Genomic DNA, 115,343 nt, shown 5'->3' on the forward strand with positions numbered 1-115,343 from the left:
GAAGTACATCATGAATCGCGACTGGATAAACGTTTTTTTAGCCGGATTCATCGAAGTGATCTGGGTGGCGGGATTAAAATACTCAGACATCTGGTATGAATGGCTTATTACCATTATTACGATATGTGTCAGTTTTTATTTGCTGATCGGCGCTACTAAAAGATTGCCGGTGAGCACAGTGTACGCAGTCTTTACAGGACTTGGCGCTGCTGGAACCGTTATTTCAGAAATTCTCTTTTTTAACGAACCATTTCAGCTTATCAAAATTCTGTTAATCATCGTCTTAGTTGGCGGTGTCATTGGATTAAAAACACTGTCTGATGATAAAAAAGAGGAGGCTGCAAACTGATGGACTGGATTTTATTGATAGCAGCAGGCCTATTTGAAGTTGTCGGAGTCATCGGGATCAACAAAATGAAAGATTCTAAAGGAATCGTTCCCTTGCTGATCATGATTGCAGGCTTTACATTCAGCTTTCTTCTATTAAATCAATCTCTGCAAACCATTTCGCTTGGAACGGCATATTCTGTCTGGACAGGAATCGGATCTGCAGGAAGCGCACTTATAGGCATTTTATTTTACGGAGATTCAAGCAGCTGGAAAAGAATCCTTTTTATCAGCATGATCATCTCAGCTACAGTTGGATTGAAGCTTGTTTCATAAGGAGTTTTCATTGTGAGCCATTTTGTAAAATATTCGTTCCTTGTTCTGGTAGGCGCATGCAGCTACGGCGTTATTTCTACCATAATTAAAATAGCCTACATGCACGGATTTACAGTGAACGAAGTGATTGGAAGCCAATATTTGTTCGGTTTTTTTATGTTTTTTATCTGTGTGACCCTTTTTTCAAGAAAAAAAGTTTCTTTTAAGCAGGCGCTTGTCTTAATGATTACAGGAACCACTACCAGTTTGACTGGTATTTTTTACGGGAAATCTCTTGAGACGGTTCCCGCATCTATTGCCATTATCCTTTTGTTTCAATTTACTTGGATTGGGATTGTCATTGAGTCAATCGCTGTGAAAAAGCTGCCGGGTCCTGATAAGGTGCTTGCTGCAGGGATTCTTTTGATAGGCACATTTTTGGCTGGAAACATCTTTGGCCAAAATGCTTTTAGCTTCAGTGATCCCGGAATCATCTGGGGTCTATTATCGGCTGTTTCCTTCTCACTGTTCATTTTTGCAAGCGGAAGAGTGGCTGCCGAACTGCCGTCTTTAAATCGGAGTTTGTTTATGTCGTTGGGTGCCGCACTCTTTTTATTAATCGTCTTTTCACCTGATTTTCTGACTAATGGCTCCATGCAGTCAGGTTTATGGGTGTACGCATTGCTGCTGGGCTTTTTTGGCGTATTCATACCCGTTGTATTGTTTTCCATTGGAACACCCAAGATTGGCTCAGGCATTGCAACGATTTTAGGCGCGGCTGAACTGCCGACGGCCATTCTCTGCTCTGTACTTATCTTAAAAGAGCAGGTTACACTTTTACAAACAGCCGGCATCGGCATGATTCTTGTTGGAATTGTCACACCTCAGCTTTATCATTTTCTAAGACACAAGCAGCCTGAGAAGGAAAGCATTACTTCATGACAGAAAAAATGAGGGTGAACGTTAAACGTTCATCCTCTTTTCTTAATTATGCTTTAAGATGAGAAACCAGCTTTTCAGCAGTTTCATTTAATTGTTCCTGAGTCAGAAAACGAACACCATGCGTGATAAAAGCAGGGAGAAAACGCATTCCTGTCAGGTTTGCCATTGCCTGAAATGGCTTTGTCAGTTCACTCATGCTGTACTCGTTGTAGCCTCCTGCTTGATATGCCGCTTCTGGCCCTCCAGTTGACATGGCTAAAACAAACTCTTTACCGTGAAGCTTCGTTCCTTCAGAGCCATACGCCCATCCATATGAAAGCACGGTATCCTGCCATTCTTTTAGTAAAGACGGGCTGCTGTACCAATAAAACGGAAATTGAAAAACGATTCTGTCGTGCTCCAATAACAGCTTCTGTTCATGTTCAACATTTATTTTAAAGTCGGGGTATTCATGATAAAGATCATGAACCGTTACATTACTTTCGCTGCGGAGTCTTTCCATCCACGTTTTGTTTACCGCTGAATTTTCAAGATTTGGGTGAGCTGCTATAACTAATGTTTTCATCTGAAAATCTCCTTTTTTATATTAATTGTATATACAAATATATAGTCAAAAATTTTTATTTTCTCTCATCATACATAACTTCTTCTTCATCCCGTCTTTCATACATCTCATAAAATGCATCTGCAATATTTCCAGCTGAAAATAGGTTCTTTCCTCAACAAACCCTTTGATTGTAAATGTACCTGCATAAACACATTTTGGCTGTAATTCTTGATGAAGAATGTATGCTAAACTGCGGATTCTCCATCACTCATTTGTATATACAAATGAAAACGCAAAAAATTTTTATTTTTCTTTCTCTAATTTATTGCTTGCTTCATGAAGCATTTTGCTTAAATTTAAGCTGAAATCGCGTCCAAGCACATCAGAATAGTCTTCAAAGAGATCCTTTAAAGAAGCACGGAACTGAGTGTACACTTTTTCTCCTTCTTCTGTCAGCGAGATAAATGATTGCTTGCCGCTCACTTTTCGGTTCACAAGCTGCTGCTTCTCTAGCTTATCAATAAATCTCGTACTGGTTGACGGAGCAATCGACAGCTTTTTGCACAGTTCTTTTTGTGTAATTTCCGGATGGAACTTCACAGTCATGATCAAATACAAATAAGAAGGAGCAAGATCTCCAACGTTAAAAACTTGTTCAGCAAGCTTCGTCATATTGCGGGCAAAACGGTTTGCAGTAAAATATAAGCAATGAATTAATACTTGTTCTTCTTCATTCACTGTCATCAGTCCTTTTTTCATTTGCATATACAAATTAACATGAAAAAAAGCTGAAGTCAACCGTTTGTGACTTCAGCTTAATCAATTGAAAAAGTTCGCATAGCTTCAGCAGCTTGTTCTTCTGTAAGGTAAGGTGTATGAAAGTAAACTCTTACCCATGTTTTTTCATCTGTCTGAACGAAATAGTGATAGGTTTGAGTTGCATTCATAGTTTTAACATGCTCAAGTATTCTTTCAGCAGGATACTTTAAGTCATTTATTTCTTTTTTTTCAAAGATTCCAGGTCCGCTTTCAAGGCTTTGCTTTTCTTCAGGTGTAGTTGGAGCAGCTCCTCCTACAGTCCTTTCACCTTGTTTAAAAATCAGTGTATTTCCGCTTCTCTCTGATACGATACCATCAGGAAGCTCTAAGCTGTAGTCCGATCCCCCATTTCGTGCATCCTCTCCTTTTTCACCACTTATAAAAAAAAGAGAAAAGATGCCAACTCCGATTAAAAGAACCAGTGTGACTGACAACTGAAATACCCTGTGCATCAACGAAAGGGATACTCCTGGCCGTTTCCTGGAAAGGGCCATGCTTATTCTCTCGCGCTGCTCGGGAGATAACGTTTTTTTCGGAAACTGAAGATTTTCAGGATTCAAGTTCGGCCCCTCCTTTCTTAATAGCATCCTGTCCATTCTGATTTAGTTTCTTTAATGCCCTGTAATACGTGCGGCTGACTTTTTCCCTTGTCCAGCCGAGAACTTCTGACGTTTCTTCCACAGAAAGCTCAGAGATCACTCTCAGCATGACTACATCTCGGTATTCTGTTTTCAGTGCATCGATTGCTTTGTATGCTTCCCTTATGTTTTCATGTTCTATCAGAATGTCATCAGGACTTTTAGGATGCTCGGGTTTTGGCAGCCAAGAAAGAAACCGTTTCTTGCGGCGCTGATCGATGACAAGTCTTCTGGCAATGCCAATCAGCCATGTTTTCGGATGAGAATCCCCGCGGAAATTGCTTTTTAATGCCCTGAAGAACACTTCCTGGACATCATCCTCTACATCAAGAGATCCTTTGTAGTAAACAAGAAAGTGATAAAGATCATCTCCGAACAGCTTAAACATCCGCTCGATTTCCCTGTGGTGTTGGTTCATTTATCCACCCCGTTTGAACTCTTTACTAAATTAGACGTCTATTTATCTTCATTCTCTCACTTAAATATAAAAAATTCAGTCATTTCCGACTGAATTTTTTTAACGGAATTTATTAAACTTGTCCAACCCAATCAGACTGGGCTGCTTTTTGGAAGATAGACCTTATTTCTTTGTACTCTTTTTCAGTAAGATTTCCCTTGCCTGCGAGTTTGGCATTCTGGGTCCATCTGTCAGGCTTCGCTGTTCCGACGATCGCTGTATGCACTCCGGGAACAGTGAGCGTGAACCGAAGAGCTTTTTCAACAGCTTCGGTCAGATTCCCTTTTAAAAAGCTATATTCAAGCTTATGAAACCTTTCCCAATATTCCTGATAGTAGCCGTTCTCAGGCTGCTCTTGATAGTTCCAGGCGACATTGGCAATCGGCCGTTTTGCAATGATGCCCATATCCCGTTTTATAGCCTCTGGAATGGTGAGATCAATTGCTTCCTGATCCGCTATACTTACAGACGTTTCAAATGTATCAAACGCCCCGGTTTTTATGGCGTAAAGGGCATCTGTATGATCTCCGCTGTAGCCAATGTACCGGGTTTTCCCTTTTTCCTTTGCCCGTCTTAATACGTCAATAACGTCCCCTTTGCGCAGGACTTCCTCAGAACAGCTATGGAGATGAATGGTATCCACATAGTCCGTTTTCAGCCTTTTCAAGCTTCGGTCAATCGATTGTTCAAGCATTGCCGGATCCCAGTCCTCACCGTCTAAACCGGATGTGTGGCCGCATTTTGTAAACAAATAATAATCGTCTCTTCTATGAGACATGGTGCTGCCGATTAATTCTTCGCTGATGTTGTAGCATTCTGCCGTATCTATCACATTCAAACCTGCATCAAGAGCTGTGCCAAGCAGACGGTCGACTGTTTCAGGCGTTGCTTCTGAAAAGCCTATTTCTGCTGCTCCAAAACCGAGAACACTTACCTTCATATCTGTTTTACCGAAAGCGCGCCGTTCCATATCATCATTCCTTTCTGCATGTCTGCAGTTTAATTTTATAATAATTCTGATAATTATACGAAAGATTCACCTTGAGTCTAGAAATCTCTTACGCCCGCTTTTCGATGAAAGCATCTATAATAAAGGAAAGAATATAAGATACGGAGGAGAAATAGATGTACAAAAAGACCGTGCTTATCACCGGGGCTTCAAGCGGGTTTGGCATGATTGCTGCACATAGACTTGCAAAGGCCGGATATGATGTGATTGCAACAATGAGGAACATGGGAAAGAAAGATTTGCTGATGAAATCGATTGAGGATGATGGCTTGAGCGACCGTGTAACTCTGCTTAAGCTTGATGTCACGTCCGCTGATTCCATTCAGGCACTTACCCATTTTTTGAATGAAAGAGGCAAAATAGACATTCTTATTAATAACGCTGGCTATGCATTTGGAGGCTTCGGCGAAGAAATAACTGTGGATGAGTACCGAGAGCAATTTGAGACAAATTTTTTTGGCGTGATTGCCGTTACACAGGCTGTCCTGCCTTTTATGCGGTCACAGCGAAGCGGCAAGATTATTAATATGAGCAGCATCAGCGGATTGATCGGTTTTCCTGGATTGTCTCCGTATGTTTCGTCAAAGCATGCACTTGAAGGCTTCAGCGAAAGTCTTCGCCTAGAAGTAAAGCCGTTCGGAATTGATGTCATTTTGGTTGAGCCCGGATCTTTTTCTACAAATATTTGGACAACAGGCAAGAAAGTTTCTCGTGTTTCAATGGAAGCAAGTTCTCCCTATTATCACTATATGACTGGAATAGAAAATGAACTTGAACGGGGAAGACAAAAGCTTGGAAATCCAGCCGAAGTTGTTGAACTCCTAATAAAACTTTGTAAAAAAAAGACGGGTGTTAAATTGAGATACACCGTTGGGAAAGGGGTTCGTCTGTCTCTTTTCATAAAAAGCGTTCTGCCGTGGAGGGTTTGGGAAGCGATTATTATTGGAAAACTTCTGCCCAATAAGAAATAGAACCCATCGTTTTGATGGGTTCTATTTTTTTAATGCTTATAAGTCTTAAATTCATTCTCCGATTTTGCTTAAAGGCACAAATGTAGGAATCGTGCTTCCGTCATATTCTTTTTCAATAAATTTTGCAGTATCCTCTTCCTGATATAGTTCAACAATTCTCTTCAATTCTTTGCGATCTTTATCTTCTGTACGTGCTGCAATAATGTTGATATATGGAGTAGCCGTGTCATCTTCATGGAAAATGGAGTCCTTCACCGGGTTAAAGCCTGCATCCACAGCAATACCGTTATTAATGATGGATCCCGCTACGTCAGGAAGCACACGCGGTGTCTGGCCTGCAACAACTGGGACAATTTCTAGGTTTTTTGGATTTGAGACAATTTTGTCCAAAGAACCATTTCCATCAAAGTCCTCCGGCAATTCAATTAAGCCTGCATCCTGCAGCAGAAGGAACGCTCTGCCCATATTTGTTGCTTCATTTGGCACGGCAATTTTTCCGCCTTCTGGAATGTCTATAACTGATTTATATTTTTCAGAGTAAAGCCCAAGCGGCGCGATCACAGTTGTACCAATCGGTGAAAGGTCAAGATCGTGTTCTTTTTTGAATGCGTTAAAATAAGAGATAGTCTGGAATGCATTTGCATCAAGCTCGCCTTCTGATAGTGCCAGATTTGGCTGTACGTAATCTGAGAATGTGACGATCTCAATATTGATGCCCTCTTTTTCAGCTTTCTTTGCAACAAAATCCCAAATGCGGTTATCTGATCCGCTGACGCCAATTTTGACATTTACTTCTTCTTTTCCGTTTGCTGTTTTGCTTCCGCAGCCCGCAGCAAGGGCTCCCAATACTAGAATAAGTGCTAAGATAATAAATTTTTTCATCCTGTTTCTCTCCCTATCGTCTTCTGATTTTTTTAGATAATAAGTTACCTGATGATTGAAGTCCCTGAACGAGCACAACAAGGATTGTAACCGTAATAATCATGACCAATGTATCAAAGCGCTGATAGCCGTATGTAATGGCGAGATCCCCGAGTCCTCCTCCGCCGACAGCACCTGCCATCGCTGATGCTCCGACAAGACCGACTGTAGCGATTGTAAGGCTTAAAACTAGCGAGCTTAATGCTTCCGGAACGATGAATTTAAAGATGATTTGCGCTGGTGTTGCTCCCATGGCTTCCGCTGCCTCGATGACCCCTGGATCCACTTCTAATAAGGAGTTCTCAATCAATCTCGCAATATATGGACCTGCATAAAAGACAAGCGGTACTACAGCTGCTGCTGTTCCAATTGAGGTTCCTACAATTAATCTGGTAAGAGGAACAATCGCGACCATTAAAATGATAAATGGGACAGAACGGAAGATATTGACGACGCCATTCAAGATATTAAAAATAACAGCATTCTCCCAGAGGTGCCCTTTTCTTGTGATGACAAGCAGCACACCAAGCGGCAGTCCGATCAAGGTTGAGAAAAGCAATGAAAAACCGGTCATTGCAAGTGTTTCTATCAGTGCATCAATAATTTGCTGTGAATCAACTAGCATGTGCTTCCACCTCTTTCACTGTGACATTTTCCTGATTCATTACTAATAAAGCCCGTTTAATTTCACTTTCCGTCCCCTGAAGTTCAACAATCAAATGACCGAACGGGATGCCCTGAAGCTCTGTTATGTTTCCAAATAAAACATTGATATCTAGATCAAACCGTTTTGCAATCTGAGACAGCAGCGGCTGTCCTGAAGATTTGCCGACAAAGTTAATTTTGAAAATCTGTCCCGGAGTATTCTCCTCCTGCACTAATTTCAGCACAGATTCTGGGATGGAATCGTTCAGAACCGAGCTGACAAAGTTCGAAGCTGTTTTTGTTTGCGGATTTGAGAAAACATCGAAGACTGAACCTGATTCGATAATTTTCCCGCCCTCAATCACGGCCACCCTGTCGCAAACCTCCCTGATGACGGACATCTCATGGGTGATCATTAAAATCGTTATGTTGTATTCCTGATTAATTTTTTTCAAAAGCTTCAGAATGGAGCCTGTTGTTTGAGGATCAAGTGCGGACGTGGCTTCATCACACAATAGAATCGAAGGCTGTGTTGCAAGTGCTCTGGCTATTCCGACACGCTGCTTTTGACCGCCTGATAATTGGTCAGGATATTGATTTGCTTTGTCCTCTAATCCTACAAATGACAATAATTCTGTTACTCTTTCTTTGATCTCTTTTTGAGATGCTTTTGCAAGAAGGAGCGGCATCGCAACATTGGCAAAGACCGTTTTGGAATTCAGCAGATTGAAATGCTGAAAGACCATGCCGATTTTTCGCTTAACCTGCCTTACTTCCTTTTGGGAAAGAGCCGTTAAATCAAGATTATCGACAATGATTTTCCCTGAGCTTGGGCGCTCCAGCAAATTCACTGTGCGGATCAGTGTGCTTTTGCCGGCTCCGCTGAATCCGATCACTCCGCAAATCTCCCCTTGTTTAACATGAAGATCAATGCCGTCAAGTGCTCTCACTTCATTTCCTCCGCTGTTATAAACCTTTGTGACGCCTTCAAATTGAATCATATGTATGCCTCCCGTAATTTTGAAAATAAAAAAACCCTCTTCTATCCGACAAGAAGAGGGCATGACTTCATAAAGAAGCACTGGGTCTCTTCTTATCTCCCAGGCTTCTCGCCTGCTGGAATTGGCACAGTACTTTTAAAAAAGTCCGCTGCCGAAGCATCATCAGGCCAGTCCCTCCGCTTCTCTGGATAAGAATCTATTTATTTTTTAAAATACAAAAAACCTCTTCCTGAAAGCCAAGAAGAGGGTAAGATCATAGGTAAAAGACCGTTCACTCTTCTTATCTCTCAAGCAAAATCACGCTTGTTGGAGTTGGCACAGTTCTCATGGGAGTCTGCTGCCGAGGTTTCAAAGGGCCAAATCCCTCCACCTCTCGTGATAAGAAGTTTCATATTTTCGATGTGAGTCCTACTTTACGCTGGTATTTTCAGAAAGTCAATATTTTTTTTAAGAAAAATTATGACTGTTTAGAAAGCCTGCGGTATCGATATTGCTGCCACTGAAAACGAATAAAGCAGCCAACACAAAAGCCCAAAATGGCAACGAATGCAGCAAGCGCGACCATAACGGTAAAGATATATGCCAGAGTCATCCAGTTCATCATAAACCCTAGAAAACCAAGGCTGAGACAGATCACTGCAATAAGCTGATTAAACTGCTGCTGGTCAAAATCCTCTGGTATATATTCTGAAGGCTTTTTTCTCAAAAAGAGCTTTGCCGTCTTCATAATGGGATTAAATTTAAAAAGAAGTCCCATTAATCCTGCTATTAGAGGGATAAGAAGAAACCAGCCGAATCCTGTAATCCAAGCGGCTGCAACAGATAAAACAATAAACCATTGATTTGTTAATACAAGAGGTTTAGGAATGGTGTTCACTTAAATCCCACCTGTCTGATTGGAATATAAGTATTTTACTCTTGTTTTCCTCTTTTGTGAAGACAATTGCTTAAGGAATCTATTGACAATTAAAAGCGGCTCATGATACGATCATTAAAACCAACTAAACCAATCAGAATTAAATAAATTATCAAGAGTGAACGAGAGATCTGGCTCCGCGACTTCACAGCAACCACCGGCAAACGGAAAGGTGCTCCCGCCAGCAAAGCTATCCGCTTTGGTTGATAAAGAAAAGCCCGCTCTTTATTGCCACGAAGAGCGGGCTTTTCTTATATTATTGTTGAATTGGAGGAAGGAAAAATGACTAAACTATTTGACTCTGTATTGCCCGGTGCTGAGAGCTTTTTTTATAAAGGAAATGAGATCGGCATTCTGCTTTGCCATGGATTTGTCGGAACACCGCAAAGTGTGGGAGAGCTCGGAAAGCTGCTTGCAGACGAAGGTTTTACCGTCCTTGCCCCGCGGCTGAAAGGTCACGGGACTGATATTCTCGAGCTTGAATCCTGCTGTTATACAGATTGGATCAAAGACGTTGAACAGGCTTATTTAAAGCTGAAAAAAATCTGCCGCAAAGTATTTATTGCAGGTCAATCAATGGGCGGAATCCTCGCTGTGCATTTGGCTGCAAAATTTAAAGAAATCAGCGGTGTGATTACAATCAACGCAGCTTTACGCGTGCCTGGATATGAGTCTTTTGAAAATCAGTCAGAACCAAGATACATTCCCGAAGGAAAACCGGATATAAAGGCAGAAGGAGTGGAAGAAATCACATACTCAGCTGTTCCGATTACAGCCGTCCACAATCTCCTTAACCTGATAAAATCCGTAAAACCAAAGCTTTCAAATGTCTCATGTCCGGCGCTCATCTTTAAATCCGAAGAAGATCACGTCGTCCCTCCGGACAGCTCCGATACCCTTTATGAAAAAGTCTCATCACCTATGAAACAAATCATCAGCCTAGATAACTCCTATCATGTTGCTTCCATGGATTACGATAAAGAGATCATTGCCGGTAAAACAGCGGATTACATTCGTTTATGCTGTCATCCAATTTATAAAATGTCCGTTTAAATTATGACTTTAAACGGACATTCCTGCTAATATAAAAGCAGGTGATAAACATGTTCTTAAAATCAATCAAATTAAAAAAAGAAGAGATTCCTTCGTTTGAAACATATCCTTTTTCCATTCCGGCCATTGCAAACATGGATGAACTGAAGATTAAAAGCCCCGTTACTTTTTTTGTCGGTGAAAATGGGTCCGGCAAATCGACATTGATGGAGGCTATTGCCTATCAATGCGGGTTTAATACAGCCGGCGGCAGCCATCATCTTTATGAAACGAGGAGCTCTCAATCTGATTTAGGGAAGTATATCCGGCTTGCCTGGATGCCAAAAATCAAAAATGGCTTTTTCCTGAGAGCCGAGTCCTTTTATCAGTTTGCATCCTATCTGGAAGAACTGAATGAAGATCCTTTATCAGGCGATGTATTTGGATCATATGGCGGAAAATCGCTCCATCATCAATCACATGGCGAATCCTTTTTATCTCTTTTTCTCAATCGCTTCGGCAAAAAAGCCGTCTATTTACTCGATGAGCCGGAGGCCGCTCTATCCCCGTCAAGACAGCTGACCCTGCTGCGCATCATTCATGATTTAACAAAAGACGGCGACACACAATTCATTATTGCCACACATTCTCCTATCTTGCTTGGATTTCCCGGTGCGAATATAGTAAGCTTTGATTCGGACCGCATTGCCGAAATCGATTATAAGGACACAGATCATTATCAGATTACAAAGTATTTTTTGGAGAATAGGGACCGGTTTTTGGAGGAGCTTTTTAAGGAAGAATAATCTGAGTATTTACATTTTTCCTCTTTTTGGGTAAAATGAATGAAATAACAAAAGCAATGACAAGGAAAAGTAAGTGATTCGGACGTCTGTACAGAGAGCTTCGGGAGCTGAAAAGAAGCAAGAAATCCGCCACTGAAAATGACCTTAGAGCTTCACACCGAACATGATGACAATGGTCATCATCTGTAGGCTGTGACGTGGTGGCTGACGTTACAACAGCATACGTATCGACACGTTTTTGTGCTCCGTACGGATAAAGGCAGATCATGTGAATGGTCTGTAAACTAGGGTGGTACCGCGAATTCAAACCTCGTCCTTAGACTTACTTAAGTCTATGGATGAGGTTTTTTTATGTTCAAAAGGAGGAAAAATGACATGTCTATTTTCATCGGTGGAGCCTGGCCTTACGCAAACGGCTCTCTGCATATCGGGCACATCGCCAGTCTATTGCCGGGCGATATTCTAGCCAGATATTATCGTTTAAAAGGGGAGGACGTTTTGTATGTCTCCGGAAGTGACTGCAATGGAACGCCTATTTCAATCAGGGCAAGACAGGAAAATGTTCCGGCTCAGAATATAGCAGACCGATATCATGAGGAATTTATGGATTCTTTTCAAAAGCTCGGGTTTAGCTATGATTGCTATACGCGCACAGATCATCCGCATCACCATCAAGCAGTACAGGAAATATTTCTTTCCCTGATGGAAAACGAATTCCTCTACGAAAAAGAAACACTGCAGGCATACTGCGAACATTGTCAACAATTTTTGCCTGATCGGTATGTCGAAGGAATCTGCCCCCATTGTTCATCTCATGCACGGGGAGATCAATGTGATGCCTGTGCAAGTATTCTTGACCCGCTGGAGCTGATCAATAAAAAGTGTAAGCTCTGCAGTCATGAGCCTCTTGGCAAACTGACCAGACATTATTACTTTGAACTGTCCGCCCTGCAAGAACAACTTGAAGTGTATGTAAAAAAAGCCAAAGATCATCAGGTTTGGCGGGATAATGCCATTCAACTGACACAGCGGTATTTAGAAGAAGGACTTCAGGACAGATCTGCCACCAGAGATCTTCCGATTGGCGTCCCTGTTCCAATTAAGGGATATGAAGAGAAAAAAATATATGTCTGGATTGAAGCAGTATCTGGTTATCTGTCTGCAAGTAAGCAGTGGTCTGCTGAAAATCAGCAGGACTGGCTGAAATTTTGGAATGGAAATACTAGATCTTATTATGTTCATGGAAAAGACAATATCCCATTTCATTCCATCATTTGGCCCGGAATATTATTGGGACTTGGCGGATTGAAACTCCCGGATCACATCATCTCAAGTGAATACTTGACGATTGAAAAGAAAAAATTATCTACGAGCGGGAACTGGGCTGTCTGGATTCCAGATATCCTTAAAGATTATCATCCGGATTCCATCAGGTATTTCTTAACTATCAATGCACCTGAGAAACGGGATACCGATTTTTCATGGCGGGAATTTATTCTCTCCCATAATAGTGAGCTGCTCGGTGCATATGGAAATTTCGTTAACCGCACGTTTAAATTTATTGAGAAATCCTTTTCATCAAAAGTAAGTTCATCCGCAGTTAACTCTGAAATTGAACGTGAATTGATACAACTCTATCAAACAACTGGCAATCTCATTGAAAATGGTCAATTTAAAGCAGCTCTTGAGGTCCTATTCTCATTTATTCGCCGTATGAACAAATACTTTGATGAGCAGAAGCCCTGGATCTCCATTAAAGAAAATCCGTCCGATTGCGAAAATGTTCTTTTTACATGTACTGCGGTCATTGCAAACTTATCCGTTCTCCTACAGCCATTTTTACCTTTTTCGAGCAAGCGAATTCAGGAGATGCTTGGTCTAATTGCTGATAAATGGATATATATAAAGCCCGGTTCATCTTTTAAACTGAAAAAGACTGAAGCATTATTTGAGCGAATAGACTTGGAGAGAATTGAAACTGAACTTTCTAAGCTGGGATCTTGAATTAGGATGAAGATTATTTAGAAACACTAATTAAAACAAAAACAGAATCCTAAAAATTTATGGTTTCCATATTGAGTGAGAAAACAGCTAAATGCAGTACAATACGGGTACTGAATTACAAAACAGTTTATACCCCTTTTTTGTTGATATGAAGGACTTTAATGGTGATCTTGAAGAGGTGGAATAACTTTATGCGCCATCTCGAACTACCTCATATATCAACCATAATTAATATCTGATGCACCAATATATTGCTTGGCCTTGTCAGATAATAAAAAGATAACAGTATTTGCAACATCTTTTGGAGCCTCAATTGAATTGCAAAAACGCATGACATTTTTTCGTGTCATGCGTTTTTTTTGATATGGCGTGATGTATTATTTCCGCCAAAAATTCGGATATTCTGCTTTATCCTGAATATTAAATTCAATCATTTTCTCAAGCAATTCGTAATTTACCGGCTCATTCCACGGAATTCGAAACAAGCCTTTGGTAGCGCTGTAGCCAGCTTGTACAATATCATCGGCAAATTGCTCAATGCCTGCTTCTTCGGGTGAAACGCTCAAATGATGCTTCGCTGTGGATAAGCCGATGATAAATGTGCCATGATCGGTAAACATTGGCGTATTCCACTTGATTTGCGGTTCCAAATTCGGAAATTTATTAGCAACCCACGCCAAAATTTCCTCTGTTCGATCGCGTTGGTCGGGGTTATCGATACCTGCTAAATATTCTGCAAAAACTTCCATGTCTTCCTCCTTCGATATGGCTATTGCCTTCAAATATTCGAATTCTCAGCCTTATCCTTGATATAAAATTATTATAACCCCACTCTGTTTAACTTTAAAATCTTTGGATGCCAGTCGTCAATCAAACTTCAATGAGATCTGTATCAGGCGGGATATACCCGAGTTGCCTACCTATCTTTACTATTTGTCCTTTGTGATGAAACTCGTGGGTAATAGTATGTGTAAAAAGCCATAATGAGGTTATCTTCACGCTATCACCATTCGCAAAGGAGACTTGAACGGTTTGATCCCATTTGCCTTCGAATTCATTCAGAAATTCATGTACCAGGACATCCGTTTGCTTAAAAATCTCTCGCATTTCCTGTACGTTGTTAATAGATTCTGATTTTATTTTTGGAAGCGATTTACCTAGTGCACGATCACCCAGCCATACGCGATAACAATCGGCTACATGTGCATGGAGACTGCAAATAGAATCTCCGCCAAATGTTTCAAGGTTTTTAACATAATCCGATGGCGACAAAGTTTCGCAATAATGAAATAGTGAATCTCTTGTACGTTGAATCCAGTCATACTGGGTTAAGAATACATCCATTTTCACACTCTCCCTCTAAACGTTAAGGTCATTCTTATTCAACTTTCTTCCCCATATACTTCAATAAAAAAGAGCTCTTCTCCTTCTTAAAGAAAATGCGCCGTTTACAGAAGATCGTTAATAATGGAATGCACCCGTTAGAGTCTAAGTGAACTAATGATTCCACTTTCCTACGCAAAAACGAAAATGGAGGAACCATACCGGATGTTTGATTCCACTTCCCTGCGCAAAATCCAAAATGGAGGAATTAAGCGGGTGTTTGTTTCCACTTTCCTCCCCATAAACCAAATTGAAGGACATGTATAACCCCGTCCTAAACTTAGGACAGGGTTAATATAAAGTTGTTTTAATTTTTGATCACGAACTTAAAACTTACCTATAAAGTCGTTTAGAAACTAGGTTAATTGATCACTTCTGCACTATCTGAATAAGGTTGCCGCATGTATCGTCGAAGACAGCTATTGTGACTTCGCCCATTTTTGTCGGTTCCATTGTAAACTTCACGCCTTTTTCCATTAATCGTTCGTACTCTTTGCGAATATCCGCAACGCCGAACATTGTTGCCGGGATGCCATCGGCAGATATCTTCTTTTGATACTCCTTTGCGGCAGGATGTTCATTCGGTTCGAGTAAAAGCTCGGTACCGTCTGGATCATTGGGAGAAACTAGCGTTATCCATCTGAATTTCCCCATGGGAACGTCATGTTTTTTTTCAAAGCCTAGTGTTTCTGTATAAAACTCCAATGCCTTGTCTTGATCTTGAACGAAGATACTGGTAACAATGATTTTCATACTATTTTTTCCTCCTTCGATTTTTGCGGCGTATGGTACTCTGCTGACAATCTGGCTCCAAGCATAAAAACCCATATACTTTTTATACTGTTGATCTAACTAGATATATTTACAAAACACTGAATTCCTCATCTTTTACATCACTAATGAACATATGACCCGGGGCATGAGTAATCATTAGTGAAGGTTTACTTTGTATGGCTGCAGCTTGAGGGGTAACGCCGCAAGCCCAGAATACTGGAATTTCGCCTTCTTTGATTGTTACTGAATCACCGAAATCAGGCTTTGAGATATCGGTGATGCCAATTTGACCCGGGTCGCCAATATGAATGGGTGATCCATGTACAGCAGGAAAACGGCTTGTGATTTGAATCGCGCGGATGGCATCTTCGGGCTTCATGGGCCGCATACTGACAACAGTCGGGCCTTCAAATATCCCCGCTTTTTCACATGGAATATTGGTTTTATACATAGGAACGTTACAGGTTTCTTCAATATGACGAATAGGAATCCCGCTATCCAATAGCGGGGTTTCAAATGTAAAACTGCAGCCCAGTAAAAAACCTACCATATCATCTTCCCAATACTCTGTAATCTCTTTTACTTCTTTCGTATAAATACCATTTTCATAAATCCGATACTTAGGGATATCCGTGCGAATATCAGCATCTTTTGCCATTTTGCCCGGAATGAAAGAACCAGGTTCCGTTACATCTAATAATGGACAAGGCTTTGGATTTCGCTGACAGAACAACAGGAAGTCAAAGGCATAATCTTTCTTTAAAATAACGAGATTTGCTTGTGTATAACCTTTTGACATACCGGCAGTTGGTCCAGTAATGGTTTGTTTGCGAATAAGCTGCCTTATTTCACTTGGGTTCATATATTCATAGTTTTTCAACTGTAATCACTCTCCTAGAAACTTAAGGCTGTTTTCGCATTTATTGATTATACATTCACCTGTGGATTTCCGTTGCCATCTACTTATAAACATTTCGTCCTCTAATTTATCTGTGCTGATCTACAAGGATGGGATTGCCATCAGGATCTTCAATTGTAAAACTTGCAGGCCCTTCGCTTGTTTCATCTGCTTCAGACAGTATTTTAATTCCTTTTGCTTTAAGCTGCTTTTGGATATCGCGAATGTCCGTAAACGATTGGAGATTTTCGGCATTTTCATTCCAGCCTGGATTAAAAGTCAAAATGTTCTTTTCGAACATCCCTTGGAATAAACCAATTATGCAGCTTTCATTCTTCATAATGAGCCAATTTTGGGTAATTTCCCCTCCCAAGGTTTGAAATCCAAGATTTTCGTAAAATATTTTTGATTTGTTTATGTCTTTTACATTTAAACTTACAGAGAATGCGCCGAGTTTCATATTCCTATTTCCTCCATTTTAAAAATTAATAATTTTGAAAGTTCACAGTATTAATTAAGTATACCTTATTACTTATGAGAACACATTTCAGTTTGCCCAATCCTTATAAGTTAAAACTAAAGAAGCACTCCAATTTTTATGATTGAAGTGCAAAATTTGCTAGTTTTAATGATTACACAATCTCTTCCTTCAGTCTCTCAACTCCGTACCTGTTCAAAAATTTCGCAAAATACTCGCGTTTTTTTCCGTTTTCTGCGTATACGGCAATGATTTTTTCAACAGCTTGATAGAGGTCTTCAGGCTGAAGACTTTCTAAAAACAAATGACCAATTTGTGCATTTTTTCCTTTTGCACGGCCTCCAATGAACAGGTCATAGGTGTCTTTCATTTTAATGATGCCAATATCATTGACGAGCGGCTCTCCGCAGGCATTTGGACAGCCAGTGTAAGCAACCTTTAATGGAAAAGGAACAGGCTTTCCTTTGATTCTCTCATTTAGTTTGGCAGCAACCGGCATTCCTTCTTCTTCAGCACCTTTGCAGAAGTTGCAGGTGCGTAAACTCTTTACATAATTGCCGACAGGGTACCAATGCAGTCCGGCTGTTTCAAAAGCTGTTTTTGCTTCTTCAAGTCTGCTCTCAGGAATATCTAAATAGAGCTGCTGGAAGGTTGTCAGTTCAAGCCCCTGATCTTCATCCATATAATCAGCAAGCGTGATCAGCTGTTTGGCAGTAAGCCTTGAGCCAAAATTGATGCCTCCATTTACAGCAAGCTTTACCATTTTATCCTCCATATTCAAAGGCCCACTCTCCTATTTTCTTTCAAGTATAGCTTTTTTTCAGAAAAGTGTGAATGCTGTCAGACTCGGTTCTTGTAGCCTGTTAAAAAAGTTAAGACTGAGTAGGCGGCTAAACGGCTTGTCATATCGCGGAAATCAAGCGTCGGATCAATTTCAACAATGTCCAAGGCTTTCACTGACGGTACTTCTCCTAAAAAACGGATTGCTTCAATCAGCATGCGGGAATCCATGCCTCCCGGACCAATCGCCGGACATCCCGGTGCATACGCCTGATCCATGACATCCATATCCAGAGAAACATAGATGGTATCTACCTCTTTCAATAACTCTTGCACACTTCCCCCAAGAATCTGCAGAATTCCGTTTTCATAAACGTCCTGCATCGTGAAAATATGGACGCCTTGTTCTTTGCCGAAATCGGTATATTCTTTGCCATTAGAAAAGTCGCGAATGCCAATTTGATGGAGGTGTTTACCTTCCAGCACACCTTTTTCGATCAGCTGTCTAAATGGTGTTCCATTTGACGGTCCTCCATCTTCAAGGTTGCGCAGGTCATGGTGCGCGTCGAACTGAATAATTCCAGCCTTTCCTTTTTCTTTTTGAAAAGCAGTGAAAATCGGTGCTGTGACAGAATGATCGCCGCCAAGAAAAAGAGGAACCATCAGCGGGTGTTCACTCAAAACTCCCTCCACCGTCGTTTCGATTCTCCGGTGTGATTCAGATAGGTCTGTTACATGCATTGATATATCGCCAAAGTCTATGATTCTCTCTTCTTTTAAATCTGTATTGTCATGGATCGAATAGGTGGTAAAAGCGTTCATCATTTTTCTGATTGTTTCAGGAGCAAACGATGCCCCTGAATGGCTGATTGATGGCTTAGATAATGGAACTCCAACTAACCCAATGCCTTCACAAATATCATGATCCCATTTTTTAAGTAACGTTCCCGCCCGTGAAATCCCCCGGTCTATAAATCTTGCATCATGAGAAAGAAAGGGAAGATGGCTCACGGTGATCCCCCTTTTCAAATACAATGTCACCTTTCTTAATCACGGTCCTCGCGTGATTCACGCCGAAATGGTAAGGGATATATTCATAGTTTCCCGCATCCCAGATGACAAGGTCCGCCTGCTTCATTGGGGCGATAATCCCACGAATGCCGCCTAATCCGATAGCATAGGCTGCATTCACCGTGACAGCATTCCAAATTTCTTTTGTTGTCATTTTATACATAACGGCTGCGAAAGCCATAATCAGCTGCAGGTTCTCAGTCGGACAGCTCCCGGGATTGAAATCAGTCGCAAGTGTCACCGCGACTCCTTCGTCCAGCATCTTTCTTGCTTTGGCATGATCCGGTTTGCTTAGATAAAAAGAAGTGCCAGGCAGCAGGCAGGCAATCACCCCTTTTTCAGCCATTTGCTTAATGCCTTCGTCTGAAGTTCCGACTAAGTGTTCTGCACTGACGGCACCTAGCTCAGAAGCCAGTTCCGCACCGCCTAATGGATCAATTTCATCTGCATGGATTTTCACTTTAAACCCTTTTTGCTTTGCTTTTGATAAAAACACTCTGGACTGTTCAATCGTGAATACGCCTGTTTCACAAAAGATATCAACAAATTGAGCTAATTCTTCTTTTTCAATCACATCCAGCAGCTGAACCATTTCTTCTAAAAAAACGTCCGGCTGATGCTTATGCTCTGCAGGTATGGCATGAGCACCCAAAAAGGTTGAAACAACTTCGGCTGCGTGCTCAGCGTTTAATTTTTTTGCAGTCCTAAGCTGCTTCAGTTCTGTTTCCGCGTTCAAACCGTATCCGCTTTTCGCTTCAACCGTGGTCATTCCATATGAAAGCATCCGGTCAAGATGTCCGGATGCTTTTTCGAAAAGATCCGATTCATCTGCAGCCCGCGTTGCTTTAACAGTTGAAAGAATGCCGCCGCCCTGTTTCAGGATTTCCAAATAAGGAACGCCCTGCTGCTTCAGTCCCATTTCATGCTCACGGGATCCAGCAAACACTAAATGAGTATGAGGATCAATGAGGCCAGGTGTAACAAGCCTTCCTTCACAATCGATCCTTTTCTCAGCTTTCCATTCAGATGCTTCTTCATTTGAACCAATAAGAGCGATTCTTCCATCGGCAATTGCAAGTGCCTTGTTTTCAAGAACGATCAGCTCATTCATGTCCTTGCCGCATAGAGGACCTTCCTTTTCATAATCCATCGTCAAGAGCTGGCCGATATTTTCTAGTATTAGATCATATTTCATAAGAGAACCTCCTCCTATTCCTGCATCGGAATGCGTACGTTGTGTTCTTTGGCAAAAGTCTGTGCCTCTTCGTAGCCTGCGTCTGCATGCCGGATAATGCCCATTCCAGGATCAGTTACGAGAACTCTTTCTAATTTGCGTTTAGCTGTTTCCGTTCCATCAGCGACGACGACCATTCCTGAATGCAGAGAATAGCCCATCCCTACTCCGCCGCCGTGGTGGAAGGACACCCAGCTTGCACCGGCAGATGTGTTTACTAATGCATTTAATACTGCCCAGTCTCCAATTGCATCGCTTCCGTCCTTCATCGCCTCTGTCTCGCGGTTTGGAGAAGCAACAGAACCGCAGTCAAGGTGATCGCGGCCAATGACGATCGGCGCTTTTAGTTCTCCTGTACGTACCAGCTCATTAATGGCAAGGCCCATCTTCACCCGTTCTCCGTAGCCAAGCCAGCAAATACGAGCCGGAAGACCTTGAAAAGCAACATGTTCATGTGCCATATCAATCCAGCGCAGCAGGGCTTCATTTTCAGGAAAAAGATCTTTTATTAACTGATCTGTCCGGTGGATATCAGCAGGATCACCAGATAGAGCTGCCCATCTGAATGGACCTTTGCCTTCACAGAAAAGCGGACGAATGTAAGCTGGCACAAATCCCGGGAACGCAAATGCATTTTCCACTCCTTCGTCTTTTGCTACCTGACGAATATTATTGCCGTAATCAAACACGATCGTTCCGCGCTTTTGCAGCTCCACCATGCATCTTACATGCTCTGCCATTGATTTTTTGGACTTCTCAACATACAAATCCGGATGATCCTGTTTTAACTGCAGCGCTTCATCTATCGATAAACCATGCGGAAAATATCCGTTTAACGGGTCATGGGCGGATGTCTGGTCAGTAAGAATGTCAATCTTGATGTTTTTCTCCATCACTTCATGAAGAACATCTACTGCATTTGCCACTAATCCGATTGATAGAGCTTTCCCTTCTGATTTCGCTTCCATAGCCCATTGCACCGCTTCATCCAAAGAGTGTGTCAGCCTGTCACAATATTTTGTCACAAGTCTCTTCTCAATTCTGCTTTGATCAACATCAGCAGCAATCACAACTCCGCCATTCATCGTGACTGCAAGTGGCTGTGCCCCTCCCATGCCTCCAAGGCCGGCCGTCAATGTGATTGTGCCTTTTAAGCTTCCTCCAAAATGCTCCTTTGCAACTGCAGAGAACGTTTCATAGGTTCCTTGAAGAATTCCCTGGGTTCCGATGTAGATCCAGCTTCCCGCCGTCATTTGGCCATACATGGTGAGGCCTTTTTGATCCAGTTCGTGGAAGTTTTCCCAATCTGCCCATTTCGGCACAAGAACAGAGTTCGAAAGAAGAACCCGCGGAGCATGTTCATGCGTTTTAAATATCCCGACAGGCTTACCTGATTGAATAAGAAGCGTCTCATCATGCTCCAATGATTTTAACGACCGGACGATCCCACCCAGTGCCTCCTGATTTCTAGCGGCCTTTCCAATGCCTCCATAAACAATGAGGTCTTCCGGCTTTTCTGCAACCTCAGGATCTAAGTTATTCATCAGCATGCGGAGCGCTGCCTCCTGCTCCCATCCTTTGCACTCTAATTCCGTTCCCCGTTTTGCTCCTGTAAATTTTGCTTTCATGATAAAATTTCCCCCTTTTTATCGTTATGATCATTTGTAAATCTGTTTACATCCGCTTTTTTCAGCCAGGCGGCAGCAGCTTCCATATCTTTTGAAAAAACCCTGTCCTTCGTAATCGCAGGGACCACCGTTCTTCCATGAAAATAAAATGTTCTTGTCGTTTCAGACATCTTCTCAATTCCCCGGTAAGCGGCTGCCTCCATTGCACAAATCAATTCAATCGCAAGCACACGTCTGCAGTTTTGAATAATTTGATACGCATGCCTTGAGGCAATCGTCCCCATGCTGACGTGATCCTCCTGATTAGCTGATGAGGGAATTGAATCCACACTCGCAGGGTGGGCAAGCGTCTTGTTTTCAGAGACAAGCGATGCAGCACAATATTGCATAATCATCGCTCCTGACTGGAGACCGGGCATTGGACTCAAGAACGGCGGCAGATCATTGAGCTGCGGATTGACCAGTCTTTCAATTCTTCGTTCGGAAATATTAGCAAGCTCTGCGATGCCCACCTTCAAAAAATCCATGGCAAATGCAATCGGCTGACCGTGGAAATTCCCTCCTGACAAAACCTTTTTGCCATCATCAAAAATCAGCGGATTATCCGTAGCTGCGTTCATTTCAATTTCAAGCTTATCTTTCACATAAGAAAGGACCTGAAGACTTGCTCCATGAACCTGAGGGATGCACCTTAAGGAATAGGCATCCTGAACCCTCAGCTCTCCCTGATGGGTAACAAGAAAGCTGCCTTTCAAAATCCCTCTGATTCGCTCAGCCACTTCCATTTGCTCTTTGTAGCCGCGGGCAATATGAATGTCTTCATCAAACGCATCAATGATTCCTCTCAGACCTTCAATCGTCATTGAAGCAATGTAGTCTGCCTGCAGCGCCACCGCTTCAGCTTCAATGTAATTGACGAGTCCCATTGCCGTCATTGCCTGTGTCCCATTGATTAAAGCCAGACCTTCTTTAGCCTGCAGCGTCACAGGATGAAGTCCCGCTAACTGAAAGGCTTCTTCGGTCTCCATTTGCCGGCCCTGATAAAAAACCTCTCCTTCACCGACAAGAACAAGTGCCATGTGAGACAAAGGAGCCAAATCTCCGCTTGCTCCAAGTGAACCCTGCTGCGGCACAACAGGATGAATCTCGTGATTCAGCAGCGAAACAAGTAATGATAAAACCTCCCTGCGGACACCGGAAAAACCTTTCAGCAAGGCATTTAGCCTAAGCAAAAGCATCCCCCGTGACACCTCTTCAGGAAACGGGTCTCCGACACCGCACGCATGACTTCGAATCAAATTGATCTGCAGCTCTTCTGCATGTTCGGCATCAATCAGCACATCACTGAATTTCCCAAACCCCGTTGTAATTCCGTAAACGACCTTCTTCTGAGCGACTATGTTTTCAACCGCTTTTCTGCTCTTTTCAACCTTTTCCCACACATAGTCAGGAATATGAATCATGGCTTTTTCATATAAAACCTTCTTCGCGGATTGTATGGTGAGTGAACTTCCCGTTAATTCAATCATCTTTCTGCTCCTCTTTTGTTCAAAATAAAAACCAAAAAGGAGGCCATACCAATAGAAACACGCAAAACCGTGTTTTCTACCGATACAGCCCCCTGCTATCTATTAACTATGGGTGCATCTTATATATGATTAATTCCCAAACCCATTGCCTCATGCTCTGAACCTTTAACAGGCGCACCAATTGTGCCGTACAAAGCAATCGCAATCCATTCGCCTTCCGTTTCTGCCTCGTAAGGCTTGCCGCGGACAATGGCAAAACGAAGTCCCACTGTACGCAAAACACTTCCAAGCTGAACCTGCCCTCTCGTCACGCCATGAAGCGCTTCCATAATGGCATGATACAAAGAGTGTGTTTCACGGTATCCATCAGGCGATATCACACCTGAACGCTTTGCTGCCGTTTCAATGGCCGCCACTACTTTATGCGTCTCCATTGAACCCGTTTTCCCCTGACAAAATTGAAATCCCTGCTCTGTCAGCTGCTGCCCATAAAATTGATCGTCTTCACCGAGCAAAACGAGCTGCATGGCATTTTTACCAATACGATGATCCGGTTGTATGCTCATATCTATTCTCACTTCATACTGAATTTTCTGATAAACTAGTGTCTACCGTTAGTTTATGATTGAATGAGGAAAGTGTCAAGAATTTAATTGTTGTTTGAACCTGAGCTGCTATATTGAAGAGATAAGAAAACTTTTGTAATCCCCCAGCTTCCGAGATGAACCATGAGCAAAATAGAGAGCAGAACAGCAGGACTAATGTTTACTCCGAAAAGCAGCAGCGTGAATAAAACATAAATGGCAGCAATCGTCAAAATCCATGAAATCGACCGGGATTTTTGCTCAATGAAATGAAAGACTTCATCAATTCCCCTCTTCTTCTTCGCAAAATACATGCCAAGCCACCAGCCGATCAAACCCGCAGCCATTCCTCCGTATACCCCGATAAATGCTCCAGCTGATTCCATCATCCCTCTCCCCCATCCTCAAAAATAAAAATTTCTTCAATTCTGCACGTAAACGAGTTCGCAATCTTAAATGCAAGTTCCAAAGACGGATTGTATTTTCCAGATTCAATCGCAATAATCGATTGTCTTGAAACGCCAACCTGAACCGACAGCTGTTCCTGAGTCATTCCTTTTTCTGCGCGCATTTCCCTGATTCTGTTCTTCATGTTCATCCACCTTGTAAAGCTTCCTTTACGTAAAGTTTACTTTACATGGAATAAAAAGTAAACTCTTTTTCCAGATGAACAGAAAAAAGAAGAGAAGCCTACGCTCCTCTTCTTGCTTATCATTCTTCTGATTACCTCAATCCGTATGCCTTAATCACATCCTGCGTGATTTTATTGCCGGCATCATCCCAGGCAGATGCCCTTAGTGACACATGTTTGCTGTTTTTTGGATTGTTGATTTTAGCGGTCCATTTATTCTCTGCTGTTTGCTCAAGCTTTACTGTCTTCCATGACTTTCCTTCATTGAAAGAAACTTCGAGCGCTGCACCTTGCAATTTTCCGTACCCTTCAACTCCATCCAGTTTTGCTGCAGACAATTCCAGATTCGTTAATGGTGCGGCCAATGCATCGCCGTACATATCCGTTTCAACCTTGTAGTCAAGAGAATAAAGCGGAAGCGGTTTACGGGAGTTCTCTTCTATTCCAGACCAGAAGGTCCACTCTGTGTGTGTGCTGACTGAAGTATCCCAACGTTCCGGATCTCGTTTGGCATCCGTTACTAAGCGGTATTGCTTTCTTTCTTCCGAAATGCCGCTGAATACATTTAAAGCCTGACTTGTTCCTTGTTTAATCAGGGTATCTCCCTGATAAAACTTGTGTGTTTGATTTTTAACCGATTCATCAAATTCCGTTCCGCCTGTGTGTCCATTTCCTGAATCTGCCCAGGCAGGAATGTTTAACTGGAACGAGTTCCCGCTGCGGAAAGGTGTCCAATAGCCGTCACCTAGACGCGGGCGGACGACCGGCGAGAACCACTCTTCCTGCAGTCTTTCCCCTTTTTTATACGTCACAGCCGGCTGGCGTACTGCCCAAGGACTGTCTAAAACTTCTGCCTGGTGATACCAGCGTGTTCCCTCAACAGCTGAGACCCATTCCGTTCGAACAGAAGGAAACTGCATTTTATACATGAATCCGACCGCTCTTAATGTATGTGGACGCAGGTCAAAGCGGAATTCCCCGCCAGGAGTTTCCTGATCAGACTTATAGCGTGCATCAATTTTTACAAGCTCTCTATTTGAAGGCGCATAGGTCAGATCCTTTGGAATATTTTCACCATGAACGTCCATTAAATCATAGACATATGGCGTGTTCGTTTCGCCTTCAACGAACAGCTTCAGGTTGCCTGAACGTGCAGCCTTAATCACTTTGTCTCCTTCACTTTTGCTGATGCCGGCAACAGCAAGAGGAATGTCGGTAGAATCCGGATTGCCTGCATATACGCTGAACTCCGTATCTTCATAATTGACGATGATTAAAAGCTTCGCTCCGGCTGCATGGGCGGCAGCAGCCTGCTCTGAAGGAGTGACATCCGCATTGCGGTCAACTACGACAGCTTTGCCTTTTGCATTTAATCGTTCAAAATCAACTTGTGATCCGCTGCCTGCATAAACCGTTGATAAGTTATATTTTCCATCAAGAAGCGTGCTGCCTGCTAAAGGAATGTCATCGAGCACCTTATCTTTAAAGTGGATTTGAAGATAAGGCTTGATTAAACGCCAGCGGGTCAGCATTTCAAATTCCCCATTATTCACTTTCTTTGTCGGAGCAGCATACAGTTTATCAATCCAAACCGGAGCTAAGTACACGTGGTTCATCGTTTTGCCGTCAAGAGAGCGGTAATATTCCAGACGCTGATAGCTTGGCTCTGTCTCTTTTGGCACATTCACTTTTATTTCGTTTGCTTTTCTGGCATCAAACTCAACGGTTTGAGGTCCGTCCAGTATAATTTCAGGGTTTCCGACTAAAGCAACCCCGCGGTCATCTGTAGTAGCATCTACTTCCATCATGGACATAGCGGAGTATGTTCCAGGGCGCAAACGGAATTCTGCTTCTCCATTTACAGCGACGAACTCTGGAATCATATCTTTGTTAACGAGACCAACGTATGCAAGGGCAGGATTGCCGCTGCGGTCTTTAGCTGTCATTTTTAACGTGTATTTTTCCTCTTCTTTCACCGTGCCGAGTGAAGTATGAGCCACTTGTTTGCCGTTTTCCAATGCCGTCAAATGACCTTCATACCTGCTTCCTGCTTCACCAAATTGCGGATCAAGTGTGAGGGAAACGGTTTTTGTTCCATTTGCCGGAATCGTGATCTCGTTTTCAGAGATTGTCAGCATACCATTTGGTGCAGCGTTCCCGTTTGTATTTTTGAAATCAGTCTGCAGAGTTAGTGTGACCGCTGTGTCCGAATCATTTGTATACGTGACTGTTTTTTGTACAGGCTGTGCATCCGCGTTCGGCCATTTAAAGAAACCGAATGACAGCGAACCCGTTGCCCTTACTTTGCCTGCTGCTGCAGCCGGCAGATCCAGACGGCCTGTACCAATGTGATACGGAGAATATGGCAATTTTTTAGATGTGCTCATCAGTGCTTCTTTTAACTGAGTGCCGCTCCAGCCAGGATTTTTCTGCAAGAGAAGCGCGGCAGCACCTGCAACGTGCGGTGTAGCCATTGACGTTCCATTTAAACTCTTATAAGAGCCGGTTCCTGCTGAAAGACCGGAGCGTGCAGCAACAATGCCGACTCCCGGAGCTGATAAGTCAGGTTTTAGCCCCTTATCTCCGTAGCGCGGTCCTTTAGATGTAAAGCCTGCAATCTTATCAGCCTTATCAACCGCTCCAATTGTTAAGGCGGCATCTGCAGCTCCAGGTGAACCAATCGCCCCTTCCGCTCCATAGTTTCCTGCTGCGATGACAAACAGAGTTCCTTTTTCTTCACTGATCCGGTTGACTGCCTGTGCCATCGGATCAGTTCCATCAGAAGGTTCAGAGCTTCCGAGACTCATATTCACGATCTTCGCGTTTTCAGCTGCCCATTCCATGCCGTCGATGATCCATGAATCAAGACCGCTCCCTGAGTCATCAAGTACTTTTCCAACTACTAAACGGGCATCAGGGGCAACCCCTTTATTCTTTCCTTCAGAAGCAGCACCTGTTCCAAGGACGGTTGATGCAACATGTGTGCCATGGCCGTGTTTATCGTCCAACTGCTGTCCTGGCACAAAGCTTTTTGACGTTTCAATCTGGCCCGAAAAATCTGGGTGGGCCGGATCAATACCCGTATCAAGCACAGCTACTTTTACGCCTTCCCCTGTAAATCCAGATTCCCATATTTGCGGAGCACCGATCTGCGGCACGCTTTGGGCAAGAGATGCTTCTACTTTTCCATCCAGCCAGATCTTGTCAATCCCCTTTTCAAACTCAGCTGTTTCCGGCTTCGCTTTTTCTAAAGCTGCTGTTTCAGGCGTGATATCTTCCCAGAATGTTTCTGCATCTTTTTTTGATGCAGAAAGCGCAGCACCGTTAATACTTTCAAGTGTACGTACTGTTTTTGCCCCTTTTGGCTCCGATTTTGCTTGGGCAGCCCGCACTTTCGTCTCTTCATATTCCACGATTACCGGGAGAGAAGCGAGACTCTTGTCGTCATAGCCATTTTCAATTAATTCCGTTACGTTAAATAAATCTTTGTCCAATTTGTCAGCTGCCAAGTAAGGCATAGCTGAATTTGGAATGACGAACGTTTCTTCACCGATGGTCAGGATCTGTGCTCCTGCACCGTTTTGATCGGCAGGCTCAACATTGATCACGCTTTTACCGTCTTCAATCTCTTTAACCGTGACCACATCGCCTGTAATAAGGGTGATTTTGTGCTCGTCTTTATTTGTTATCGTATTAATTATGGAAGAAGTCTCAGAAGTTTTTTCCAGATTTGTTTGATCAATTGCTTGGACGCTGCTGAAAGTTGAGGAAAGCATGACTGCAGATACAGAGGTTGCGACTAACGACTTTAGAATAAATTTTCTCAATATACATCCTCCTAAAAAATACAAATAAGTTCTTTCAATATGTACGTCTGGATGTAAGTGACATGGACTCATAGATAAGAGAAACGAACCGTTTGCTGCTTTCTGAAAAAGACACCTCCTCTGTAAATAAAAACTTTTTAAACTGAGTTTCTGTAACGATGTTTACTGCCAAAGAATTTAATAGAATTGTATATTGTAGGATGCAAAGTAACAATTGGGGTTTTTGAACGGTCTTGTGAACTATACAGAACGATATAAACTTCAATAATGATAAAAAAAAATGAATATCTGATGCAAAGTATCTATTTAACCGCATTTAAAATTGGGGTTTTTGCTCAAACTATGGAATATTTTGAAAGATTATGAATGATAAAATGATAGAACTTGAAAACTGAAAGGAATGGTTCTGTTTGATGCAAAACTTATATAACTCAGCAAACCGGTTCATCCTATGGAGCTCTGCCAATCAGCGGACTTGGTTGTTAACCTGCTGAATAAAAAATAAAAAGGGAACTCCGTTTGAATTGGAGTTTCCCTTTATTAAAATTGTTTAACAGTATGAAGGCCTTTTTCACTATTTCAGGATGCCAGGGTGTGCTCACGATGCATTATCCTGTTCTGACACCCTTCTTTTTCGTTTTGCAGCAAGCAATCACGTAGCTACGGGTTCTTTTTCATTCATCAAAAGACGAAAGGTTTCTTGATCGGACTCTGCTGGAAGCTCGTATTGGTCTTTATATTTCTCGCTTCCTTTCCCGGTCACAAGAATCCAGTCTCCCGCTTCTGCCAGTTCCCATGCTTTTTGAATAGCAAGAGTCCGGTCCGGTACGAGCAAGTCAGCTTCTTTGCCTGAAGACTTCAGATACGCTTGCAGCTCGTCAATCATTTCGTTTTGCTCAACACCGTTTAAATCGTCAAATGTCAGAATCGAACAGTCGCTCATGCGCGACGAGATCTCCATCATTTCCGCCCGTTTGCTTTCATCCCGGTCGCCTCTGAAGCCAAAGACATGAAAAATCCGCTTTGCTCCGCAGTCTCTCGCCGTTTTCAGGATGTATTCAAACGCATCTGCCGTATGGGCATAATCAATAACCGCCGTTGCATCCTTTTGATGGCTGTACATTTCGAACCGTCCAGGAATTCCTTTAAAGGTTCTAAAACCTTCAATAAGCTTTGCTGAGTCTACGCCAATTTTCCGTCCAGTCAAATAGGCCATTGATGCATTATAGATGTTATGAAGACCCGGAATGCTCATGGAAAAACGAAGCTCTTCTCCGTTCTCAGTGACTTCAAAATTTGAGCAGTGTACATCATTTTCCGATGTAAATTCAAGATCATCCATTGGTGACCGTCCGAAAGTGGACACCTGAATGTTCTTTTCTTTTAAAAGGCCGGCAAGCTTTTGACCCCATTCATCATGGGTGCTGATGATTGCCTTTCCGCCCTGCTTCAATTTTGAAAAAAGCTGCTGCTTCACTTCAAAATACTCTTCGATCGTATTGTGATAGTCCAGATGTTCATGAGCCAGGTTCGTAAAAAGACCAACATCAAATTCGATGCCTTCCAGCCTTTTTTGGGAAAGTCCGTGAGAAGAAACCTCCATTATGACGACGTCATCTTTGCTTTCAGCCAATAACCGCTGCAGTTCCAGCGCATCCGGTGTCGTATTTTTTGAGCTGTATGCCTGTCCATTGATCACATTGTGAACAGTGCCAAATAGCGCACATGAATAGCCGGCGTGCCGCAGAATGTGCCTCAGCATAAAAGAAGTCGTCGTTTTTCCGTTTGTTCCCGTAATCCCGATCATAATGTGTTTCCGTGATGGGTAATCATAAAAGTGTGCAGCAAGGTTGGCCAGCGTATCTCTGCTGTTAGCTACCCTGACGTATGGAACCGGCAAATCCGTCAGATCTTTTTCCCCGACAACGGCCGCAGCTCCTTTATTGATCGCATCCTTTATATAATCATGGCCATCCCGTTCAAAGCCTGAGATCGCAACAAATAAGCAGCCTGGTTTGATTTTGGCTGAATTTGCGTCGATTCCTGTGATTTCGGCAGATCCCAGTTCTTCCTGATTTAAAATGGAATGGCCAGTCTGCTCGAGCAAAGTAAGTAATTTCATAGTTGATCTCCTTATTTCATGGCATCCGTTCTGTTATGTTGCGTCAAAAAGAGCTTTGTTATCATTTTGCGTTATGTGATACCATATCTGTTCGAAATCATTCCGGTTTTATGAGGGAAGAATGAAGATGAAAATATTGGATATTGTCGATTTAACATGTGTTTAGGCTTTTTAATGGCAAAAAAAAAAGATTGTGACCCGTCAATTTCGGTGAATTACTAGTTATTTGATCCCCCCGCTTATTGATCTTACTGACTAATTGAAGCGGGGGATCAAAAAACGGCTCCAACTAAGGAGCCGCCTAAAAGGGGGATCTATGTTAACTATTCACAACCTCTTTTTGAGAGAGCTTCACTTTTTCAGTGATTTTTTCTCCTTGGCGGTAGAACTCTACATTTATTTCATCACCAATATTGGTTTGTGAATAGAGAAATTTGCGCAGTTCATTTGAATTTTTGATGGCTGTGCCGTTCATCGCAACGATGACGTCTCCTTCTTGCATGCCAGCTTCAGATGCTGGGGATCCCGGGCTAACACCCTGTACAAATACTCCTTCAGTCACTTTTTCCGGAAGCTGAAGCGTGTTAGTACGGTACTGTTCAGGTACTTCGCTTAGGTCAAGAAGACCAACTCCTAAGAATGGACGATCTACTTTTCCTTTTTCAAGCAGTTCATCTACAATTGGCTGAAGGTCGTTGCTTGGGATAGCAAATCCTAATCCTTCCACCCCGTCCTGTGTGATTTTCAGGCTGTTGATGCCAATAACCTGGCCATTCATATTCAATAAAGGTCCGCCGCTATTTCCTGGATTAATGGCCGCATCCGTTTGAATAACATTTAACTCCCAGCTGCCTTCAGAAGTTGAAATGGGAATGGTGCGGTCTGTTCCGCTGATAATACCTTCCGTAACTGTGCGGGAGAAATCTAGTCCAAGCGGATTTCCAATCGCCACAACCCTTTCACCTGCACGAAGCTCTCCTGAATCTCCAAAATCAGCAACCGCTTTTGCATACTTGCTGTCGATTTTAAGGACAGCTGTATCAGTTAAGGGATCAGCTCCAACAAGCTCAGCCTGCGATTTTTCTCCATCTGAGTAGGAGATTTCGATGCTGCTTGCTCCCTCAATGACGTGATTGTTTGTAATAATATAGGCGGTATCTCCATCTTTTTTGAAAATAACCCCTGAACCTGTGCCTGCTTCAGCATCCTGAGTTCCGCGGCCAAATCCCTGCTGCTGCTGTTTATTTGATATCCCTACAATCGCTGGCGACAGCTTTTCCACCATATCCGCAATATCGTTCGTTTGACTGATAGGCTGGGTATTCACTGTACTTGAATCGTTTTCTTCTTCTGAAGTATTTGAATCAATGGAATAAGAAGGTTCATTTGAGCTTGTTTCTTCATCAAGAAAAGGCTGTACTCCAAGTACCAGCGCTCCTCCGACTACCCCGCTGATCACAGATGACATAACCGCTCTCCATCTGGACGGCTTTTTTTGAGGCTGTCCCGATCTGACCATAATTTCGCGTGAGTCCGGGTCTAATAATGTATCTTTCCGTTCTGTATCATCGTAGTATCCCATCCTGATTCCTCCTAGTGATTTTCTTTGTTAACCCTACTATAAAAAATCATTTTGGGAGAAAGATGAAAAGATTATGTGAAATTGTTAAATGATGACCATATCTGTGAAGACATTGTATAATTACGAATAAGAAGGAGCGTGAATGGGTTTGTCATACTCTATTTTTCTTGTGGAAGATGAACAGAATTTAAATGATTTGCTGACAAAATATCTGGAGAAGGAAGGCTATAAGGTCACCTCATTTACAAATGGGGAAAAAGCGCGCCAGGCCATTCATGAAACTCCTCATCTTTGGGTTCTCGATATCATGGTGCCGGATGTTGACGGTTATCAATTAATAAAAGAAATTAAAGCAGTATCATCAGATACCCCAGTTATTTTCATTTCTGCGCGGGATACAGATATTGACCGGGTGCTCGGTCTTGAGCTTGGAAGCGATGATTATATTTCAAAACCTTTCCTTCCCCGTGAACTTGTCATTCGCGTTCAAAAACTGCTGACTCGTGTTTATGAAAGCAGCACACTTTCATCAAGCGTAAAGCTTGCGCCTTATACGATTGATGAAAGTGTGCGCTCGGTCTCGCTGAATCAGGAAAATCTGAATCTAACTTCTAAGGAATTTGATTTATTGCTGCTGTTTTTGCATAACAAAGGCCAGGCTTTTTCGCGTGAACAAATGATTGAGCATATTTGGGGAAGCGACTACTTCGGCACAGACCGGGTGGTAGATGACCTCGTCCGCCGCCTCCGCAAAAAAATGCCTGATTTGAAAATAGAAACCATTTACGGTTACGGATACAGGATGCTGACGGGATAATGAAAAATAAATCACTGACGTTTCAAATTTGGATTGTAATCTCAGGGATTCTTCTCGTCATTTCTTTGCTGCTGATGATCATATTCCCAACTACACTCAGGAATTTTTTCACGAACGAGATCTATACAACGATTGAAAATGAACAGCATATTTTGACGGAATACCGCCTTCAGGGAAATGTCCAAATGGACCCTCTTACGAGAAACGGAGAGAAGCTCTCTCCTGACCGCTCGGTTCAGCACATCATTCTCCCTGAGAGTGCGCCTTTTTTTTACAACGAAAAAAAGCTTCCAATGAGATTTCTTCAAGAAACGCAATCACTTGCTTCTAATCAAAAAGACATCACGGAAGAATACTCGAGGGAAATCAATAATGAACGGCTCTTTTTTGTAATCAAAAAAGTGACTGTTGACGGACAGCCTGCATTTCTTCTTTCTTATGCGTGGGATTCTTACCGAAATGATCTTGTGCTGACTTTGTTCAAGCAGCTTGTTTTCGTCATGATCATTGTGTTTCTTTTCAGCTGGATTCCGTCCATTTGGCTTGCAAAATATTTGTCTCGTCCAATTGTCTCTTTAGAAAAAGATGTGAAAAGAATTTCAAACGAAGATTGGCATGAACCCGTTGAACTTGATCGAAGCGATGAAATTGGAAAGCTTGGGGAAACAATAGAAGTGATGCGAAAACGGCTTGTTCAAAAGGATGAAGCACAGCGCACCCTGCTGCAGAATATCTCCCATGACTTAAAAACGCCGGTTATGGTCATCCGCGGATATGCGAAATCAGTGAATGACGGCATTTATCCAAAGGGTGATCTGACAAGCACGATGGATGTGATCGAAGAGGAAGCACAGCGTCTGGAGAAAAAAATTAAGGACTTGCTGTATATAACAAAACTTGATTATTTATCTTCGAGAAACTCCGGTAAATCTGAGGTTGAACTGAATGTGACAATTCGCGAAGTCATCGACCGCATCAGGTGGTCACGCCAGGAGCTTGATTATGAAATAAACCTGAAACATGCGGCTATTCATGGCGATAATGAACTATGGATCAAGCTGCTTGAAAACTTATTTGAGAATCAGCTCAGATATGCGGATTCAATGATTGGTGTTCATCTAAAACAGGCGGGGAATGATTTTCTTCTTAAAATATGGAACGATGGACCTCCGATTGAAGAGGACGTTCTGCCCCATCTGTTTGAGCCTTTCCATAAAGGCAGCAACGGCGAATTCGGGCTTGGACTCAACATCGTTAAAAGAATCGCCGAGCTTCATCACGGAACAGTTTGGGCTGTGAATGAGGATGGAATGAGTACATTTTATGTGAAAGTACCAAAGAGATAGCAGACGGCCTTTTTATGAGGCCGTTTTTTTTATGATTTCTGTGCTGCCATTCCAATTACAAAAAAGAACAGCTTTCATGCTGCTCTTTCATTTCCATCTTAATTAACATCTCCCAAATATATCTTTTCCGGCTTCTTCCCAGATTCAAGGTCCATAATGGAAGGCAGCATCGACATCGGATAAAGCCGATAATCGGTAAGGTTTTTTACAGGCAGCCATTCTACACCAATTTGGCCATCATCAGGAATGACACCAGCGGCCGGTGCTGGCTGTCCTTCTTTAATGCGGCATAGAAACATCAGATCCAATTGATGGAATCCTTTATCCCATTCAAACCCATGATTGCTCCCGACATAATCCCGAACAAAAATCAGGTCATCAATCTCAACTTCAACCCCAATCTCCTCCATGCACTCTCTTTTCAAATTTTCATAAAGGTTCTCGCCATGCTCCTGTCCGCCCCCTGGCAAAATGTAGAACGGTCCGATCTCATCTTCTTTCTTGATGACTAAAATCTTGCTGTCTTGAATAATAATGGCTTTTGATGCTGTACGTACCATGCGTGATCTCCTTTTGACTAAAATTTCATCCTCCCTCATTATATTGGAATCATAGTGATAATTGTCATTTTTTGTACAATGTTTCTTTTAATATCCTGTCGGCCAATTCGCTAATCTGCGTTCACTTTTTGTCCCGTTTTTAACCACCGCAAATTCAAGCGCTTTACACAGATATTTTCTTGTATCTCTTGGGTCGATCACATCATCAATATAATGCTTGGATGCCGCTTTGTAAGGGGAACTGTCAAATGCCCATTGCTCGAGCAATTTTTTCCTTGCTTCAGCCTGGTTGATTTCATTTTGCAGCTGTCTGCCGTACACAACATTAATGCCGACCTCTGGTCCTGTGAAATTAATTTCTGCCGTGGGCCACGCAAAGACGAAATCAGCCCCCATCGTTGGACCGCACATGTTTCCGTATGCTGCCCCAACACTTTTTCTAATGACTACGGAGATTTTAGGAACTGTCGACTGAGCCAGTGCCTGATTCCAGATCATGATTTTAGTTGGCATTTTTTCCCGCTCAGCTTCTTGACTTATTCTAAATCCAGGTGTGTCATGCAGGAAAATCAACGGGATATGATAAGAGTCGCACAGGCATATAAAATCGGTCGCCTTATCGCACTCCTTCGGTCCGGCAGCACCGGCAAATTTCTTTGGCTGATTTGCCACAATGCCGACAACTCTTCCATTCATTCTGGTAAATACCGTAATAAGGCCTTCTCCATAAGTAGATTTATATTCAAAGAACTGCTGATTATCTACAATTTCCCGTATGATCTCCTTCATATCATAGACTCTATTTTTGTGGCTCGGCAAAATAGTCAAAACGTTCCCTATGCTCCGATACGGATCATCATTAGTATCAATGAAAGGAGGTTCCTCTCCTCCGTTCAGAGGCATATAGCTGAAAAAGGTTTTCAGATGTTCAATACATTCTTCTTCGGTACTGCCAAAGGTATCTGCCTGACCTGTTTCATTCGCATGAACCTTCCATCCGCCGAGCTGTTCTGTATCAACTTTTTGACCTGTTGCCATGGAAAGCATTCTTGGACCTGCGATAGCCATACAAGTTCCTTTTAGCATCGAGACAAAATCAGAGGATACCGCCATCCATGTCGGCCCGCCAAAACTGTCTCCCAAAATGGCCGTCATTAGAGGAACTTGTCTGGAATGGGTCAGCATTTCTTGAGGGAAGAGCTTATCGCTGATGCCGTCAGATCCCATTCCATCAGGCATCCTAAGGCCCCCTCCCTCATTTAAATTAAAGAGAGGCAGTCCTCGCTTCAAAGCATATTCATGTATTTTTTTTGATTTTCTAATATGAACAGCGCCTTCTGTACCGGCAAATACCGTTTTGTCACCTGCCATAATAACCGCAGGCCGCCCATCTATTTTTGCTAATCCTGTAATTAGCCCGTCCCCATAGCTTCTGTCCTCTGCACCTGGATAATCTGAATGATTCAGCATCCCGAGCTCCATAAAGCTGTCCTGATCAGCTAACAGAGAGATTCTTTCTCTTGCAGTCTGAAAGCCATTCTTGTGGAGCAAATCCATTTTCTCCTGACCCCCGCCAAGCTTGGCTTTATCTTTTCTCCTATTCAAATCCTCAACTGCGTCATGAAATGAATTCTTCACTTCATTCATTTTTTCACCTCCGCACTTTCATGTGTTTTTAATAGCCTCCTCAACAGTTTTCCTGAGCTTGTAGATGGCAGTTCCTCCCTGAATTCAATTTCTCTAGGGTATTTGTAGGCCGCCATATGCTCCTTGGACCAGTTAAGGATGTCTTGTTCCGTCACTTTTCCTCTCTCATTTGGTTTCAGCACAATAAACGCTTTAACGCTTTCGCCCCTGACAGAATCAGGTATGCCTATGACTGCACTTTGCATCACTGCTGGATGCTCATTCAATAATGCTTCAACATCTTCAGGGAAAACACTGTACCCGGAGCACTTAATCAGTTCCTTCATGCGGCCAAAGAAATAGAGATACCCATCCTCGTCAAGCAATCCGATATCCCCTGTAAAGACCCATCCATCCCTCAACGCTTCAGCGGTTGCATCAGCCCTGTTTAGATAGCCTTTAAATATCCCCGGATTCCTGACAGCAATTTCTCCTTTTTCACCTGGAGCAGCAGGAAAACCTGTCTCAGTTTCTACTATTTTGATTTGATTCTGATAGACAGGGATCCCGCAGCTTCCAAACTTTATCTTATCTTTAGGCATGAACGTATCACATGTATGAGTTTCGCTCAGACCATACGATGCCTCATGCATAATGCATCCTTTTGTAAGTTCATGCCATCTTTCAGCCAGTTCTTTTGTAACTGGCATTCCAAAGCTTGTGGATGGATTATGCCTGAGTGATGTAAGATCTCTTTTTTCCACACCCGCTGTTTGCAGAATGGCTGCATTCATCGGTGCAACACTATACCAATTTGTTATTTTGTATGTTTCTATAGCATCTATGACTGTCTCCGGATCAAACCTTGTTAATAGATAACAAGTGTTCCCTGCATAAACAGGGATATTTACACCCATGACCATTCCGGCAATATGGCATAACGGAGCAATTGCAAGTGAGCGGTCATCCTCCCTCATTTCATTGGTTTCTGCAGTTGCAGCTGTTTTATATAGAGAGCTTCCATATGTCAGAAGCGCTCCTTTTGGTCTTCCGGTTGTGCCAGAAGTAAAAATCATTAAGCCAATATCATTCCAAATATCAATCTCCGCATTTTTATTAAATGGAGATTCTTCTATAAAAATATCCTTCATATCATGTGCAGATTCAAAGGTTTGTCTTGCACCAGATAAGTCTTGAGGCTGCTTTAGAGCAGGGGGTTCAGGGGAAAAATCCCTATAATGAACGGTAATTGCAAGGATTGGAGATTCCAAATCACGACTGGCTGTGACAACTCTTGAATACAGCTCGCATCCTGCTATGATTCCTTTCATCCCTGCTTCTTTAAAAAAGTAAGCAAGTTCTGATTCTTTGTACATTGGATTAAGAGGGACAACGATGCCTCCAATTTTTTGAATGGCATAGTGAGCAATAATGTATTGCGGACAATTCTGCATATATAACCCGATTGCATCTCCTTTCTTTATTTCATTTCGGTTTAGATATCCTGCAAGCTGGCCGATTTTTTTATGCAGCTCTTTCCATGTGATTTCTCTTCCATAATACGAAAAGGCAATTGCATCAGGTTTTTCAGCGCAATGCTGATCAATATACTCGTGAAGCGGTCTCTCACCATGCCGATATTGTAGAGTTTCAGGCAGATAAGATGGCCAATAAGACGGAATTGTCATTTCCATTCCCCGTTTCCTTAAAGATTGTGAAAAGCATCAAACTGACCGGTTAGTATGTTGTGAGATTATTATACAATGAACCGTCCTTCCAATAAACAAAATTGTATTAATTTTCTAAAAACAAACCTTGTGTTTACTGCTTCACATACAGGGAAAATGAACATCAGATAAGTAAAAGGGGTTTTCCTTATGGGAAGATTAAAGGATAAACTGGCGGTTATAACTGGAGCAGCAACAGGATTCGGCGCTGCGACTGCAGAGGTTTTCGCAAATGAGGGGGCAACCGTGATTTGTGCAGATATTAAAGAAGAGCAGCTGCACGAGACGGTCGAAGCCATCCGCTCATTTGGAGGACAGGCGGAAGCTTATTATCTGGATGTTGCTGAAGAAGAGAGTGTTGTCTCTTTTGCAGAAAAAATAAAGCAGGCATACGGAAAGATTGATATCCTCTTCAACAATGCCGGAGTCGATCAGCAGGGCGGAAAAGTCCACGAATATCCAGTTGAACTGTTTGACCGGATCATGGCTGTAGATTTGCGCGGAACCTTTCTATGCAGCAAATATTTGGCTCCGCTTATGCTTGAAAATGGCGGGTCTATCATTAATACGTCCTCAATGTCCGGTCGTGCAGCTGATCTTGACCGTTCAGGCTACAACGCTGCAAAAGGCGGCATCACAAACTTTACAAGAGCGATGGCCATTGACTATGCCAGAAATGGAATTCGGGTGAATTCTCTTTCCCCGGGCACAATCGAAACACCTTTGATTGATACACTTGCAGGCAGTAAAGAAGAGGAAATGGGACAGAAGTTCAGGGACGCGAATAAGTGGATTACACCGCTCGGCAGATTAGGAAGTCCAAAAGAAATGGCGACTGTAGCTCTTTTCCTTGCATCTGACGACAGCTCTTATGTGACGGGAGAAGATATTACAGCAGATGGCGGAATTATGGCCTACACTTGGCCGGGAAAAATGCTGATTGAAGAAAAATCGAAAAAACCAAATAATGGTTATCCGGGGTACTCCTGTTTTTGGGAGTACTTTTTTACCAGCTCATATTCTCTCTAATTTCCATCAATGCTACAATATAGTTAATTGACACTAAATCACCCAGGAGGTCCCGCCTTGAAACTGCCGACATGCAGGTCATGCCATTATCAATTCACATGGAAAGAAACACTTCTAACCTCGCTGAAATTCACCAGAATTCTGAAATGTCCAAAGTGCGGTACAAATTTGTTTCCAACCCCTAAATCAAGAACAAAGGGAACTCTCTTAATCGCCATTCCAATCGTTGCTGCGAGTTTTATAAGTTCCATTTTGGGTGCTGATGCAGCAGTAAGAATAACAGCTATTATTCTCGCAGGAATTCTCTCTGTCCTGCTATCGCCTTACTACTATGAATACATAGAAGAAGATAAACCATTATGGTAAATAAAAGAGCGTGCTCTTTTATTTACCTATTTTTTTCAACCTGAAATGACGCTAAAAAAAGGGATGCTCCCGATGAAGGCCTATTCACCCCGTGGTCCAATCATATCAAGCGGATTCACATACTCATCAAATTCCTCTTCCGTCAGAAGCTGAAGCTTTATCGCAGCCTCTTTCAGCGTGCTTCCATCTTTATGTGCTTCTTTCGCTATTTTCGCAGCATTTGCATAACCAATATGAGGGTTCAAAGCTGTTACGAGCATTAAAGATTCATTTAAATAGTTATCGATAACATCCCGATTCGGCTTGATGCCAATCGCACAGTGATCATTGAAGGAATGAATGGAATCTGCAAGCAGTCTGACTGATTGCAGGAAATTATACATAATAACGGGCTTGAACACATTCAGTTCAAAGTTGCCCTGACTTGCTGCAAATCCAATCGTTGCATCGTTCCCCATTACTTGTGCTGCCACCATCGTAATGGCTTCACTTTGAGTTGGGTTCACTTTTCCGGGCATAATGGAGCTTCCCGGTTCATTTTCAGGTATGGTGATTTCCCCGATTCCGCATCTTGGACCGCTTGCGAGCCATCTTACATCATTGGCAATCTTCATTAAATCTGCTGCTAGACCTTTTAAAGCCCCATGTACAAAGACGATTTCATCATGACTTGTCAGGGCGTGAAACTTATTTTCAGACGTGCGGAATTTAGTGGCTGTATAAAGGCTGATTTCTTCAGCAGCAAGTCTCCCAAAATCAGGGTGGGCATTGATGCCTGTCCCAACCGCTGTACCTCCGATGGCAAGATCGCGCATCTTTTCAACGGATAAGAGAATCATATCTTTCGACTTTTGCAGCATATGCACCCAGCCGCTTATTTCCTGGCCCAATGTGAGAGGGGTAGCATCCTGAAGGTGTGTTCTGCCGATTTTGACGACATCTTCGTTTTCTTTAGATTTGTTCACAAGCGTTAAATAAAGCTTATCTATGGCTGGAATTAATAAATCAAAAATAGAGAGCACTCCTGATATATGCATCGCAGTAGGAAATGTATCGTTCGAGCTTTGCCCCATGTTGACATCATCATTCGGATGAATGAGCAGATCTGATTCTCTTAACAGTGAGTTTCCTCTGTTTGCAATCACTTCATTTACATTCATATTGCTCTGCGTTCCGCTTCCTGTCTGCCATACAACTAAAGGAAAGTGATCATCAAGTTTTCGGCTGAGAATGTCATCGCATACTTTTACAATCGCATTTTCTTTTTCTGCGCTTAGTTTTCCTAATCTGCCATTCACTTTAGCTGCACTTCTTTTTAAAATGGCAAATGCGTCAATCAGCTCCTGAGGCATTCTTTCCGACCCGATTTTAAAGTTTTCTTTGCTCCGCTGTGTCTGAGCCCCCCAAAACTTTTCTGCAGGAACTTTAATCTCACCCATCGTATCTTTTTCGATTCGAAATTCCATTTTCCGCACCTCCATATTTTTTATCCTTACCCTTTTTATTCAAGAAAAGTTCATATAAACCTTTTTAACACACCTATTCTCCCGCTGTTTTTTTGATAAAATATAGAAAAACGGCGGAGGAAATAAAATGAATTCTTTTAAGCTCGCTATGTTCGATTTGGACGGAACTCTCACAGATCCAGGGACAGGAATTATTCATTCTATTAAGTACGCATTGAATGCAATGAATGTAAAAATGCCATCAGCCGCTGTTTTAAAAGACTTCATTGGACCGCCGCTTCAGGTGTCGTTTCAAAAGCATTTAGATTTCGATCATGCTGACACTGAGCAGGCCATCCGCTTTTACCGGGAGTACTTTACGGAAAAAGGGATGTATGAAAATGAGGTTTATCCAGGAATTATCAGTCTCCTTGAAGACTTGCAACGTGAAAATATTACGCTTGCTGTTGCTACTTCAAAACCAACTATCTTTGCAGAAAAAATTCTTAAGCATTTCAAAATGGATGCTTATTTTGAGCACATAGCCGGAAGCAATCTTGATGGCTCACTTGTTTCCAAGTCAGACATCATCGCAGAGGTTGTAAAGCATTATCCTGATATATCCAAATTAGACATCATTATGATAGGTGACCGTAAGCACGATATGATTGGAGCGAAGGAAAATAACATTGCTTCAATTGGGGTTTTATATGGGTATGGTTCAAAGAAAGAACTGAGCTCAGCATCACCGGAATTTCTTGCGCAATCAGTGAGCGCACTGAAGAAAACCTTGATGCAGCAAGGAAATACACAGCTTAATCAAACGTTTGTTTAACTATTAATGAGGTGATCGAATGGGAGATTTCTTCGTACTGACTGCAGCATTGCTGCTCTTGATTTTTGTTTTAGACTCGCTTGCAAAATTGAAGGGTTCAAGTAAAGACAAGAACGAAAACATTCTTAAACTATATTTAGGATTTCTAATTCTGATTGCCATTACCGTAATTCCCTATAAATTGTGGAAACTGACAGGCAGCCATCACAGTCCTGACGGCATGCTCGTTACGGCAGGCGCTGCTCTTGCCATGATTGCATTCGTTATCAGCTTTTATTCCCGCAGAGTAAAAAATCATGCTTGAGATAGATACTAAAACGATAAATGCAGCGAATGAAACATTTACAAGCATATGATATTTCCGCAAAAATTTAGGAATCGGCGCATAAACGCAATCGTTTATGTGCTGTTTTTTTAATAAAAATCTTGTAACAGCAGGAGCATCAAAACTATTCATCTTCACAAAAATCATATACGATTTTATTAATAATATTTATTGATAAAAAGTGATCTTTTCAGCAAGAAAATATCGTTACCTTTGCATAAAGGTAAAGGATGGGATGATATGAAAAAACGGAATGTGAAAATGATCATGTCAATCGTGCTGATTCCTAGTCTTGTCTTTGTCATGGTCAAAGGCGGAGAAGCTTTATTTACAAGATCATCGGGCAGCACCGCTGTTCAAGCCAATTATGAAGATGAAAATCTCTCTGCAGCGACATTTGCAGGAGGCTGTTTTTGGTGTATGGAGCCCCCTTTTGAAAAGCTTGACGGTGTTTTGGAAGTTATCTCAGGATATACGGGCGGCACCGAGGAAAACCCTTCATACAATGACGTTTCTTCAGGAAAAACAGGGCATGTTGAGTCTGTTCAAATCGTGTACGATCCTGCTGTGGTGTCCTATGAAGAACTGCTTGATGTTTATTGGAAGCAAGTGGACCCAACCGATTCAGATGGGCAATTTGTCGACCGCGGCAAGCAATATTCAACAGCGATTTTTTTTCATAATGAAGATCAGAAAATGGCGGCACAGGCCTCTAAAGAAAAACTGGATCAATCCGGACGCTTCGATCAAAAAATCGTCACGCCAATCCTGCCTGCCTCAACATTCTACATGGCAGAGGACTATCATCAGGATTATTACAAAAAGAACCCGGTCCGATATGAATATTACCGCAATCATTCAGGACGGGATCTGTTTTTAGAAAAAACGTGGGGCGATGAACTGAAAAAAGAACAGGCATCTGACAAAGCCTATCCCAAGCGTTCAAAAGAAGAGTTAAAAAAAGAACTGACTGACATACAATATGAGGTCACTCAGGAGGACGGCACCGAAAAAGCATATGACAATGAATACTGGGACTTAAAAGATGATGGCATCTATGTAGACATTGTTTCAGGCGAACCGCTTTTCAGTTCCCTTGATAAATATGATTCAGGCACAGGCTGGCCGAGTTTTACGAAACCGCTTGTGAAAGAAAATATCGTTGAAAAAGAAGACCGCAGCTTCTTTTCAGTCCGAACAGAAGTAAGAAGTAAACACGCAGATTCCCACTTAGGTCACGTCTTCGATGACGGACCTGAACCTGCCGGACTAAGGTACTGCATGAATTCAGCTGCGATGCGCTTTGTGCCTGCAGAGGATTTAGAAACAGAAGGATACGGAGAATTTGCAGCTTTATTTAAGAAATAAAAACTTCAGCGGTTTCGCTGAAGTTTTTTTATAGCCCTTCTATCCTGTTAAACTCCCGTAAAAGTCTCAATTTTTCAAGCGTAAGAGAGCCCTTCCACTCTTCTCTGGCAATAAGCCATGTCTCTTCATACTGCCCCCATGACCAGGCTGGTGCAAAGCTTCCGTCATCCGTTTGCTGTCCAATGATGAAATCAAGATTCTGTTCCACGCTCTCAGAGAATAATGGATAATATCTGGAGCTTGGAGATTGAATCACACCTGCAGGCTGGAGTCCGTATCCCTTCCAATCTTCTGGATTCCTGATGATACATTTGTTAACAAATTCATCAATATGAACGGTCATTTCACGGCTGATTACCTGCGGCCCTCTTTCAGTAAGTCTTAAATAGCAAAGCAATTCATGAAATTCATATTCCTTAATGTCCCGAAGATGGCCGATTGCATAATCTGTCATTTGAGATAGCATACTCTCTGGTATAAAACGTTCATATTCAAATAAATAACCCAATATTTCAGCATTTGGATTTCCCCAATCATCCCCCGACTTTTGATAATTCCACCAAGGCGCCCTCGGCGCTGATTCTACCTCAGGGGGAACTTTCTCCCATCCAGGAAGTTCGGTATGAAACGTCTGCACGAAATAAGCAATAACTTTGTTAAGGATATCGTCTTCCTCATTCGCATTCACTCTGGATAGATACTGCATGCCAATCGTCGAGGCAAGTGCGGAAGAATCTGAGTATCTGAAATCCGGCTCAAGTCCATTACCGAATCCGCCATCTTCATTCTGGTAAGCTTTCAGCTCCATTAACACATCTTCTTTAGAGCCATTCTCAAAATCAAATAGAAATAAAGCTCGGTCAACCTTTCGTGCTTTTTTAAGCATAAATTCCCGTGCTTTAAGAAATTGAACCTGCGTAAACTTCTTCATATCCCCATCCCCCGCTATTTTTTCAGTCTTATGATCACCTTTGTACCTATGCCCAGTTCACTTTCCATTTTAAATTCCCCGTTATGCTCGGTAATGATTTTGTTGCTGATCGTAAGACCGAGGCCGATTCCTTTTTCTTTTGTAGTAAAGAAAGGTGTTCCGAGTTTTTCAAGCCGTTTTTCATCAATACCTGTCCCATTATCCTCAAACGTCAGCCGATAATAGAACCCCTCTATGCTCTCTCCTCTGATTTTGAGGCGGCCGCCCTCCGGCATAGCTTCTATTGCATTTTTCATGACATTGATAAAAACTTGTTTAATTTGATTTTTTTCACATTCTATCTGTGCGGCATCTGAGTCAAACTGAAGATCGATGTCCACATTTCTGAGGGAAGCCTCCGGATTCAGCAGAATCATTGTATCTTTAAGAAGCTGAACGATATTTATGCTTTCTTTCAGATGAATCGCCTGCGGCCTTGCCAGTGCCATGAATTCATTGACAATCTGCTCAATTCTGCTTAATTCATCCATAATGACATTCTGATATTTTTTATCTTTCCCGCCACTGTCTTCTTCTGTCAGCAGCTTGAAAAATCCCTTAATAGATGTAAGCGGATTCCTGATTTCATGGGCAACACCTGCTGCAAGCTCACCTAATACCGTAAGCTTTTCATAGTTGCGGATGTAATCCTCGACTTTTCTTTTTTCAGTTATGTCCCTCGATATAAACACAATGCTCTCTGGCTCCCCGTGCTGATTCAAAACGGCCATCCCTTTTCCCTCAAACAAAACAGCGTGTCCTGAATGACTAATTTTGTGATAAGGAATGGTGACAGGTTCTTTTGTGGTAAAAAGAGTACTCATAATTTCTTCTACTTTTTCTTGATCTTCTGCAAGAATATAGTTGAAAACGTTTTGCCCTATCATACTCTCAGGCTCATATCCGAGAATTTTTTTGTAAGACGGTGAGGCATATTTATAATTTCCGTTTAGATCGACTACACAAATTAAGTCGTTGCTGTGCTCTAAAATGATCCGGTATTTGCTTTCGCTTTTTCTCAGCTTTTCTTCTGTTTGCTTCCGCTGCGTAATGTTTCTTGAAATGACGATTGCATGTTTTAGCGTTTCATTTTCAGTAACAGGAACCCCGTGCGATTCCAGCCATATATAAGTATTGTCCTTGCATAAATAACGATACTCAACCGTCAGCTGTCTATTTTCTTTCAGCATTTTGTAAAATTGGTCTGCAATCTGTTCTCTGTCTACCGGATGAACAAATTGAAAAGGGCTATATCCTACTGCTTCTGACATGTCATAGCCCAGCACTTCTTTGTATGAAGGAGAAACATAGGTAAACAGTCCGTTTTCATCAAGAAGCCCAACGATATCACGCATGTTCTCCGTAATCAGCCGGAACTTTTTTATCGTTTCATCATGTTCTTTTTCAAGCTTTTTCTTATTTGTGATATCTCTGATAATTACCTTGGTGGACTGCATGTCACCCCATACGTTTGGCAGTGTCGTGACTAACACGTTTACGGGCAAACCTTTTTTTGTATACCAGATCTGCTCCATTGAAGTCGGCGTAAAGCCATTTGTTGTATCGGAAATCCTTTGCTCGATCATCTCTCTATATTGCGGATCAATTGAATTCCAGATCGGTTTTCCTATTAGATCCTCCTTGCAGGTGAACCCTAGCAGTCTCATTGCAGAAGGATTTATATATGTCCACTTTCGGTTTTCTTGAATTAAAAATGCGGTTGGAGAGTTTTCAAGCTGATTTAGATAAACTTCCATTAATCCATCCAGTTTTTCCTGAGAAAGGACTTTCTCTTTATGAGCCTGTTCCAGATTCTTCATTGCGGTCCATCCTCCTCCAAGTACATTCATACCCATAATATATCAAATTTTCTGTCTATATTGAACTTTTATAAAAAAGCTATAGTTAATAAAGCTAAAATCCTTATTCAGATACTGGCTAAATCCCATTGCTAATGTGTAATGCCATGATGAATAATTTCAACACTGATCTCGGGCTTAATGAGAATATTCGGGTAGTCCTCCTCCCATTTTAACTCCTCCCAAAGAGAAGGATGATAAGCGATGAGTTCTCTCCCTATCCCGAGAAAATCGCAATTGGCTTCCTGAAGCTTTGCAGCTGCATCCTCTGATTGCTGCTGCAGATAATCAGCAATTTTATCTTGGACTTTCTTTAATAGTTTTGTGTCATATAAATGGTCATGCGGGAATTCAGTGATTTCTACTTTCACTTTTACAGGAAGGACAGCCTTCACTTTATGATTCGAATCCTTTTTAATTTCCAGTTTTGCTTTGGAATCTGCTACATCATAGGAAACAACAAGCTTTTTACCCTTATATGTGAACTTATGGCTCATATCCATTTTTTTATCTTTTCGATTTGCCATGATTAAAAGCGTTTTTGATTGTGCCAAATCCATTGTCGTACCAGAAAATTTATCTTTGTGAAAAAGGGCCGTTCCGATTAGATCGGCTGTATGGTTTTCTTTATCAATTTTCATATATGGAAGAACTAGACTTTTTCCTTCATCGAATAAAACGGTGCACATGGATTGAATGGTTTCAACAGGTACAACTGAAGACGTTTCGGAAGTATCAATAAGCCCTGCTAAATATTGTCCAATCAATTCCTCGCCAACCTTTTGCAGATTAAGAATTTCCTGAGGATTTTCCTCAACAACGACAAATTTCCCATTCAGAGGGTTTTCAGGAGTACGATAGAGGACATCCGCTATTTGAAACAACCCCTTTTCAGCGAGATCATCCTCTATTAAAAAAACTTTATTTTTAGCGGTCATCACCGTTCCGGACATTTGCTGATTGAGCTTTATTTTTGCATTTCTTGGCGAGGTTGCTGTTACAAAAAAGGTTTTATTGATGGGCTGCTGTTCTTTAGACGTATAGGAGTGAATAGCCGTAGTCGTCAAAATTTCATCATCATCCGCGACTTGGAAGGCAGTAGCAGACATGAATACCGTGTTTTTCAGCATTTTTTGATCCCAGCACCCCGTAATCAACGGCATTATCAGAAGCACCGGGATCATACGCTTAAAAAGTCTGATCATGCTTTTTCTTCCCCTTTCTGAAAAAGGATAATATCAGCAAACAAATAGGGATTGTAAACACAAATAAATAGGAGAGTTTGTCAACATAATCACTGAGTTTTCCTGCCAGCTGATCACTTTCAGCCGGTGATAAAGCAAGCGATGATACCACTAAAACGACAACCGGAACAAAAGGACGATGGTTTTTCTTATTAAAGACATTCTGCATGCCTGAGCTTGCAATATATATGTACATCAGACCCGACGTAATAACAGAAACGACCCAAATAGCCAGGAAAACAAGATCCACCCTTTCAATAACGGAATAGGTAATGGCCTTGAGCAAATAAAGAGTTGGTTCAGGTACAATCTTCATCTCTTTTGGACTAAAAAACACATAACTGGTAAATGTAATGTACGAATAAAAAATGGTCACAATGAAATTGCTCAACGTAACTGACTTTAATACCTGATTTGGCTGGCTGTTTATATATGGATAAAGATACAGCATGATTTCAAAACCAAGAAAGGACATAATTGCTTCTTTGCTTCCGAGTAATATTTTAACCGCTCCGCTGTCTCCGATAGGAAAAATGTAGCGGATATCAGCTGTTTGGTAAGCGTTAAGAGTGAGTAAAAAAAGGAAAATCAGCAAAAATGAGACGATCACGAAAAAACGTGCCATTTTGCGGATATTCTCTTTTGCAAAATAGACTGAAACGGAAGCAAGGAGCAAGATTAAGACCCATGCCGGAGTTTCATGATAAATCCATCTTTTTAATACATTTACATACAATACAGCGATTAAGCTTGAAACGAAAATATAAAACAGGACGTAGCCCAAATTAACCAAATTCCCTAAAATTTTTCCAAGCAGCAGTTTATTGATGTCAAATAAGGACTTATCCGGATATTTTTTTACCAGCACCCAAAATAAAATGGTGAATAGCTGGGCAAGTACACCTGCTATAATCACTGATATCCACCCATCAGTACCAGATACAAGATAGATATTATAAGGCAGCGACAAGACCCCAATGCCAATCTGAGTTTGAAGGACAAGGAAAAACATCTGCTTGTGCGTGACATTATGATTCGTTTTCATGCTTCGACCAATTCCTTAACGAATTTTGTCTTCTGATCTTTTGAGGAGATGTTTCTCTCGGACGATCATTCATATACCAATGATGCATTCTCAGTACAGAATCTTTAATATTGTCAAACTGCATCGGAGCAAGCGGGTAAAAGTAAGGTGTACCAAACGATTCCAGCAAGGTGAGGTGCATGAGAATGATAACGAATATAAAAACAATTCCCAGATAGCCAAATACCGCTGCACCAAACATCATTGGGAAGCTCACAAGCCGCAGTGCTGTACTCATCTCATTTGAGGGAACTACAAAGGAAGCAATGGCGGTTAATGCAATGACAATAATCATCATATTAGAAACTAAATTTGCTTCTACAATGGCTGTCCCGATGACTAAACCGCCAACTACACCAATGGTTTGCGAAATCGCCGTCGGAAGACGCAATGCTGCTTCGCGAAGCAGCTCCAAAATGATGACCATCAGAAGAGCTTCAGCTATCGGCGGAAGAGGAACATTTTCAAGCGAGCTTTTTACAGTCAGAATCAAGTCATTCGGAATGAGTTCATAATGATAAGAAATGGTAGCTATATACAAAGCCGGCAAGCTTATGGCAATAAAGAAGCTTAATATTCTGATAAAACGGTAAAAAGATCCGAAAATCCAGCGGCTGTTATAATCTTCAGTTGCTTGGAAGAATGCAAAAAAATTAACAGGTGCAATCAGGGCAGATGAGCTTCCCGTCGGCAAAATAACGACTCTTCCTTCAAATAAATTAGAGACAACCTTGTCCGGACGTTCTGTACTCAATATTTGCGGAAAAATAGAATAAGGTGAGTCCTCAATCGCTTCTTCTATAATTCCAGGTGAATCAACTGCATCAATTTTTATAGATTTTAATCTCGTAAGAACTTTGTCAATCAAATCTTTGTTTGTAATATGGTTTATATAAAGAACCGCTACTCTTGTTCTTGATATGTTTCCAATCTCCAAGTATTTCACAACCAGACTTCCATCTAATATTCTTTGTCTGATTAAGTTGAGATTTATTTCCATATTCTCCGTAAAACCTTCATGAGATCCGCGGACAACTTTTTCATTTTGAGGCTTTTCAACAGATCTTGCTTCATTAATTGCAGAATCAATGGCATAAATGTAATCCAAATTTTCTATCAGAAATAAACATGCACCCTTACAAAGATAATGAATGGCTTCATGAATATCCTGCGTTTTTAAAATCGAGGCAATTGCAACAACATCCTCTACCTCTCCCGACTCTGCTTGCTGCAAAGGTCCTATAATATCCTGATTGATCTTTTCAGACTTCATAAGAGGCACAAAATACAGCAATAGCCCTTGCTTCCCTTTGAACATAACCTTTCTTTGACCTAAATCATCCGTATGATCCAGCTGAGTCAGGATTTTTGCGATATTTACATTAAAATGAGAAGAAACAGGTATGTTGGTATCTTTGGGAGGTGCCGTATTCATAGGCTGCTGTGTCGTTTGCTTTGATTGTTTTTTTTTCTTGAATAAAGAAAACATAGACTCACCCCTCCACTAGAATCTTTATTAGTTTCTTAGTATGATGGTAAAAGTATACATCGGAATAAATTAGTAAAAAAAGATTTCAGGCTGAAACAGGTACAAGGAACCGCAGCCTTGTGCCTTGATCATTTTCAACATTTTTAATTGTGAAAATAATCACTTGCAGCTTGCTGATTTTCCTGCTATATTGCTAACAAATGAATATTTTATTCATTCTGCTGGGGGAGTCCATGATGCTGGACTGAGAGAAGAACGCGAGTCTTTGACCCTTTGAACCTGATCTGGATGATACCAGCGTAGGGAAGCGGTGTGGCGTAGGCCGTTCTATTAGGCTTTTTACACATACTGTTCCAAGGGTTCTGTTCATTAACAGAACCCTTTTTCTATTCTTTCGCGGGTGCAGATCAAAACTCTACAAAACGATTGAGGAGGAGTTAAGATTGGATTTCGCATTTACTAAACCGTTTGAGGGCAGCAAAAAGAGATACAAAAAAGGATCAAGAGAGGACATTTGTGTTCCTTTTCGGGAAATTGAACTCGCACAAGATCATGAGCCTGTGCTTGTTTATGATACGAGTGGCCCATACACAGATTCAGCAGCTGCCATTAATATTAAAAAAGGATTGCCTGAAATAAGAAGAAGCTGGCTTTTTGAACGGGATGATGTGGAAGAATATGCAGGTCGCAAAGTTAAACCTGAGGATAACGGCCGCCAAGGGGATATGACTTCAAATAAAAACGTCTTTACTGGCGATAGAAAAGTACTGCGTGCAAAAAAGAATGCCACTGTCACTCAGCTTCATTACGCCAGAAAAGGAATTATTACACCTGAGATGGAGTTTATAGCCATTCGTGAAAACATGGACCCGGAATTCATTAGAAGTGAAGTCGCGGCCGGCAGAGCCATCATTCCGGCAAACATCAATCATAGAGAAAGTGAGCCAATGATCATCGGTAAGCATTTTCATGTCAAAATCAATGCCAATATAGGCAACTCAGCCGTCACTTCATCCATTGAAGAAGAAGTGGAAAAAATGACATGGGCGATTAAATGGGGCGCTGATACTATCATGGATTTATCGACTGGAAAAGATATCCACACCACCAGAGAATGGATCATCAGAAATTCTCCAGTACCTGTTGGCACAGTTCCCATCTATCAGGCGCTTGAAAAAGTGAAGGGCATTGCTGAAGATTTGACCTGGGAAGTTTATAGAGATACCTTAATCGAACAGGCAGAACAAGGGGTCGATTATTTTACTATTCATGCTGGTGTTTTGCTGCGGTACATTCCTTTAACTATTAAAAGAACAACCGGAATTGTATCACGAGGAGGATCCATTCTCGCTGGATGGTGTTTAGCCCATCACGAAGAAAACTTCCTCTATACCCACTTTGAGGAGATTTGCGAGATCTTAAAGCAATATGATATTTCCATTTCCTTAGGTGATGGCCTGCGTCCCGGATCGATTGCAGATGCAAATGATGAAGCCCAATTTGCAGAACTTGAAACCCTGGGTGAGCTCACGAAAATCGCATGGAAGCATGATGTCCAGGTGATGATTGAAGGTCCCGGCCATGTTCCGATGCACATGATTCGGGAAAATGTAGAAAAGCAGCAGGAGATTTGTCAGGAAGCGCCTTTTTATACACTTGGACCATTAACAACTGATATCGCACCGGGGTATGATCATATCACTTCAGCTATAGGCGCAGCGATGATCGGCTGGTTCGGAACGGCGATGCTTTGCTATGTGACGCCGAAAGAGCACTTGGGACTGCCTAATAAAGATGATGTCCGCGAGGGAGTCATTGCTTATAAAATTGCTGCTCACGCCGCTGACTTGGCCAAGGGACACCCAAATGCACAGTATAGAGACGATGCCCTGTCTAAAGCAAGATTTGAATTCCGATGGGAAGATCAATTTAATCTATCCCTGGACCCTGACCGGGCAAAAGAATATCACGATGAAACGCTGCCGGCTGAGGGAGCCAAAACCGCTCATTTCTGCTCAATGTGCGGTCCTAAATTCTGTTCGATGAGAATTTCCCACGATTTAAGAAATACGGTTAAAGAACAGGAAATGGAAGAAGGACTGAAGCAAAAGTCGAGAGAATTTGTTGAAAAGGGTTCAGCTCTTTATCAGTAGGGTGACTTAGGCTGTGAATGCTGAAACGGTATACAACTATCTGGCCCATGTTTGAAAATACTTTCCAAAATGGCCCTTTTACTGTCTGGTACATCCTTATTACTTGCGAAAAACAGATAAATACTTTCTGTTTTTCAGTAAATACTATCCTTTTTACAAATTACCCCAAAAAACAGCGGAATACATACATTCCGCTGTTTTAATCTCTTACTGTATCGCCTGCAAACCTGCCTGGTTCAAAAAGTTCCAAGGCTTGTTATAATGCGGCTGGAAGAAAAAGTCGACAAAGCCAAGCTCATCAATCGTCATGCCATTTTGGATGCAGACAGATAAAGTATTGATTGATTGAGTCAGATCCGCTTTTGACATGACCTGTGCACCGACAATTCTTCTTGTTTCTTCTTCATAAACGACCTTCAAAGTGACAGATTCATAGGATGGCATAAACTCAGGACGATCATTCTCTAAGATTGTGATGCTTTTCACATTCATATCCATAAAAGAAGCGGCTGTTTCTGTCATTCCAGTTGAAGCGATATTGTTTTCATAAATCTTAATGCCTGATGTACCTTGAGTACCCATATATTTGATTGTTTTCTTCACTAAGTTTTTTGCAGCTAAAGTTCCCATGCGGACGGCATTTGTAGCCAGTGGAATATACGCATGCTTCCCAGTTGGATTGTAGAGAATCGCGCAGCTGTCGCCTGCTGCAAAAATATCTTCATTGCTTGTTTGCATATACTCATTGACGATGATAGCGCCATTATCCAGCATATCTACCTGTCCTTGCAGCAAAACCGTATTCGGTTTAAATCCAATGCAGAGCACAACTAAATCTGTCTCGTATGCCCCTTTTGTTGTCACTACTTTTGAAACATGGCCATTTTCACCCTCAAATTTGCTGACTGTCTCACCCAAAGCAAGAGTAATGCCGCGATTTTCAAATTCATTTTCAATGACTTCTGTATATTCTGGATCCAGATATTTGCTTAAAATGCGGTCTGAACTGTCTATTAAAGTAACTTCTTTTCCGTAAGATTCAAACGCTTCTACAAGTTCAATCCCAATATAGCCTGCCCCAACGACTGTGATTTTCTTGGCATCCTTTGCTTTTTCAATGATATTATTTGCATGAGTATAGTTTTTTGAAAGGACGATATTATTCAATTGAATTCCTTCTAAGGGAGGAACAATCGGCCAAGATCCTGTCGTCATCACTAATTTGTCGTACGTATCTTCAATGACCTGCCCTGTTTCAAGGTTTTCAGCCGTCAGTGTTTTCGCTTCTGAATCTATAGATGTCACGGCATGTTTCATTTTCATCGTAACTCCCATATTCTCAAGTTCCTGAGGTGAAGAGTAAAATAAGCCCTGTGCGTCCTGAACAACTCCTCCTACATATAACGCGATGCCGCAAGATAAGAATGAAACATTATCATTTTTTTCATAAACCGTAATTTCTGCTTCCGGATAAAGCTTCGTCATATTTGAAACTGCTGCTGTTCCAGCATGTGTACATCCAATCACTGCGATTTTCATAAAAGTAGTTCCTCCTTGAGATTATCATTTGTGAATGTTTTCACATGATATTGTGAAGTTCTTCACATGCATTGCTTAATTCATATTATATTCCCCTATTTTTAAAAACGCAAGAGATATTGTGAAGTTTTTCACATAAAGTTTTTTCCCTGTTACTATCTATTCATTAACCAAACGTCATGGTAAAATTTTTACAATACTCTGAAAAAGACGCGAGGTTTTCAAATGAAATCTGCTATAAAAATCAGCAAGCACATTCTACTATTTCTCTTAATTGTTCTATCTCTCATTCTAGTCGTTCTTTTCCCAAGAGATGTTGAAATAAGAGCTGAGGGCAGAGCACAGACAGTCATATTTGACTATCAGTTTTCATGGTCTGTCTATCAAGAAAACATAACATCCTTTTTCAGCGGCCTTTATCAGGATAAAAGCCTTGGACTGACAAAATATGAACGTCCTGTAGAAGAAGAAATGAAACTGTATTTTTCAAGAAGCATAAAAATCATTATGACAGCTTTCCTCCTGAGCTTAATTTTTGGAATCCTGAAAGGTGTATATGATGCAGCACACCCCAGTCCGCTCGGAATGATTTTTGGAAAAGGATTTACATGGGTGCTGCAGGCCTTTCCTGATTTCTTTCTGTTTCTCTGTCTGCAGTGGGTTCTCATCATCTATTTTAAGGACTATGTCGATCTATTTGGACACGATAACTGGTACAGTTTTTTGTATCCCGCTCTGCTGGTGTCCATATACCCTGCCCTGTACATAAGCCGCATTACTGCTGCATCATTTCAGGAACAGTCAGACAAGCAATATATTATGGTAGCCCACTCAAAGGGAATGCCGCAAGCTGTTATCACATTTAAGCATGTTCTTAAAAACAGTGCAGTTCCAATCTTAAATCATGCAGGCTCCATGATGATCTACATTCTTTCTAATTTATTAATTGTGGAATATCTGCTTGATTACAAAGGGGCTGCATACCGTCTATTCGAAGCGTTTAATGTAATGCCTGTTATAAGTGTTGGCTTGAACACAGCAATCGAGCCAAACGTTATTATTGTATTTGGCACTTGTTTCATGATGCTCGTGCTTATTGTGCAAATCACGAGCTTACTTATGAAAAGAATGATAGATCCAAGGGAGAGAGGGGTATGAGAAATAAAATACTATTGTTCGGAACCATTATGCTTGCTGTCATTATATTAATTTCTCTGGTTGGCCCCCTTTTCACAAATGTGCAGGAAGGGACCGAAGAACAGAGAATGGTTTTTATAAACAGCACGACCTATGAACGGGCGCCTTTCCCTCCCTCACTGCAGCATCCTTTTGGAACTGATGATGATGGGAGAGACATCCTCAGCCTCATTATCATGGGAGCAAAAGACACACTGCTCCTTATTTTCAGCATTACAGTCATACGTTATCTTGCTGCCATTGTGCTTGCTTTTTTAGGCTCCAGTAAAAAAAGTCCGTTCAGGCTGCTGATTTACGGCTTAAATGGTTTTGCTGCAAGTCTTCCCTTAATTTTTGCAGCCATTCTTTTTATTACGATGCCCATGTTTACCTTCAGCCCTAATCGCGTCATCTGGATCATTCTCTTTCTCTCGCTGACTGATGTCGGCAAAGTTGCTTTTATCATTCAGCAATCAATGAGCAGCCTTTCGCATTCTCAATTTGTAGAAGCTGGAGTGACTGTCGGCAATAAACCATTAGGCCTTTTCACCCGCTATTACCTTCCGAATTTATTGCCGGAGCTCATCGTCCAATTTTTTATGGACCTCGGAAAAGTGGCCCTTTTACTTGGACAGCTCGGAATTCTATCTATCTTTGTTACACAGGTTTTTGTTCAGACTAACTATGGATACGGTGAACTGCAAAATACAAGCCTGAATTGGTCAACTCTTCTTGGAATGGCAAGGTCTGATATATTAAGAGGCTTCTGGATTCCATTTTTTCCGGCGCTTGCCCTGACATTCCTGATTTTTACCTTCAACTTCATCGGTGAAGGTCTTAGACAGCATTTCAGCCGTGTATAAACGATTTAAAAAAAGTAAATGCCTGACTGCAGGAACAGTCAGGCACTCTTTTATATTTGGTCTTTATCAAACCAACCTTTCCGTTTAAACCAAATAAACATCATGAAACTTAGTAAGCCCATTCCTCCAAGTACATAAAAATAGCCGTATTCCCATCTGAGTTCTGGCATGTTGTCAAAATTCATGCCATAAACCCCGGCTATAAATGTCAGCGGCATAAAAATAGTTGTAATGACAGTCAGTGTCATCATCACCGTATTGGCACGATAAGAGTTAACCGAAATATAATTCTCCCTTATTTCAGCAGTGAAATCCATATTGGCAGAAATCAGCTCGGACAGTTTTATCAGATGGTCATACACATTCATGAAATAGGTTCTTTCACTCTTCGGGATATTCAGTCTTTCTGAATTTAATAGCCGGTAAAGCAAATCTCTCATAGGATAGATGGTCCGCTTTAACTTAAGCAAGCCTGAACGCGTTTCAAACACCTGCTTCATAATCTGCTTGATTCTGTATTCCCCGCTCTCAAGCGCATTCAGCGTCTCTTCCATTTCCGTTATACATGGAAAATAGAAATCAACCAGTTTATCTAACAATTCATAAAAGACAAAATTGGGTGTAAGAGATTTCACATTATGTACTTGCTTTATTTTTTCATAAAGAAGCTCTGTTTCTTCCGACTGATGTAAATGAAAGGTTACTATATACTTCTCAGACAGGAAAACATCCACTTCCTCGGCCTCCATCGTTTCTTTATTTATAGAATGAAGAACGAAAAAATGATACCCGTCATAATAGTCAAGCTTCGGCCTCTGCAGAAAGTGAAAACAATCTTCAATAGCTAAAGGATGAAAGTTGAAAAGATCCTTCAGCACTTTCCCTTCCTCATCTTTTTCAGGATAAACATCAAGCCAGATCATTTTATATGAATCAAGTGAAAAATTCTTTAAATCGACTGAGTGAATGATGCTGCCGCTATGATCGACTGCCATCGTTTTAATCAAAATGTTCCATCTCCTTTAAATTGACACATCCCGCTTCGTAAAAGCTGCCCATGCTGCTGCGAAAAAGAGGCATAAATAAATACACAAAACAGCAATGGAAAAGCCCATTGTTGTTCCCTCAAATAACGGTCTGTTCCCTTCAAGATGCTGCTTGAGGCTTGTATTGGCAAACAGGATGTACTTTCCCCACTCCAAATTGTAGTGAGCAAGGAGCTGGACGAAGGTTTTCCCTGAAAACGTGATGAACATCGACAGTCCTATGGCTAGAGAGCTGTTCCTGAATACAGAAGAGATCATAAAAGCAAAGGTTGAAATCATGATCATTTCAATGAATACGGTAAGGTAATTCAGACCGATGCTTTTTATTAACTCTGTCTCCCACGTTTCGCCCGCTGTCCCAAAGAAAATTAGTCCTAATAAGACAGACAGGGCAAAATAGAAGAGTAAAAAGTACAAACCGAACAAAACAGAAGTGACGTATTTCGCCAGAAGAATTTTCGTGCGGACTACAGGACGGATGAGCAGAAATTTAATTGTGCCCCACGTGAATTCATTTGCCACAATAGCCCCGGCAATCACAAGTGCAAAGAAAGGCAGAACAAATAAAAAACCTGTAGTCAGTGATACATATCCCAGTACAAATTCATTTGTTCCTGCACCGGAAAACATTCTTTTTGATATGACTGCCATTAAAGTGCTGACCACAGCAAGTGTAATAAAAAGGGCGCTTGAACTTTTCTGAAAAAGCAGTTTCATATGCTCGATTTTAATTAACTTCATCATGGAACATTTCCTCCGTAAGCTCGATAAAGGAGTCTTCCAATGACTTATAAACAGGCTGGATGGAATAGACATCGATCTTTCCCTGCACGAGTATTTGATTAATTTTTGGAATCTCATCTTTCTTGATTAATAGAGAGATGCCATTTTCGTGAATGGCTGCGGAGTATTGGGGCTGTAATATTTGCATAGCCCGCTTGCCCTCTGATAATTCAAACCCCACTTTAAGCAGTTCATCCTTCTGCTTGCCAATCTCATTTACAGCAGCGATCTGCCCTCTTCTGATAATGGCAGCTCTTGTACACAGTTCCTCTACTTCTTTAAGAAGATGAGATGCGATAATAACGGAAACATTTTCTTTTTCACAAAGCTCTCTTAAATAAGTTCTAAGCTCTCTGATGCCAGATGGATCCAGTCCGTTTGTCGGCTCATCCAGAATGAGCAGCTTAGGTTTATGTAATATGGCCTGTGCAATTCCAAGACGCTGTCTCATCCCAAGCGAGTACGTTTCCACTTTGTCGTAAATCGCATTCCCCATATGAACAAGACTGACAACATCATCAATCCTCTTTTTACTGATGCCTCCGTGCATATGGGCAAAGTGCGATAAGTTCTGATAACCCGTCATAAAAGGATAGAATTCTGGGTTTTCAACAATGGCTCCAGCATGTGAAATCGCTTTTTCAAATTCTCTGTGAACCGAGTGCTGATTGATTGTGATTTCTCCGGAATCTATCTTAACGAGCCCAAGGATGGACCTGATTAATGTCGTTTTTCCTGAGCCATTGGGACCCAGAAGTCCGAATATTTCTCCTTCATATACGTCCAGGGAAATTTGATGAAGCAGCTGTTTTTGACCAATTGACTTGTCCACATTATTCACGCTGAGAATGACCTTCTTCATGCAGCATCCCTCCTTATCAACAGTATATACCGGAAGATGAAGATTCGGAAAGATGGATGGCAGAGAAACGGTAAACGAAAAAAACTGCCGATAAGAATGCCTCAGACAGTTTTCAGGGATATTTATGTATCTTGCGGATGACCCGGAGGCTGAAAATAGGGCGGCACCTTAAGCCAGCTTCTCTCAATCATCAAACTCTTTAAATTGACGCTATATTGAATGACAGCCGTTAAAAAGGATAAAAACATGACGGCAACATCGTTCCTGACAGTCTGAGCGAGTGCTGTTCCGCAAAAGGTTATATAGGTTGCCGTTTTCACACTCAGGAAATTGGCGATTTCATTATCAGTAAACCGGACTCCGTATGGAACATTGCCTGGATTCGATAACGGCTTCTCTTCTGAAGTAGGCGGCAGCGGTATTCCCTCTTTCATTAAAAACTCTTTAAGATTTTGAATCACGTCGGACGTTTCTTTTTTTGCTGTGTTAATGTTTTTAATCAGCTCTGTATCTGTTGTTGTATTTAAAAACACACCATAAAACACTATGGCTTCTTCCATTAAAGTCGATAATGTCCAAAGTGCCATTACTTCCCCTACATGCAGAGGCGCCTTTGGTTCATCATCAGCCGTTAATTTAATCATATTTTTTATCGTTTCAATTACATTCAACACTGTGAACACCTCCAATTGATATATTTCCCATTTATTAAAATAGTATTTGGTTATGTATATAAAAAAACTAAAAAGGGAGCACGCTCCGTCATCTCAATGACATTAGCATACTCCCTGATCTAAACTTTATCTCGGCTAGGCTCTTCTCTGTTCCACTTTTAAGCGTTTATGCTTTTAAGTAATAAAGTACTGTCTTTATAATAACTCTCTCTTCAAATAGCGTCAAGGTCTTTTTTTATTAACATATACAAAAAAAGAGACTCCATGCAGCTTGAGTCTCTTTAAGATTACATTTGATCATTCTTTTTTGCAGATGCTGTTTCAGTCAGAGTATTCACGTTTTCCTGTACCTTCGTGCTGTAAGTAAAATCGCCATAGCAGTAAGGATAGCGGAAGTTTTCTTTATTTCCGCCGCAATTGTAGACATCCGGCTGCTTTTTGACCTGTAACAACGAAAATTCTTTTGCGAGGTCCTCGCTGTGTTTGCCGCCATTTTTCACAATAAAATCAATGTACCCAATTCCCATATTATAAGCTTGAATGACCGTCAGCTCGTCCACATTTCTTTCTTTTCCATACTGTAAGCTTTTTTGAAAATAGCTGACGCCCTGCTCAATGCTTTTAGCCGGATCTTCAATCGTATTCCTCGGAAGCCCCGCAGATTCAGAGGCCTGCATGGGATCCCCGCCCACTCCTTTGCTTTCCTGCTGCATCAGAGCAAGAACAAGCGGCGTATATTCTTCAAGCTGATACTCTGCAAGCTCCTGTGTAATCAGCGCCTCATACTTCTTTACATTTTCAAATCCGTCATTCGGATACGTAACCGGCAGTTTATTTTCTGCTGAATAAAAAATGGTCAGCACAAAAAATGCAATAAACAAAACCAGTATAAAACCTATACTATTTTTAAGAAATCTTATCATTTTCATACTCCGTTCCCTTTTCCCCTTGTATCTATCATTATAATGATTCTGGCAATCTCATCAATAGTAAGCTTGCTGCCTGCTTCTAATCAATTTAAGAATAAGGTAGAATGGTAGGGAAGGATACGGCCTGAAGTCTTTCTATCCATAAGACCGGAGTCTGATATGAAACCTTTTTGACCTTGCCTTCGTCTTAATTCTATGAAACTTCTTGTATATCAAAGTGAGGGATACTGCATGTTTGAAATAAAACAAATTGAAGCAGAACATACATACGCCTTAAGGCAAAAAGTGCTTATGCCTGACCATTCGATCGATGAATGCGGGTATACGCGTGATAAAAAAGAAGAAACGCTCCACATTGGTGCTTTCAAGGAAGAAACGCTGATTGGAACCGCATCTTTTTTTAAAGAAACACATGAAAAAATAAAACAAAAAAACGTCTACCGTCTCCGCGGTCTAGCAATCGATCCTGAGCACCGCAACCAGCTCCGGGGGCAGACACTGCTTTTATTCGCTGAAAACAAACTGACTCAGCTTGACGCAGCCATGCTTTGGTGCACAACGAGCGTGAAGAATGTTGAGTACTATCAGCACCTGGGATTCATAGAAACGGATCACCGTTTTCATTTGCCTTCAAAAGGGTTAAACGTTTTGATGGTAAAATCTTTGTAGAACCGCTTCGGCGGTTTTTTTGCATGCTATGGACTCAGCTTTTCACTATCATCACCGCTGACTGGTTTGGAAGATAACTTTTAGCGGAAATGAACATTTTATTAGTTGTTGCATCATTTTTATTAGCTGAAATACAGCTGCACTTCTGCAATTTTTTTTATCTAAAGAAGCCTGCAGCATTCGACCGCTGCAGGCTTCTCTTCATTTTACTTCTTTATTTTCGATTGTCAGCTGTTTCGTCTCATCCGAGCTTTTCAGCCATTCGTATACAGACTGAGACAGGTTTTTCTCAATAATCCGGTCTGCGGCAGTCGGACGTGAGCTCATGCACTGAGATTCATCAAAGATAAGCTCTTTAAAATCAAGATCCATCTGCTGCTGCAGGAATGCCCCAAGCAGCTCTGGGCGGATGGACTCATTAATAATCAAGAAAGAGTAAGTTACTCCTTTTTGATCTTTTTTCTTGAGATAATCTGCAGCGTGCATCCACACAGATTCTCCGCCTGTAACGACAAGACCATCAACAGCTGACGCCGCATCCCGCATTAAATCAGACAGTTCCTCTCCAGGGAGCTGAACACAGCACACTCTCTGCTTCATATATAAAAGAGAGCTGATGGTATCTTTTACCTTAAGTACATTTGTTACAACTTCATTTAAAGCGGTATCGTATCCCAGTGAGCTGTCAGATAAAATAGAGATTGGGAGAAAGAGCAGCTTCACTTGTGCCAAAGACAAGATGTCGACAGCCATCTTGCTTCCGCCGAATACGATGACAGCGTCATATGTTTCGATGACTTTGAGAAAACTTTCCTTGTTCTCAATGATCGTTTTTTCAGATACAGAGCGAACCCAGCTTTCCAGAATTTCTGCCTTCAGTTCTGATAAAACTGTGTGCCATTCAAGTCCATCTATTACACTGTTCGTTTCAGAGGCGTACTGTGTAATGGCCTGGGTGATAGACTTCGTTTCGTTTATAGTATCGATGCCGAGAACTCCGATGCGCATGCTATCCCTCTTTCTTTTCTATAGGCTCTTTTCGTATTCTATATATGCTTTTGCTGAAAAGCCGCTATGCTTGCGTACTCCTCTTTCAGAAGGCGTGAAAGGCGAATATAAATAGGTGTTAATTCTTTGTAAACCTCAACATGCTCTGCGATTGGCTTATGATGATGTGTACCGCCAACCATTTCTGATACTACATCAAGAGATTCCACATGTCCAAGTCCATATAAACCAAGAAGCGCAGCACCTAAGCATGAGCTCTCAAAGCTTTCAGGAACAGAAACCTCCTGATCAAAAATATCCGCCATCATCTGGCGCCATAATTCTGAACGGGCAAATCCGCCGGTTGCCTGAATTTTTTTCGGTTCGCCGATCAGCTCTTCAAGGGCAAGAAGCACAGTATATAAGTTAAAAATAACGCCTTCTAATACAGATCGTATCATATGTTCTTTTTTATGGTGAAGTGATAGCCCGAAGAAGGATCCTCTCGCGTTTGCATCCCACAGAGGCGCACGTTCGCCGGCAAGATACGGATGGAAGAGCAAACCGTCAGATCCCGGCTTCACAAGTGATGCAATCTCAGTCAGCACTTCGTATGGATCTTTGCCTAAACGCTTGGCTGTTTCCATTTCAGAGGATCCTAATTGATCGCGAACCCATCTGAAAATCATTCCGCCATTATTAACCGGACCGCCGATTACCCACTTATCATCAGTCAGAGCATAGCAAAAGATCCGTCCTTTTGGATCTGTCACCGGTTTGTCCGTCACTGTCCGGATGGCGCCGCTTGTACCGATTGTAACCGCAACAACTCCAGGCTGAATCGCATTAACGCCAAGGTTTGACAATACTCCATCACTTGCTCCGACTACAAACGGAACTTCTGCAGGAATGCCCATTTCTGCTGCATAAACAGCATCCAGTCCCGTTAATGAGAATGTAGTATTTACAGGTTCAGAAAGATGTTCAGGCGTTATTCCTGCGACTTCAAGGGCTTCTTTATCCCAGTCTAGAGACTTCAGGTTAAACAGCCCTGTTGCAGAAGCAATTGAATAATCAATAACAAAACGCTTAAACAGCTTATGGAAAACGTACTCTTTGATGGAAATAAATTTAAACGTTTTCAAAAATAAGTCTGTTTGTTCATTTCGGATCCACGTAATCTTAGACAGCGGGGACATTGGGTGAATAGGTGTGCCCGTGCGCAGATAAATCTCATGACCATTCATTTCTTTTGAAATTGTTTCTGCCCATTTGGCACTTCTGTTATCTGCCCACGTCATGCAATTTGAGAGCGGTGTTCCATCCCGGTCAACAGCGATGACGCTGTGCATCGCAGAACTGAAAGACACGCACAGCAAATCAGCCGGATCCACTTTGCTGCTTACTTCCTTAATTGTTTTAATCACAGCTTGAAAGATCTCATGCGGGTTTTGTTCTGCTGTTTCAGGATTAGGCGAGTATAGCGGATACTCCACTCCAAATGATGAAACGATTGTTCCGTCTGTTTTAAACAAAACGGATTTTGTACTTGTTGTCCCTATATCGACTCCGATTACAAATTTCTGATTCATGGTGACTCCTCCTTACAATGCCCAAATCAATATTAGAAATGAAAAAGAAGATGCTTGTTATTAAGCCTCTTCCCTTATCATTTCATTGCCTAAACGTATTAATCTTTATTTACGACAGCATGTCCGCCAAACTCATTGCGCAGCGCTGCGACTACTTTTCCTGAGAATGTATCTTCATCAAGCGAGCGGTATCTCATCATTAAGGATAAAGCGATAATCGGCGTAGCAGTCTGAAGATCCAGTGCTTCCTCAACTGTCCATTTTCCTTCGCCGGATGAGTGCATAACTCCCTTAATGCCATCAAGTCTTGAGTCTTTAGAGAATGCATTTTGAGAAAGCTCCATTAACCATGATCTTATAACTGAACCGTTGTTCCATACTCTTGCAACCTGCTCGTAATCAAAGTCAAACTGGCTTTTCTCAAGGACTTCAAAGCCTTCTGCAATAGACTGCATCATGCCGTATTCAATGCCGTTATGAACCATTTTCAAATAGTGGCCGCTTCCCATAGCTCCTGCATAAAGATATCCATTTTCAACACAGATATCTTTAAACAGCGGTTCGATTGAAGCAAACATTTCTTTTTCTCCGCCGATCATCGTGCAGGCACCATTTCTTGCGCCTTCCATTCCCCCGCTTGTGCCTACATCAAAGAAGTGGATGCCAAGTTCCTTCAATTCGTTTCCGCGGCGAATGGATTCCTTATAATTAGAGTTTCCGCCGTCAATGACGATATCGCCAGGAGCAAGAAGATCTTTTAATTCTGAAAGCACATTTTCTGTAATAACGCCTGCAGGCACCATCATCCATACCGTTCTTGGAGCTTTAAGCTTAGAAACTAGATCTTCAATAGAAGATGAACCAGCCGCACCCATATTAGCAATTTTATTTACAGCATCTGAGTCGATGTCAAATGCGACGACCTCATGTTTATGATCAATTAAATTAAGTGAAAGATTATATCCCATTTTCCCTAAACCGATTAAACCTACTTGCATGTTGTAAAACTCCTTTATAACTTGTTTTTGTCCTATAACCATTATACGAAAATTTTTTTCTTGTGCAATCGTTTTCAAGAAATTTTTTTTCACATTCTTTTTATGCTATACTTTTTTAAAGTATAAAAATGCAAATAAGATTCCGTATTCATGTCTAGCTGCAGCGCCTAACTCCTCGGTCAGAACGGATCCGTCAAAAAAGTCAAAACCGGACTTTTCCGCCGGATCCTTATCTGTCTGTCGGAGCTGAGCAAGGCGCTTCCGCTTTTCTTAGTAAATGTAAGCGAGGTCATACTCTATGGGGCAAAATTGTTTAGGAAGTATTCGTTCTCATTATGCAAGGTTAAGTGAAAAAGAAAAAAAGATAGCTGATTATATTTTGGAGAACCCGAAAGAAATTATTCATAGCACCATCAATGAAGTGGCAGATAATCTTGGTGTTGCAGAAGCAACTGTTTTCCGTTTTTGTAAGCGCATAGATTTTAAAGGCTACCAGGCAATGAAAATTGCGCTTGCCTCTGAAATTATGAGCCCGGTTCAGCAGATTTACGAAGAAATTAATGACAATGACAATGAAAAGGCTGTTGCTGAAAAAGTTTTTCACTCCAATATCCGAACACTTGAAAACACCCTTCAAATCTTGGATTTTTCCTCCATTCAAAAGGCTGCCCGCATCCTCTCAAACGCAAACCGCGTTAACTTTTATGGAACGGGAGGATCAGCCATTATCGCGATGGATGCCTATCATAAGTTTATACGAACTGGAATTTCGGCCTATGCGTTTATTGACTCACACTTTCAGCTGATGTCGGCTTCACAGCTGACCGACCGCGATGTTGCCGTCGTGATTTCTCACTCAGGAACGAATAAGGATACCATTAAGGTGATGAATACAGCGAGAAAAAACGGGGCAAAAACCATTGGCATTACTGGATTTCCAAAATCTCCAATCGGACAAAATGCGGATGTTTCCCTCTATACAAGCTCAGAAGAAACCGAATACCGGTCAGAGGCGCTCGCTTCTAGAATTGGCCAGCTGAGTCTAATTGATGCTTTGTATGTAAACATGATGATTTCAAATAAAGATGACGCAAAAAAATCATTGGAAAAAGTCCGGGATGCCATCTCGGAAACACGCGTATAAGAAAAGCGGAAGCGCCCGTTTAGCGCAGGCATGGCAGATCCGTTCTGGCCGAGGAGTTTGGCGATGGTGCTGAACATGTATGTTCAAAAAAAATAATAATCCTACTCTAATTTAGAGAACCTCCTGGGTTCTCTTTTTTTCTGGCTCATAAAATAAAATATTTTTTCATAAATGTATTGATTTTAAAAAATATTTTTCATATAATCAGAATCACTAGTTGAAAGTGCTTTCAAATTTTCAAACAAGAAAGGATTTTATCCATGTTATTACTTATTGTCTTTGCAGCAATCGTTGCTCTTCTTCTGCTCATAACTGTGGCAAAGCTGAATCCTTTTGTCGCTTTAATTGTAACCGCTATCGGTGTTGGTCTTGCGACTGGAATGCCGCTAATTTCTACAAATCCCGAGGTGCCTGGCATTATTGACTCGATCAAAGCAGGTATGGGAAATACGTTAGGGTTTCTTGCAATCGTTCTTGCCCTTGGTACAATGCTTGGCAAAATGATGGCAGAATCAGGCGGTGCCGAGCGCATTGCCAACACTCTGATTGCAAAATTCGGAGAAAAAAATGTTCACTGGGCGATGATGTTTGTTGCTTTCATCGTTGGTATACCTGTATTCTTCCAGGTTGGTTTCGTTCTTTTGATTCCGCTTGTGTTCACAATTGCACGCCGAACTGGAGTTTCACTCGTCAGTCTTGGCGTTCCGCTTGTAGCCGGTTTATCGGTTGTACACGGTTTAGTGCCTCCGCATCCTGCCGCAATGGCAGCTGTCGGGATCTTCAAAGCTGATGTAGGCATTACCATTCTTTATTCGATTATTGTCGGTCTTCCGACTGCCATTTTAGCAGGTCCTGTTTATGGTAAATGGATTGGCAAACGCATCCACAAAACCGTTCCAAAGGAAATTGGCGATCAGCTGACAGAACAAAAAGATGAAAAAGAGCTTCCTGGCTTTTTAAATACAGTTATCACAGTATTAATTCCTGTTTTCTTAATGCTTTCTGCTTCGATCGCAGAACTGTTTTTATCAAAAGAAAGCACAGCATTTGAAGTATTCCGATTCCTTGGAGATCCTGTTGTTGCTCTATTAATCGCAACCGTTTACTCATTCTTCAGTCTCGGTTTCTTCCGCGGCATGAACCGTGATAAAATCCTGAAGCTGACAAACGACTGCCTGGCTCCTACTGCTACAATACTATTAGTTATCGGTGCTGGAGGCGCGTTTAATAAAGTTCTTCTCGATTCAGGCATTGGCGATTACATCGCCCAGCTTGCACAAGAATCAAACGTTTCACCGATTCTTCTTGCATGGGGAATTGCTGCAATGATTCGTGTTGCAACAGGTTCTGCCACTGTTTCTATGATGACAGCAGCCGGTATCGTAGCTCCAATTGCAGCTGTAGTTCCAGGTGTAAACCTTGAGCTTCTTGTTTTAGCAACAGGTGCAGGCTCACTCATTCTGTCTCACGTGAATGATTCAGGCTTCTGGATGATTAAAGAGTATTTTGGAATGACTGTTAAAGAAACGCTTCAAACATGGACAGTGCTTGAAACAATCATTTCTGTTGCTGCACTTGTGTTTATATTGATTCTAAGTATATTTGTATAGATAAGAAAAATCCTCGAGCGATTGCTTGAGGATTTTTTTTATGGCCTGGTTTTGATTAATTGAATAACAGATTTCTCTATGATTTGTTTTCCGTGTAAATAGCTTACAGAATAAGCTGCAGCTGCAATAAATAGAGAGACAAGCAAATAGATCATCCAGTACAGATGTGTCCCAGCATGATTGATGCTCAGGGCAAACGCACCCGTGAACCATAAGATAAGATGCAGGAGATGCTGAAGCTTGTATCGCTTTCGCTCAGCTATTGCCTCAATAAAAAAGACCGTATAGACGACAGCAAGAAGCGCATAAATAATAGAAACAACAACGAGCATAATAAACATGCATGATCACACTCCTCTCCTTCATTTTCTCACAATTGATGTCCTCTAAAAAGAAATTTACCCAATAGTTACCCAGGTAACTTTTTATGAATTTGTGTTATAATTACCTAGGTAACTAATTTTCAAGGAGAAATGATATGTCAGAAATCGATCAGAATCTTTTTCACTCCATTCAGCAGCTTTCAAGGCAGCTTACAAAACGGCTGAATGAGGTCCTGCAGCCTCATGGCCTGTTCAGTGCTCAATGGACTGTTTTATTCACCTTAAAAAAGTATGGAACACTGACACAGACAGAGCTGTGTGAATATCTCTCAATTGAAGCTCCGCCTATGACCAGAACCATTCAGCGGCTTGTGAAGCAAGGATATGTTCATCAAATTGCAGGTTCAGATAAACGGACAAAGCATATTAAGCTTACAGATCAAGCAATAAATGATTATGCTCTTTGGGAAAAATCCGTGTTGGAAATGGAGAATGATTTACTCAAAGGAATTCCTGATGACATGCAAGCTCCTCTCCGGACATACATCCAGCAGTGGCTTCACCACATAAGAAAGACAGAACGGGGATGAAAGAATGAATGAACAAAAACTATGGACGAAAGATTTTCTCTCTATCTCTTTAAGCAGTTTTTTTCTATTTTTAACATTTTATTATTTGCTTGTCACACTTCCGATCTATTCTCTTCATGACTTAAACGGCAAGCCATCTCAAGCAGGCCTGATTGTGACCATTTTCCTGCTCGCAGCGATTGTGATCCGTCCTTTTGCGGGAAAGTGGATTGAGCGCTACGGAAAAAGGATTGTACTGATATCCTCTCTTTCTATCTTTGCTTTAGGATCTCTTCTCTACTATTTTACAAATACAATGAACGGATTGTTTCTTCTCCGCTTTTTTCACGGAATTGGATTCGGTATGGCTACAACAGCTGCAGGAGCGATTGTTGCAGATATTATTCCTGAAACCCGCCGCGGGGAAGGAATGGGCTACTATGCGATGTCAATGAATCTTGCCATGGTCATCGGTCCTTTTCTAGGACTTACCGCAATGGAAGAATGGGGAACAGCAGTGATGTTCGGCATCTGTATTTTTACTGCCTTTTTCTCTCTGTTCTCAGGTCTTATAATCAAGCTGCCAAAGGCTGTAAAGGCAAGCAGCAAAGTGATGCCTTCAGTTGACAACAAAGGTTTGAAAGGATTATTTGAACCTACAGCGATTTCGATTGCCCTTGTTGCAGGATTATTTGCCCTTGTCTATGCTTCTATTCTTTCGTTTGTTTCGGTTTATGCAAAAGAAATAGGCTTAATTGAGGCAGCAAGCTACTTCTTTGTCGTATATGCCATCGTTATGCTGATTGCAAGACCATTCACAGGAAGATGGTTTGATCAATACGGGGCAAACGTTATTATTTATCCTGCGATTGTTTGTTTTGCTGCAGGCATGGTGCTTTTAAGTTTGGCGGATACATCGTTTACCTTTTTACTATCTGCAGCTCTTATCGGCTTAGGCTGGGGAACGCTGTTTCCAAGTTTTCAAACGATTGCTATTCAGTCTGCTGAACCTAAGCGGAGAGGGCTTGCCACCGCAACCTTCTTATCCATTTTTGATATCGGAATCGGAATTGGCTCCTTCCTTGTAGGTGTCATCACGACTAAACTTGCTTTCAGTTCTCTGTATTTCTTCAGTTCATTTTTCATCCTGGGATGCCTCGCCGTGTATTATTTTTTGCACGGCAGAACCGCAGCTTCTGCTAAAGAAGAGAAATCAGAACCAGAAATTTATTTAAAAGCAAATGGATAATTCGAAACCATCACTTCAAATAGGAGTGATGGTTTTTCTTTTGCACGATGATTGAATTTTTTAACTAACCCCCTTAATACTATTTAAAATACTAATAACAATGATAATTAATATTTATTTTACTAATAACTAACTCACTGATAAAGTAAAAGGAGAACGAATTGCTTAGGAAGTGTACATCATGTTAAAAAGTAAAACCAAGGAAAAACAGAAGCTGTTTCCATTTATGCAGGGAATTTTGCTGACATTTATTTTTGCAGCTGCAGCTTCTTATACAGCAAGCTTCTCCTTATTCTCCATAATCGGACCGCTTATTATCGCCATGATGATTGGAATCATGTGGAGAGCTTTTGCCGGTATAAGTGAACCTGTGCTTGCAGGAGCAGGATTTTCAAGTAAAAAGCTATTGCGATTCGGCATTATTTTGCTCGGAATGAGACTGAATCTATCAGACCTCTATCATGCAGGATTCAATGTATTTATCCTATCCCTGATCGTCATCCTCTTTACCATACCTCTTGTATATGCACTATCCCGCTTTCTCGAAGTGGATAAGAAAATCAGTATCCTCACCGCCTGCGGAACAGCGATTTGCGGTGCCGCAGCAGTTGCAGCAATTGCCCCTTTAGTCAAAGCGAATGAAGAGGAGACTGCTGTGAGTGCAGGAACTATTGCCATTTTAGGCACGGCCTTTACCCTGCTTTACACCTTTATCTATTCATTTATTAATCTAACACCCTATGGTTTCGGTGCTTTTTCGGGAGGAACGCTTCATGAAGTTGCACATGTCGTAGCTGCGGCATCGATCGGAGGAGCCGAAGCAGAAGATATGGCGATAATCTTAAAACTAACCCGTGTCGCCCTGCTTGTACCTGCTGCTTTAATAGTCGGAATCCTATTTAGAGAAAAAAAGACAGATGACGCTCCCTCACCCTTGCCAATCCCATGGTTTATTCTTGGATTTCTTTTCGTGAGCGGATTGAATACAGCCGGGATCGCATCAGAGGAAACGGCTGCTTTCATTGTCTCTTTATCTTACCTATTAATTGGCATGGCCATGGCCGGACTGGGATTGAACGTCAACTTAAAGTCTTTTAAAAAGCTTGGCTCCAAGCCGCTGATTGCCGGTTTGACAGGGTCGCTGGTGCTGTCTGCAGCGGGGTATGGGTTAGTCCTGTTATTGGGGTTGAATTAAACAAATAAAGCCGGTCATTGCCTAACCGGCTCTTTATTTACCTATCAACTCTCTTACCCTCTTCTCAAGCAATTCCGCTCCGCCATACCCAGTAAGCACACTCACTATTTCTCCATTCCTGTCTACAAAAAAAGTGGTCGGCACCGCTGCCACTCTGTACAGGGATGAAGCTTCACCTGCTTGATCAAGCAAAACCGGAAATGAAAATCCATGGTCTTTAGCGAACATATACGCTCCTTCCGCGGAATCCTGATTCGTCATGTTCACTGCATAAATCTTCACCTGACCTTTATATTTCTCGGCAAGGTTTACCAAATCAGGTGCTTCCATTTTGCACGGGCCGCACCAGGATGCCCAGAAATTCAGGACAATGGGCTGATCGTAAGGCGGTTTTAATTCGTATTCTTTCTGGTTGATATCCGTCAGCTTAAGTTCAGGTGCTTTTGCTGCAGCAGATTGTTCCAGCGGGATCCAAAAGCAGAGAAGAACAACAAGCAGGATCATTCGCCTCATAAAGATCACCTTCCTTTTTTAATCCTTATCATTCTCCTTGAAGATTGGACATATTCCTGTAAGACGAGCGTACATATGAATTAAGAAGTTTTGAAAGGAGCGGCTGGTGTTGCTGTCTAAAACAAGTTCAAAAATCTTCACCCTCTTTTTCCTCGTTCTCCTGATTGGAACGATGGCCTATTTAGATTCATTTCAGGCAAGAAATAGCGAGATTGGGTCCTTTCCTGTCGCTGCTGAAGAAGAAGAAGCGACCTCGGCAAAGGAACAGCAGCTTTTTACAGTGTTAGAGGAAAAGAAAATCGCTTCAGAAGTGAAAGATGGATATCGGGTGGAAACGTATCAGGAGTTTGAAGTCCTTAAAGATGAAGATGGAAAAACAGTTGACGTGAAGCCGACAGAGAACTACAGTTATATAAAATACAAAGTTGAATAAAATGTCAAAAAGCTGATCTTCAGAAAGATCAGCTTTTTATTTCGAAAGCATAATATATCCTTTGTTATACAGCTTTCCGGTCTTCTGAAATTTAGAAGGATAGGTTTCCACCAGATATTCTCCCTGCAATGGGCCAAGACTCAATTGCATCCTTTTCTCAAATGGCGCATTTTGATAAAAAGAATCCCCCAGCTGCCGTTCTTTTCCGATTGAAAGTCCTTTAGGCACGAAGATGTCCCAATCTGATAGAGGAATCACACCTGAAATCGCCAAGTCTCTGCGACCGGCAGCATGAAAATCTGTCACCATTAAAATGGTCCGGTTTTGATTTGCGGCACAACCTGCAAATTTGACCGCAACGGCTTCTAATGAAGCATGAAAGGACTTTGCGAGAGGCTTAAAAGAGGACAATTTCTCGCCATGCTGATTCATCAGCCGCTTAAATTCTGCTGTTGGAAGCAAGAGCTCAGATGCCACTTCATCACAAAGCCTCTCAATTTCATCCTGCACACTTTCTTTTTTTCTGTACTGAATATGATCAAACTCATCCATCAGCGTATGTGCGATTTCATGGGCAATCGTGAAATTCTGCCTCCTCGGCGGATCAAAAATATTCACGTGCGCAGTTATTTTCCCGTCCTGAATGACAAGCTGGCCGGATTGATCGTTCTCCATATATTTTTCCCGAACCATGATCCCTGCTAGCGAAGCAAGCATTCTCATATTGACAGGAAATGACCCGCCAATACTAAAATAATCGTCCATTAGCTGTCGTGCCCTCAACAGCGCTTTTTCTCTGGAATTCATTCTATTCGCTCTCGATTGAGGTTTTAATTGCCAGGAATATTTTTTCCCATTCATCTTCAGTGGATGGCTGTTTCCCTCTATATTTAATGTTAGCAAGCATCTGAATCTGTTCATCGTGAAGCCCGTTCTTCTCTGCAAAAGCAAGCAAAATTGCAGGTACATCCTCCTGCCGGTTGAGAGCGACTTCTTTTCCCATCAGCTGACCCATAGTTACTTCAAGCGCGATAGCAAGCTGATAAAGCTTTTCCGCGGAAATTTGTTTGTTTGGGGTATTCTCAATTTGTGAAAGATAAGGTTTAGAGACTCCAGATTCACTAGAGAGTTTTGCTAGTGTCCAGCCCTTTTTCAGCCTAAACTCTTTTACATATTTTCCAATATTCAACGAAACTCCTCCTCCTGCACTAAATATAATAAATTTTGTTTGCAATAGCAAACTCATGTTGATATAGTAAAAGAAAGTTTGCAATAGCAAACACTCCGGAGGTACAGATATGGGATTTCATTCAGATACAAGTGCTCTTTTCAATCTGCTGAAGCATCACTCAAAAAAGCCTTTACCGGATTATCTGACAGAGGAAATGCTGCTCGGAATCGGCGGAGGTGCCGGTTACGGATACTTTACTTTCTTTTATGAAAAAGAAGATTTTTCGAGCTTCTATTTAGGAACCCGCGCGTTATGGGAAAGCAGTGAACTGTTTATTTCCGGCGCATTAAAAGCATTAGGTTTTCAGCCTGCTGTTCAGCAGACAAAAGACCGCAAAGCTGCTTTTGAAAAATTAAACAAACAGGTTTCAGGCGGAAATCCAGTCATTGTTGCAATAAACGAAGATATTTTCCGAAAAAAAAGCATTTCTCCAAATGGCTATCAGATCTACGGTCTTGTGGCAAATATCAACAAAGAGACAGGAATCGTTAAAATGGTTCTTCAAAAGGACATACCTATTGAAATTTCCATTGAAGATCTTATCCTGGGGCGCGATCATCTGGCAACAAGGAAAATCATTAATCAATCGATTTTCTTGAAGGAACCGGGTGATCAAGACCTTTCGTTTAAAAAAATCATGGCTGCTGCAAGAACAGGCATCGAAACAGGGATAAACAGCGCAAATAACCCGAGAATGAGCAATTTCGGCATTACCGCTTTGGACAGATGGAAGACAAGCCTGACCACTTCAAACAAGCAAAGCTTCGGTAAAATCTTTTATAATACCAGTCATCTCATAAATGCCCTTTACTATACGTATTATTGGATTGTGGAAAATACGGATGGCTATGCACTCCGCCGCTCCTATTCAACATTCTTGAATACGGTCGGAGAGATCATTCAAGAACCTCTGCTTCTAGAAGCCGGCGGGCTATATGAAAAATCGGGATTGATATGGAGACAGATTGCCGAAGATTCCTTAAACAGTGAATACGATGAATTCCGTTTAATGAAAGAAAAATTTCAAGAACTGAATAAGTTTTATCATAGTGAAGACTTCAGGTTGAAAGAATATAAACAAATGAACGCGGACCTGCTTGAGCTGAAAGCAGAAGCTAGCGAGCAGCTGCAGTTTAATGATGCTGACCGCAAGGAATTGTTTACGCATCTGGCCGGATTGATCAGCCAGATTCAAACATTGGAAAAAGAAGCATTTATTAAACTCGAAGAAGCTCTTCATTCAAAGAAATGGGAGGATTATCTATCTTGAAGCATACAGTCATTATTAAAGCACCAGCCCGCTTCGTCTTTGAACAACTATCCACTCCATCCGCACGCGAAACGTGGACAAAGGTGATTGAAAGCATTCGATATGAACAGCCTTCAGAAGAAAAAGCGGAGGGTGCATCCTTTATCCAGATTCAAAAAGAAGGTGCGATGAGAACTTCTTTTCATGGGAAAAACGTTGCAGTGTTTGAACCGGAAACTTATTCGTATTCCTTGGAAAGCAAGGCATTTAAAATGGTGATCTCCTATCACCTTGAAGATTTGCAGGGTGAAACAAAGGTTACACAGACCTATGAGGTGATCTATTTATCGACATTCGCAAAAATCATGGGCAAGCTTTCAAGCAAACTGACCGAAAAATTAGCGCAGGCGCTGCTGCAGCAATTAAAAAGATATTGTGAAGATGCTTTAACAAAATAATAAAGAAGCTGGTGCAGGTGCATCAGCTTCTTTATTAAGAGATAAGAAAGTATAAAATTTTGCGCTTCGATGACGAGCGGAATCGCTCAGGCTCCTCGGCCAGAACGGCTCCGAAAGTATTGGCAAAATGCGCCTTTTCTGTCGGAGCCTTACCTGTCACGCCTGCGCTAAACGGGCGATTCCGCTTTTCTTATTTACCGCCTGTAAATGAAATTCCCTTAATGAAATAGCGATTAAAGAATGCATAAATCAATAGAACCGGCAGCGTAAACACCATGGATGCTGCCATAATATAGTTCCAGTAGCTGACGAACTGACCTTTAAAGGTATTCAGCCCAAGAGGGAGTGTAAACATTTCAATATCTGTCATCACAATCAGCGGTCTCATGAAATCGTTCCAGAAGCCCATAAATACGAAGATTGACTGTGCAGCAAGAGCCGGTTTTGCAAGCGGCAGAACAATTTTAAAGAACGTGCCAAGCCTGCTGAGACCATCCATTTCGGCCGCTTCTTCCAATTCTTTTGGAAAGTTGATAAAGAACTGCCGCATCATGAAAATAAACGTTGCGTTAATCATAGCCGGAACAATCATGCCCTGATACGAATTCAGCCAGCCAAACTCCTTTAAAATCAAGTAGTTTGGAATCATCGTAACCTGTGCCGGAATCATCAGTACAGCAAGAATCGTAATGAACAGCGCTTTTTTTCCGGGAAAGCTGAGTCTTGCAAGAGCATATCCTGCCATAGAATTGAACAATAAATTTAAAATGGTTCCAATGACGGCAATTAATATACTATTAAACATCCATCTTGGGAAAAGCTCCTGCTCTATGAAAATCTGCTTATAGTTATCAAACGTAAAGTTTTTAGGAATAAAGCTAAGCGTGCCGCTGACTATTTCCTGCAGCGTTTTAAACGAAGAGGAAAGAGCCCATAAAAACGGCACAAGTGTCGTAACAGCATAGAGTACTAGAATCGCGTATACAATCGCTTTTCCAATTCCAAATTTCTTTTTCATCTTTCCATCCTCCTTTTAGTAAAGTGACTCTTCTTTTGAAAATTTCCGCTGCAGCAATGTCGCCACAAGAATCACAATCGCAAGCAGCAGAACAAGAGCCGCTGCGTATCCCATCGTTCCGAGATTTTTAAACGCATACTGATAGACTAAAAGAACAACGGTTAAGGTTGAATTATCCGGTCCCCCTGATCCCGCTGAGAAAATGTAGGACTGATCAAAAAGCTGGAATGTTCCGATTAAGCCCATAATCGCGACAAATGATGTGACCGGGCGTAAGTGCGGTACTGTAATTTTCAAGAATTTCTGAACGGTACTGGCCCCGTCAAGCTCCGCTGCTTCGTAAAGGGAGTCCGGAATATCCTGCAGAGCAGCTAAATAAATAACCATGAAAAACGGTGCTGTTGACCAAATATTCATAATCATAATCGCATTAAGCGCGATATTCGGGTCTCCAAGGAAGTTATAAGTCGGCAGGCCGAGTGTGTCTAATACGTTGTTGATTAATCCATTTTTGTTATACATCCACATAAAAATCAGGGTTAATACAGCAGACGATGTCAGGGTAGGAAGAAAGTACACAATTCTGAAGAATGTTTGACCCTTCATTCCTGCATTTAATGTTGCCGCAAGGATCAGCGCGAGAATCGTCTGACACGGAACAACAATCACCACATATTTAAATGTGTTCCACAAAGCGATCTGCGCCCTGGTGTCGTCAAGGATTCTCGTAAAGTTATCGAAAGCCACAAAATCATAGCTTGCCGTTCCCAGCAGCTGCACCTTATGAAACGAGAGAAAGACAATATAAAAAATGGGACCAATGATAAATAATAGTAAGACAAACAATGCAGGCGACATGAAAAAGTAGCCTTGTCCAGCCTCTCTTAATGTTCGTTTGGAAAATAGATTTTTCATTTTGCTATCCAAGCCCCCCACTTTAAGTAAATCCTGCACAAACTCTTTCTGACGAAGTAAAAAGGACTTCGTCAGAAAGAACCAGTGCAGATTTTAAAGAAGAAAAGGGAAACAAGCATTTCCCTTTTCTCAGCCACCTTTTCTTATTTTGAGTCAATTTCGCTGTTTGCCTGTTTTTCCGCTTCTTTTAATGCTTCTTCAAGCGGACGGTCGCCAAGGAACGCACTCATAAATTGATTGTTGAAGTTATTCACGATAATAGGAAGGTTTGAGCCTTCTGACCATACAGTTGCATAAGATGCGCCTGCTACAAGCGGTCCGCGCAGCTCATCTTTGTCATAGCCAAGCTTTTCTGCAACGGATTTACGGGTCGGCAGAGCATAGCCTTTGCTGGTCCATGTCTCCATGCCTTCTTTTCCAGTCAGGTATGAAAGCAGCTCCCATGATGCTTCTTTCTTTTCAGAGGCTGCATTCATGACATAAGCAACACTGTAAGCCATCGTTGATTTCTCGCCATTAATCGCCGGCAGCTCAGCTGTTCCGTACTCAACATCAGGGAATGTATCCGCTAAAAATGGGATTGCCCAGTTGCCTTCAATGACCATAGCCGCTTTTTGCTGACCGAAAATTTCTCCGCCCCAAGTTGCGCCTACTTCCTTGGCTTCAACCGCTGATTTATCGACATTGTGCATATCAATAACCGGTTTTAATGCTTCTACCACTTCATCAGATGCAAAATTTGCTTTATCCTCTTTTACCACATCTCCGCCAAGTGATTCAGCCACCCAGTATTGGCGTGCAAGCTCAGGCGCAACGCCAAATCCGTATTGCCCGTCTTTCGTTAGTTTCTTAGATGCCTCGCGGAACTCTTCCCACGTTTTAGGAACCTCTACGCCAGCATCAGCAAGCATTTTTTTGTTGTAAAAGAGCGCTAAAGTTGAATAGTCTTTTGGGAAACCGTACGTTTTATCCTCAGATATAAACGCTTCCAATAATGGCTTTTCAAAATCTTCAACGTCAAAATCCTCTGTAACATACTCATCTAAAGGTTCAATAACGCCCGTTTCAATCAGACCAGGAGCTTCAAATGCATCCAGATAAAAAACATCCGGTCCTTCTCCGCCAATCAAACGTGTTTTAATAACATCCATATATTGTTCTGTAATAACCTCAAGCTTGACATCAATTTTAGGATGCTTCGCTTCAAAGTCTTCAATCGTTTGTTTTAACAGCTTTTCTTCAGTCGGATTTCCGCCCCATCCAGCAAGCGTCACTTCCACTTTTTCCCCGTCTGCGCCCTCTTTAGATGTTTCATCAGAACTGCATCCTGCCAAAGCCCCTGTAAATAACATAGAAGCAACTCCGAACCCCGCTAACCATTTTTTTGTTTTCATTGCCGTTTCCCCTTCCATTGCTTTTTATGATCTAAAGGAAGCTGCCTTCCAAAAGATTGAAGTAAACCTGCTTATTTTTGTACAAATGTTCCAGATGATTTTAAAGGATATCCTGTTGTGTTTTTAAGAACTTCCAATGTAAAGGTCTCTCCGCTGCGAGTGACTGCAATTGATAAATGTCCTTCTCCAATTGAGATATTTTGAACTTCCAGAGCATTCATGCCATCAAGCAATACCGGTGATAGTCTGACTTCCTTCCTTAAGCTGTCTGGAAATAACCCCAGCATCGACTGGATAAAGACAAGCGGTGTACCTGCTGCCCATGCTTGAGGTGAACAGGCCACAGGGTATTTCACTGCTTTGCCGCCCAAGCTGTCGTATCCGCAGAAAAGTTCCGGCAGACGGTCATATTCGAAATGAGCTGCAGCATCAATGAGCCCGCTCATCACTTTGCCTGCTTCTTGCTGATAACCCGATTTGCTCATGCCAAGAAGAGAGATGCTGTTATCATGAGGCCAGATGCTTCCATCGTGGTAGCTCATCGGGTTGTAGCCTGCCTCGCCTTCAGCCATCGTCCGAATTCCGTATCCAGAAAACATCTTAGGTGAGACAAGCATCTCAGTTACAGCTTTCGCCCGGTCCTCATTGAGCATTCCAGAAAATAAAACGTGACCCGGATTCGAGGTAATCGTGCCCACCTGTTCTTTCTTTTCATCAAGTGCGATGGCATAGAACTGAACATCCTCCATCCAGAATTCCTCATCAAATCTTTCCTTGAGCGAATTCGCCTGTCTGCGGAGCTGCTCTGCACGTTCTGTTTGATCAATTGTTCCATAGATATCAGCCAGCCCCATTTTGGCCTGATAGACATAACCCTGCACTTCTGCAAGTGCGATAGGCGTTTTTGCGTATTCTCCATTTCTGTGAACAACAGAATCGCCTGAATCCTTCCAGCCTTGATTCGCAATGCCTTTGCTTGATTCCTGATGGTATTCCACAAAAAGATCTTTGTCGCGGTCTCCATATTCATCGATCCACATTAAAGCGTTCTCAATTGTTTTCTCAAGACTCAAAGCAAATTCCGTGTCACCTGTCCACTTCACATATTCTGATAGAAGAATCAAAAACAGCGGTGTGGCATCAACCGTTCCATAATAAGGAGTAAACGGAATTTGACCAGTAGCAGCGAGTTCTCCAAAACGAATTTCATGCATGATTTTACCCGGCTGTTCATCTCTCCATGGATCCACATTCTGACCTTGATAATGCGCCATCGTAAGCAGTGTTCCTTTCGCAATTTCAGGTTGAAATGGCAGGATCTGCAGAGCTGCAATTAAGCTGTCACGGCCAAATGGAACGCCAAACCAAGGTAGCCCGGCAACTGGAAATGGACCAAATCCTACATCTGTCAGCAAAACCCTCATATCATTCAATCCGCGGTCAACAAGACGCTGAAGCGGGGCAAAATCTGTTTTGATGCTTGCTGCTTTTTCATTCCACACCTGATAGGATTCTTCAAGCTTGCGCATTGCATCATCTTTTTGCGCAGCAGTTTTTGGTTTTGCTTCCCCGATTTGCGGACGAATCGCAAGTGTGACTCTGTCTGTCTCAGAATGAGCTAATTCAAATTCAAAATCGATTTTTCCTTTTTCATCCACTTTTTTAGCTGCTTTATCCCACGTAATCAATGTGCTGCGATCAACATTGTCCGCTCCTGCATAGTGAAAGGAAAGTGTATTTCCTTCAGCCGTTTGACCTGTTCTGCTGCCAAGATCACCATTTTGAAATCCGCGGACAACAAACATATCCAGAAAATCTGCATCAGCATGGATGCTGATTTCAAATCTCACAGGCTTTGGAAAATAGTTTTTCACTTTTATCTCTTCATAAAGAACATCATCATAAATGAATCGTGACCTTTCAATCTCTACGGATTCTCTCCATAAAATCAATTCTCCGTCTTCTTCCATATGGGGATTTGTTAAGAGAATACTAGCTTTATAGTTTTGATCTGCGTCAGATGAGAGCAATATTGGGTCTTCACCATTAATCTTCAAATCCAGTTTACTTAAAAAACGTGTGTCTTTTGTATAAAGCCCTAAACCATAAGGATGGTTTTCAGGGATATTCCCATTTGTATCTGTCAGCAAAAATAAATCATTTTCTTTTATCACACGGTAGTCCATCTTTGTCCTCCTTGATGTTCCGAAACGTTTCGGATTTACTATAAAAAAATATAATTTTCCATTAATACTCCCGAAACGTTTCGGATTTTATAGATAAACCACTTATAATCTGTGGTTTTCATTGGTTGATTCTCTAATGATCAAGTCCGTTTTAAGGGTTATAACATTTGATCCGCTTTTTCCTTCAAGCATATCGATCAGAGAATTTGCAGCCTGGTAGCCAAGTTCAAATTTATTCTGGGCAATTGTCGTTAAAGCAGGATTAGAGTAGGCAGCAAGCAAAATGTTGTCATAGCCAATAACAGATAGCCCTTCTGGAACATGTATGCCTGATGCTTTCGCACTTTTCATGGCGCCAAGCGCCATTAAATCACTTGCACAAAAAACGGCCGTTATTTCAGGATGTTCTTTAAGAAGCGTTTCAGTAACCAATTCCGCTTTCTCCTCGGAAAAATCACCGCTGACGATCCAGTCTTCATTAACTTCAAGCCTTGCCTCCATGAGTGCATCTAAATAGCCTTTTAACCTTTGTTTGCTGACATACGCCTGATCATGGCCATTAATCAATGCTATTTTTGTATGTCCCAAACTGATTAAATGTTCAACAGCCCGCTTTGCTCCGAGCACATTATCTGTCGTCACATAGCCAACACTGTTTGATGCAATGGGAATATCAATGAGCATACAGGGAATATCACTCTCAACAACCTCTTTTAAATAAGGATCATCGATTTTCATTCCTTGAAGAATGGCTCCGTCTACCCGCCGTTCCCTGCATAGCTGGGAATAGGTTTTCTCCCGCTGTTTTGTTGTTGTAGTACTGAAAAGCACCAGGTCGTAATCCCGCTCAGAAATGCATTCATTTACCCCTGACAGCACTTCAAAGGTGAAATTATCCTTTGAGCTGACGCGGTCCATGCCTGAGACGAGCATGCCGATTGTTTTTGACTTGTTCATGACCAAGCCCCGCGCAAGCGTGTTTGGACTGTAGTTTAATTCTTTTGCGATTCTGGATATCTTTTGCCTCGTCTTTTCATTCACATCCGAATAGCCGTTCAATGCTCTTGAAACAGTCGTAACGGATACTCCTGCGGCCTTCGCAATGTCCTTAATTGTCGTCAAAATTCTTTCCTCCAAAACGTTTCGGATCCCTTTGATTGAAATCATACTTCATCTTGATAGCGTTTGCAATATCTTTTTTTCTGACAATGTGTCTTTTATTAAAAAGAACAAAAAGAAGGAAGCTCCCTTCCTTCTTTTAAACGTAACGCAGCCCTATTCTATTATTAAATGTCTGATTCTTATTTTTAAATACAAAAAAATTGTTCGAGTAATCTATCGTCAGCTCATGATCGTATGTATCTTCAAAGTCATCATCAACGATAAAATCCAGCTTTTCTGATGTAATCACTTTTTCATATTGTTCCGTTTCTCTTTTATCAATGACCTTTATTTCATACAGCGTATTCACAATATCACAGCTGCCCCGGTCAAATGAAAGCTGGATCATCTTATCATCCGGTATTTCACTTAATTTGCTTTTAGCTTGTTCGGTAATCGTTATATTCATATAACGAACCTCCTATTCTTCCCTTGGTACCAGGATTTCAATGTGTCTTTTTAGATTTTCCACTTTTACCGGAAGCTTATCCCCTTCGTCACCGTCAACGTTCGCAATCATTTCATAAGTGGAGGAAGCTTCTATCATTGGCACCTTTAAGTATTCAACATGCTCGCTGCTTGCAAGCTCACCCGTCATGATTTTCGGGAGCAGGAGCAGAAATTGCGGCAGGGCAACATCTTTAATAATGATGACGTGAAGCATGCCGTCGTTTACCTCTGCTTCAGGTGCGATCGTTTCAAATCCGCCGACTGAGTTTGTCAGAGCTATAAGCATCAGCAAAGCCTCCCCCTCCCATACACCCTCATCTGATTGGACCCGGAGTTCAAAAGGCTGCTTCTCCTTCATCTTTTTTACTCCTTCAATGATGTAGGCAAGCGGACCAAGTTTTGTTTTCTGCTCAACAGGTGTAGAGAAAGATGCCTCAGCTAAAGCACCAACAGCTACTATATTAATAAAATATCGTTCATTGATTTTTCCAACATCCGTTTTCCTTGTATGCTGCTGCTCCATCATAGAAATGGCCTCTTCAGGATCGAGCGGAATATTGAGCGCTCTCGCAAAATCGTTTACCGTACCGAGGGGGATTAAACCGAATAATGGCCGGTGATCCTGTTCCGCAATCCCGTTTACGGCTTCATTGATCGTGCCGTCCCCGCCCATTGCCGCAACAAAATCAAGCCTTCGTTCACAGGCTTCCCTGGCAAAATCCATAGCATCTCCTTCGCCTTTAGTTTCACGAAGCTCTGTTTCATAGCCCATGTTCTTCATTGTTTTTAACGCGTGTTCCGTATATTCCGTTCCTTTTTCCTTGCCTGAAGATGGATTTACAATTAACATTGCCTGCTTCAAACCTTTTTCCCCCTCGACTTTAAATGTCTATAATTTACCTTACCCCTAAAATATACAATTTGAACCATCCATATAAAAAAAAACATTACTCCTTTTACTGAAGTAATGTTTTTTATCACAGGATGGCGATCCGTTCGTAAATATCCCGCAGGTTTCTGCAGCCGAGCCCTTTTACGTCCTCAACATATTTACACCATAGTTTTGCTGTCAAAATCGCATCTCCTAATGCATGGTGACGGTTTATAACTGGAATCTCTTTATGATCACACCAGTCTTCAAGCCTTACAAACTCTGCATTTGGTTCAGCAATGCGGTATAAAAAAGAAGTGTCCACAATCCGGTGCTTGAACGGGGCGCGGAAAAGTTTCCTGCTTGCATGCTGCATAAAGTTTTTTTCATGAGAAGAGTGATGGGCAACAAGAGGATCTCCTTTTACGAACTTAAAAAATTCAATCATGGCTTCTTCAAGGGAAGGAGCATCCTTTAAGTCTTCATTCCTAATCCCTGTTAACTCACTGATTTCATCAGACATCCCATTTTCATGCCTGACAAGCGAGTAGAACCGTTCCTCTTCCTGCAGCGTGCACCCTCTCACCTTCACTGCACCGATAGAAATGATTTCGTTCCCCTGCTCAGGAAAAAAACCGGTTGTTTCAATATCAAAGACAACTACATTCAGAGCGTCCAGCGGAACCGACAGCGCCTCTTCAGCTTTCATTTCCCGCTGCAGCTGACGCAAAAACGCGATTTGCTGGGAGTTTTGCCCGCTTTGAGCCGTTCCAAAAACACTCGTTTGAAACTTTCCATGCACCTCTCTTATGAAATGAACGAACGGATTCGACTTCATTTATGAACACCCTTTTCAATGATTCCCTGTACAAAATGATGCAGCTTTTTCCCGTTTTTCAGAATGGTTTTCATTTCTTTTTTCTCAGCGCGGCTGAGCTTCTGAATGGGAAGATAATGAACATCATCGTATTCTTTGATTCTCTTTAAATTAGACATTCGAAACTGCAGCAGATTGGCAAAGCTGGTTTTATAATCGTTCAGCTCGTTTCGATAAAACTCGTCTTTGCTGAGCTCATCAATCCGTTCCAATGTGGAGGCAGCCAACACGCCTTCTTTAATGGCAAGGATTCTAACTGCATTTACATAGGGTAAAAAGGCAGCTTGCTTTAAATTGAGTGATCCCTGAAAAGGACCGCTGCTTTCAGTGAAGATTTGCCCAAGAGGACCAACAGAAGGCTTGAGATGCATGATATTATCCATAAACCGTTTTAATAGCTTCGGAGACTTTTTCTGGCACTCATCAATTATTTTTTTAAAATGATCGATAAATGCCGCTTCTCCCGCAAGCACTCTTGCATCCACAAAAATCTGCAGGTACCTCATAGACTCAAAGCTGACTTCCTCCATCCATTTTAAAAGCTGTTCTTCAAAAGCTCCAAGCGATTTGCACCAGACAGGATTTGAACTCATGACTTTTCCTTCGCAATAAGGATACCCTGCAAGATGAAGACCTAAGGAAATTTCTTTTCCAAGCGCCAGAAAGTACTGATCTGCGTCTGTACCGCTATTTTCATAAACCATTCCATGATCCTGATCACTGATGACTCCCTGTTCAAATCTCCCTGCACTCCCCATAACAAACCACGAAAAGGATGAAGGAGGAGTCCCTTTTTCCTCCATCATCTTTTGCAGAGATACGTCAAAAACTGCCCGCATGACTTTATCATGAAATTGATTTAATGATAGCGTATCAGATGTATATTTTTTAATCTCTTCATCTCTCCATGAACGAATTGATTCGTAGCTTTCTCCCATTTACCGCACTTCCCTTTCGCTCCGGAATTAAGAGCTGATCTTATCCTCTTTTGATAAGAATACTTCAGGATAGCCGTAACTTCCATGCTCACTCATATCAAGCCCCATAATTTCTTCTTCTTCTGTTACACGAAGACCGCCCATCAGCTTTTTAGCAGCAAAAAGAATGATAAACGATACGGCAAAGGCATAAGCTCCCGATACGCCGACACCCATGATCTGAACCCCTAATTGTTCAAAGCCTCCCCCGTAGAATAATCCCGGTTTTCCAACCGTCGCAAGTTCAGGTGTTGCAAAAAATCCAGTTGAAATGGTTCCCCAAACTCCCGCTGCCCCATGAACAGATAATGCGTAGATTGGATCGTCTATCTTTCTCTTTTCGAAAAATCTCACACTATAGAAAACTAGGATACCAGCTATAAAACCGATAAGAACGGCTGCCCACGTATCTACAAACGCACATGATGCTGTGATCGCTACCAGTCCCGCGAGTGCACCATTAAGCATTGTCGGCACATCTGATTTCCCAAGCACTGCCCATGAAACGATGAGCGCCGCAACCGCACCGGCTGCTGCTGCAAGATTCGTATTAAGTGCAACATAGCCGAAAAATCCATTCTCTACTCCAAGCGTGCTTGCTGCATTAAATCCAAACCAGCCAATCCAGAGCACCAAAACACCTAAAGCCGTAAACACCTGATTATGCCCAAAAATGTTATTGGCAGAACCATCCTGATTGAATTTCCCTATACGGGGCTTAAGCAAAATGGTTGCAGCAAAGGCAGCCATTGCACCCGTTAAATGAACAACCGTAGAGCCTGCAAAATCCTGTTTGCCGTGCTCAGCAAGCCAGCCCCCGCCCCAGATCCAGTGTGCAACGACAGGATAAACAAGTGCTGAAAAAAGCACCGTAAAGACAAGATAAATTGACAGCTTAGCACGCTCTGCAAATCCTCCAAGCGCAATCGTGATCGCAATTCCGGCAAAAGCAAGCTGGAACAAAAAGAAGACAGTTGAAGAAAGGTTCATCCCCGCAAGCTCATACCCTGAATAGAAAAAGTGGGATAAACCGACAAGGAAATTGGCATTGTCTCCAAAAATAAATCCAAAGCCCACAGCCCAAAACACAAGTGATGCAAGCCCAAATGTAAAAATCGTCTTTCCGGCAATATGACCGGCATTTTTCATGCGTGTAGATCCTGCTTCAAGCAGAATGAATCCGCCCTGCATGAGAATAACCAAGATCGCCCCTAAAACCACCCATAAACTATTTAACAGATAGATAGAATCCAATTTAACGTCCTCCTATTGCTCTTCTTATAACATTGTATGTTATAAAATATAACATGAGTTAATTATTTTCTATTTTATCTTATATTTTTCTTAAGTCAACCAATTTTCTAAAAATTATTATAACTTAATGTCAAAAAACCTAACACAACAAAAATCACATATAGTTTTTGATAAGTCGATGATATTCTGTATTTACAATAGACATTTCTTCCTTAATAAGGTAAAATTATATTGTGAAGTATTTCACAATTATGGAAAGGGTGTTGCACAATGGCACAAGAAAAGATAAACCGTGTGGTCTTGGTTGGAACCGGATTTGTCGGATCCAGCTACGCATTCGCTCTCATGAATCAAGGAATAGCTGATGAACTGATTTTAATTGATGCTAATGCCGAAAAAGCACTTGGGGATGTAATGGATCTTAACCATGGAAAAGTGTTTGCGCCAAATCCTACTGCCATCCGTCTCGGAGAATACGAGGATTGCAAACACGCAGATATGGTTGTCATTTGTGCAGGGGCTAACCAGAAAAAAGGCGAAACCCGCCTTGATCTCGTAGCGAAAAACCTGGCCATATTCAAAGAAATTACCGAAAGCGTGATGAAATCAGGATTCCAGGGAATATTTCTAGTAGCAACGAACCCAGTTGATATCCTTACCTATGCAACATGGAAATACAGCGGCCTGCCGAAAGAACGGGTGATAGGTTCAGGAACCATCCTTGATACGTCCCGCTTCCGCTATCTGCTTGGCGATTACTTTAAAATTGCTCCAAATAACGTTCATGCCTACATAATCGGCGAGCACGGAGACAGCGAGCTTCCTGTTTACAGCTCTGCGGATGTCGGCGGAATCCCTGTGATGAAGATGATTGAACGCAGCGAAGCCTATAAAAAAGAAGATTTAGATGAAATCTTTAAAAACGTTAGGGATGCAGCCTATCAGATTATTAATCGAAAAGGGGCAACCTATTATGGAATCGCAATGGGACTTGTCCGCATTACGAAGGCAATCCTTCACAATGAAAATTGCGTCCTGACCGTTTCTGCCAATCTTGACGGACACTACGGAGAAAAAGATGTCTATATCGGAGTCCCTGCTGTTATTAACCGCGAGGGAATCCGCGAGATTATTGAGCTTGACCTGAATGCTGAGGAACAGAATAAATTCAGGAAAAGTGCTGCGATTTTAAAAGGAATACTGGCACCTCATTTTAATTAGAAAATCTGTGTACCTGATTCGCTATAAAAAAGACAATTCTGCTCCGGCCATAAAAGCTGGAGTTTTTCTTTTTAGCTGAAATAAAGGTCTTTATAGTAGCCGGTTTGCCAATTATTTTAGCTGAATGAAGAATTTTTGCTTTAGCGGCTTCCCCCGAAATTCAGCTGCATTCTTCTTTTCAAGCGGATGTCCTCAATTTCTAAACATCCTAACAAAAAAAGCATGAACCTCTAATTGGTTCATGCTAGCTGTCTTTCTTTTCCTTCACTCTTAAAAGCCTCAATCCATTTAGCGTAACAAGCAAAGTCGCACCCATATCTGCAAATATCGCGATCCATAATGTCAGCCATCCTGGAACAACGAGCAGCAGGGCAAGCAGTTTGAGCCCTAAGGCAAAGGCAATGTTCTGCTTAATAATGACAAGCGTTTTGCGGCTCAGTTCAATCGCAAATGGCAGTTTTTTCAGATCATCTCCCATTAGGGCAACATCTGCTGTTTCAAGAGCCGTATCCGTCCCGGCTCCTCCCATCGCGATACCAACTGCTGCAGCAGCAAGGGCAGGAGCGTCGTTTACGCCATCGCCCACCATTGCGGCTGCCCCGTATTCACTTTGTATCTTTTTCACGGCATCCAGTTTATGCTGAGGAAGCAGCTCAGCATGAATCTCAGACACTTCTAACTGATGTCCGATTGCTGCCGCGGTACTTGCATGATCTCCCGTCAGCATGATGGTCTTTTGAATGCCAAGCTCTTTTAGCTGCTTCACAACGCGGACACTGCTTTCACGAACCTCGTCTGCCACAGCTGATACAGCAAGCACCACTTTATCCGTACCAGCGAGCATGACTGTTTTTCCCTGTTTCTGCAAGGAATCAACCTTGTTTCCTAATTCACCTTCAAGTGTACGCCCCAGCAATTCTTCAAACAGCGAAACATTTCCAACGTAGTACCACTCTTGATCAATCTTTCCTTTAATGCCTTTTCCAGTGATGGACGCAAATTCATCTACAATCAGAGATTTATAATTGAGCTCCTGCTGCTCCGCTTTTTTTATAAACGCAGAAGCAAGCGGATGCTGTGATCTATATTCAAGCGCACTTACCAAAGTAAATAGGTCATTCTGTGAAATTCCCGATTGTATAACGCCAAAATCGGTAACCACAGGAGTCCCTTTAGTTAAGGTGCCTGTTTTATCAAAAGCAACCGCCTTAATTCGGCTTAATTCCTCAAGGTAAATACCGCCTTTAATTAAAACTCCATTTCTCGCAGCGTTCCCAATGGCCGTGACAATGGAAACAGGTGTTGAGATGACAAGTGCACACGGACAGCCGACAACCAGAACGGCTAATCCCTGATAAATCCAAGTATCCCACATACCGCCGAAAAACAGCGGCGGAAGAACAGCGACTAAAAAGGCAACCGCCATAATCGCAGGCGTATACCACTTTGCAAACTTGTCTACAAATGCCTGCGATGGTGCGCGTTCCGCCTGGGCTTCTTCTACTAAATGAATGATTTTAGCAATCGTCGTATCATCAGCAAGCTTGGTAACCTTTACTTCAAGCAAGCCTTCTTCGTTAAGAGTTCCTGCAAACACTTCCGCCCCAGGTTCTTTTTCTGCGGGGAGTGATTCACCCGTGATGGACGCCTGATTAACAGCCGATACCCCTTTGACAACAACTCCATCCATGGCAATTTTCTGGCCCGGCTTCACAATCATTATATCTCCGGTTTCAATTTCATCAACGGAAATGGAGCTTTCAACGCCGCTTCGTCTAATTAACGCTTCTTTTGGAGCGATATCCATTAACGAACGAATGGACTTCCGCGCCCGGTCCATTGAATAGGATTCCAGTGCTTCACTGATGGCAAACAGGATAACCACAACCGCTCCTTCGCTCCATTCCCCAATAATGGCCGCACCAATAATCGCAATCGTCATGAGCGTTCGCATATCAAACTCAAGTCGTATCAAATTTTTAAACCCTGTGATAAACAGGGCGTATCCTCCGATGACGATTGCAGACAAAAAGGCTGCTATCGACGGGACACTTCCTTCACCATAGGTAAACAATGAATAATAGCCTATCGCTATGAACAGTGCTGATACCAGAAGTGCACCGTATTTTTTCAGGAAGGTTTCTTTAGGCGCTTGAACGGCTCCCTTTTCAGGAAGAATTTTAAGATGCTCGAACGCACCTGCTTTTTCAATATCGCGAATGCTTGCTTTGCCGATCACTGTTAATTTAGCGGCTCCAAAATTCACTTTGGCATCGGTTACACCATCAAGTTCTTTTACATTGCGTTCGAATTTCCCGGCACAGCCTGCACAAGTAAATCCCTGAACCCGGTACACATTTTTTTCAGCTGATTGTTCTGCTCCCACGCTGGCTCATCTCCCCCTGATGTTCAAAAGCAAGCTGAATCAGCTGCTTTACATGATCATCATCCAATGAATAATAGACTAGCTTTCCTTCTTTGCGGAATTTAGCAAGCCCCGTATTTTTCAAAAGCCTTAAATGATGCGATGCCGTCGCAGTCGTAGCTCCGACGATATTCGCCACATCACACACACAAAGCTCCTCTTCTTCTAAAAGCGCATAAGCAATTTTCAATCGAGTATCATCAGCAAGAGCTTTGTAGATTTTCGCCACATTAGCCGTTTCCTGCCCGCGAAGCTTATTCTTAACCCGTTCCACTTTTTCCGAATCCACACAAGTTATTTCACATACATCCTGCAGCTTCACTTCATCACATCCTATTCATTCAAACGTTCATTTGATTAAAGTATATGCAGGGCAGCATGAACAGTCAAACAATTATTTGAATGTTTGTATAAATAGATAATCTTTCTTATAATAAAAACTACATAAGAAGTCAGAAGGAGACTCACGATGAAAAAAGAAAACCTAGACGCAGACACGTTCCTGGACCTGGACGAAGAAACCCTCTTCATCGCTTCCCAGACCTTCAAGGCACTGTCAGATCCGACAAGGCTTCGCATATTAAACCTGCTCACCCAAGGGGAACGATCTGTAAATGAAATTGCTGAAACATTATCTCTTCTCCAATCAACCGTATCCCACCAGCTGCGATTTCTAAAAAACCTCCGCCTCGTCAAATTCCGCCGCGAAGGGACAACCTTATACTATTCACAAGACGACGAACACGTAATCGGCCTTCTGAAACAGACGATTGAGCATGCTAGGCATTGACCGAAATGCGGAACTGCCCGTTTAGCTCCGACAGACAGATAAGTCTCAGCCAGTGAAGGCGCTTTTTGCCTTTGCTGGCTGAGACGTTCTGGCCGAGGAGTTGGGCGGTGGAGCTGGACAATGTAGAAATGCGGAACCGACTGGTCAGGCCCGACAGACAGATAAGAATTCCGCCGAAAAGTCCGGTTTTGACTTTTTGGCGGAATTTGTTCTGGCCGAGGGACTAGGAGGTGGAGCTGGACACCGTGTAATGCGAAATTTCCCGTTTAGCGCAGGCAGACAGATAAGTCTCAGCCAGTGAAGGCGCTTTTTGTCTTTGCTGGATGAGACGTTCTGGCCGAGGAGTTGGGCGGTGGAGCTGGACAATGTAGAAAAGCGGAACCGACTGGTCAGGCCCGACAGACAGATAAGTCTCAGCCAGTGAAGGCGCTTTTTGCCTTTACTGGCGGATTCGTTCTGGCAGAGGAGTTGGGTGGTGGAGCTAGACATTGTGTAAAAACGGAATAAATCTGGTCAGGCTGATTTAGCCAAATTCATGAATTTATTAGCAAAATTCGCTTATTTTAGAAATGAAAAAACCAAGAACCGAACACCACAAAAAAAAAGACACAACCGTGTCTCTTTTTTAATTACAATGATCATCCCCGCAGCAGGCTGGATCTTTTCGATCAATTTGAATCGTAGTATGATGCAGTCCAAATTGATCATGCAGAATCCGGTTGGCTTTTTTCAATAAGTCCTGCTGATTCTCCCCGCTCTCTACTACTAAATGACAGCTTAGCGCCGGGAAATCTGACGTAATCGACCATACATGCAAATCATGGACACCGCACACTTCCTCCATTGTCAGGAGAGCAGCCCGAATATCATCCGTTTTCAAGTTCCCAGGTGCACCTTCCATTAAAATATGAAAAGAATCCTTCGTCACGCGGAAACCGCTGATGATAATCAGCACCGCAACAATAATACTCGCGATCGGATCTGCCAGACCCCAGCCAAAAAACATAATAACAAGCGCCGCGATAATTGCGCCCACAGAACCAAGCATATCGCCAATAACATGCAGGAAAGCACTTCTTACATTCAGATTTTCATCCTTATCACCACGCATCAGGATAAAAGCAGCCGCGATATTGACAAGCAGGCCAATACTTGAAATCAAGAGCATGCCTGAACTGATGACCTCAGGCGGATCGATAAAGCGCTGATATGCTTCTGCGAATATATAGAGTGCAATAATGATTAATGTGAGGCCGTTAATAAAGGCAGCCAAAATCTCAAACCTTTTATAGCCGAACGTTTTAGATGCTGAAGCGCCTTTTGCTCCAAATGTCATTGCAAGATAGCTTAAACCCAATGCTGCTGCGTCACTGAGCATATGTCCCGCATCAGACAGCAGTGCCAGGCTATTTGTCATCAATCCCCCGATCACTTCCACAATCATGAAAAGAGTGATAATGGAAAATGCCAGCAGGAGCGCCTTTTTATTGCTTGTATGGTGGTGATGATGCCCGTCATGGCCGTGATGATTATGCGAGTGCCCCATTTTCAATTCCCCCAATCCGCATTGTATGAGTATGTGTTCATATATTAATTATTTCAAAAAATTTTAATAATTGCAAGATATATTTATGATTTACATCCCCCATATTTTTCATTAAAGAAAGTTAAAAGAGGGGATTTCAGGATTGAAGAACGAATTTATTGGATTGATAGTTTTTACAAACTATTTATTTATAATAATTATAAAATAATATTGATTTTTTACTGAGAGATGTTATCATTGTAAATGGGTTAAATAATATAAAACTATGAGGTGATTCGATTTATGAGTAATGAGAGAAAAAATCTTACTACTAGTTGGGGTGCGCCTGTCGGGGACAACCAGAATTCAATAACAGCAGGTTCTCGCGGTCCAACGTTAATTCAGGATGTCCACCTTTTAGAAAAGCTTGCACACTTTAACAGAGAACGTGTGCCTGAGCGCGTCGTTCATGCAAAAGGTGCAGGGGCACATGGTTATTTTGAAGTAACAAATGATGTAACAAAATATACAAAAGCAAATTTCTTATCAGATGTGGGTAAACGCACACCGATGTTCGTCCGTTTCTCAACTGTAGCCGGAGAAAACGGTTCAGCTGATACAGTGCGCGACCCGCGCGGATTTGCTTTGAAATTCTATACAGAAGAAGGAAACTATGACTTGGTCGGAAACAATACGCCGGTTTTCTTCATTCGCGATGCCATTAAATTCCCTGATTTCATCCACACACAAAAGCGCCATCCGCAAACACACTTGAAAAATCCAGATGCTGTTTGGGATTTCTGGTCTCTTTCACCCGAATCTCTTCATCAGGTAACAATCTTGATGTCTGACCGCGGTATTCCGGCAACATTCCGTCATATGCATGGCTTCGGAAGCCATACATTTAAATGGACAAATGCTGAAGGCGACGGCGTGTGGATCAAATATCACTTTAAAACAGAACAGGGCATCCAAAACCTTGCTCCGGAACTTGCAGCTAAAATTGCTGGAGAAAATCCGGACTACCACACAGAAGACCTGTTTAATGCCATTGAAAAAGGCGATTTCCCTGCATGGAAAATGTACGTGCAGATCATGCCTTTAGAAGATGCGGACACATATCGCTTCGATCCATTCGATGTCACTAAAGTATGGTCACAAAAAGACTATCCGTTAATTGAGGTTGGCCGAATGGTTCTAAACCGCAATCCGGAAAACTACTTTGCAGAAGTCGAGCAGGCTACATTCTCTCCTGGAACACTTGTCCCCGGAGTCGACGTATCACCGGACAAAATGCTTCAGGGCCGTTTGTTTGCCTACCATGATGCACATCGCTACCGTGTAGGAGCGAACCATCAGGCACTGCCGATTAACCGTCCTAAAAATGAAGTCCACACGTACCAGCGCGATGGCCAAATGCGTTTTGACAACAACGGCGGCGGCTCCGTCTACTACGAGCCGAACAGCTACGGCGGACCATCAGAATCAGCTGAAAACAAACAGGCTGCATTCCCAGTTCAAGGCGTTGCAGACAGCGTCTCTTATGATCATATCGATCACTACACTCAGCCTGGAGACCTTTATCGCCTCCAAAGCGAAGAAGAGCGTGCCCGTCTTGTTCAAAACTATGTTGAAGCAATGGCACCGGTCACGAAAGATGAAATCAAACTGCGCCAAATCGCGCATCTTTATAAAGCTGATCCCGAATTCGGCCAGCGTGTAGCTCAGGGACTTGGACTTCAGGTTCCGCAGCATGTTTAAGTAAATTAAAGGAATAGCTTTACAAATTCGTTCTCAGGATTTATTCTCACTTTTGCACCCGCTTAGTTGGCGGGTGCTTTTTTTATAGATTGATAAGGTTACAGGAACGATTTCTTGTCAATAGCCAAACCGAAAACTTCATTATTCTAACTAAATTCCTCATTTTAAATAAAAGACTGTTTTCGCATAGATTGTTGTTTTACATGATAAAAGTTGCCCGTTTCTTCCCGCTCCACTAAAGGTTTTTAACATTTAGTCTGGTAGCAGCAATATTTACGAAAAGAGCCAAATAAAAAAACAGCCGCTCCCAAGCGGCTGCCATTTAATAAATATCCCTTCGCGAAAACACGATAAACGAAACAATCAGTCCAGCCGCTGCCCAGATGCCGAGGACACTCATGGAGAAGCCCAGTGTCATCCCGTTGATAGGAGGTGCCATACCGGCTACATAATCGGTCAATCTTAGGTTGACCATGAAAAAGTACTTGGCTGATTCCCATGAGGAAACCATATTCGCCAAAATCGCTCCTGCAATCAATGCTGCGAGCATGACTCCCATAACAGAGGCAGTGCTTTTCATGAGCACGGAGAGTGTAAAAGTCAAGGTTCCGACGACAACCGCCACGAACCATACTAATCCAAGTTCCATTAAAATGTACTGCCACTGTTCTACCAATCGCACCTGATCGGTATTCAAGTCCTCTCCCTGAACGGTAAATCCGGTCAAGATCGGCATGTTCCATCCCCCATATCCGAAGACGGTTCCTGATATGAGATAGGACAGCACTCCGAGCGATAAGACGATAAAAGAGACCGATAATATTAATGTGATGTACTTGCTTAATAAGATCTTCCACCGTTTAACCGGCCTTGTTAACAGCAGCTTGATTGTACCCCTTGTTGCCTCTGAAGAGACGAGATCGGCTGCAATGACCATGACCATCAGCGGCAGCAGGAGGTCAATTGAATTTTCGGCAAACATCCTCATAAAGGTTGGGGCTCCTGGTGCGCTCGGATTAATGTCATTATCCAGGTAGTACTGCTGCTGCTCCATCCTGATTTGCAGGTATTTCTTCCATTCTGCTGAGATGCCGCTAGAGCTCAATCTGTTTTGGGCATTGATAATTTCCTGCTGCAATTGAGAACGCCAGTCGGTTGTTCCCAATTCTTCCTGCAGGGTTTTCGCTTCTTTCATTTGTGCATATGTGAAAAGTCCGACGAGTACTGCTAAAATGCCGGCAATGATGAAAAGGCGCTTTTTCCGGATAACTTTGATCATTTCATTATAGACAAGGTTAATCAATGGTTTCACCTTCAGTCAGCTCGATAAACAAATCTTCAAGTGTAGGCAATTTTGTCTGAATCTCACGCACTTTTACCCCGGCTCCAACTAATTTCTCATTCCATTCGGGTATGCTTTCTTCCTCATTATAGGTAACGATTCTATCTTCATATTCCGTAATCAGGGTTGTTTCTCCCGCCAAGATGGCCTTTCCTTTTTCAAAAGGATCTAGTCTCCAGATGACCCGTTCTTTTTCAGCAAGTAGATGCTCGACTGTATCAACTTTAAGAATGGCCCCTTTAGAAATGATTGCGACCCTGTCGCACATTAATTGAATCTCACTTAGTAAATGGGAAGATACAAGAACACTCAAGCCTTCTTTTTCAGCTAAAAAGCGAATGAATTCCCGCATCTCTCTGATGCCCACAGGATCAAGTCCATTTGTCGGCTCATCTAAGATCAGCACGTTCGGCTTGCCCAATAATGCTTGAGCAATTCCAAGGCGCTGGCGCATTCCCAGCGAATAAGTGCTCACCCTGTCGCCAATCCGGTTTTGCAGACCGACAAGCTCTACGACTTCATCGATGCGCTCCTTAGGAAGGCCGGGAACCATTCTCCAGAAATAGTGAAGGTTTTCAAGTCCTGTCAAATAAGGATACAGTTCAGGATTTTCAACAATGCAGCCAATATTTTTGATGGCATTTGAAAAGTCAGACTTAAGATCATGACCGCAGATGGTAATCTTGCCTGACGTTGCTTTTATCAATCCGACAAGCATGCGGATCGTTGTTGTTTTGCCTGCGCCATTTGGACCCAGAAATCCAAACACTTCTCCCCTTTCAAGCTGAAAAGAGATGTCTTTGATGATTTCTTTTTTGCCTATTTTCTTCCGGAGATTTTCAACCACCAGTGTTTGGTTTGAGTTAGTCATCCTGATTTCCCTCCCTGCTGAACACGATTAAAGATGACAGCCGCTCTCCAATCAGCTTGTAGCCTTCTGAATTCGGATGAAACTTGTCGCTGTACAAATAATCGTTTACATTCTGCTCAAATAAATCAAATGTCGGAACCATGACAACCTTTGGATAGTTCGCTGCAATTTCAGCAGATTCAAAATTCCACTGCCTTACAATAGCAGAAGTTGTTTTTGCATCCTCCAGGTCATTAAAGGGATTGTAAAGACCCACATAATATACAGATGCTTCAGGATTTACCTTGCGAAGCTCCCCAATGATTTTGTTTAAATTCGCTAGATATTTCGCTTTAGCCTGATCATTTTCCGCTGATAACAAATTCTCAAGTGCCTGTCCGCCTTGAAAAAGGTCATTTCCGCCAATGGTCATAACAATTGTATCTGCGGCGCTGATCTGTCTTCTGATCTCCGGTTTTTGAAGCTGCTCCACTACCTGATCAGAGACTTGGCCTTTAATCGCTAAATTCGAAAGCTTAATGTCCCGCTCTGTTTTTTCTTTAAGCTCATCCACTAAATAGCCAATGTACCCTTTACCTGACTGATCACCTGTTCCGCGCGTCAATGAATCGCCAAGTGCTACAATTTGATAGTCTCCATCTGATTTGCTGACTTCGGCTTCATTAGCAGTATCCGATTGTACTTTGGCATCCGGCTTGCTGAAAAAATAGCTGTTAATCGTCCAGCCCAAACCAAAAATCCATAAGACTGTCGCAAGTACGGATAAAATTGCAATAAACTTCGCTGTATTTATTTTCAAACGATCACCTTTTCTTAAAAACTTGTTACCCATCAATTTACATGAATTCAAAACAAATAAGCAACTATGAATACGTCCATTTTCAGATAATTAGAAGCCTTGTTCAAGTAATCGCCATATTTAGAGTTTGTTTATCCCTATAAAAAAGACTTGCCTCCAACAGCAAGTCTTCCTTTTCTTTTACCGCTACTTGAGCCTGTATAGAACAATCTCTCCATAAACCGGATCAAAAAGAGGGTTCGAATGAAATTCCTTAGTTTTTTCAAGCCGGTCCGCTAAATCAATTCCCTGCTTTTCAAATCCTTCTGCAAGATGATTGGTCAAATAAATGTTCTTCCCTTCCTGATAGGATACATCCTTTTGAAAGTAAGGGTACGAGTAGTAGCGTTTATGATCATATGGGACAGATAAATAGGATAATACCCGTGTCTCCTCCCAAGTATAGACGATTAAAGGCTCCTCCTGCTCATCGAGGTACTCAGCCATTTGATAGACGGCAGGCTTGCTTTCTCCCTGTTCTTTTAAAAGAGGAACACTTACACCAAGCTGCAGGGCTGCCAGCATAATCAAAACATTTTGTCCTTTTTTTGTCTTCCCTGCCAAAAAGACAAATATTGCAAACAGAAGCAGCATCGCAATCGGAAAGGAATGACGCGGTTTATCGATATTTTGTGCAAACAAATTCCAGAGAGAATAGAACAGCGTCAAACTCAGCAGCAGCTTATGACGATTGAAAAATTCCGTCCTTGCCTCTTTGTTCAGGCTCATGAAAAACCAGACAACCACACCTGCAGCTGCCGGGAGCAAGAGATAGGATTGCGACATCATGCCTGTAAAGCCAACATTTTGCACTGTTAATCGGTATAGACGGGACCAGATCGGTTCCCCAGATTCCGTTACCGCTCCTCCCCAGGATGTAAAATGGCCGGCAATAAAGGCATAAGAGAGCTTGATAAACCCAGGAAGGCTGCCTTCACTCATAATCAGCCCAGCAATCCAAATACTTTGAAAAAGCACGGCAGCAAACGCAAAAAATGCAATCCTTTTCATATTCTTGCTTTCTTTATAATCCTGAATCCATAAAAAAACGATGGCGAACCCAAACGGAGCGTAAGAAAGCCGAATTCCCATCAGCAGGCTGAACAGGAACAGCGGAAGTAGCTTCATCCAAATGGAGTTTTTTTTGAATGCGAGATAAACAGCCCATAAATACCACCATAAAACTCCGATCGCAGCCCCTTCAGACATTGGCTGAGCGGAGAGAATGGATAAATAGCTGTTCGTTTGAAGCAGCATGACGACCATTAAGGACGGCAAAGCGCCGATGTACTGTTTTGCTGAAAAATAGATGGGGATACACGCAGACAAAACAATCGTCTGATTAAAAATAGACAGTGCCTGTGCAGGGTTATCCACCCATATATGTGTAATCATTCCTCCGAGAATGAAATAAGGATAGCCTGGAAAATGCGGCTGCATGGCGAGCAGATCGTATCTGTCCAGCGCCAGCGCAAAATCAACCTGATCCCATGTGGCAGCATACGGACTGCTGTATATAAATCTAAAATAAACGGCTGCCAGCAGGATGGCTGCAGCGCTAATTGTCTTAAGGATCGTGCTCATGCAAAAACTCCTTTACTAAGTAGAAAGCGCAGCAGCCAGGTCAGATGTGCAGCATTTCATATAAACTCTAAAAAAAATACAAGGCGGATCGCCTTGTATTTTTTATCCTATACGAGCCTCAGGCTTCAGTACTTTTTTATCTTTAGGCGCTGCTTTCTCAGCTTTTACAGGCTTCTTTGTGAAGACAAGCAAATAGATTGTCGCGAAATAGCCCAGATACGCGAGGACTTCTTCCAATGAAGGCATGGATGAATATCCTAAGAAAGCTTTTAAGAAAATGCCGATATCACCGGACAGCAGCGGTGCTGTTCCGTGATCGCGCAAGTAGTGAGCATAGTCAATCGGATGCTCAGGCAGAAACCAGGTAATATTATAAACGTGCGGCATCACACTGCCGATTATCTTTAAATCCTGCAGCATGGATATTCCCTGAACGAGAAGACCGGCTGCAATGAGAACGATAAACGCTCCCGTTATTCTAAAGAAAGCTTTAAGCGAAATTTTCATTGTTCCTTTAAAGAATAGGTAGCTGACGAGTGAAGCGGCAAGAAGCCCTGAAATAGCTCCCCATCCCTGCAAAGCCGCTCCAATGTTTCCTCCTGTAATAGCAGCGAAGAAAAACACCGTTTCTACCCCTTCGCGTACTACAACTAAGAATGAATGAATAACCATTCCGATTACACTGCCTGCCGTAATAAAATGATTTATCTTTCCTTCAACGGTCGATTTGATATTTTTGCTGTGCTCAGCCATCCAAAAGACCATTTGAGTTAAAAGAATGGAGGAGATGAAAATAATCGAGATCTTCAGGTACATTTCACTGCCCATCGCCGCAAACCCTGTGAATACTACTTGAAAAACAAGAGCCACAAGGTAACTTGCAAAGACCGCAAGACCTGCTCCAAGCCAGACGAACTTTACAAATTTTTGATTATCTGTACGCTTTAAGTAAGTTGTAATAATTCCTACAATTAATAAGGCTTCCAAGACCTCACGGAATGTAATAAGAAACGCCTGAAGCTGCATGTTCATCCCCTCCTTAAAATATATATGGCTACTGCTTCTTCCTTTTTCTGATTGCGTAGACAGCGACAAGCGCCAGGACTGACACTATAATGACAATCGGAAGCCAGTTCTTTAAGCTAGCTAAATCTGTCCAGTCAGTCGTCTCTGAAGCTGTTGATTCCCCTTCATCAGCTGAGAAATGACCGGATGTAAAATCTTCTATGCCAAATTCTTTTTTAAGATCCGTTAAAATGATTTCTTTGCTTTCGTTAAATGCATCTTGACTTGCTTCTGATTTCCCGACTCCGAACAAGCCTGGATTGCCTAGTGCTTCCAATGCTTTATTGAATTCGTCTCTAATCTCAGTGTCCATCTCTTTGCTGCTTTCAGCTACGCGCGGAGAAAGTGCCTCGTAAGTCGCAAATCCTTTTGCAAGCAGCCGTTTGCTTGTATCATAGTCCTTAAAATTCTCATCGACATTTTCAAGGCGGCGGCTGATATTCATTGCAAGAAGCTTCTCCATGTTTTGAACAAGTTCTTCTTTATTCTCATTTTCAATATTGTCCATGATGACCTGTGTTGGTTCCGGCCCCATGTGCATATCAATCTCTTCTTGAACAGTTTGATAGATTTTCTTTGCTTCAGCAAAGTCAGGGGGACTTTCATCCAGCTGAACCTGCATGTTTTTATAGGCTTCCGCAATTTTTTCTTCATTCGGATCTCCGTATGAATAAGCAGATGCGCTGTTATGTATAGGTAAACTGATAAGGATAAGTACAATTAGTGATAAAAAAGTTTTTTTCATTGTCTGCCCTCCCTAAATAATGATAATGATTCTCATTTTTATTGTCAATAAAAAATAAGAAAATAAAAAATACTCTAGGAGCATTTCTTATTTTCTCTAAATGAATGTAAAACATGTGCGCTTTTATTTATGGATACTTTTTTAGCTGGACGGCGCATTTCTTTTATAATGGCCGGAATGACAGATGACAGATATTTTCTGAATTTGATAAAGGATTGACCTTCAGTTCTGACTTGATAGGTAATCGGCACTTCCTGAACGCGAAACCCTTTGCGGACAAGGTTCAAGGTGACTACCTGTGCGTAATTATAGTCATGAATAATCTCAGCATGCTCTATAGCCTGGCGGGAAAAAGCTCTCATTCCTGACTGGCCATCGTAAATCCATTTTTTAAGAAGCAGTGACTGCAGCAGGGTAAAACAGTAGTTTCCCAATCTGCGGTGAAGCTTCATCCCTTTAATTGAGCCGAGAAACCTCGATCCCATCGTATAATCCGCTTCACCTGCAAAGATCGGCTGAAGCAGATTAGGGATTTCATCCGCCGGATATTCATTATCAGCATCAATCATCACCGCAATATCTGCCCCAAGCTCATAGCTATGCTTGAGACCGGTTCGGACAGCAGCACCCAGCCCTCCATTCTTTTTCAAAGAGAGGATATGGTCTGCACCTGCTGCTCTGGCTGTTCTAACCGTATTGTCCGATGAACCATCATCTATGACGAGCACCTCTACTGCGACTTCTTCATGAAAATGACGCGGCACGTTCTTGATGACAGGCCCAATTGATTTTTCCTCATTGTAAGCCGGCAAAAAGACGACTACTTTCTGTTTCTTCATTTAGCGCTCCCTTCCTTCTTAAAGGCCTCAGTAAGCACAGGACCCCTGCTGTGCGATGGATATGGCGCTCCAAGTAAATATGCAAGTGTCGGCGCTACAGAGACGAGGCTGTGTTTCTCCTCTACCACGCTGCCCTTTTGAATGGCTGGTCCATACATGAAAAAGGGCACAATCCGCTCGCCTTCATCAAGATGACCGTGACCGCCAATCCCATCAGCCTGTCCATGATCGGCACAAATGATAAAGGTTGTATTCTCAGCTTTACCGGTCTCTTTTAAATGCTCTATAAAGTTTTTGACCAGCTGATCGGCCTCTCTTATTTTTTGAAGATATTCATCATAAAATACGCCCCTGCTGTGACCTGTCTGATCGGTTGAAATCAGCTGAACAATAAAGAGCTCGGGATCCTGTTCATCCATGATCTGCTTCGCTTTTTCCATAATTTTATAATCTACAACATCGTTTTTCATCACAGCCGTGAATGTCTCCACATCATCACCGAACGCATCGACTAAATGAGCAACAGCAAGCATCTTTCCTTTTTTCTTAACACGTCTGAGCGAATCAAAGATGCTTTCTGTACGGACTCCGAAGCGCCAGACCATATTTGATTTGATCCCATGCTCAAACGGATAGGTTCCGGTGAACATTGATGAAAAGCAGACGACCGTTCTCGCAGGATAGACCGTCTCCATTTTCGCAAATTCTGTTCCGTTTTTACGGAGATAATCTAAATAGGGGGTATCCGCTTCTTCAAATCGTTCCTTTCTCATTCCATCAATGACAATCACCACTACCTTGTCATTGACTCCTTTTTCAGGCACTTCCGCATTATGGGTGTACGATGAAACCGGCTTTGGCTTCCAGTCAAACAGGTATTTATGAAGAATGAACGTATAAATCAGCAGTGATCCATAAAACAGGAGAAGAGACTGCCAGTTTACATCCTGAACGGAACCTCCATTTGAAAGGATGCTGAAGGAATAATCCCATACAGACAGAATGAGAATGAATTTTGGAAGCTGCTCCTGAGCATTTCCGCTGGTAGAATCACTGTTTTTAAGAACCAGTTTCCAAAAACGGGTGAAATTCATCCAGGACGTTCCGATTCGCAAGTGATAATAAAACGTTCCCCAGAAAAAAACCGTGAAAAAGAAATATAAACCGGCTGCAAACAGGAGAAGTCCGATATTAGCCCCTTCAAACATAATTAAATAAACAATAATAGGAATCCATAAATAATTTCTTAAAAATAATGGAAAATCGTAAAGATAATAAATAACGAGCAATGGAACGATAAAAATAAGGGATAAAGCAAAAGCAGGCCAAAACGCGCCCTCCCCTAATAAATAGAAGTGAAACAATAAAAAGGTTCCCACAGAAAAAATTGGAGTAAAGGGTTTGCCCTCATTTAACAAATTCCAGCACCACGCAGCTATTTTTTCAAACTTGGATGCTTGTTTTACTTTCTCCACTTCAACCTCTCCTTTCTCTTCATAAAATAGGTCAGCTCCCTTACCTGGAGCGGCAATAATAGAAAAGCTGCAATTCCTCCTGCATAAGAGAAAACAAACTTAAATCCGTGACTGATCACGGCATATTCATAGGCTTCCTTCATGCTTGCTCCCGTTATATTAAGGGCAAATGTCATCACGGTTTCGTATGTGCCGACGCCTCCAGGTGTGACCTGAAACACCTGTCCGGAAATGGTTACACTATTAACCCAGACAGCCTCCATAAAAGATAGGCTTTCAGGTGAGGCGATGCCAAAAATGACAACTGCTTCAAAAATCCAGCTTAAGGCAACAAGAAGGATAATGACTGCACCATGCAAACCTCTGAATCCTTGTTTCAATTGACTGATCTGTTCTTTCAGAAAGCCTGGAAACTTTATCTTTACAGTTATAAAAACAGCTGCTGCCGCCATTGCCAAAACGGTGAGGACCGGTAAATTCACCTGTAATTTTCCATACAGGTACAAAAGACCGGTCCCTGAGAAAATAACAAGAATCAGCATATCCAGCATCCTTAGGACAACTACCGAATGTGCCGCTTGCCTAAGCGTCACTTCTTTATCATTTTTAAATACGGCTGCCCGGACAGCATCTCCGACTTTTAATGGTGATAAATGATTAATGAACAAACTGTACAGCAGACCGGCAAGGCATTTTTGCAAAGAGACTTTATTCTGCAGATAAAGCCTCCAGGCAAAAGCACGAAGGACAAAAGCTGCTGAATAAAAAATGACAAGCGCAAGCAATACAAAAGGCTTTTCTAAAAGCGACTTCAGCTGCTCATATAAAGAAGCCGGCTGAAAAACCAGTATGCTTAACCAGATAAACAGCAGGGTTAAAGCAATTCCAATCAGATTAAATAATATCGGGATGTTCCTTAGCCCACGCAACGGTTTGTTCAAATCCTTCCTTAAAGGATATAGAAGGGGCATATCCAAGCTTTAATCTTGCTTTGGAGATATCTGCCCAAGTAGAGGTTACATCGCCTTTTCTCGCTTTTTCGTATTGAAGCTGTAAATTTGGAAAGTGTGATCTAAGCTGATTAATAACCTCCGTCATGAGCACAGGACGTCCTGAACCGAGATTATATACATCACTTTCAGAAGACACAAGCGTGAGCATAATTCCCGTCACAATATCATCAATATATGTATAATCACGCCCTGTTCCTTGTCCAAAAATGGACAGGTTCTGATTGTTCATGACTCGTCTTATAAATGTGGAAAATGCCATATCCGGCCTTCCCCAAGGCCCATAGACTGTAAAAAAACGAAGAATGTTCAGTTGAAAACCATACATGTGGTGAAAGGCGTGACAGAGGGATTCTGCCCCCATTTTTGAGGCTGCATAAGGGGATAGAACTCTTCCTGTAACCATATCTTCCGCCAGCGGCACATCAAACTGTTCCCCATAGACAGATGAGGAGGAAGCGAAGATGACATGTTTAACCTGAAGTTCACCTGCACAGGCCAGAATATGATTTGTTCCTTGAATATTAACATCTATATAAGCGGATGGATTCTGCAGGGAGGGGCTGACTCCGGCAAGCGCTCCTAAATGGACAATCGCCTCAGGCTTCTCCATCTTAATGATGCTCATAAGCTTGTCTCTATCCAGCAAGTCACATTCATAATAAGGAACACTGCCCGCCCTATTTACTTGCTGTAATTGATAAAGCTTTCTTGAATTCTGTTCGGCACGGTCCAGATTGTCCAGCAGAATAGGCTGGTTTCCGCTATTCAAAAGCCGAATGGCAAGATGGCTGCCGATAAACCCTGCACCGCCAGTAATAAGTGTTTTCATATTTTCTCCTTAAGCCTTGCGTTTTGTGTAAAAAGAAGAAACCTTGTCCGCAAACAAGGCTCCTTCTTTTATAACATATTATTTTGCTTTTTCAATGAGATTATTTAAGCTCTCTTCTAAAAGCGGCATGTATTGATCTGCTGCTTCCTTGTCATTTGCTTTGGCAGCATCTAAATAGCCTTGAGCATTTTCAGTAAGCTTAGTTGTTTCTTCTTCTCCAAGAATCGTTTTGATGTCATTTTCAATGATGTTAATGAATAACGCACCTTCAATAGCTGTGATCGAACCTTTTTCCTCACCGAAGGCTTCTTTGCTTTCTTCATACTCATGAAGGGCAATCTTTGCAAAGCCACGTACAAATGCTTTGTTGATCATTTCTGCATCAAGTGTTTTAGCGTCTGTCTGCAAATCAAGCTGTTTCAAGATGTAATCAGCATCTTCAGCTGCATGCTTTTGCAGGTAAGGATAAACGGATTGATAAAACGCCCATCCTTCAGCCTGCTCGATTTTTGCTTCTGTTTCATCTGTTTTAGCCGCTTCAGATGCCTTTGTTGCATATCCGTTCGGCAAAGCGCCTACCGCATAATAGAATGTCTTCATTAAAGTTTTATCAACCACTTGTTTTCCAAGTGAGAACGAAAGCTTATCTTCGCTTTCAATTGCTTTTTTCATTTCATCAAAGCCGCCTGCGATGACATCCTGCATATTTGATTCATAGGCAGCATCCCTTTTCTCAACCGTTCCTTCAATGGCTCCATAAAAACTCATTGCTTCTTCGTATTCTTCCATTACTTCTTCTTTATTGCCCCAGTTTTCATCAATCTCTGTGAACTCATGGCGCATCGTCTGGAAGAATTCTTTTTGCATCAATTTGTCAAAAAGCTGTCTGACTACGACAGGATTCATTTCTTCATTTTTTCCTGCTTCTAAAGCAGCGGTAATGGTTTGATCGATATTCTCGTCAAATTCGGCGTCACGCTGTTTTACGAGCGTTTGCAGCTCGCTTTTATATAATTCTTCTACTTTTGAAAAATCAACTTCTTGATCTTCTTTCGCTTTATCAAGCTCAGCAACAGCATCTGTATATGCCTTCACAACCGTTTCGGGCTCTGATGATGCTTCTTTTTCAGTTTTTTCTTCAGCAGTTGATTTAGTCTGTTCTTCGGTACCCGCTTTTTCCTCTTTATCTTCAGGCGCAGTTTCTTTTGAACAACCGCTGATTAGCAGTGCTGATGCAAGTGCTGCAGATAGAATCGTCCACTTAAATGACATGCTGTTTTCCCCCTGTAATGTTGTTGATAATGATTTTCAATAAGTCCTACGTCATTATAATAGAGAACGATTCTCATTGTCAATATAATTTTGATATTCTGTCAATGGGATTAAGCCTTCATTCAAAGCTTTCAGCGACTTCCCCTGCATAGCAGCAGATCTGCACGAATACTTAGGAGCTATACGGAGATATCCTTTTTTGTGATTTTCACAATCTATAAAATGTATAATTTCTCTAAACAATAGGCTGTTTTCACATAGATTATTGTTTTTGATTACAAATGTTGTCTGTTGATTTCCGTTGCAATCCGCTTAAGGTTTTTAACATTTAGTCTATAAGCAACAAAGTTTATGAAAAAAGCAAAACAATAAAAAAGTCTGCCCGAATATGAGCAGACTTTCTATCATCAGTTATTAATATATTTTTCAAAAACTTCGCCGAAATCTTTAATATGATACTGCTCGCGGACAGAAGTCATCCAAGTAAAGCCAAAATCGGTCAGGTCTCTGTATGTATCAGAGAGTTTATTGTTGTCTGTTCTGGAGTTTTGAAGGATGTTTACGGCTTTATCAAGACTGCTTGATGCCATATCTATGTATATAGCATTTTCATGTGTGATTTCAGCAATGCGAAGAAGAGATTTATATAAGTCTTTCAGCTGTTCAATTTGATCTTTTCTTACATCAATATCAAACCTTTGGCTGCCGAGGCTGAATTTTATTTCTACATCCATATCGATTTTACCGGCTGTTTCCAGCAGCACATCTGAAAATTTATACTGTGCGTAAGGATAGCGTTTAAGTGTTCTTTTAGAAGAGACGGCATTTGCCCCGTCTACGTGAATAAAAGAAAGATTTGTAAAGCAATATTCATCTGCCTTTGTCTTAATTAAAAAATAGATCTTCTCATTATCCTCGTGCATCACATAATCATCTGCATCTGTTTTGTCATAATCAGCCGGACTAATAATCGTACCAATATCGGATAACCCTAATGCCTCTGAAGCTAGTTTTTTAAACATGGCTTTTTCATCCTTCCTTGTTTTGCATCTCCCTAATTTTAACAAGAGTTCATAAGATTGAAAACTCTTTTCTTTGCTTGTAAGGAAAGGCTTTTTTTAAATAAAAAATGAGACAAGCGCCAATTTATTGAGCAAAAAGTTACACTCATTTTTCCTCTGCATATCTTATAAAATAGGAACGGAAACTGGACAGTAGGCGGTCAAACGATGAGCAATAAGGAGAAAGCGGTATTTGGAGCGTGGATCCAGGCAATTGGAACAGTGACTGCGGCTGTTGGAAGCACACCCTCAAAAGTGCTCACAGATCAGCAGCTTGAAAACTTAAATTTATGGGGGAATGTTCTGCAGGGGACCGGCAATGCAATCCTTGCAGATACAATTGACTCATTTAACTTAAACAAAATCGGCAATATGATTCAGGCAATTGGGAACTCAACAGTTGTCACAGGAATTATCATAGATTTCAGCGAACGCACTCAGACACTTCTTGATGTTCAAGGCAATCTCCTTCAGGCGACAGGAGGGGGTTTAGGCATTGCTTATTCATTAGAGCAGGAGAAGTCGATCGAACAGCTGTACAGTATATACGGCAATCTTCTTCAGGCAATAGGAAATTCCCTGCAGGCTATTGCAGGCGGTATGCAGCTTCGGAATGAAGATCCCGGAAACATCAACACAGTCGGAAGCTGGATTCAGGCAATTGGGTCCATTATCTCAGCCATTGGAGAAACGAAATACTGAATACCTTCTAAGGAAAGAAGGGCAGCGTCAATTTTAGACACTGCCCTTTCTTTATTATTTACTCACCTTTTGTCGTAGGAAGATTTCCGTTTTCCCATGATGTGTATCCGCCTTTTATATTGATGGCATTCTTAAACCCTTTCGCCTGCAATAGTAAAAACATTTGTAAAAATACCCTATATAGTATTTAATGAAAAGAGAAGCCATTAATGGAGTGAGTGTATTGAAAAAAACAGTCAGTTCAAATTACATACAGCAGCATCTTGCGAACGAAAGAACCTACCTTGCCTGGATCAGAACCTCTATTGCCATTATCGGTATTGGTTTTTTGATGACGAACATCCATTTCACCTTTTTGTCTAAGCTCTCTTCTCTTGCAGACACCATTACAATGGGCACTGGAATCGTTTCGATCATCTCAGGAATAGCGATTGTCCTCTTTTCTACATATGACTATTTGAAAAAAATGAAGCAGATTGATAGCCAGACGTTTGAGCCGTCGAAGAATATTGTTATTTTTCTCTCGTTTATTATCTTACTATTCATTTTGGGCTTTGCCTTTTATTTTATGATTATTATTTAGCCTAAAAAGCAGCGGAATGATATCCGCTGCTTTTCTTATAAAATGTCCATCCAAATCTTCACTGCAGTAGCAAAAATCAGGACCGCGAGGATGATTTGAAGCACTTTCGAATTTACTTTTTTTCCTGCAATCGCTCCAAGAGGAGAAGCAATTAAACTTGCCACAACCATGATGAGCGCAGGGTAGTAGTCAACCTGTCCCGTGGTGATTTTCCCGACTGTTGCACCAATCGATGATATGAATGTGATGGCGAGAGACGACGCAATCGTCATGCGTGTAGGAATTTTCAGTACTACCAGCATAATCGGCACCAATAAGAATGCTCCGGCTGCACCTACAATCCCAGACCCGACCCCTACGATTAATGCAAGGACAGCTGCAAGCCATTTATTAAAGGTAACCTGATCAAGAGGAATATCATCGATCCCCTTTTTAGGTATAAACATCATAATAGCCGCAATTAGTGCGAGGATCCCATAGATGAGGTTGATTCCCTCCTCAGACATCGTCTTCGAACCGAATCCTCCGATAAAGCTTCCAATCAGAATGCTTGCACCCATATAAATGATCAGCGTTTTATTTAAGTATCCGCCTTTTCTGTAGGCCCACACCCCGCCTATAGTGGCAAAGAAAACTTGAACCGCACTGATGCCTGATACCTCATGTGCGCTGAAAGCTGCTAAACCAAACAACGGCGGTATATAAAGAAGCATCGGATATTTGATGATGGAACCGCCAATTCCGAGCATCCCGGAAATGTAAGAACCGATAAAACCGATTAAGAAAATGGTTATGATAAATGCAAAATCCATGGTTATACCTCCTAATAAGAGAAGGGAACCCTGCATGGTTCCCTTCTTTTTATCCTTTTTGAATCCAGAACTTGAATACCTTGTTTTCTTCTTCGTGTTTTACAACTTCATGTCCTCCTGATTTTGCCCATGCAGCGAGGTCATTTTTAGCCCCTTTATCTGTTGCATGAATTTCAAGCACCTGACCGCTTTTAAGGTCATTCATTGCTTTCTTTGTTTTCACGATCGGCATCGGACATGCAAGTCCTTTTGCATCTAATACTTTTGCTGTTTCCATGTCTAAATTCCTCCTATTTGTTTGAATTAGCGTACTGCACAGCGATTTGGACCAATTTCCATTTCACGCTGTTTTTCCTCATCAGGATTGATTTTCCCCATGTTTGTTTCACGGATTTCCTGATAAGCATTTGGCTGAGGCGGTAAATTCTCAGTAACAAGCTTTCTGAATTCGTTTTCGTCTTCAATGTTTAAACCGTGGTTCTTTGCAAACAGGACACCCAATTTTTCAGAAACACTGCCATCATCATTCAGTTCATCAATGATCATAAAGTGTGCCGGAAGGACGATTAACTCTTCAGATAACTCTTTATAACGTGTATAAAGACTTTCTCTCAAATCACCCACCCAGTCTTCTGCCATGCCAGCAAGATCAGGTCTTCCAATTGAATCAATGAATAGGATATCTCCTGAAAGCAGGAACTTCTCATCAATCACAAATGATGTCGATCCGATCGTGTGGCCAGGAGAATACAAAGCATGAATGTTAATTGTTGTACTTCCGATTGTGACATCTGTTCCGCCTTCTAACGGCTTGTATTCAAATGTAACTTCTCCTGCATCTTTAGGAGGCAGCCAGTAAGCTGCATTCGTTTTTTCAGAGATGATTCTGCCGCCTGAAATATGATCGGCATGAAGATGCGTGTCAAATACATGCTTGATTTCTGCACCCTTTTCCCTTGCAAATTCAAGGTAAATATCTGTCATACGCGTTGAATCGATAATTGCTGCTTCATTATTTGAGATAATCATATAAGAGAGACAGCCTTTACCGATGCGCACGAATTGATAAATTTCGCCGCCATCTTTTAAATCTCCAACTTTTACAGGCTCTAAATGCTCACTCCATGCTTTCATTCCGCCTTTTAGATAAGATACAGACAGCCCTTCCTCTGCAAGCATCTCGCCTACCATAATGGATGATCCTTCTTTAGCACACACAACTAACACTTCTTGATCTGCAGGAATGCTGCCCATAATTTCTTCTACGCCATCAAGCAAATCAAAATAAGGGACATTCAGATAGCTGAAGTTTTCACCTTCGATTTTCCAATCCCGAAAATCACTTTCGTTGCGCACATCCAATATAAACAAGGATTCTTTGTTAAACACTTTTTTTGTTACTTCTTTTGTAGTCATAGCTTGTAAAGTCATTTTCACTTTACCCCCTAAGGTATATTTTTGATTAAAAAAATTTGCGCTTAAATATTTTCCGTTTTTCCAGACCATTCGCTCATGCCCGGCACAACGTTTACCACGTTCGTGAAACCATTGTCAGCAAGCTTTTGAGCGGCAAAATCACTTCTGCTTCCTGTACGGCATACTACGTAGATTTCATCTTCTTTATTTAACTCGCCCAAACGGTCTTCAAGTTCTCCAAGCGGAATAGAGACCGCATTTGGAATGTGATTAAAAGCATATTCTGCTGCTTCACGCACATCCAGCACGACAATGTTCCCTGCTGCAAGCTTCTGTTCAAGTTCTTCATTGCTGCTAACATTTGGATAATTTCTTTCAGCCGTTTCTTCGCCTGATGATTTTCTTAAATAGTGCTTTAAAACGTCTCCATCTTCAATCGTTCCTATATACTGGTGGCCTGAACTTCCTGCCCATGCCTTCAAGTCAGCCTTTGATCCTTTATCTGTTGCCAGAACCTCTAGAACCTGGCCTGCGTCTAAATCCTTCATTGCTTTTTTCGTTTTTACGATTGGCATTGGACATGCAAGTCCTTTTGCATCTAAAGTGATATCTGTTTTTAATGAGTTCATGAATAATTCCTCCTATTTACCTAATGGGGTATATTTTGAAGTAAAAAAATTTATTCGGTTTTTCCATTCCAAATACCGCCAGTCATATTAATAACCTTAAAACCTTGGCCTTCAAGGAATTGTGCGGCTCGTCCGCTTCTTCCTCCAGAACGGCAGACCATTGTGTATTCCTTTGATTTATCAAGCTCATGCATACGGAATTCTAAAAGGCCTAAAGGAATGTTTACTGCTCCAGGAATTTTACCTGACGCTACTTCATCCGCTTCACGCACATCAATGACATTTAAAGGATCTAAAGTAGTTTCAACTTCTTTTGCAGTCAATTGTTTCATGTTCATTTCCTCCTTAACTCCAGGCGTTCATTCCGCCTTTTACGTTTGTTACCTCTTTAAATCCTAACTTTTTCAGTGTTTTGCTTGCTTTTTGGCTTCTCATTCCGCTTTGGCAGATGACGATAACCTCTTTATCCTTTGAGAGCTGGTTTGCTTTTTGTGTTAATTGGTGGATAGGAATATTTGTGAAACCTTTTAGATGATTCCCTTTAAACTCCTCTGGTGTACGCACATCAATAAGCTGTTTGTTTCTATTTTTCAATTCGATTTTCAGCTGCTCAACTGATATTGATTTGATTCCTTTAGCAGGAATAAAACGTTTAATGATGAAAAGAAGCAGCAGACCAATCAGAATATAATTAACGATCTCCAAGCATGTTCACGCCTTTCTGGATTAATCTTAGATAAACAGATTGACATTGCCGTCTTCTGCATCTGCTAAATAAGCAGCAACACCTGCATACTCAATATTGTCCAAAAGCTCTTTTTCCTGAAGTCCAAGCAGATCCATAGTCATTGTACAAGCAACAAGCTTAATGTCCTGTTCCTGCGCCATTTCAATTAGCTGCGGAAGCGGAATGGCATTGTGTTTTTTCATGACGTCTTTAATCATCTTAGGACCCATTCCGGCAAAGTTCATTTTTGAAAGCCCCATTTTATCTGCGCCTCTTGGCATCATTTTGCCGAACATTTTCTCCATGAAGCCTTTTTTAACTGTAATAGGTTCATCTTTTCGAAGAGCATTTAACCCCCAGAATGTGTGAAAGATTGTTACTTCATGGTCGTAAGCGGCTGCACCATTTGCAATAATATAAGCTGCCATTGCTTTATCATAATCTCCGCTGAATAGAACGATTGTTGTTTTTTTAGTTTCAGTCATGTTGTTTTTCCTCCTTGATTATCCTTTTTTTATATAAAAAACAAAAACATTGTCTTCTTCTTTCATATCAACCATTTCGTTGCCTGTAGAAGCAGCCCATGCCGTTAAATCATTTTTGGCGCCTTTGTCTGTTGTAAGGACTTCTAAGATTTGGCCTGTTTCAAGTTCATTCATTGCTTTTTTTGTTTTGACGATCGGCATCGGACATGCTAATCCTTTTGCATCTAAAACCTTATCGATATTCATTTCTTCTTCCTCCCTTACGTAATTACCTTTACCCCTATGGGTATAATACTAGTTAAAAATAAAGAGGGTGTCAACCCTTTTATTTTATCTGCTTCGCACAAGCAGATTCACCGCTTCTTTTACAAGTTCTTCTGTGTTTTCGCCTTCCTCATTTGCTGCACGGACGCATTCAACCAAGTTAGAGCTGACGACTACTCCAATTGTACGGTCAATGGCTGTTCTAGTGGCAGAAAGCTGTGTAATCACATCTTTACAGTCTTTTTCCTCTTCCATCATACGCAAAATGCCTCTTAACTGGCCTTCAATCCGTTTCACCCGGTTTTTCATTTGATCGTTGTACTCCATATTGACTCTCCTTTCACTTATGCTGATTTCATCTCGCAATCGTACATCCAGTGACCTGAAATCCTTTTTGCTTCAGAACGCGGATGCCAAAATTTCTTTGCCTTTTATCCGATGCAATCACATGGATATTCTTATGCTGGATTTCCATGTAGTATCTGTTTAAATAAGCAATCGGAATATTCATCGCACCAGGAATCGGATCTTTATATGACTCATTGTAGTCTCTTAAGTCTACAACATCTATTTTGCCCAATTCCAGCTCGGGCATATTGCTGCAGCGGATTCCCCGTACCGGAAAATACCGATTATATATAAAGATAAATGTAAGTACTATTATACTTGTAATAAAATAAATCATCTATACCCTCCAAATTTCCTTGATGAAGGAATTGATGTGAACAAGACTCATATTATACCCATTAGGGTATTTTGTCAACTGTATTGATTTATTTTTACCTTTAGAAATAAATTCCTGTAAAATGAACTTTTTGTTGCTTAAATAACTCTTATAAGTAAGAGTGGTGAAGAGATGAATGCAGGACGATTAGTGAGAAAGGCTAACTAACTCCTTTTCCGCAGAATACATCTTTGATCATGCTCTTGTTTTGGACAATTGTTGCGATGGTTTTACATAAGAAGGGCGGTATATCAAAGTGTAGGAAAAAGCCAGAATCGCGATGATTCTGGCTTTTTAACAGGTTTTTATTCAGCTGTTGAATGTAAGGTTACCTGCATCCCGTCAGGAGCAGTCAATGAGTAGATTTTTTCACCATTCTCAATCATTGGACCATCTAGCCTTACCCCTTTAGCGGACGCAAACTGAGCAAACTCATCTGCATCATCAACGATGAGCTGCAGCATGATTTTCAAAAAAGTCTGCAATATCCATACTATGCTCAGAGACTGAAACATATCGATAGCCTATAACTTTCATTTTTTGTATCCTCCTGAAATTCCCAATTCAATTCCATATTAACACTTTTGAGATTGATAACAAACTTTTCAGAGAAACCAAAAACGGACCTGCCTCATTGGCAAGTCCGTTATTTATATCGTATAGTAATTAGTCACCAAATATGTATGGTGGAGACGGTGGGAGTCGAACCCACGTCCAGAAACATCGCCACTAAAGCGTCTACGAGTGTAGTTGATATATTCGCGATTCGCTAACTCTTATGCCTATCAACGGGCGTCGGAGCAGCTAGTCTGATTGGTCTCTTCCTTTATCCCCAGACGGAGGCATCAGGCGTAGCCCACTTAGAGTGAGTCCCTTACCCTACCACATGGGCGATGGAGGGAGGAACCGCTATAGTCTGTTATTAAGCAGCTAAAGCGAAGTTGTTGTTAGTTTTGCCAGTTATTATTGGCGTGACGTTTTAACGAGGACGATCCCCTCGACTCGCAACTAAAGCTCGAACTATCCCTGTCGAATCCGTAACGTCCCCATGATAATAAGTTCTGCATGGAAGTTAATCCAGCTTCACTATGGGAAGTCCCTTAAAGGGAAACGGAAACGCTCATGAAAAATCAGAGCGAATATGAAATTTTGGTTTGTCTTACAAATTCTATTATATCAGATAGAGACAAGAAATCAATTGTAAGTTAATGTAAATTAATTGTCTTTCTGCCGATCGCGGAAAGCGCGTTCCACTTCTCGTTTTGCTTCTTTTTTCTTTAGATCTTCACGTTTGTCATATTTCTTTTTACCCCGTCCTAAACCAATTAAAACTTTTGCAAACCCATTTTTCAAGTAAATTTTTAATGGGACAAGCGCATAACCTTCTTCTTTGGTCAGTCCGATGAGCTTGCTGATTTCCTTGCGGTGAAGCAATAGCTTTCTGGTTCTTAGCGGCTCATGGTTGTGACGGTTGCCTTGTTCGTACGGTGAAATATGCATGTTATGAAGGAATACTTCTCCCTGCTGCACTCTCGCAAAAGAATCCTTTAAGTTCACGCGTCCTGCACGTATCGCTTTGATTTCCGTTCCCTGCAAAACAATGCCTGTTTCATATGTTTCTTCAATTGCATAATCATGATTTGCTTTTTTGTTTTGAGCCAAGACTTTGCCTGTTCCTTTTGGCATGCTGCATCCCCCATCTCTCTCTTTGGCGATAGCCTCTATTTTATCAAAATATGAATGGAAAAGGAAGCCTGAGAGGCTCCCATCCTTCACGTTTTCTATTCAGCATACTAAAGCTTAACGTTTTTTCTTTTTCACTTTTCGTTTGCTTGCAGGAGCATTTTGAAAAGATTTTTTCTTCTTCTTCTTTTTGTTCGGGTTTTGATTGCTCCAGCCATCATCAACACTGCCGCTTCGCTCTGCAGGTGCCTTTCTGTCATCTGATGATTTCCTTCTGCCTCTGCCCTCTTTAGCACCGCTTCGTTTCCCGCGGTCTCCTTTAATCACTTTAGGAGCATCATTCGGCTGACGGCGTCTTGTCCCTTTCATCCCGACGATTTCAAAATCAACAGCGCGTTCATCTTTGTTTACATTGACTACGCGTACTGTAATCTCGTCACCAATGCGGTAGACAGTTCCTGTCCGTTCGCCGATCATCGCGTAATTGCGCTCATCATAACGGTAATAATCGTCGGTCAGATAGCTGACGTGTACGAGGCCTTCGATTGTATTAGGAAGCTCAACGAACATTCCGAAGTTTGTTACTGAGCTGATAATGCCGTCATATTCTTCCCCGACTTTATCAAGCATGTATTCTGTTTTCTTAAGGTCATCTGTTTCACGCTCTGCATCAACTGCACGGCGCTCCATATTCGATGACTGATCCGCAATCATATCCATTTTTTCTGCCCATTTTGTTTTTGTTGCTTCATCCACCTTTCCTTCAATTAAGTAGGTGCGGATTAAGCGATGGACAATTAAATCCGGATAACGGCGGATCGGTGATGTGAAATGAGTATAGAACTCAGTCGAAAGGCCAAAATGCCCCAGACTTTCCGGATCGTACTTAGCCTGTTTCATCGATCTCAGCATGACCGTCGAGATGACCATTTCCTCAGGCTGTCCCGCTACATCATCAAGGATATCCTGCAGGGCACGAGGGTGAATCGTGTTTGCTGTTCCTTTTACAGAGTATCCAAAGTTAGTCACAAATTCTAGGAACCTCTGCAGCTTTTCAGCATTTGGTTCTTCATGGATACGGTAAATAAACGGAACCTTCATCCAGTGGAAATGCTCGGCAACCGTTTCGTTTGCAAGCAGCATAAATTCTTCAATCAGGCGTTCGGCGACTGTGCGCTCTCGTATTACTACGTCATAGGGCTTTCCTTCTTTATCAACAAGTACCTTTGCTTCTTTAAAATCAAAATCAATCGCTCCGCGAGTCATTCTTTTGTTGCGGAGAATTTGCGCAAGCTTCTCCATTCGCTGAAACATCGGCACAAGCGCTTCATATTTCTCAAGCAGTTCAGGTTT

The 115,343-nt window shown here is 41.8% G+C and carries 116 protein-coding genes, 1 other RNA gene, 1 pseudogene, 4 riboswitches and 1 other annotated feature (2 of these 123 only partly in view); of the genes and pseudogenes, 32 read left to right on the top strand and 86 right to left on the bottom strand.

Annotated elements, in window-relative coordinates; genetic code table 11:
* The 4 genes in view from E2R53_RS14925 to E2R53_RS14940 are tightly spaced (at most 12 nt apart) and all read left to right on the top strand, a layout consistent with a single transcriptional unit that may run on beyond the window.
* Positions 1 to 14, top strand: the end of a protein-coding gene (locus tag E2R53_RS14925; protein ID WP_133312539.1) for a TetR/AcrR family transcriptional regulator. It extends 568 nt beyond the left edge of the window; only the last 14 of its 582 coding nucleotides appear in the window; the start codon falls outside the window, past its left edge; the stop codon is at positions 12 to 14.
* Positions 11 to 349 (top strand): DMT family transporter, encoded by a 339-nt coding sequence (locus E2R53_RS14930; RefSeq protein ID WP_133312540.1) that lies wholly within the window; start codon positions 11 to 13, stop codon positions 347 to 349. Before E2R53_RS14925 ends, E2R53_RS14930 begins: the two co-directional genes overlap by 4 nt.
* On the top strand, positions 349 to 663 hold the full coding sequence (locus E2R53_RS14935) for a DMT family transporter (RefSeq protein ID WP_133312541.1): 315 nt from the start codon (positions 349 to 351) through the stop codon (positions 661 to 663). The genes E2R53_RS14930 and E2R53_RS14935 overlap by 1 nt, the downstream gene beginning before the upstream one ends.
* Positions 664 to 675: 12 nt before the next feature.
* Positions 676 to 1,584 (top strand): EamA family transporter, encoded by a 909-nt coding sequence (locus E2R53_RS14940; RefSeq protein WP_133312542.1) that lies wholly within the window; start codon positions 676 to 678, stop codon positions 1,582 to 1,584.
* A 46-nt stretch (positions 1,585 to 1,630) separates the two neighbouring features.
* Here the strand turns inward: E2R53_RS14940 and E2R53_RS14945 are convergent, their stop codons facing one another.
* The 5 genes from E2R53_RS14945 to E2R53_RS14965 form a co-directional block, all read right to left on the bottom strand.
* Positions 1,631 to 2,149, bottom strand: coding sequence for an NAD(P)H-dependent oxidoreductase (locus E2R53_RS14945; RefSeq protein WP_133312543.1), 519 nt, complete (start codon positions 2,147 to 2,149; stop codon positions 1,631 to 1,633).
* Between the two features lie 285 nt (positions 2,150 to 2,434).
* A complete protein-coding gene (locus E2R53_RS14950) occupies positions 2,435 to 2,929 on the bottom strand; it encodes a MarR family winged helix-turn-helix transcriptional regulator (protein ID WP_286166214.1) in 495 nt (164 codons plus the stop codon).
* Between the two features lie 17 nt (positions 2,930 to 2,946).
* Complete coding sequence (locus E2R53_RS14955) at positions 2,947 to 3,510, bottom strand: hypothetical protein (protein ID WP_133312544.1); 564 nt, start codon at positions 3,508 to 3,510, stop codon at positions 2,947 to 2,949.
* Complete coding sequence (locus E2R53_RS14960; protein WP_133312545.1) at positions 3,500 to 4,006, bottom strand: RNA polymerase sigma factor; 507 nt, start codon at positions 4,004 to 4,006, stop codon at positions 3,500 to 3,502. Before E2R53_RS14960 ends, E2R53_RS14955 begins: the two co-directional genes overlap by 11 nt.
* A gap of 112 nt (positions 4,007 to 4,118) precedes the next feature.
* Positions 4,119 to 5,015 carry an aldo/keto reductase gene (locus tag E2R53_RS14965; protein WP_133312546.1) on the bottom strand — a complete coding sequence of 299 codons (897 nt, stop codon included), beginning with the start codon at positions 5,013 to 5,015 and terminating at the stop codon, positions 4,119 to 4,121.
* 155 nt (positions 5,016 to 5,170) lie between these two features.
* Between E2R53_RS14965 and E2R53_RS14970 the strand changes: the two genes are divergently transcribed.
* Complete coding sequence (locus tag E2R53_RS14970) at positions 5,171 to 6,025, top strand: SDR family oxidoreductase (RefSeq protein ID WP_165970996.1); 855 nt, start codon at positions 5,171 to 5,173, stop codon at positions 6,023 to 6,025.
* A gap of 51 nt (positions 6,026 to 6,076) precedes the next feature.
* Here the strand turns inward: E2R53_RS14970 and E2R53_RS14975 are convergent, their stop codons facing one another.
* The 4 genes from E2R53_RS14975 to E2R53_RS14990 all read right to left on the bottom strand — a co-directional run bounded on the left by E2R53_RS14975 (position 6,077) and on the right by E2R53_RS14990 (position 9,469).
* The gene (locus E2R53_RS14975; RefSeq protein ID WP_133312547.1) at positions 6,077 to 6,907 is read right to left on the bottom strand and encodes a MetQ/NlpA family ABC transporter substrate-binding protein; all 831 of its coding nucleotides are present in this window, start codon (positions 6,905 to 6,907) and stop codon (positions 6,077 to 6,079) included.
* Between the two features lie 13 nt (positions 6,908 to 6,920).
* Positions 6,921 to 7,571 carry a methionine ABC transporter permease gene (locus E2R53_RS14980; protein ID WP_133312548.1) on the bottom strand — a complete coding sequence of 217 codons (651 nt, stop codon included), beginning with the start codon at positions 7,569 to 7,571 and terminating at the stop codon, positions 6,921 to 6,923.
* Positions 7,561 to 8,592: a methionine ABC transporter ATP-binding protein gene (locus E2R53_RS14985; RefSeq protein ID WP_133312549.1), complete on the bottom strand. Its 1,032-nt coding sequence runs from the start codon at positions 8,590 to 8,592 to the stop codon at positions 7,561 to 7,563. The genes E2R53_RS14980 and E2R53_RS14985 overlap by 11 nt, the downstream gene beginning before the upstream one ends.
* Positions 8,593 to 8,681: 89 nt before the next feature.
* Positions 8,682 to 8,787, bottom strand: a riboswitch (SAM riboswitch).
* A gap of 82 nt (positions 8,788 to 8,869) precedes the next feature.
* Positions 8,870 to 8,977: riboswitch (SAM riboswitch) on the bottom strand.
* A 72-nt stretch (positions 8,978 to 9,049) separates the two neighbouring features.
* Positions 9,050 to 9,469, bottom strand: coding sequence for a DUF4395 domain-containing protein (locus tag E2R53_RS14990; RefSeq protein ID WP_133312550.1), 420 nt, complete (start codon positions 9,467 to 9,469; stop codon positions 9,050 to 9,052).
* Between the two features lie 145 nt (positions 9,470 to 9,614).
* A riboswitch (SAM riboswitch) is annotated at positions 9,615 to 9,721 on the top strand.
* A gap of 69 nt (positions 9,722 to 9,790) precedes the next feature.
* On the opposite strand from E2R53_RS14990, the gene E2R53_RS14995 reads away from it, so the two are divergent.
* From E2R53_RS14995 to metG, 3 genes are all read left to right on the top strand, one after another.
* On the top strand, positions 9,791 to 10,561 hold the full coding sequence (locus E2R53_RS14995; protein WP_133312551.1) for an alpha/beta hydrolase: 771 nt from the start codon (positions 9,791 to 9,793) through the stop codon (positions 10,559 to 10,561).
* Between the two features lie 50 nt (positions 10,562 to 10,611).
* Positions 10,612 to 11,346: an AAA family ATPase gene (locus E2R53_RS15000; protein ID WP_133312552.1), complete on the top strand. Its 735-nt coding sequence runs from the start codon at positions 10,612 to 10,614 to the stop codon at positions 11,344 to 11,346.
* A 47-nt stretch (positions 11,347 to 11,393) separates the two neighbouring features.
* Positions 11,394 to 11,667, top strand: a binding site (T-box leader).
* Between the two features lie 54 nt (positions 11,668 to 11,721).
* Positions 11,722 to 13,350, top strand: coding sequence for a methionine--tRNA ligase (metG, locus tag E2R53_RS15005; protein WP_133312553.1), 1,629 nt, complete (start codon positions 11,722 to 11,724; stop codon positions 13,348 to 13,350).
* A 377-nt stretch (positions 13,351 to 13,727) separates the two neighbouring features.
* Here the strand turns inward: metG and E2R53_RS15015 are convergent, their stop codons facing one another.
* The 16 genes from E2R53_RS15015 to E2R53_RS15090 all read right to left on the bottom strand — a co-directional run bounded on the left by E2R53_RS15015 (position 13,728) and on the right by E2R53_RS15090 (position 31,871).
* Positions 13,728 to 14,099, bottom strand: coding sequence for an iron chaperone (locus E2R53_RS15015; protein WP_133312554.1), 372 nt, complete (start codon positions 14,097 to 14,099; stop codon positions 13,728 to 13,730).
* A 121-nt stretch (positions 14,100 to 14,220) separates the two neighbouring features.
* On the bottom strand, positions 14,221 to 14,694 hold the full coding sequence (locus E2R53_RS15020) for a DinB family protein (protein WP_133312555.1): 474 nt from the start codon (positions 14,692 to 14,694) through the stop codon (positions 14,221 to 14,223).
* Between the two features lie 408 nt (positions 14,695 to 15,102).
* Positions 15,103 to 15,486 (bottom strand): VOC family protein, encoded by a 384-nt coding sequence (locus E2R53_RS15025; RefSeq protein ID WP_133312556.1) that lies wholly within the window; start codon positions 15,484 to 15,486, stop codon positions 15,103 to 15,105.
* A gap of 109 nt (positions 15,487 to 15,595) precedes the next feature.
* Positions 15,596 to 16,369, bottom strand: coding sequence for a putative hydro-lyase (locus tag E2R53_RS15030; protein WP_206197400.1), 774 nt, complete (start codon positions 16,367 to 16,369; stop codon positions 15,596 to 15,598).
* A gap of 124 nt (positions 16,370 to 16,493) precedes the next feature.
* Entirely contained in the window at positions 16,494 to 16,865 is a 372-nt protein-coding gene (locus E2R53_RS15035; RefSeq protein ID WP_133312558.1) for a VOC family protein, read from the bottom strand.
* A gap of 172 nt (positions 16,866 to 17,037) precedes the next feature.
* Entirely contained in the window at positions 17,038 to 17,664 is a 627-nt protein-coding gene (locus E2R53_RS15040) for a nitrite reductase (protein WP_206197394.1), read from the bottom strand.
* A gap of 59 nt (positions 17,665 to 17,723) precedes the next feature.
* Positions 17,724 to 18,674, bottom strand: coding sequence for a formimidoylglutamase (gene hutG / locus E2R53_RS15045; RefSeq protein WP_133312559.1), 951 nt, complete (start codon positions 18,672 to 18,674; stop codon positions 17,724 to 17,726).
* Positions 18,646 to 19,929, bottom strand: coding sequence for an imidazolonepropionase (gene hutI, locus E2R53_RS15050; protein ID WP_133312560.1), 1,284 nt, complete (start codon positions 19,927 to 19,929; stop codon positions 18,646 to 18,648). The genes hutG and hutI overlap by 29 nt, the downstream gene beginning before the upstream one ends.
* 14 nt (positions 19,930 to 19,943) lie before the next feature.
* Positions 19,944 to 21,596: a urocanate hydratase gene (gene hutU / locus E2R53_RS15055; RefSeq protein ID WP_133312561.1), complete on the bottom strand. Its 1,653-nt coding sequence runs from the start codon at positions 21,594 to 21,596 to the stop codon at positions 19,944 to 19,946.
* Entirely contained in the window at positions 21,593 to 23,125 is a 1,533-nt protein-coding gene (hutH, locus tag E2R53_RS15060) for a histidine ammonia-lyase (protein WP_133312562.1), read from the bottom strand. The genes hutU and hutH overlap by 4 nt, the downstream gene beginning before the upstream one ends.
* Positions 23,126 to 23,244: 119 nt before the next feature.
* Positions 23,245 to 23,691, bottom strand: coding sequence for a hut operon transcriptional regulator HutP (hutP, locus tag E2R53_RS15065; protein WP_070874867.1), 447 nt, complete (start codon positions 23,689 to 23,691; stop codon positions 23,245 to 23,247).
* Between the two features lie 83 nt (positions 23,692 to 23,774).
* The gene (locus E2R53_RS15070; RefSeq protein WP_133312563.1) at positions 23,775 to 24,098 is read right to left on the bottom strand and encodes a hypothetical protein; all 324 of its coding nucleotides are present in this window, start codon (positions 24,096 to 24,098) and stop codon (positions 23,775 to 23,777) included.
* A complete protein-coding gene (locus E2R53_RS15075; protein WP_070874871.1) occupies positions 24,095 to 24,301 on the bottom strand; it encodes a helix-turn-helix transcriptional regulator in 207 nt (68 codons plus the stop codon). Before E2R53_RS15075 ends, E2R53_RS15070 begins: the two co-directional genes overlap by 4 nt.
* Positions 24,302 to 24,432: 131 nt before the next feature.
* On the bottom strand, positions 24,433 to 28,167 hold the full coding sequence (locus tag E2R53_RS15080) for a S8 family peptidase (RefSeq protein WP_286166216.1): 3,735 nt from the start codon (positions 28,165 to 28,167) through the stop codon (positions 24,433 to 24,435).
* A 652-nt stretch (positions 28,168 to 28,819) separates the two neighbouring features.
* Entirely contained in the window at positions 28,820 to 30,289 is a 1,470-nt protein-coding gene (locus tag E2R53_RS15085; protein WP_133312564.1) for a UDP-N-acetylmuramoyl-L-alanyl-D-glutamate--2,6-diaminopimelate ligase, read from the bottom strand.
* Positions 30,290 to 30,608: 319 nt separating this feature from the next.
* Entirely contained in the window at positions 30,609 to 31,871 is a 1,263-nt protein-coding gene (locus tag E2R53_RS15090; protein WP_286166217.1) for a S1C family serine protease, read from the bottom strand.
* A 148-nt stretch (positions 31,872 to 32,019) separates the two neighbouring features.
* Between E2R53_RS15090 and E2R53_RS15095 the strand changes: the two genes are divergently transcribed.
* Together E2R53_RS15095 and E2R53_RS15100 are read left to right on the top strand one after the other, a co-directional pair.
* Positions 32,020 to 32,688, top strand: coding sequence for a response regulator transcription factor (locus E2R53_RS15095; protein ID WP_133313083.1), 669 nt, complete (start codon positions 32,020 to 32,022; stop codon positions 32,686 to 32,688).
* Entirely contained in the window at positions 32,688 to 34,034 is a 1,347-nt protein-coding gene (locus E2R53_RS15100) for a sensor histidine kinase (protein ID WP_133312565.1), read from the top strand. The genes E2R53_RS15095 and E2R53_RS15100 overlap by 1 nt, the downstream gene beginning before the upstream one ends.
* Before the next feature lie 98 nt (positions 34,035 to 34,132).
* On the opposite strand, the gene E2R53_RS15105 is transcribed toward E2R53_RS15100, so the two are convergent.
* From E2R53_RS15105 to E2R53_RS15115, 3 genes are all read right to left on the bottom strand, one after another.
* The gene (locus tag E2R53_RS15105; RefSeq protein ID WP_165970998.1) at positions 34,133 to 34,594 is read right to left on the bottom strand and encodes an NUDIX domain-containing protein; all 462 of its coding nucleotides are present in this window, start codon (positions 34,592 to 34,594) and stop codon (positions 34,133 to 34,135) included.
* Between the two features lie 87 nt (positions 34,595 to 34,681).
* A complete protein-coding gene (locus tag E2R53_RS15110; protein WP_133312567.1) occupies positions 34,682 to 36,241 on the bottom strand; it encodes an acyl-CoA carboxylase subunit beta in 1,560 nt (519 codons plus the stop codon).
* Entirely contained in the window at positions 36,238 to 37,914 is a 1,677-nt protein-coding gene (locus E2R53_RS15115) for a class I adenylate-forming enzyme family protein (RefSeq protein WP_133312568.1), read from the bottom strand. Before E2R53_RS15115 ends, E2R53_RS15110 begins: the two co-directional genes overlap by 4 nt.
* Positions 37,915 to 38,097: 183 nt before the next feature.
* Between E2R53_RS15115 and E2R53_RS15120 the strand changes: the two are divergent.
* Both E2R53_RS15120 and E2R53_RS15125 read left to right on the top strand, forming a co-directional pair.
* Positions 38,098 to 38,907 (top strand): annotated as a pseudogene (locus tag E2R53_RS15120) (SDR family oxidoreductase); the annotation flags it as partial.
* Between the two features lie 126 nt (positions 38,908 to 39,033).
* The gene (locus tag E2R53_RS15125; RefSeq protein WP_165970999.1) at positions 39,034 to 39,342 is read left to right on the top strand and encodes a TIGR04104 family putative zinc finger protein; all 309 of its coding nucleotides are present in this window, start codon (positions 39,034 to 39,036) and stop codon (positions 39,340 to 39,342) included.
* 80 nt (positions 39,343 to 39,422) lie between these two features.
* Here the strand turns inward: E2R53_RS15125 and fumC are convergent, their stop codons facing one another.
* On the bottom strand, positions 39,423 to 40,808 hold the full coding sequence (fumC, locus tag E2R53_RS15130; RefSeq protein WP_133312571.1) for a class II fumarate hydratase: 1,386 nt from the start codon (positions 40,806 to 40,808) through the stop codon (positions 39,423 to 39,425).
* A gap of 127 nt (positions 40,809 to 40,935) precedes the next feature.
* Between fumC and E2R53_RS15135 the strand changes: the two genes are divergently transcribed.
* From E2R53_RS15135 to msrB, 3 genes are all read left to right on the top strand, one after another.
* Entirely contained in the window at positions 40,936 to 41,622 is a 687-nt protein-coding gene (locus E2R53_RS15135; protein WP_133312572.1) for an HAD hydrolase-like protein, read from the top strand.
* A gap of 19 nt (positions 41,623 to 41,641) precedes the next feature.
* Positions 41,642 to 41,926 (top strand): hypothetical protein, encoded by a 285-nt coding sequence (locus E2R53_RS15140; protein ID WP_133312573.1) that lies wholly within the window; start codon positions 41,642 to 41,644, stop codon positions 41,924 to 41,926.
* Between the two features lie 441 nt (positions 41,927 to 42,367).
* Positions 42,368 to 43,315, top strand: a complete 948-nt coding sequence (gene msrB, locus E2R53_RS15145) for a peptide-methionine (R)-S-oxide reductase MsrB (RefSeq protein ID WP_435796799.1) — start codon at positions 42,368 to 42,370, stop codon at positions 43,313 to 43,315.
* A gap of 28 nt (positions 43,316 to 43,343) precedes the next feature.
* Here the strand turns inward: msrB and E2R53_RS15150 are convergent, their stop codons facing one another.
* The 5 genes from E2R53_RS15150 to E2R53_RS15170 all read right to left on the bottom strand — a co-directional run bounded on the left by E2R53_RS15150 (position 43,344) and on the right by E2R53_RS15170 (position 49,961).
* Entirely contained in the window at positions 43,344 to 44,246 is a 903-nt protein-coding gene (locus tag E2R53_RS15150; protein WP_133312575.1) for a hypothetical protein, read from the bottom strand.
* A 14-nt stretch (positions 44,247 to 44,260) separates the two neighbouring features.
* A complete protein-coding gene (locus tag E2R53_RS15155) occupies positions 44,261 to 46,105 on the bottom strand; it encodes a PAS domain S-box protein (RefSeq protein ID WP_165971000.1) in 1,845 nt (614 codons plus the stop codon).
* Positions 46,106 to 46,236: 131 nt separating this feature from the next.
* The gene (locus E2R53_RS15160) at positions 46,237 to 47,349 is read right to left on the bottom strand and encodes a Ger(x)C family spore germination protein (protein ID WP_133312577.1); all 1,113 of its coding nucleotides are present in this window, start codon (positions 47,347 to 47,349) and stop codon (positions 46,237 to 46,239) included.
* Positions 47,333 to 48,433 (bottom strand): GerAB/ArcD/ProY family transporter, encoded by a 1,101-nt coding sequence (locus tag E2R53_RS15165; RefSeq protein ID WP_133312578.1) that lies wholly within the window; start codon positions 48,431 to 48,433, stop codon positions 47,333 to 47,335. Before E2R53_RS15165 ends, E2R53_RS15160 begins: the two co-directional genes overlap by 17 nt.
* The gene (locus E2R53_RS15170) at positions 48,417 to 49,961 is read right to left on the bottom strand and encodes a spore germination protein (RefSeq protein ID WP_133312579.1); all 1,545 of its coding nucleotides are present in this window, start codon (positions 49,959 to 49,961) and stop codon (positions 48,417 to 48,419) included. Before E2R53_RS15170 ends, E2R53_RS15165 begins: the two co-directional genes overlap by 17 nt.
* Before the next feature lie 213 nt (positions 49,962 to 50,174).
* A riboswitch (TPP riboswitch) is annotated at positions 50,175 to 50,284 on the top strand.
* A 120-nt stretch (positions 50,285 to 50,404) separates the two neighbouring features.
* Here E2R53_RS15170 and thiC point away from each other — a divergent pair.
* The gene (thiC, locus tag E2R53_RS15175; RefSeq protein WP_286166220.1) at positions 50,405 to 52,114 is read left to right on the top strand and encodes a phosphomethylpyrimidine synthase ThiC; all 1,710 of its coding nucleotides are present in this window, start codon (positions 50,405 to 50,407) and stop codon (positions 52,112 to 52,114) included.
* 207 nt (positions 52,115 to 52,321) lie between these two features.
* On the opposite strand, the gene E2R53_RS15180 is transcribed toward thiC, so the two are convergent.
* The gene (locus E2R53_RS15180; RefSeq protein WP_133312581.1) at positions 52,322 to 53,653 is read right to left on the bottom strand and encodes an FAD-dependent oxidoreductase; all 1,332 of its coding nucleotides are present in this window, start codon (positions 53,651 to 53,653) and stop codon (positions 52,322 to 52,324) included.
* A 225-nt stretch (positions 53,654 to 53,878) separates the two neighbouring features.
* On the opposite strand from E2R53_RS15180, the gene E2R53_RS15185 reads away from it, so the two are divergent.
* The gene (locus E2R53_RS15185; protein ID WP_133312582.1) at positions 53,879 to 54,811 is read left to right on the top strand and encodes an ABC transporter permease subunit; all 933 of its coding nucleotides are present in this window, start codon (positions 53,879 to 53,881) and stop codon (positions 54,809 to 54,811) included.
* Positions 54,808 to 55,692 (top strand): ABC transporter permease, encoded by an 885-nt coding sequence (locus E2R53_RS15190; protein ID WP_133312583.1) that lies wholly within the window; start codon positions 54,808 to 54,810, stop codon positions 55,690 to 55,692. The genes E2R53_RS15185 and E2R53_RS15190 overlap by 4 nt, the downstream gene beginning before the upstream one ends.
* 50 nt (positions 55,693 to 55,742) lie before the next feature.
* On the opposite strand, the gene corA is transcribed toward E2R53_RS15190, so the two are convergent.
* The 5 genes from corA to E2R53_RS15215 form a co-directional block, all read right to left on the bottom strand.
* Positions 55,743 to 56,699, bottom strand: a complete 957-nt coding sequence (corA, locus tag E2R53_RS15195; RefSeq protein ID WP_286166221.1) for a magnesium/cobalt transporter CorA — start codon at positions 56,697 to 56,699, stop codon at positions 55,743 to 55,745.
* A 15-nt stretch (positions 56,700 to 56,714) separates the two neighbouring features.
* A complete protein-coding gene (locus E2R53_RS15200) occupies positions 56,715 to 57,482 on the bottom strand; it encodes an ABC transporter permease (RefSeq protein WP_165971001.1) in 768 nt (255 codons plus the stop codon).
* Positions 57,466 to 58,383, bottom strand: coding sequence for an ABC transporter ATP-binding protein (locus E2R53_RS15205; protein WP_133312585.1), 918 nt, complete (start codon positions 58,381 to 58,383; stop codon positions 57,466 to 57,468). Before E2R53_RS15205 ends, E2R53_RS15200 begins: the two co-directional genes overlap by 17 nt.
* Positions 58,384 to 58,505: 122 nt before the next feature.
* Positions 58,506 to 59,057, bottom strand: a complete 552-nt coding sequence (locus E2R53_RS15210) for a DUF3231 family protein (protein ID WP_133312586.1) — start codon at positions 59,055 to 59,057, stop codon at positions 58,506 to 58,508.
* A 287-nt stretch (positions 59,058 to 59,344) separates the two neighbouring features.
* Positions 59,345 to 59,986, bottom strand: a complete 642-nt coding sequence (locus E2R53_RS15215; protein ID WP_133312587.1) for a lysozyme family protein — start codon at positions 59,984 to 59,986, stop codon at positions 59,345 to 59,347.
* A 231-nt stretch (positions 59,987 to 60,217) separates the two neighbouring features.
* Here E2R53_RS15215 and E2R53_RS15220 point away from each other — a divergent pair, with 231 nt between their 5' ends.
* On the top strand, positions 60,218 to 60,655 hold the full coding sequence (locus tag E2R53_RS15220) for a GNAT family N-acetyltransferase (RefSeq protein ID WP_165971002.1): 438 nt from the start codon (positions 60,218 to 60,220) through the stop codon (positions 60,653 to 60,655).
* Between the two features lie 201 nt (positions 60,656 to 60,856).
* Here E2R53_RS15220 and E2R53_RS15225 read toward each other — a convergent pair whose 3' ends face one another.
* From E2R53_RS15225 to gnd, 3 genes are all read right to left on the bottom strand, one after another.
* On the bottom strand, positions 60,857 to 61,663 hold the full coding sequence (locus E2R53_RS15225; RefSeq protein ID WP_133312589.1) for a 6-phosphofructokinase: 807 nt from the start codon (positions 61,661 to 61,663) through the stop codon (positions 60,857 to 60,859).
* 38 nt (positions 61,664 to 61,701) lie between these two features.
* Entirely contained in the window at positions 61,702 to 63,234 is a 1,533-nt protein-coding gene (gntK, locus tag E2R53_RS15230) for a gluconokinase (RefSeq protein WP_133312590.1), read from the bottom strand.
* Positions 63,235 to 63,332: 98 nt separating this feature from the next.
* Positions 63,333 to 64,232 (bottom strand): phosphogluconate dehydrogenase (NAD(+)-dependent, decarboxylating), encoded by a 900-nt coding sequence (gene gnd / locus E2R53_RS15235; protein ID WP_133312591.1) that lies wholly within the window; start codon positions 64,230 to 64,232, stop codon positions 63,333 to 63,335.
* Positions 64,233 to 64,530: 298 nt separating this feature from the next.
* On the opposite strand from gnd, the gene E2R53_RS15240 reads away from it, so the two are divergent.
* Positions 64,531 to 65,376 carry a MurR/RpiR family transcriptional regulator gene (locus E2R53_RS15240; RefSeq protein WP_133312592.1) on the top strand — a complete coding sequence of 282 codons (846 nt, stop codon included), beginning with the start codon at positions 64,531 to 64,533 and terminating at the stop codon, positions 65,374 to 65,376.
* Positions 65,377 to 65,636: 260 nt separating this feature from the next.
* Positions 65,637 to 66,986 carry a GntP family permease gene (locus tag E2R53_RS15245; RefSeq protein ID WP_133312593.1) on the top strand — a complete coding sequence of 450 codons (1,350 nt, stop codon included), beginning with the start codon at positions 65,637 to 65,639 and terminating at the stop codon, positions 66,984 to 66,986.
* 38 nt (positions 66,987 to 67,024) lie between these two features.
* Here the strand turns inward: E2R53_RS15245 and E2R53_RS15250 are convergent, their stop codons facing one another.
* A complete protein-coding gene (locus E2R53_RS15250; protein WP_133312594.1) occupies positions 67,025 to 67,327 on the bottom strand; it encodes a hypothetical protein in 303 nt (100 codons plus the stop codon).
* Positions 67,328 to 67,464: 137 nt separating this feature from the next.
* Between E2R53_RS15250 and E2R53_RS15255 the strand changes: the two genes are divergently transcribed.
* From E2R53_RS15255 to E2R53_RS15265, 3 genes are all read left to right on the top strand, one after another.
* On the top strand, positions 67,465 to 67,899 hold the full coding sequence (locus E2R53_RS15255) for a MarR family winged helix-turn-helix transcriptional regulator (protein WP_133312595.1): 435 nt from the start codon (positions 67,465 to 67,467) through the stop codon (positions 67,897 to 67,899).
* A gap of 4 nt (positions 67,900 to 67,903) precedes the next feature.
* A complete protein-coding gene (locus E2R53_RS15260) occupies positions 67,904 to 69,127 on the top strand; it encodes an MFS transporter (protein ID WP_133312596.1) in 1,224 nt (407 codons plus the stop codon).
* A 181-nt stretch (positions 69,128 to 69,308) separates the two neighbouring features.
* Entirely contained in the window at positions 69,309 to 70,322 is a 1,014-nt protein-coding gene (locus E2R53_RS15265; protein WP_133312597.1) for a YeiH family protein, read from the top strand.
* A gap of 33 nt (positions 70,323 to 70,355) precedes the next feature.
* On the opposite strand, the gene E2R53_RS15270 is transcribed toward E2R53_RS15265, so the two are convergent.
* Positions 70,356 to 70,835 (bottom strand): TlpA family protein disulfide reductase, encoded by a 480-nt coding sequence (locus E2R53_RS15270; RefSeq protein ID WP_133312598.1) that lies wholly within the window; start codon positions 70,833 to 70,835, stop codon positions 70,356 to 70,358.
* Between the two features lie 109 nt (positions 70,836 to 70,944).
* Between E2R53_RS15270 and E2R53_RS15275 the strand changes: the two genes are divergently transcribed.
* Positions 70,945 to 71,268: a hypothetical protein gene (locus E2R53_RS15275; protein ID WP_133312599.1), complete on the top strand. Its 324-nt coding sequence runs from the start codon at positions 70,945 to 70,947 to the stop codon at positions 71,266 to 71,268.
* 36 nt (positions 71,269 to 71,304) lie between these two features.
* Here E2R53_RS15275 and E2R53_RS15280 read toward each other — a convergent pair whose 3' ends face one another.
* Both E2R53_RS15280 and E2R53_RS15285 read right to left on the bottom strand, forming a co-directional pair.
* A complete protein-coding gene (locus E2R53_RS15280; RefSeq protein WP_165971003.1) occupies positions 71,305 to 72,075 on the bottom strand; it encodes an ImmA/IrrE family metallo-endopeptidase in 771 nt (256 codons plus the stop codon).
* Position 72,076: 1 nt separating this feature from the next.
* Entirely contained in the window at positions 72,077 to 72,457 is a 381-nt protein-coding gene (locus E2R53_RS15285; protein WP_165971004.1) for a helix-turn-helix domain-containing protein, read from the bottom strand.
* Positions 72,458 to 72,566: 109 nt separating this feature from the next.
* Between E2R53_RS15285 and E2R53_RS15290 the strand changes: the two genes are divergently transcribed.
* Positions 72,567 to 73,769 carry a BtrH N-terminal domain-containing protein gene (locus E2R53_RS15290; RefSeq protein ID WP_133312602.1) on the top strand — a complete coding sequence of 401 codons (1,203 nt, stop codon included), beginning with the start codon at positions 72,567 to 72,569 and terminating at the stop codon, positions 73,767 to 73,769.
* The gene (locus E2R53_RS15295) at positions 73,766 to 74,206 is read left to right on the top strand and encodes an SRPBCC family protein (RefSeq protein ID WP_165971005.1); all 441 of its coding nucleotides are present in this window, start codon (positions 73,766 to 73,768) and stop codon (positions 74,204 to 74,206) included. The genes E2R53_RS15290 and E2R53_RS15295 overlap by 4 nt, the downstream gene beginning before the upstream one ends.
* Before the next feature lie 190 nt (positions 74,207 to 74,396).
* Here E2R53_RS15295 and E2R53_RS15300 read toward each other — a convergent pair whose 3' ends face one another.
* The 10 genes from E2R53_RS15300 to E2R53_RS15345 all read right to left on the bottom strand — a co-directional run bounded on the left by E2R53_RS15300 (position 74,397) and on the right by E2R53_RS15345 (position 85,309).
* Positions 74,397 to 75,224 carry a carbohydrate ABC transporter permease gene (locus E2R53_RS15300; RefSeq protein ID WP_133312604.1) on the bottom strand — a complete coding sequence of 276 codons (828 nt, stop codon included), beginning with the start codon at positions 75,222 to 75,224 and terminating at the stop codon, positions 74,397 to 74,399.
* A 15-nt stretch (positions 75,225 to 75,239) separates the two neighbouring features.
* The gene (locus E2R53_RS15305) at positions 75,240 to 76,139 is read right to left on the bottom strand and encodes a carbohydrate ABC transporter permease (RefSeq protein ID WP_133312605.1); all 900 of its coding nucleotides are present in this window, start codon (positions 76,137 to 76,139) and stop codon (positions 75,240 to 75,242) included.
* Positions 76,140 to 76,282: 143 nt separating this feature from the next.
* On the bottom strand, positions 76,283 to 77,533 hold the full coding sequence (locus E2R53_RS15310) for an ABC transporter substrate-binding protein (RefSeq protein ID WP_133312606.1): 1,251 nt from the start codon (positions 77,531 to 77,533) through the stop codon (positions 76,283 to 76,285).
* 71 nt (positions 77,534 to 77,604) lie between these two features.
* Complete coding sequence (locus E2R53_RS15315; RefSeq protein WP_133312607.1) at positions 77,605 to 79,719, bottom strand: amylo-alpha-1,6-glucosidase; 2,115 nt, start codon at positions 79,717 to 79,719, stop codon at positions 77,605 to 77,607.
* Positions 79,720 to 79,821: 102 nt separating this feature from the next.
* Complete coding sequence (locus E2R53_RS15320; RefSeq protein ID WP_133312608.1) at positions 79,822 to 80,841, bottom strand: LacI family DNA-binding transcriptional regulator; 1,020 nt, start codon at positions 80,839 to 80,841, stop codon at positions 79,822 to 79,824.
* A gap of 136 nt (positions 80,842 to 80,977) precedes the next feature.
* Positions 80,978 to 81,289 (bottom strand): iron-sulfur cluster biosynthesis family protein, encoded by a 312-nt coding sequence (locus E2R53_RS15325; RefSeq protein WP_133312609.1) that lies wholly within the window; start codon positions 81,287 to 81,289, stop codon positions 80,978 to 80,980.
* A 12-nt stretch (positions 81,290 to 81,301) separates the two neighbouring features.
* Positions 81,302 to 82,192 carry a YegS/Rv2252/BmrU family lipid kinase gene (locus E2R53_RS15330; RefSeq protein ID WP_133312610.1) on the bottom strand — a complete coding sequence of 297 codons (891 nt, stop codon included), beginning with the start codon at positions 82,190 to 82,192 and terminating at the stop codon, positions 81,302 to 81,304.
* A gap of 115 nt (positions 82,193 to 82,307) precedes the next feature.
* Positions 82,308 to 83,039: an exonuclease domain-containing protein gene (locus E2R53_RS15335; RefSeq protein WP_133312611.1), complete on the bottom strand. Its 732-nt coding sequence runs from the start codon at positions 83,037 to 83,039 to the stop codon at positions 82,308 to 82,310.
* On the bottom strand, positions 83,036 to 84,016 hold the full coding sequence (locus tag E2R53_RS15340) for a DUF294 nucleotidyltransferase-like domain-containing protein (RefSeq protein ID WP_133312612.1): 981 nt from the start codon (positions 84,014 to 84,016) through the stop codon (positions 83,036 to 83,038). The genes E2R53_RS15335 and E2R53_RS15340 overlap by 4 nt, the downstream gene beginning before the upstream one ends.
* Positions 84,017 to 84,043: 27 nt before the next feature.
* Positions 84,044 to 85,309 carry an ammonium transporter gene (locus E2R53_RS15345; RefSeq protein ID WP_133312613.1) on the bottom strand — a complete coding sequence of 422 codons (1,266 nt, stop codon included), beginning with the start codon at positions 85,307 to 85,309 and terminating at the stop codon, positions 84,044 to 84,046.
* A 270-nt stretch (positions 85,310 to 85,579) separates the two neighbouring features.
* On the opposite strand from E2R53_RS15345, the gene E2R53_RS15350 reads away from it, so the two are divergent.
* Positions 85,580 to 86,530 carry an L-lactate dehydrogenase gene (locus E2R53_RS15350; protein ID WP_133312614.1) on the top strand — a complete coding sequence of 317 codons (951 nt, stop codon included), beginning with the start codon at positions 85,580 to 85,582 and terminating at the stop codon, positions 86,528 to 86,530.
* A 244-nt stretch (positions 86,531 to 86,774) separates the two neighbouring features.
* Here the strand turns inward: E2R53_RS15350 and E2R53_RS15355 are convergent, their stop codons facing one another.
* Both E2R53_RS15355 and E2R53_RS15360 read right to left on the bottom strand, forming a co-directional pair.
* Positions 86,775 to 88,916 (bottom strand): heavy metal translocating P-type ATPase, encoded by a 2,142-nt coding sequence (locus E2R53_RS15355; protein WP_133312615.1) that lies wholly within the window; start codon positions 88,914 to 88,916, stop codon positions 86,775 to 86,777.
* The gene (locus E2R53_RS15360; protein ID WP_133312616.1) at positions 88,894 to 89,277 is read right to left on the bottom strand and encodes an ArsR/SmtB family transcription factor; all 384 of its coding nucleotides are present in this window, start codon (positions 89,275 to 89,277) and stop codon (positions 88,894 to 88,896) included. Before E2R53_RS15360 ends, E2R53_RS15355 begins: the two co-directional genes overlap by 23 nt.
* 147 nt (positions 89,278 to 89,424) lie before the next feature.
* Here E2R53_RS15360 and E2R53_RS15365 point away from each other — a divergent pair, with 147 nt between their 5' ends.
* Positions 89,425 to 89,745 (top strand): ArsR/SmtB family transcription factor, encoded by a 321-nt coding sequence (locus E2R53_RS15365; RefSeq protein ID WP_133312617.1) that lies wholly within the window; start codon positions 89,425 to 89,427, stop codon positions 89,743 to 89,745.
* Between the two features lie 625 nt (positions 89,746 to 90,370).
* On the opposite strand, the gene E2R53_RS15370 is transcribed toward E2R53_RS15365, so the two are convergent.
* Positions 90,371 to 91,291 (bottom strand): cation diffusion facilitator family transporter, encoded by a 921-nt coding sequence (locus E2R53_RS15370; RefSeq protein WP_133312618.1) that lies wholly within the window; start codon positions 91,289 to 91,291, stop codon positions 90,371 to 90,373.
* 282 nt (positions 91,292 to 91,573) lie between these two features.
* On the opposite strand from E2R53_RS15370, the gene katA reads away from it, so the two are divergent.
* Positions 91,574 to 93,031, top strand: a complete 1,458-nt coding sequence (gene katA, locus E2R53_RS15375; RefSeq protein WP_133312619.1) for a catalase KatA — start codon at positions 91,574 to 91,576, stop codon at positions 93,029 to 93,031.
* Between the two features lie 322 nt (positions 93,032 to 93,353).
* Here katA and E2R53_RS15380 read toward each other — a convergent pair whose 3' ends face one another.
* The 12 genes from E2R53_RS15380 to E2R53_RS15435 all read right to left on the bottom strand — a co-directional run bounded on the left by E2R53_RS15380 (position 93,354) and on the right by E2R53_RS15435 (position 105,926).
* Complete coding sequence (locus tag E2R53_RS15380) at positions 93,354 to 94,334, bottom strand: ABC transporter permease (RefSeq protein ID WP_133312620.1); 981 nt, start codon at positions 94,332 to 94,334, stop codon at positions 93,354 to 93,356.
* Positions 94,327 to 95,244 (bottom strand): ABC transporter ATP-binding protein, encoded by a 918-nt coding sequence (locus E2R53_RS15385; protein WP_133312621.1) that lies wholly within the window; start codon positions 95,242 to 95,244, stop codon positions 94,327 to 94,329. The genes E2R53_RS15380 and E2R53_RS15385 overlap by 8 nt, the downstream gene beginning before the upstream one ends.
* Positions 95,237 to 96,043 carry an SGNH/GDSL hydrolase family protein gene (locus E2R53_RS15390; RefSeq protein WP_286166224.1) on the bottom strand — a complete coding sequence of 269 codons (807 nt, stop codon included), beginning with the start codon at positions 96,041 to 96,043 and terminating at the stop codon, positions 95,237 to 95,239. The genes E2R53_RS15385 and E2R53_RS15390 overlap by 8 nt, the downstream gene beginning before the upstream one ends.
* A gap of 186 nt (positions 96,044 to 96,229) precedes the next feature.
* On the bottom strand, positions 96,230 to 97,666 hold the full coding sequence (locus tag E2R53_RS15395) for a hypothetical protein (protein ID WP_133312623.1): 1,437 nt from the start codon (positions 97,664 to 97,666) through the stop codon (positions 96,230 to 96,232).
* Between the two features lie 102 nt (positions 97,667 to 97,768).
* A complete protein-coding gene (locus E2R53_RS15400) occupies positions 97,769 to 98,692 on the bottom strand; it encodes an FTR1 family iron permease (RefSeq protein WP_133312624.1) in 924 nt (307 codons plus the stop codon).
* A gap of 28 nt (positions 98,693 to 98,720) precedes the next feature.
* Complete coding sequence (locus E2R53_RS15405) at positions 98,721 to 99,476, bottom strand: hypothetical protein (protein ID WP_133312625.1); 756 nt, start codon at positions 99,474 to 99,476, stop codon at positions 98,721 to 98,723.
* A gap of 74 nt (positions 99,477 to 99,550) precedes the next feature.
* On the bottom strand, positions 99,551 to 100,315 hold the full coding sequence (locus E2R53_RS15410) for a glycosyltransferase family 2 protein (protein ID WP_133312626.1): 765 nt from the start codon (positions 100,313 to 100,315) through the stop codon (positions 99,551 to 99,553).
* Positions 100,312 to 101,790: an alkaline phosphatase family protein gene (locus E2R53_RS15415; RefSeq protein ID WP_133312627.1), complete on the bottom strand. Its 1,479-nt coding sequence runs from the start codon at positions 101,788 to 101,790 to the stop codon at positions 100,312 to 100,314. Before E2R53_RS15415 ends, E2R53_RS15410 begins: the two co-directional genes overlap by 4 nt.
* Positions 101,778 to 102,731 carry a lysylphosphatidylglycerol synthase transmembrane domain-containing protein gene (locus E2R53_RS15420; RefSeq protein ID WP_286166226.1) on the bottom strand — a complete coding sequence of 318 codons (954 nt, stop codon included), beginning with the start codon at positions 102,729 to 102,731 and terminating at the stop codon, positions 101,778 to 101,780. The genes E2R53_RS15415 and E2R53_RS15420 overlap by 13 nt, the downstream gene beginning before the upstream one ends.
* Positions 102,685 to 103,632 (bottom strand): GDP-mannose 4,6-dehydratase, encoded by a 948-nt coding sequence (locus tag E2R53_RS15425; protein ID WP_133312628.1) that lies wholly within the window; start codon positions 103,630 to 103,632, stop codon positions 102,685 to 102,687. The genes E2R53_RS15420 and E2R53_RS15425 overlap by 47 nt, the downstream gene beginning before the upstream one ends.
* Before the next feature lie 78 nt (positions 103,633 to 103,710).
* Positions 103,711 to 104,904, bottom strand: coding sequence for a hypothetical protein (locus E2R53_RS15430; protein ID WP_133312629.1), 1,194 nt, complete (start codon positions 104,902 to 104,904; stop codon positions 103,711 to 103,713).
* A 407-nt stretch (positions 104,905 to 105,311) separates the two neighbouring features.
* Positions 105,312 to 105,926, bottom strand: a complete 615-nt coding sequence (locus E2R53_RS15435; protein ID WP_133312630.1) for a PH domain-containing protein — start codon at positions 105,924 to 105,926, stop codon at positions 105,312 to 105,314.
* A gap of 207 nt (positions 105,927 to 106,133) precedes the next feature.
* Between E2R53_RS15435 and E2R53_RS15440 the strand changes: the two genes are divergently transcribed.
* A complete protein-coding gene (locus E2R53_RS15440) occupies positions 106,134 to 106,667 on the top strand; it encodes a DUF6944 family repetitive protein (protein ID WP_133312631.1) in 534 nt (177 codons plus the stop codon).
* 214 nt (positions 106,668 to 106,881) lie between these two features.
* Positions 106,882 to 107,250, top strand: coding sequence for a YidH family protein (locus E2R53_RS15445; RefSeq protein WP_353653481.1), 369 nt, complete (start codon positions 106,882 to 106,884; stop codon positions 107,248 to 107,250).
* A gap of 35 nt (positions 107,251 to 107,285) precedes the next feature.
* On the opposite strand, the gene E2R53_RS15450 is transcribed toward E2R53_RS15445, so the two are convergent.
* From E2R53_RS15450 to rnr, 14 genes are all read right to left on the bottom strand, one after another.
* The gene (locus E2R53_RS15450; protein ID WP_133312633.1) at positions 107,286 to 108,062 is read right to left on the bottom strand and encodes a sulfite exporter TauE/SafE family protein; all 777 of its coding nucleotides are present in this window, start codon (positions 108,060 to 108,062) and stop codon (positions 107,286 to 107,288) included.
* Positions 108,063 to 108,111: 49 nt separating this feature from the next.
* On the bottom strand, positions 108,112 to 108,339 hold the full coding sequence (locus E2R53_RS15455) for a sulfurtransferase TusA family protein (protein ID WP_133312634.1): 228 nt from the start codon (positions 108,337 to 108,339) through the stop codon (positions 108,112 to 108,114).
* Between the two features lie 26 nt (positions 108,340 to 108,365).
* A complete protein-coding gene (locus E2R53_RS15460; protein ID WP_133312635.1) occupies positions 108,366 to 109,493 on the bottom strand; it encodes an MBL fold metallo-hydrolase in 1,128 nt (375 codons plus the stop codon).
* 47 nt (positions 109,494 to 109,540) lie between these two features.
* The gene (locus E2R53_RS15465; RefSeq protein ID WP_133312636.1) at positions 109,541 to 110,107 is read right to left on the bottom strand and encodes a sulfurtransferase TusA family protein; all 567 of its coding nucleotides are present in this window, start codon (positions 110,105 to 110,107) and stop codon (positions 109,541 to 109,543) included.
* A gap of 50 nt (positions 110,108 to 110,157) precedes the next feature.
* A complete protein-coding gene (locus tag E2R53_RS15470) occupies positions 110,158 to 110,439 on the bottom strand; it encodes a rhodanese-like domain-containing protein (RefSeq protein WP_133312637.1) in 282 nt (93 codons plus the stop codon).
* Between the two features lie 13 nt (positions 110,440 to 110,452).
* Positions 110,453 to 110,812 carry a rhodanese-like domain-containing protein gene (locus E2R53_RS15475; protein ID WP_133312638.1) on the bottom strand — a complete coding sequence of 120 codons (360 nt, stop codon included), beginning with the start codon at positions 110,810 to 110,812 and terminating at the stop codon, positions 110,453 to 110,455.
* 27 nt (positions 110,813 to 110,839) lie between these two features.
* Positions 110,840 to 111,319, bottom strand: coding sequence for a DsrE/DsrF/DrsH-like family protein (locus tag E2R53_RS15480; protein ID WP_133312639.1), 480 nt, complete (start codon positions 111,317 to 111,319; stop codon positions 110,840 to 110,842).
* An 18-nt stretch (positions 111,320 to 111,337) separates the two neighbouring features.
* Positions 111,338 to 111,565, bottom strand: coding sequence for a sulfurtransferase TusA family protein (locus tag E2R53_RS15485; protein ID WP_133312640.1), 228 nt, complete (start codon positions 111,563 to 111,565; stop codon positions 111,338 to 111,340).
* 84 nt (positions 111,566 to 111,649) lie between these two features.
* A complete protein-coding gene (locus tag E2R53_RS15490; protein WP_070874466.1) occupies positions 111,650 to 111,910 on the bottom strand; it encodes a metal-sensitive transcriptional regulator in 261 nt (86 codons plus the stop codon).
* 28 nt (positions 111,911 to 111,938) lie between these two features.
* Positions 111,939 to 112,268, bottom strand: a complete 330-nt coding sequence (locus E2R53_RS15495; RefSeq protein WP_133312641.1) for a hypothetical protein — start codon at positions 112,266 to 112,268, stop codon at positions 111,939 to 111,941.
* A 344-nt stretch (positions 112,269 to 112,612) separates the two neighbouring features.
* A complete protein-coding gene (locus E2R53_RS23335) occupies positions 112,613 to 112,780 on the bottom strand; it encodes a hypothetical protein (RefSeq protein ID WP_165971006.1) in 168 nt (55 codons plus the stop codon).
* Between the two features lie 211 nt (positions 112,781 to 112,991).
* Positions 112,992 to 113,355, bottom strand: a transfer-messenger RNA (tmRNA) gene (gene ssrA, locus E2R53_RS15500).
* A 167-nt stretch (positions 113,356 to 113,522) separates the two neighbouring features.
* Complete coding sequence (gene smpB, locus E2R53_RS15505) at positions 113,523 to 113,993, bottom strand: SsrA-binding protein SmpB (protein ID WP_133312642.1); 471 nt, start codon at positions 113,991 to 113,993, stop codon at positions 113,523 to 113,525.
* Between the two features lie 114 nt (positions 113,994 to 114,107).
* Positions 114,108 to 115,343, bottom strand: the 3' portion of a protein-coding gene (rnr, locus tag E2R53_RS15510; protein ID WP_133312643.1) for a ribonuclease R. The gene runs 1,149 nt beyond the window's last position; 1,236 of the gene's 2,385 nt are visible here — the last part of the coding sequence; the start codon falls outside the window, past its right edge — the gene reads right to left on this strand; its stop codon occupies positions 114,108 to 114,110.

Source organism: Peribacillus frigoritolerans (assembly GCF_004358755.1).
Lineage (GTDB): Bacteria > Bacillota > Bacilli > Bacillales > Bacillaceae > Bacillus_P.

What these genes read in the sequence shown, in the direction of transcription:
- E2R53_RS15435 (WP_133312630.1), bottom strand. Translation starts at nt 105,926, where the DNA reads ATGTTTAAAAAACTAGCTTCAGAGGCATTAGGGTTATCCGATATTGGT.
- E2R53_RS15365 (WP_133312617.1), top strand. Translation starts at nt 89,425, where the DNA reads ATGAAAAAAGAAAACCTAGACGCAGACACGTTCCTGGACCTGGACGAA.
- E2R53_RS15385 (WP_133312621.1), bottom strand. Translation starts at nt 95,244, where the DNA reads ATGACTAACTCAAACCAAACACTGGTGGTTGAAAATCTCCGGAAGAAA.
- E2R53_RS15085 (WP_133312564.1), bottom strand. Translation starts at nt 30,289, where the DNA reads ATGAAATTACTTACTTTGCTCGAGCAGACTGGCCATTCCATTTTAAAT.
- E2R53_RS15465 (WP_133312636.1), bottom strand. Translation starts at nt 110,107, where the DNA reads ATGAACTCATTAAAAACAGATATCACTTTAGATGCAAAAGGACTTGCA.
- E2R53_RS15160 (WP_133312577.1), bottom strand. Translation starts at nt 47,349, where the DNA reads ATGATCAGACTTTTTAAGCGTATGATCCCGGTGCTTCTGATAATGCCG.
- E2R53_RS14970 (WP_165970996.1), top strand. Translation starts at nt 5,171, where the DNA reads ATGTACAAAAAGACCGTGCTTATCACCGGGGCTTCAAGCGGGTTTGGC.
- smpB (WP_133312642.1), bottom strand. Translation starts at nt 113,993, where the DNA reads ATGCCAAAAGGAACAGGCAAAGTCTTGGCTCAAAACAAAAAAGCAAAT.
- E2R53_RS15395 (WP_133312623.1), bottom strand. Translation starts at nt 97,666, where the DNA reads ATGAGCACGATCCTTAAGACAATTAGCGCTGCAGCCATCCTGCTGGCA.
- E2R53_RS15265 (WP_133312597.1), top strand. Translation starts at nt 69,309, where the DNA reads ATGTTAAAAAGTAAAACCAAGGAAAAACAGAAGCTGTTTCCATTTATG.
- hutP (WP_070874867.1), bottom strand. Translation starts at nt 23,691, where the DNA reads ATGAGCATACAACCGGATCATCGTATTGGTAAAAATGCCATGCAGCTC.
- E2R53_RS15300 (WP_133312604.1), bottom strand. Translation starts at nt 75,224, where the DNA reads ATGAAAAAGAAATTTGGAATTGGAAAAGCGATTGTATACGCGATTCTA.
- E2R53_RS15070 (WP_133312563.1), bottom strand. Translation starts at nt 24,098, where the DNA reads ATGATGGAATCAGCTGGAGCATTTATCGGGGTATACGGAGGAATGGCT.
- E2R53_RS15485 (WP_133312640.1), bottom strand. Translation starts at nt 111,565, where the DNA reads ATGAATATCGATAAGGTTTTAGATGCAAAAGGATTAGCATGTCCGATG.
- E2R53_RS15240 (WP_133312592.1), top strand. Translation starts at nt 64,531, where the DNA reads ATGGGGCAAAATTGTTTAGGAAGTATTCGTTCTCATTATGCAAGGTTA.
- E2R53_RS15150 (WP_133312575.1), bottom strand. Translation starts at nt 44,246, where the DNA reads ATGAAGAAGTTTACGCAGGTTCAATTTCTTAAAGCACGGGAATTTATG.
- E2R53_RS15335 (WP_133312611.1), bottom strand. Translation starts at nt 83,039, where the DNA reads ATGAAGTCGAATCCGTTCGTTCATTTCATAAGAGAGGTGCATGGAAAG.
- E2R53_RS15225 (WP_133312589.1), bottom strand. Translation starts at nt 61,663, where the DNA reads ATGCGCATCGGAGTTCTCGGCATCGATACTATAAACGAAACGAAGTCT.
- E2R53_RS14960 (WP_133312545.1), bottom strand. Translation starts at nt 4,006, where the DNA reads ATGAACCAACACCACAGGGAAATCGAGCGGATGTTTAAGCTGTTCGGA.
- E2R53_RS15470 (WP_133312637.1), bottom strand. Translation starts at nt 110,439, where the DNA reads ATGAAACAATTGACTGCAAAAGAAGTTGAAACTACTTTAGATCCTTTA.
- E2R53_RS15170 (WP_133312579.1), bottom strand. Translation starts at nt 49,961, where the DNA reads ATGTTTTCTTTATTCAAGAAAAAAAAACAATCAAAGCAAACGACACAG.
- E2R53_RS14995 (WP_133312551.1), top strand. Translation starts at nt 9,791, where the DNA reads ATGACTAAACTATTTGACTCTGTATTGCCCGGTGCTGAGAGCTTTTTT.
- hutI (WP_133312560.1), bottom strand. Translation starts at nt 19,929, where the DNA reads ATGAAATATGATCTAATACTAGAAAATATCGGCCAGCTCTTGACGATG.
- E2R53_RS15440 (WP_133312631.1), top strand. Translation starts at nt 106,134, where the DNA reads ATGAGCAATAAGGAGAAAGCGGTATTTGGAGCGTGGATCCAGGCAATT.
- E2R53_RS15075 (WP_070874871.1), bottom strand. Translation starts at nt 24,301, where the DNA reads ATGAAGAACAGAATCAGGGAAATGCGCGCAGAAAAAGGAATGACTCAG.
- E2R53_RS15190 (WP_133312583.1), top strand. Translation starts at nt 54,808, where the DNA reads ATGAGAAATAAAATACTATTGTTCGGAACCATTATGCTTGCTGTCATT.
- gntK (WP_133312590.1), bottom strand. Translation starts at nt 63,234, where the DNA reads ATGAATCAGAAATTTGTAATCGGAGTCGATATAGGGACAACAAGTACA.
- E2R53_RS15495 (WP_133312641.1), bottom strand. Translation starts at nt 112,268, where the DNA reads ATGATTTATTTTATTACAAGTATAATAGTACTTACATTTATCTTTATA.
- metG (WP_133312553.1), top strand. Translation starts at nt 11,722, where the DNA reads ATGTCTATTTTCATCGGTGGAGCCTGGCCTTACGCAAACGGCTCTCTG.
- E2R53_RS15450 (WP_133312633.1), bottom strand. Translation starts at nt 108,062, where the DNA reads ATGGATTTTGCATTTATCATAACCATTTTCTTAATCGGTTTTATCGGT.
- E2R53_RS15100 (WP_133312565.1), top strand. Translation starts at nt 32,688, where the DNA reads ATGAAAAATAAATCACTGACGTTTCAAATTTGGATTGTAATCTCAGGG.
- E2R53_RS15115 (WP_133312568.1), bottom strand. Translation starts at nt 37,914, where the DNA reads ATGGAAATGACAATTCCGTCTTATTGGCCATCTTATCTGCCTGAAACT.
- E2R53_RS15350 (WP_133312614.1), top strand. Translation starts at nt 85,580, where the DNA reads ATGGCACAAGAAAAGATAAACCGTGTGGTCTTGGTTGGAACCGGATTT.
- E2R53_RS15185 (WP_133312582.1), top strand. Translation starts at nt 53,879, where the DNA reads ATGAAATCTGCTATAAAAATCAGCAAGCACATTCTACTATTTCTCTTA.
- E2R53_RS15255 (WP_133312595.1), top strand. Translation starts at nt 67,465, where the DNA reads ATGTCAGAAATCGATCAGAATCTTTTTCACTCCATTCAGCAGCTTTCA.
- E2R53_RS15025 (WP_133312556.1), bottom strand. Translation starts at nt 15,486, where the DNA reads ATGAAAATCATTGTTACCAGTATCTTCGTTCAAGATCAAGACAAGGCA.
- katA (WP_133312619.1), top strand. Translation starts at nt 91,574, where the DNA reads ATGAGTAATGAGAGAAAAAATCTTACTACTAGTTGGGGTGCGCCTGTC.
- E2R53_RS14985 (WP_133312549.1), bottom strand. Translation starts at nt 8,592, where the DNA reads ATGATTCAATTTGAAGGCGTCACAAAGGTTTATAACAGCGGAGGAAAT.
- E2R53_RS15030 (WP_206197400.1), bottom strand. Translation starts at nt 16,369, where the DNA reads ATGAACCCAAGTGAAATAAGGCAGCTTATTCGCAAACAAACCATTACT.
- msrB (WP_435796799.1), top strand. Translation starts at nt 42,368, where the DNA reads ATGGAGCCCCCTTTTGAAAAGCTTGACGGTGTTTTGGAAGTTATCTCA.
- E2R53_RS14930 (WP_133312540.1), top strand. Translation starts at nt 11, where the DNA reads ATGAATCGCGACTGGATAAACGTTTTTTTAGCCGGATTCATCGAAGTG.
- E2R53_RS14980 (WP_133312548.1), bottom strand. Translation starts at nt 7,571, where the DNA reads ATGCTAGTTGATTCACAGCAAATTATTGATGCACTGATAGAAACACTT.
- E2R53_RS15110 (WP_133312567.1), bottom strand. Translation starts at nt 36,241, where the DNA reads ATGAATGAAGTGAAGAATTCATTTCATGACGCAGTTGAGGATTTGAAT.
- E2R53_RS15140 (WP_133312573.1), top strand. Translation starts at nt 41,642, where the DNA reads ATGGGAGATTTCTTCGTACTGACTGCAGCATTGCTGCTCTTGATTTTT.
- E2R53_RS15260 (WP_133312596.1), top strand. Translation starts at nt 67,904, where the DNA reads ATGAATGAACAAAAACTATGGACGAAAGATTTTCTCTCTATCTCTTTA.
- E2R53_RS15460 (WP_133312635.1), bottom strand. Translation starts at nt 109,493, where the DNA reads ATGACTTTACAAGCTATGACTACAAAAGAAGTAACAAAAAAAGTGTTT.
- E2R53_RS15015 (WP_133312554.1), bottom strand. Translation starts at nt 14,099, where the DNA reads ATGGAAGTTTTTGCAGAATATTTAGCAGGTATCGATAACCCCGACCAA.
- E2R53_RS15325 (WP_133312609.1), bottom strand. Translation starts at nt 81,289, where the DNA reads ATGAATATAACGATTACCGAACAAGCTAAAAGCAAATTAAGTGAAATA.
- E2R53_RS15155 (WP_165971000.1), bottom strand. Translation starts at nt 46,105, where the DNA reads ATGAAGAATCTGGAACAGGCTCATAAAGAGAAAGTCCTTTCTCAGGAA.
- E2R53_RS15405 (WP_133312625.1), bottom strand. Translation starts at nt 99,476, where the DNA reads ATGAAAAAAACTTTTTTATCACTAATTGTACTTATCCTTATCAGTTTA.
- fumC (WP_133312571.1), bottom strand. Translation starts at nt 40,808, where the DNA reads ATGGAATTTCGAATCGAAAAAGATACGATGGGTGAGATTAAAGTTCCT.
- E2R53_RS15020 (WP_133312555.1), bottom strand. Translation starts at nt 14,694, where the DNA reads ATGGATGTATTCTTAACCCAGTATGACTGGATTCAACGTACAAGAGAT.
- E2R53_RS15410 (WP_133312626.1), bottom strand. Translation starts at nt 100,315, where the DNA reads ATGAAGAAACAGAAAGTAGTCGTCTTTTTGCCGGCTTACAATGAGGAA.
- E2R53_RS15215 (WP_133312587.1), bottom strand. Translation starts at nt 59,986, where the DNA reads ATGAAAATGATAAGATTTCTTAAAAATAGTATAGGTTTTATACTGGTT.
- E2R53_RS15280 (WP_165971003.1), bottom strand. Translation starts at nt 72,075, where the DNA reads ATGAATTCCAGAGAAAAAGCGCTGTTGAGGGCACGACAGCTAATGGAC.
- E2R53_RS15490 (WP_070874466.1), bottom strand. Translation starts at nt 111,910, where the DNA reads ATGGAGTACAACGATCAAATGAAAAACCGGGTGAAACGGATTGAAGGC.
- E2R53_RS15165 (WP_133312578.1), bottom strand. Translation starts at nt 48,433, where the DNA reads ATGAAAACGAATCATAATGTCACGCACAAGCAGATGTTTTTCCTTGTC.
- E2R53_RS15105 (WP_165970998.1), bottom strand. Translation starts at nt 34,594, where the DNA reads ATGGTACGTACAGCATCAAAAGCCATTATTATTCAAGACAGCAAGATT.
- E2R53_RS15250 (WP_133312594.1), bottom strand. Translation starts at nt 67,327, where the DNA reads ATGTTTATTATGCTCGTTGTTGTTTCTATTATTTATGCGCTTCTTGCT.
- E2R53_RS15400 (WP_133312624.1), bottom strand. Translation starts at nt 98,692, where the DNA reads ATGCAGCTTCAGGCGTTTCTTATTACATTCCGTGAGGTCTTGGAAGCC.
- gnd (WP_133312591.1), bottom strand. Translation starts at nt 64,232, where the DNA reads ATGCAAGTAGGTTTAATCGGTTTAGGGAAAATGGGATATAATCTTTCA.
- E2R53_RS15090 (WP_286166217.1), bottom strand. Translation starts at nt 31,871, where the DNA reads ATGGGATACTACGATGATACAGAACGGAAAGATACATTATTAGACCCG.
- E2R53_RS15220 (WP_165971002.1), top strand. Translation starts at nt 60,218, where the DNA reads ATGTTTGAAATAAAACAAATTGAAGCAGAACATACATACGCCTTAAGG.
- E2R53_RS14935 (WP_133312541.1), top strand. Translation starts at nt 349, where the DNA reads ATGGACTGGATTTTATTGATAGCAGCAGGCCTATTTGAAGTTGTCGGA.
- E2R53_RS15310 (WP_133312606.1), bottom strand. Translation starts at nt 77,533, where the DNA reads ATGAAAACAAAAAAATGGTTAGCGGGGTTCGGAGTTGCTTCTATGTTA.
- hutU (WP_133312561.1), bottom strand. Translation starts at nt 21,596, where the DNA reads ATGAAAGCAAAATTTACAGGAGCAAAACGGGGAACGGAATTAGAGTGC.
- E2R53_RS15135 (WP_133312572.1), top strand. Translation starts at nt 40,936, where the DNA reads ATGAATTCTTTTAAGCTCGCTATGTTCGATTTGGACGGAACTCTCACA.
- E2R53_RS15245 (WP_133312593.1), top strand. Translation starts at nt 65,637, where the DNA reads ATGTTATTACTTATTGTCTTTGCAGCAATCGTTGCTCTTCTTCTGCTC.
- E2R53_RS15205 (WP_133312585.1), bottom strand. Translation starts at nt 58,383, where the DNA reads ATGAAGAAGGTCATTCTCAGCGTGAATAATGTGGACAAGTCAATTGGT.
- E2R53_RS15370 (WP_133312618.1), bottom strand. Translation starts at nt 91,291, where the DNA reads ATGGGGCACTCGCATAATCATCACGGCCATGACGGGCATCATCACCAC.
- E2R53_RS14965 (WP_133312546.1), bottom strand. Translation starts at nt 5,015, where the DNA reads ATGGAACGGCGCGCTTTCGGTAAAACAGATATGAAGGTAAGTGTTCTC.
- E2R53_RS15000 (WP_133312552.1), top strand. Translation starts at nt 10,612, where the DNA reads ATGTTCTTAAAATCAATCAAATTAAAAAAAGAAGAGATTCCTTCGTTT.
- E2R53_RS14945 (WP_133312543.1), bottom strand. Translation starts at nt 2,149, where the DNA reads ATGAAAACATTAGTTATAGCAGCTCACCCAAATCTTGAAAATTCAGCG.
- E2R53_RS15340 (WP_133312612.1), bottom strand. Translation starts at nt 84,016, where the DNA reads ATGGGAGAAAGCTACGAATCAATTCGTTCATGGAGAGATGAAGAGATT.
- E2R53_RS15180 (WP_133312581.1), bottom strand. Translation starts at nt 53,653, where the DNA reads ATGAAAATCGCAGTGATTGGATGTACACATGCTGGAACAGCAGCAGTT.
- E2R53_RS15270 (WP_133312598.1), bottom strand. Translation starts at nt 70,835, where the DNA reads ATGAGGCGAATGATCCTGCTTGTTGTTCTTCTCTGCTTTTGGATCCCG.
- hutH (WP_133312562.1), bottom strand. Translation starts at nt 23,125, where the DNA reads ATGATTGAATTAACGGGAAGTTCACTCACCATACAATCCGCGAAGAAG.
- E2R53_RS15305 (WP_133312605.1), bottom strand. Translation starts at nt 76,139, where the DNA reads ATGAAAAATCTATTTTCCAAACGAACATTAAGAGAGGCTGGACAAGGC.
- E2R53_RS15315 (WP_133312607.1), bottom strand. Translation starts at nt 79,719, where the DNA reads ATGGACTACCGTGTGATAAAAGAAAATGATTTATTTTTGCTGACAGAT.
- E2R53_RS15200 (WP_165971001.1), bottom strand. Translation starts at nt 57,482, where the DNA reads ATGATGAAGTTAATTAAAATCGAGCATATGAAACTGCTTTTTCAGAAA.
- E2R53_RS15455 (WP_133312634.1), bottom strand. Translation starts at nt 108,339, where the DNA reads ATGGAAACAGCAAAAGTATTAGATGCAAAAGGACTTGCATGTCCGATG.
- E2R53_RS15035 (WP_133312558.1), bottom strand. Translation starts at nt 16,865, where the DNA reads ATGAAACTCGGCGCATTCTCTGTAAGTTTAAATGTAAAAGACATAAAC.
- E2R53_RS15425 (WP_133312628.1), bottom strand. Translation starts at nt 103,632, where the DNA reads ATGAAAACACTTATTACTGGCGGTGCAGGGTTTATCGGCAGCCATCTT.
- E2R53_RS15480 (WP_133312639.1), bottom strand. Translation starts at nt 111,319, where the DNA reads ATGACTGAAACTAAAAAAACAACAATCGTTCTATTCAGCGGAGATTAT.
- E2R53_RS15290 (WP_133312602.1), top strand. Translation starts at nt 72,567, where the DNA reads ATGGGATTTCATTCAGATACAAGTGCTCTTTTCAATCTGCTGAAGCAT.
- E2R53_RS15430 (WP_133312629.1), bottom strand. Translation starts at nt 104,904, where the DNA reads ATGTCATTTAAGTGGACGATTCTATCTGCAGCACTTGCATCAGCACTG.
- E2R53_RS14975 (WP_133312547.1), bottom strand. Translation starts at nt 6,907, where the DNA reads ATGAAAAAATTTATTATCTTAGCACTTATTCTAGTATTGGGAGCCCTT.